This window comes from Maritalea porphyrae (genome assembly GCF_030159895.1).
Lineage (GTDB): Bacteria > Pseudomonadota > Alphaproteobacteria > Rhizobiales > Devosiaceae > Maritalea > Maritalea porphyrae.
This window is the reverse complement of the sequence record NZ_BSNI01000002.1, coordinates 1,310,992-1,426,334: the sequence shown is the minus strand read 5'-3', so window position 1 is coordinate 1,426,334 and position 115,343 is coordinate 1,310,992. Positions and strand designations below refer to the sequence as shown.

Annotated in this window: 110 protein-coding genes and 1 riboswitch (2 of these 111 only partly in view); of the genes, 41 read left to right on the top strand and 69 right to left on the bottom strand. The window is 51.0% G+C overall.

Features of this window, described 5'->3' with window-relative positions; all coding sequences use genetic code 11:
* The 9 genes from speB to QQL65_RS10305 all read right to left on the bottom strand — a co-directional run.
* Positions 1-487, bottom strand: partial view of an agmatinase gene (speB, locus tag QQL65_RS10345; protein WP_284364269.1) — the 5' portion only. It extends 326 nt beyond the left edge of the window; the window shows 487 of its 813 coding nt (coding positions 1-487); the start codon lies at positions 485-487; its stop codon lies off the left edge, out of view.
* Positions 488-515: 28 nt separating this feature from the next.
* The gene (glyS, locus tag QQL65_RS10340) at positions 516-2,603 is read right to left on the bottom strand and encodes a glycine--tRNA ligase subunit beta (RefSeq protein ID WP_284364268.1); all 2,088 of its coding nucleotides are present in this window, start codon (positions 2,601-2,603) and stop codon (positions 516-518) included.
* 91 nt (positions 2,604-2,694) lie between these two features.
* Positions 2,695-4,686: a DUF2207 domain-containing protein gene (locus QQL65_RS10335; protein WP_284364267.1), complete on the bottom strand. Its 1,992-nt coding sequence runs from the start codon at positions 4,684-4,686 to the stop codon at positions 2,695-2,697.
* The gene (locus tag QQL65_RS10330; RefSeq protein ID WP_284364265.1) at positions 4,649-5,209 is read right to left on the bottom strand and encodes a LemA family protein; all 561 of its coding nucleotides are present in this window, start codon (positions 5,207-5,209) and stop codon (positions 4,649-4,651) included. Before QQL65_RS10330 ends, QQL65_RS10335 begins: the two co-directional genes overlap by 38 nt.
* Positions 5,210-5,274: 65 nt before the next feature.
* Positions 5,275-5,454, bottom strand: coding sequence for a hypothetical protein (locus QQL65_RS10325; RefSeq protein WP_284364263.1), 180 nt, complete (start codon positions 5,452-5,454; stop codon positions 5,275-5,277).
* Positions 5,455-5,513: 59 nt separating this feature from the next.
* Complete coding sequence (locus QQL65_RS10320) at positions 5,514-6,413, bottom strand: glycine--tRNA ligase subunit alpha (protein WP_379863717.1); 900 nt, start codon at positions 6,411-6,413, stop codon at positions 5,514-5,516.
* Between the two features lie 106 nt (positions 6,414-6,519).
* Positions 6,520-6,747: a hypothetical protein gene (locus QQL65_RS10315; RefSeq protein ID WP_284364257.1), complete on the bottom strand. Its 228-nt coding sequence runs from the start codon at positions 6,745-6,747 to the stop codon at positions 6,520-6,522.
* A 22-nt stretch (positions 6,748-6,769) separates the two neighbouring features.
* A complete protein-coding gene (locus tag QQL65_RS10310; protein WP_284364254.1) occupies positions 6,770-7,645 on the bottom strand; it encodes a S49 family peptidase in 876 nt (291 codons plus the stop codon).
* Positions 7,646-7,697: 52 nt separating this feature from the next.
* A complete protein-coding gene (locus QQL65_RS10305) occupies positions 7,698-8,483 on the bottom strand; it encodes a tRNA1(Val) (adenine(37)-N6)-methyltransferase (RefSeq protein WP_284364251.1) in 786 nt (261 codons plus the stop codon).
* 180 nt (positions 8,484-8,663) lie between these two features.
* Between QQL65_RS10305 and QQL65_RS10300 the strand changes: the two genes are divergently transcribed.
* Positions 8,664-9,680 carry a polyprenyl synthetase family protein gene (locus tag QQL65_RS10300; protein WP_284364248.1) on the top strand — a complete coding sequence of 339 codons (1,017 nt, stop codon included), beginning with the start codon at positions 8,664-8,666 and terminating at the stop codon, positions 9,678-9,680.
* On the opposite strand, the gene QQL65_RS10295 is transcribed toward QQL65_RS10300, so the two are convergent.
* The 3 genes from QQL65_RS10295 to QQL65_RS10285 all read right to left on the bottom strand — a co-directional run bounded on the left by QQL65_RS10295 (position 9,677) and on the right by QQL65_RS10285 (position 12,835).
* Positions 9,677-10,150, bottom strand: a complete 474-nt coding sequence (locus QQL65_RS10295) for a BLUF domain-containing protein (protein ID WP_284364245.1) — start codon at positions 10,148-10,150, stop codon at positions 9,677-9,679. The genes QQL65_RS10300 and QQL65_RS10295 overlap by 4 nt on opposite strands.
* A 117-nt stretch (positions 10,151-10,267) precedes the next feature.
* Complete coding sequence (locus QQL65_RS10290) at positions 10,268-11,134, bottom strand: 4-(cytidine 5'-diphospho)-2-C-methyl-D-erythritol kinase (protein ID WP_284364243.1); 867 nt, start codon at positions 11,132-11,134, stop codon at positions 10,268-10,270.
* Positions 11,135-11,140: 6 nt separating this feature from the next.
* A complete protein-coding gene (locus tag QQL65_RS10285) occupies positions 11,141-12,835 on the bottom strand; it encodes a tetratricopeptide repeat protein (protein ID WP_284364240.1) in 1,695 nt (564 codons plus the stop codon).
* A 181-nt stretch (positions 12,836-13,016) separates the two neighbouring features.
* Between QQL65_RS10285 and QQL65_RS10280 the strand changes: the two genes are divergently transcribed.
* The 4 genes from QQL65_RS10280 (at position 13,017) to QQL65_RS10265 (ending at position 17,262) form a co-directional block, all read left to right on the top strand.
* Positions 13,017-13,841 carry a uracil-DNA glycosylase gene (locus QQL65_RS10280; protein WP_284364238.1) on the top strand — a complete coding sequence of 275 codons (825 nt, stop codon included), beginning with the start codon at positions 13,017-13,019 and terminating at the stop codon, positions 13,839-13,841.
* A gap of 106 nt (positions 13,842-13,947) precedes the next feature.
* Complete coding sequence (gene moaB, locus QQL65_RS10275; RefSeq protein ID WP_284364235.1) at positions 13,948-14,484, top strand: molybdenum cofactor biosynthesis protein B; 537 nt, start codon at positions 13,948-13,950, stop codon at positions 14,482-14,484.
* A 114-nt stretch (positions 14,485-14,598) separates the two neighbouring features.
* A complete protein-coding gene (locus QQL65_RS10270; protein WP_284364232.1) occupies positions 14,599-15,753 on the top strand; it encodes a PA0069 family radical SAM protein in 1,155 nt (384 codons plus the stop codon).
* Positions 15,754-15,876: 123 nt separating this feature from the next.
* Positions 15,877-17,262: a multicopper oxidase family protein gene (locus tag QQL65_RS10265; protein WP_284364231.1), complete on the top strand. Its 1,386-nt coding sequence runs from the start codon at positions 15,877-15,879 to the stop codon at positions 17,260-17,262.
* 17 nt (positions 17,263-17,279) lie between these two features.
* Here the strand turns inward: QQL65_RS10265 and QQL65_RS10260 are convergent, their stop codons facing one another.
* Both QQL65_RS10260 and QQL65_RS10255 read right to left on the bottom strand, forming a co-directional pair.
* A complete protein-coding gene (locus QQL65_RS10260) occupies positions 17,280-18,650 on the bottom strand; it encodes a tryptophanase (protein ID WP_284364228.1) in 1,371 nt (456 codons plus the stop codon).
* Positions 18,647-18,823 (bottom strand): hypothetical protein, encoded by a 177-nt coding sequence (locus QQL65_RS10255; protein WP_284364226.1) that lies wholly within the window; start codon positions 18,821-18,823, stop codon positions 18,647-18,649. Before QQL65_RS10255 ends, QQL65_RS10260 begins: the two co-directional genes overlap by 4 nt.
* A 38-nt stretch (positions 18,824-18,861) precedes the next feature.
* Here QQL65_RS10255 and rnhB point away from each other — a divergent pair, with 38 nt between their 5' ends.
* Both rnhB and QQL65_RS10245 read left to right on the top strand, forming a co-directional pair.
* Positions 18,862-19,512: a ribonuclease HII gene (gene rnhB / locus QQL65_RS10250; protein ID WP_284364223.1), complete on the top strand. Its 651-nt coding sequence runs from the start codon at positions 18,862-18,864 to the stop codon at positions 19,510-19,512.
* Positions 19,513-19,635: 123 nt separating this feature from the next.
* Positions 19,636-20,790 (top strand): site-specific DNA-methyltransferase, encoded by a 1,155-nt coding sequence (locus QQL65_RS10245; protein WP_284364220.1) that lies wholly within the window; start codon positions 19,636-19,638, stop codon positions 20,788-20,790.
* Between the two features lie 133 nt (positions 20,791-20,923).
* On the opposite strand, the gene mutY is transcribed toward QQL65_RS10245, so the two are convergent.
* Entirely contained in the window at positions 20,924-22,021 is a 1,098-nt protein-coding gene (gene mutY / locus QQL65_RS10240; RefSeq protein ID WP_284364219.1) for an A/G-specific adenine glycosylase, read from the bottom strand.
* Positions 22,022-22,088: 67 nt separating this feature from the next.
* Between mutY and QQL65_RS10235 the strand changes: the two genes are divergently transcribed.
* Positions 22,089-22,598 (top strand): DUF721 domain-containing protein, encoded by a 510-nt coding sequence (locus tag QQL65_RS10235; protein ID WP_284364217.1) that lies wholly within the window; start codon positions 22,089-22,091, stop codon positions 22,596-22,598.
* Between the two features lie 419 nt (positions 22,599-23,017).
* Here the strand turns inward: QQL65_RS10235 and QQL65_RS10230 are convergent, their stop codons facing one another.
* The 5 genes from QQL65_RS10230 to QQL65_RS10210 all read right to left on the bottom strand — a co-directional run bounded on the left by QQL65_RS10230 (position 23,018) and on the right by QQL65_RS10210 (position 28,450).
* The gene (locus tag QQL65_RS10230; protein WP_284364215.1) at positions 23,018-24,310 is read right to left on the bottom strand and encodes an MFS transporter; all 1,293 of its coding nucleotides are present in this window, start codon (positions 24,308-24,310) and stop codon (positions 23,018-23,020) included.
* A gap of 596 nt (positions 24,311-24,906) precedes the next feature.
* Positions 24,907-25,740 carry a class I SAM-dependent methyltransferase gene (locus tag QQL65_RS10225; RefSeq protein ID WP_284364212.1) on the bottom strand — a complete coding sequence of 278 codons (834 nt, stop codon included), beginning with the start codon at positions 25,738-25,740 and terminating at the stop codon, positions 24,907-24,909.
* Positions 25,741-25,866: 126 nt separating this feature from the next.
* Complete coding sequence (locus tag QQL65_RS10220) at positions 25,867-26,700, bottom strand: carbohydrate ABC transporter permease (RefSeq protein WP_284364211.1); 834 nt, start codon at positions 26,698-26,700, stop codon at positions 25,867-25,869.
* 58 nt (positions 26,701-26,758) lie between these two features.
* Entirely contained in the window at positions 26,759-27,745 is a 987-nt protein-coding gene (locus QQL65_RS10215; protein ID WP_284364210.1) for a Gfo/Idh/MocA family protein, read from the bottom strand.
* Positions 27,746-27,835: 90 nt separating this feature from the next.
* The gene (locus QQL65_RS10210) at positions 27,836-28,450 is read right to left on the bottom strand and encodes a TetR/AcrR family transcriptional regulator (RefSeq protein ID WP_284364209.1); all 615 of its coding nucleotides are present in this window, start codon (positions 28,448-28,450) and stop codon (positions 27,836-27,838) included.
* Between the two features lie 96 nt (positions 28,451-28,546).
* Here QQL65_RS10210 and QQL65_RS10205 point away from each other — a divergent pair, with 96 nt between their 5' ends.
* The 9 genes from QQL65_RS10205 (at position 28,547) to QQL65_RS10165 (ending at position 35,639) form a co-directional block, all read left to right on the top strand.
* Positions 28,547-28,840, top strand: coding sequence for a DUF1330 domain-containing protein (locus tag QQL65_RS10205; RefSeq protein ID WP_284364208.1), 294 nt, complete (start codon positions 28,547-28,549; stop codon positions 28,838-28,840).
* 343 nt (positions 28,841-29,183) lie between these two features.
* Positions 29,184-29,582, top strand: a complete 399-nt coding sequence (locus tag QQL65_RS10200; protein WP_284364207.1) for an AtpZ/AtpI family protein — start codon at positions 29,184-29,186, stop codon at positions 29,580-29,582.
* Positions 29,583-29,603: 21 nt separating this feature from the next.
* Complete coding sequence (locus tag QQL65_RS10195) at positions 29,604-30,371, top strand: F0F1 ATP synthase subunit A (RefSeq protein ID WP_284364205.1); 768 nt, start codon at positions 29,604-29,606, stop codon at positions 30,369-30,371.
* A gap of 82 nt (positions 30,372-30,453) precedes the next feature.
* Positions 30,454-30,681 carry a F0F1 ATP synthase subunit C gene (locus QQL65_RS10190; protein ID WP_284364204.1) on the top strand — a complete coding sequence of 76 codons (228 nt, stop codon included), beginning with the start codon at positions 30,454-30,456 and terminating at the stop codon, positions 30,679-30,681.
* 152 nt (positions 30,682-30,833) lie between these two features.
* On the top strand, positions 30,834-31,415 hold the full coding sequence (locus QQL65_RS10185) for a F0F1 ATP synthase subunit B (RefSeq protein WP_284364203.1): 582 nt from the start codon (positions 30,834-30,836) through the stop codon (positions 31,413-31,415).
* A gap of 5 nt (positions 31,416-31,420) precedes the next feature.
* Positions 31,421-31,909: a F0F1 ATP synthase subunit B family protein gene (locus tag QQL65_RS10180; protein ID WP_284364201.1), complete on the top strand. Its 489-nt coding sequence runs from the start codon at positions 31,421-31,423 to the stop codon at positions 31,907-31,909.
* A gap of 146 nt (positions 31,910-32,055) precedes the next feature.
* Entirely contained in the window at positions 32,056-33,393 is a 1,338-nt protein-coding gene (locus QQL65_RS10175) for an 8-oxoguanine deaminase (protein WP_284364200.1), read from the top strand.
* Between the two features lie 35 nt (positions 33,394-33,428).
* Entirely contained in the window at positions 33,429-33,863 is a 435-nt protein-coding gene (locus QQL65_RS10170; protein ID WP_284364199.1) for a VOC family protein, read from the top strand.
* Between the two features lie 615 nt (positions 33,864-34,478).
* A complete protein-coding gene (locus QQL65_RS10165) occupies positions 34,479-35,639 on the top strand; it encodes a hypothetical protein (protein ID WP_284364197.1) in 1,161 nt (386 codons plus the stop codon).
* Positions 35,640-35,642: 3 nt separating this feature from the next.
* Here QQL65_RS10165 and QQL65_RS10160 read toward each other — a convergent pair whose 3' ends face one another.
* From QQL65_RS10160 to QQL65_RS10125, 8 genes are all read right to left on the bottom strand, one after another.
* A complete protein-coding gene (locus tag QQL65_RS10160) occupies positions 35,643-36,101 on the bottom strand; it encodes a GNAT family N-acetyltransferase (RefSeq protein WP_284364195.1) in 459 nt (152 codons plus the stop codon).
* A 167-nt stretch (positions 36,102-36,268) separates the two neighbouring features.
* Complete coding sequence (gene gcvPB / locus QQL65_RS10155; RefSeq protein ID WP_284364193.1) at positions 36,269-37,834, bottom strand: aminomethyl-transferring glycine dehydrogenase subunit GcvPB; 1,566 nt, start codon at positions 37,832-37,834, stop codon at positions 36,269-36,271.
* Positions 37,834-39,174, bottom strand: coding sequence for an aminomethyl-transferring glycine dehydrogenase subunit GcvPA (gene gcvPA / locus QQL65_RS10150; protein WP_284364191.1), 1,341 nt, complete (start codon positions 39,172-39,174; stop codon positions 37,834-37,836). The genes gcvPB and gcvPA overlap by 1 nt, the downstream gene beginning before the upstream one ends.
* A 17-nt stretch (positions 39,175-39,191) precedes the next feature.
* Complete coding sequence (gene gcvH / locus QQL65_RS10145) at positions 39,192-39,563, bottom strand: glycine cleavage system protein GcvH (protein ID WP_284364190.1); 372 nt, start codon at positions 39,561-39,563, stop codon at positions 39,192-39,194.
* 31 nt (positions 39,564-39,594) lie between these two features.
* Positions 39,595-40,731 carry a glycine cleavage system aminomethyltransferase GcvT gene (gene gcvT / locus QQL65_RS10140; RefSeq protein ID WP_284364187.1) on the bottom strand — a complete coding sequence of 379 codons (1,137 nt, stop codon included), beginning with the start codon at positions 40,729-40,731 and terminating at the stop codon, positions 39,595-39,597.
* Positions 40,732-40,886: 155 nt separating this feature from the next.
* Positions 40,887-40,974: riboswitch (glycine riboswitch) on the bottom strand.
* A 43-nt stretch (positions 40,975-41,017) separates the two neighbouring features.
* Entirely contained in the window at positions 41,018-41,590 is a 573-nt protein-coding gene (locus QQL65_RS10135) for a hypothetical protein (protein WP_284364184.1), read from the bottom strand.
* 36 nt (positions 41,591-41,626) lie between these two features.
* On the bottom strand, positions 41,627-42,130 hold the full coding sequence (locus tag QQL65_RS10130; RefSeq protein WP_284364183.1) for a peroxiredoxin family protein: 504 nt from the start codon (positions 42,128-42,130) through the stop codon (positions 41,627-41,629).
* Between the two features lie 50 nt (positions 42,131-42,180).
* Entirely contained in the window at positions 42,181-43,041 is an 861-nt protein-coding gene (locus QQL65_RS10125; RefSeq protein ID WP_284364180.1) for a protein-disulfide reductase DsbD domain-containing protein, read from the bottom strand.
* Positions 43,042-43,166: 125 nt separating this feature from the next.
* On the opposite strand from QQL65_RS10125, the gene QQL65_RS10120 reads away from it, so the two are divergent.
* Entirely contained in the window at positions 43,167-43,748 is a 582-nt protein-coding gene (locus QQL65_RS10120; RefSeq protein ID WP_284364178.1) for a YqgE/AlgH family protein, read from the top strand.
* Positions 43,749-43,750: 2 nt separating this feature from the next.
* Here QQL65_RS10120 and QQL65_RS10115 read toward each other — a convergent pair whose 3' ends face one another.
* The 11 genes from QQL65_RS10115 to coxB form a co-directional block, all read right to left on the bottom strand.
* Positions 43,751-46,666 carry an EAL domain-containing protein gene (locus QQL65_RS10115; protein WP_284364175.1) on the bottom strand — a complete coding sequence of 972 codons (2,916 nt, stop codon included), beginning with the start codon at positions 46,664-46,666 and terminating at the stop codon, positions 43,751-43,753.
* A gap of 78 nt (positions 46,667-46,744) precedes the next feature.
* On the bottom strand, positions 46,745-47,344 hold the full coding sequence (locus QQL65_RS10110) for a GNAT family N-acetyltransferase (RefSeq protein ID WP_284364172.1): 600 nt from the start codon (positions 47,342-47,344) through the stop codon (positions 46,745-46,747).
* 24 nt (positions 47,345-47,368) lie between these two features.
* Positions 47,369-48,631, bottom strand: a complete 1,263-nt coding sequence (locus QQL65_RS10105; protein ID WP_284364170.1) for a M16 family metallopeptidase — start codon at positions 48,629-48,631, stop codon at positions 47,369-47,371.
* A gap of 1 nt (position 48,632) precedes the next feature.
* Positions 48,633-50,036 carry a threonine synthase gene (gene thrC / locus QQL65_RS10100; RefSeq protein ID WP_284364169.1) on the bottom strand — a complete coding sequence of 468 codons (1,404 nt, stop codon included), beginning with the start codon at positions 50,034-50,036 and terminating at the stop codon, positions 48,633-48,635.
* A gap of 31 nt (positions 50,037-50,067) precedes the next feature.
* Entirely contained in the window at positions 50,068-50,850 is a 783-nt protein-coding gene (locus tag QQL65_RS10095) for an SURF1 family protein (RefSeq protein WP_284364168.1), read from the bottom strand.
* Between the two features lie 73 nt (positions 50,851-50,923).
* Positions 50,924-51,757 carry a cytochrome c oxidase subunit 3 gene (locus tag QQL65_RS10090; RefSeq protein ID WP_284364167.1) on the bottom strand — a complete coding sequence of 278 codons (834 nt, stop codon included), beginning with the start codon at positions 51,755-51,757 and terminating at the stop codon, positions 50,924-50,926.
* Positions 51,758-51,774: 17 nt separating this feature from the next.
* Positions 51,775-52,320: a cytochrome c oxidase assembly protein gene (locus QQL65_RS10085; protein ID WP_284364165.1), complete on the bottom strand. Its 546-nt coding sequence runs from the start codon at positions 52,318-52,320 to the stop codon at positions 51,775-51,777.
* Positions 52,321-52,336: 16 nt separating this feature from the next.
* Positions 52,337-52,492 (bottom strand): hypothetical protein, encoded by a 156-nt coding sequence (locus QQL65_RS10080; protein WP_284364163.1) that lies wholly within the window; start codon positions 52,490-52,492, stop codon positions 52,337-52,339.
* Positions 52,492-53,424 carry a heme o synthase gene (locus QQL65_RS10075; protein WP_284364162.1) on the bottom strand — a complete coding sequence of 311 codons (933 nt, stop codon included), beginning with the start codon at positions 53,422-53,424 and terminating at the stop codon, positions 52,492-52,494. Before QQL65_RS10075 ends, QQL65_RS10080 begins: the two co-directional genes overlap by 1 nt.
* Positions 53,425-53,497: 73 nt before the next feature.
* Positions 53,498-55,153 (bottom strand): cytochrome c oxidase subunit I, encoded by a 1,656-nt coding sequence (gene ctaD, locus QQL65_RS10070; RefSeq protein ID WP_284364161.1) that lies wholly within the window; start codon positions 55,151-55,153, stop codon positions 53,498-53,500.
* Between the two features lie 84 nt (positions 55,154-55,237).
* Positions 55,238-56,164, bottom strand: coding sequence for a cytochrome c oxidase subunit II (gene coxB, locus QQL65_RS10065; RefSeq protein WP_284364160.1), 927 nt, complete (start codon positions 56,162-56,164; stop codon positions 55,238-55,240).
* Between the two features lie 225 nt (positions 56,165-56,389).
* On the opposite strand from coxB, the gene QQL65_RS10060 reads away from it, so the two are divergent.
* Complete coding sequence (locus QQL65_RS10060; RefSeq protein WP_284364159.1) at positions 56,390-57,031, top strand: invasion associated locus B family protein; 642 nt, start codon at positions 56,390-56,392, stop codon at positions 57,029-57,031.
* Positions 57,032-57,168: 137 nt separating this feature from the next.
* Complete coding sequence (locus QQL65_RS10055; RefSeq protein ID WP_284364158.1) at positions 57,169-58,551, top strand: MATE family efflux transporter; 1,383 nt, start codon at positions 57,169-57,171, stop codon at positions 58,549-58,551.
* A gap of 72 nt (positions 58,552-58,623) precedes the next feature.
* On the opposite strand, the gene QQL65_RS10050 is transcribed toward QQL65_RS10055, so the two are convergent.
* Entirely contained in the window at positions 58,624-58,893 is a 270-nt protein-coding gene (locus QQL65_RS10050; RefSeq protein ID WP_284364157.1) for a DUF1127 domain-containing protein, read from the bottom strand.
* Between the two features lie 129 nt (positions 58,894-59,022).
* On the opposite strand from QQL65_RS10050, the gene QQL65_RS10045 reads away from it, so the two are divergent.
* A complete protein-coding gene (locus QQL65_RS10045; RefSeq protein ID WP_284364156.1) occupies positions 59,023-59,895 on the top strand; it encodes a LysR family transcriptional regulator in 873 nt (290 codons plus the stop codon).
* On the opposite strand, the gene QQL65_RS10040 is transcribed toward QQL65_RS10045, so the two are convergent.
* A complete protein-coding gene (locus QQL65_RS10040; protein ID WP_284364155.1) occupies positions 59,892-61,262 on the bottom strand; it encodes a glutamate--cysteine ligase in 1,371 nt (456 codons plus the stop codon). The genes QQL65_RS10045 and QQL65_RS10040 overlap by 4 nt on opposite strands.
* 93 nt (positions 61,263-61,355) lie before the next feature.
* A complete protein-coding gene (locus QQL65_RS10035) occupies positions 61,356-62,108 on the bottom strand; it encodes a 16S rRNA (uracil(1498)-N(3))-methyltransferase (RefSeq protein ID WP_284364153.1) in 753 nt (250 codons plus the stop codon).
* A gap of 74 nt (positions 62,109-62,182) precedes the next feature.
* Between QQL65_RS10035 and ubiA the strand changes: the two genes are divergently transcribed.
* The gene (gene ubiA / locus QQL65_RS10030) at positions 62,183-63,112 is read left to right on the top strand and encodes a 4-hydroxybenzoate octaprenyltransferase (protein ID WP_284364152.1); all 930 of its coding nucleotides are present in this window, start codon (positions 62,183-62,185) and stop codon (positions 63,110-63,112) included.
* A gap of 40 nt (positions 63,113-63,152) precedes the next feature.
* Here the strand turns inward: ubiA and QQL65_RS10025 are convergent, their stop codons facing one another.
* On the bottom strand, positions 63,153-63,662 hold the full coding sequence (locus QQL65_RS10025) for a DUF6101 family protein (protein ID WP_284364151.1): 510 nt from the start codon (positions 63,660-63,662) through the stop codon (positions 63,153-63,155).
* A 247-nt stretch (positions 63,663-63,909) separates the two neighbouring features.
* On the opposite strand from QQL65_RS10025, the gene QQL65_RS10020 reads away from it, so the two are divergent.
* From QQL65_RS10020 to QQL65_RS10010, 3 genes are read left to right on the top strand one after another with little or no spacing between them, the layout of a single operon-like run.
* On the top strand, positions 63,910-64,728 hold the full coding sequence (locus QQL65_RS10020) for a 3'(2'),5'-bisphosphate nucleotidase CysQ (RefSeq protein WP_284364150.1): 819 nt from the start codon (positions 63,910-63,912) through the stop codon (positions 64,726-64,728).
* A gap of 23 nt (positions 64,729-64,751) precedes the next feature.
* Positions 64,752-64,982: a DUF4170 domain-containing protein gene (locus QQL65_RS10015; protein ID WP_284364149.1), complete on the top strand. Its 231-nt coding sequence runs from the start codon at positions 64,752-64,754 to the stop codon at positions 64,980-64,982.
* A 5-nt stretch (positions 64,983-64,987) separates the two neighbouring features.
* Positions 64,988-65,704 (top strand): lysophospholipid acyltransferase family protein, encoded by a 717-nt coding sequence (locus tag QQL65_RS10010; RefSeq protein WP_284364148.1) that lies wholly within the window; start codon positions 64,988-64,990, stop codon positions 65,702-65,704.
* 2 nt (positions 65,705-65,706) lie between these two features.
* Here QQL65_RS10010 and QQL65_RS10005 read toward each other — a convergent pair whose 3' ends face one another.
* From QQL65_RS10005 to xseA, 3 genes are read right to left on the bottom strand one after another with little or no spacing between them, the layout of a single operon-like run.
* Positions 65,707-66,795: a hypothetical protein gene (locus QQL65_RS10005; protein ID WP_284364147.1), complete on the bottom strand. Its 1,089-nt coding sequence runs from the start codon at positions 66,793-66,795 to the stop codon at positions 65,707-65,709.
* Between the two features lie 57 nt (positions 66,796-66,852).
* Positions 66,853-67,068 carry a DUF2093 domain-containing protein gene (locus QQL65_RS10000; protein WP_284364146.1) on the bottom strand — a complete coding sequence of 72 codons (216 nt, stop codon included), beginning with the start codon at positions 67,066-67,068 and terminating at the stop codon, positions 66,853-66,855.
* 46 nt (positions 67,069-67,114) lie between these two features.
* Complete coding sequence (gene xseA, locus QQL65_RS09995; RefSeq protein WP_284364144.1) at positions 67,115-68,605, bottom strand: exodeoxyribonuclease VII large subunit; 1,491 nt, start codon at positions 68,603-68,605, stop codon at positions 67,115-67,117.
* Positions 68,606-68,712: 107 nt separating this feature from the next.
* On the opposite strand from xseA, the gene purD reads away from it, so the two are divergent.
* The 3 genes from purD to QQL65_RS09980 all read left to right on the top strand — a co-directional run bounded on the left by purD (position 68,713) and on the right by QQL65_RS09980 (position 72,491).
* On the top strand, positions 68,713-69,981 hold the full coding sequence (gene purD, locus QQL65_RS09990; protein WP_284364143.1) for a phosphoribosylamine--glycine ligase: 1,269 nt from the start codon (positions 68,713-68,715) through the stop codon (positions 69,979-69,981).
* 94 nt (positions 69,982-70,075) lie between these two features.
* Positions 70,076-71,725 carry an AMP-binding protein gene (locus QQL65_RS09985; protein WP_284364141.1) on the top strand — a complete coding sequence of 550 codons (1,650 nt, stop codon included), beginning with the start codon at positions 70,076-70,078 and terminating at the stop codon, positions 71,723-71,725.
* A complete protein-coding gene (locus QQL65_RS09980) occupies positions 71,715-72,491 on the top strand; it encodes a crotonase/enoyl-CoA hydratase family protein (RefSeq protein ID WP_284364139.1) in 777 nt (258 codons plus the stop codon). The genes QQL65_RS09985 and QQL65_RS09980 overlap by 11 nt, the downstream gene beginning before the upstream one ends.
* Positions 72,492-72,511: 20 nt before the next feature.
* Here QQL65_RS09980 and QQL65_RS09975 read toward each other — a convergent pair whose 3' ends face one another.
* Entirely contained in the window at positions 72,512-73,402 is an 891-nt protein-coding gene (locus QQL65_RS09975; RefSeq protein ID WP_284364137.1) for a phosphotransferase, read from the bottom strand.
* Positions 73,403-73,554: 152 nt separating this feature from the next.
* Here QQL65_RS09975 and QQL65_RS09970 point away from each other — a divergent pair, with 152 nt between their 5' ends.
* Positions 73,555-74,427 carry a patatin-like phospholipase family protein gene (locus QQL65_RS09970; RefSeq protein WP_284364135.1) on the top strand — a complete coding sequence of 291 codons (873 nt, stop codon included), beginning with the start codon at positions 73,555-73,557 and terminating at the stop codon, positions 74,425-74,427.
* Here the strand turns inward: QQL65_RS09970 and QQL65_RS09965 are convergent.
* Complete coding sequence (locus QQL65_RS09965; RefSeq protein ID WP_284364133.1) at positions 74,390-74,845, bottom strand: nucleoside deaminase; 456 nt, start codon at positions 74,843-74,845, stop codon at positions 74,390-74,392. The two genes, QQL65_RS09970 and QQL65_RS09965, sit on opposite strands and share 38 nt — an antisense overlap.
* A 101-nt stretch (positions 74,846-74,946) precedes the next feature.
* Between QQL65_RS09965 and mutL the strand changes: the two genes are divergently transcribed.
* Positions 74,947-76,815 carry a DNA mismatch repair endonuclease MutL gene (gene mutL, locus QQL65_RS09960; RefSeq protein WP_284364130.1) on the top strand — a complete coding sequence of 623 codons (1,869 nt, stop codon included), beginning with the start codon at positions 74,947-74,949 and terminating at the stop codon, positions 76,813-76,815.
* Positions 76,816-76,820: 5 nt separating this feature from the next.
* Here mutL and QQL65_RS09955 read toward each other — a convergent pair whose 3' ends face one another.
* The 9 genes from QQL65_RS09955 to QQL65_RS09915 form a co-directional block, all read right to left on the bottom strand.
* Positions 76,821-77,702: a GNAT family N-acetyltransferase gene (locus QQL65_RS09955; protein ID WP_284364129.1), complete on the bottom strand. Its 882-nt coding sequence runs from the start codon at positions 77,700-77,702 to the stop codon at positions 76,821-76,823.
* 27 nt (positions 77,703-77,729) lie between these two features.
* Positions 77,730-81,188 carry a chromosome segregation protein SMC gene (smc, locus tag QQL65_RS09950; protein WP_284364128.1) on the bottom strand — a complete coding sequence of 1,153 codons (3,459 nt, stop codon included), beginning with the start codon at positions 81,186-81,188 and terminating at the stop codon, positions 77,730-77,732.
* A gap of 30 nt (positions 81,189-81,218) precedes the next feature.
* A complete protein-coding gene (locus tag QQL65_RS09945) occupies positions 81,219-81,911 on the bottom strand; it encodes a DsbA family protein (RefSeq protein ID WP_284364126.1) in 693 nt (230 codons plus the stop codon).
* A gap of 98 nt (positions 81,912-82,009) precedes the next feature.
* Positions 82,010-82,561, bottom strand: coding sequence for a 16S rRNA (guanine(966)-N(2))-methyltransferase RsmD (gene rsmD, locus QQL65_RS09940; RefSeq protein ID WP_284364123.1), 552 nt, complete (start codon positions 82,559-82,561; stop codon positions 82,010-82,012).
* A gap of 21 nt (positions 82,562-82,582) precedes the next feature.
* A complete protein-coding gene (locus QQL65_RS09935; protein WP_284364120.1) occupies positions 82,583-84,190 on the bottom strand; it encodes a pseudouridine synthase in 1,608 nt (535 codons plus the stop codon).
* Positions 84,191-84,237: 47 nt separating this feature from the next.
* On the bottom strand, positions 84,238-84,864 hold the full coding sequence (locus QQL65_RS09930) for a hypothetical protein (protein WP_284364118.1): 627 nt from the start codon (positions 84,862-84,864) through the stop codon (positions 84,238-84,240).
* A gap of 75 nt (positions 84,865-84,939) precedes the next feature.
* The gene (lspA, locus tag QQL65_RS09925; protein WP_284364116.1) at positions 84,940-85,413 is read right to left on the bottom strand and encodes a signal peptidase II; all 474 of its coding nucleotides are present in this window, start codon (positions 85,411-85,413) and stop codon (positions 84,940-84,942) included.
* A gap of 5 nt (positions 85,414-85,418) precedes the next feature.
* Positions 85,419-88,376, bottom strand: coding sequence for an isoleucine--tRNA ligase (gene ileS, locus QQL65_RS09920; protein WP_284364115.1), 2,958 nt, complete (start codon positions 88,374-88,376; stop codon positions 85,419-85,421).
* A gap of 347 nt (positions 88,377-88,723) precedes the next feature.
* Positions 88,724-89,701: a bifunctional riboflavin kinase/FAD synthetase gene (locus QQL65_RS09915; protein WP_284364114.1), complete on the bottom strand. Its 978-nt coding sequence runs from the start codon at positions 89,699-89,701 to the stop codon at positions 88,724-88,726.
* Between the two features lie 212 nt (positions 89,702-89,913).
* Between QQL65_RS09915 and QQL65_RS09910 the strand changes: the two genes are divergently transcribed.
* Both QQL65_RS09910 and QQL65_RS09905 read left to right on the top strand, forming a co-directional pair.
* The gene (locus QQL65_RS09910) at positions 89,914-90,306 is read left to right on the top strand and encodes a response regulator (RefSeq protein WP_284364113.1); all 393 of its coding nucleotides are present in this window, start codon (positions 89,914-89,916) and stop codon (positions 90,304-90,306) included.
* Complete coding sequence (locus QQL65_RS09905) at positions 90,307-90,945, top strand: protein phosphatase CheZ (protein WP_284364112.1); 639 nt, start codon at positions 90,307-90,309, stop codon at positions 90,943-90,945.
* A 10-nt stretch (positions 90,946-90,955) separates the two neighbouring features.
* Here the strand turns inward: QQL65_RS09905 and QQL65_RS09900 are convergent, their stop codons facing one another.
* On the bottom strand, positions 90,956-91,822 hold the full coding sequence (locus tag QQL65_RS09900) for a TIGR01459 family HAD-type hydrolase (protein ID WP_284364111.1): 867 nt from the start codon (positions 91,820-91,822) through the stop codon (positions 90,956-90,958).
* A 12-nt stretch (positions 91,823-91,834) separates the two neighbouring features.
* The gene (locus QQL65_RS09895; RefSeq protein ID WP_284364109.1) at positions 91,835-93,079 is read right to left on the bottom strand and encodes an EAL domain-containing protein; all 1,245 of its coding nucleotides are present in this window, start codon (positions 93,077-93,079) and stop codon (positions 91,835-91,837) included.
* A 218-nt stretch (positions 93,080-93,297) separates the two neighbouring features.
* Here QQL65_RS09895 and QQL65_RS09890 point away from each other — a divergent pair, with 218 nt between their 5' ends.
* Positions 93,298-94,752 carry a sigma-54-dependent transcriptional regulator gene (locus tag QQL65_RS09890; RefSeq protein WP_284364107.1) on the top strand — a complete coding sequence of 485 codons (1,455 nt, stop codon included), beginning with the start codon at positions 93,298-93,300 and terminating at the stop codon, positions 94,750-94,752.
* A gap of 6 nt (positions 94,753-94,758) precedes the next feature.
* Positions 94,759-95,202 (top strand): GNAT family N-acetyltransferase, encoded by a 444-nt coding sequence (locus QQL65_RS09885; RefSeq protein ID WP_284364106.1) that lies wholly within the window; start codon positions 94,759-94,761, stop codon positions 95,200-95,202.
* Positions 95,203-95,344: 142 nt separating this feature from the next.
* On the opposite strand, the gene QQL65_RS09880 is transcribed toward QQL65_RS09885, so the two are convergent.
* The 3 genes from QQL65_RS09880 to QQL65_RS09870 form a co-directional block, all read right to left on the bottom strand.
* On the bottom strand, positions 95,345-96,244 hold the full coding sequence (locus tag QQL65_RS09880) for a YecA family protein (RefSeq protein ID WP_284364104.1): 900 nt from the start codon (positions 96,242-96,244) through the stop codon (positions 95,345-95,347).
* A gap of 213 nt (positions 96,245-96,457) precedes the next feature.
* Positions 96,458-98,302, bottom strand: coding sequence for an ArnT family glycosyltransferase (locus QQL65_RS09875; RefSeq protein WP_284364102.1), 1,845 nt, complete (start codon positions 98,300-98,302; stop codon positions 96,458-96,460).
* Positions 98,303-99,442 (bottom strand): glycosyltransferase, encoded by a 1,140-nt coding sequence (locus QQL65_RS09870; protein ID WP_284364100.1) that lies wholly within the window; start codon positions 99,440-99,442, stop codon positions 98,303-98,305.
* 333 nt (positions 99,443-99,775) lie between these two features.
* Here QQL65_RS09870 and QQL65_RS09865 point away from each other — a divergent pair, with 333 nt between their 5' ends.
* The 4 genes from QQL65_RS09865 (at position 99,776) to QQL65_RS09850 (ending at position 103,712) form a co-directional block, all read left to right on the top strand.
* A complete protein-coding gene (locus QQL65_RS09865; RefSeq protein WP_269392591.1) occupies positions 99,776-100,066 on the top strand; it encodes a co-chaperone GroES in 291 nt (96 codons plus the stop codon).
* 53 nt (positions 100,067-100,119) lie between these two features.
* Positions 100,120-101,766, top strand: coding sequence for a chaperonin GroEL (groL, locus tag QQL65_RS09860; protein ID WP_284364096.1), 1,647 nt, complete (start codon positions 100,120-100,122; stop codon positions 101,764-101,766).
* Between the two features lie 498 nt (positions 101,767-102,264).
* Positions 102,265-103,155, top strand: a complete 891-nt coding sequence (locus QQL65_RS09855; protein WP_284364094.1) for an HAD family hydrolase — start codon at positions 102,265-102,267, stop codon at positions 103,153-103,155.
* Positions 103,152-103,712 carry a hypothetical protein gene (locus tag QQL65_RS09850; protein WP_284364091.1) on the top strand — a complete coding sequence of 187 codons (561 nt, stop codon included), beginning with the start codon at positions 103,152-103,154 and terminating at the stop codon, positions 103,710-103,712. Before QQL65_RS09855 ends, QQL65_RS09850 begins: the two co-directional genes overlap by 4 nt.
* Positions 103,713-104,502: 790 nt before the next feature.
* Here the strand turns inward: QQL65_RS09850 and QQL65_RS09845 are convergent.
* Positions 104,503-105,021: a hypothetical protein gene (locus tag QQL65_RS09845; protein WP_284364089.1), complete on the bottom strand. Its 519-nt coding sequence runs from the start codon at positions 105,019-105,021 to the stop codon at positions 104,503-104,505.
* Between the two features lie 274 nt (positions 105,022-105,295).
* Between QQL65_RS09845 and QQL65_RS09840 the strand changes: the two genes are divergently transcribed.
* Positions 105,296-106,003, top strand: coding sequence for an ABC transporter ATP-binding protein (locus tag QQL65_RS09840; RefSeq protein ID WP_379863417.1), 708 nt, complete (start codon positions 105,296-105,298; stop codon positions 106,001-106,003).
* Positions 106,003-108,549 carry an ABC transporter permease gene (locus QQL65_RS09835; protein WP_284364086.1) on the top strand — a complete coding sequence of 849 codons (2,547 nt, stop codon included), beginning with the start codon at positions 106,003-106,005 and terminating at the stop codon, positions 108,547-108,549. Before QQL65_RS09840 ends, QQL65_RS09835 begins: the two co-directional genes overlap by 1 nt.
* A 45-nt stretch (positions 108,550-108,594) precedes the next feature.
* Here QQL65_RS09835 and QQL65_RS09830 read toward each other — a convergent pair whose 3' ends face one another.
* The 3 genes from QQL65_RS09830 to QQL65_RS09820 all read right to left on the bottom strand — a co-directional run bounded on the left by QQL65_RS09830 (position 108,595) and on the right by QQL65_RS09820 (position 111,729).
* A complete protein-coding gene (locus QQL65_RS09830; RefSeq protein WP_284364084.1) occupies positions 108,595-108,975 on the bottom strand; it encodes a hypothetical protein in 381 nt (126 codons plus the stop codon).
* Between the two features lie 163 nt (positions 108,976-109,138).
* Positions 109,139-110,848, bottom strand: coding sequence for a globin-coupled sensor protein (locus tag QQL65_RS09825; RefSeq protein WP_284364083.1), 1,710 nt, complete (start codon positions 110,846-110,848; stop codon positions 109,139-109,141).
* A 119-nt stretch (positions 110,849-110,967) separates the two neighbouring features.
* Positions 110,968-111,729, bottom strand: coding sequence for a TSUP family transporter (locus tag QQL65_RS09820; protein WP_284364082.1), 762 nt, complete (start codon positions 111,727-111,729; stop codon positions 110,968-110,970).
* Between the two features lie 210 nt (positions 111,730-111,939).
* On the opposite strand from QQL65_RS09820, the gene QQL65_RS09815 reads away from it, so the two are divergent.
* Positions 111,940-112,323 (top strand): DoxX family protein, encoded by a 384-nt coding sequence (locus tag QQL65_RS09815; protein WP_284364081.1) that lies wholly within the window; start codon positions 111,940-111,942, stop codon positions 112,321-112,323.
* Between the two features lie 66 nt (positions 112,324-112,389).
* Here QQL65_RS09815 and hisG read toward each other — a convergent pair whose 3' ends face one another.
* The 3 genes in view from hisG to hisS are tightly spaced (at most 5 nt apart) and all read right to left on the bottom strand, a layout consistent with a single transcriptional unit that may run on beyond the window.
* Complete coding sequence (gene hisG, locus QQL65_RS09810; protein ID WP_348529145.1) at positions 112,390-113,121, bottom strand: ATP phosphoribosyltransferase; 732 nt, start codon at positions 113,119-113,121, stop codon at positions 112,390-112,392.
* On the bottom strand, positions 113,118-114,218 hold the full coding sequence (locus QQL65_RS09805) for an ATP phosphoribosyltransferase regulatory subunit (protein ID WP_284364078.1): 1,101 nt from the start codon (positions 114,216-114,218) through the stop codon (positions 113,118-113,120). Before QQL65_RS09805 ends, hisG begins: the two co-directional genes overlap by 4 nt.
* A 5-nt stretch (positions 114,219-114,223) precedes the next feature.
* Positions 114,224-115,343 carry the 3' portion of a histidine--tRNA ligase gene (gene hisS, locus QQL65_RS09800; RefSeq protein ID WP_284364076.1) on the bottom strand. Its footprint extends 365 nt past the window's final position, so only the last 1,120 of its 1,485 coding nucleotides appear in the window; its start codon lies beyond the right edge, outside the window — the gene reads right to left on this strand; it ends in the stop codon at positions 114,224-114,226.

Sequence of the window (115,343 nt, the reverse complement as noted above, 5' to 3'; positions counted from 1 at the left end):
GGTGGTCGTTCAAAGTCCGAATGCCAACCTGCAACAAGCGTGACACCCCGCCCGTTTCCATCAGCCGTGCAAATGGCGAAGCATGAGACAATGGATTGCCGCCAAAATCACCATAGAGATCGGCGTGGGCATCCACATGCAGGACGTTTAGCCCGTCATAGTTTTGTGCATGGGCGTCAATAAGTGGATAGGAAACCGAATGATCGCCACCGAGCGAGATAACCCGCTCGCCCTGCTTGATCAATTCAATAGCCTTTTGCCGGATGCTATTCGACGTTTCTTCACGATCTTCGCCATTCACAGCCACGTCGCCCATATCGGCCCAAACACCTTGCTCGCCAAGATTGACGCCAAGTTCGGTCCACATATTCGAGCTATCGCTGTGGATTGCCTCACGAATGCGCGCAGGCGCTAATGCAGCACCCGGCAAGTAACTAGAATTGTGATCAACCGGCACACCGAGAAGTGCAACTTTGTGTTGCGCCATTGTCCCCTCCTTGTGGCCAGAATGATGTTTATCCAGCCAGTTTTGAAAAATCCGCGATCAAATGCATCGTATCGCGCAACTTTGCGAGCAAATTCAAACGATTGATCCGTACCTTTGGATCATCATCATTGACCAACACATCTTCAAAGAATGCATCAACAGGCTCACGCAAGGAAGCGAGGTCAGCCATGGCTGCTGCAAATTCTTCGTTTGAAATGTTGGCTGCAACGCTTTCGTTGACCACTTTGATCGCAGAGAATAGCTGCGCTTCTTCGTCTTGCGAAAACGCACTGTTATTGACCGCGTCATTGTAAGAAACACCGTCTTTTTTCTCTTCAGCACGCAAAATGTTTGCGGCTCGGCGATATCCTGCAAGCAAGCTTGCGCCCGCCTCACTTTCCAACAATGTCGCCAACTCCTTGGCGCGCGCCACGATGCTTGGCAGCGTGAAGCCTTTAGCCAATCCACCATTGCCCAAAACCGCATCCAGCACGTCGTGCTTGATACCGCTATCACGCATTTGCACAACCAGACGATCTTCAAAGAACGACATGAGGTCAGCAATTTTAGCGTCATCTACGCCCGAAATGCGTTCCATGTGAGACTTCACAATTCCAGCCAAATCAAGATCAAGCTGATTTTCGAGCGAAATTCGGATCACCCCCAGCGCTGCGCGGCGCAGAGCAAACGGATCTTTGGAGCCTGTTGGTTTTTCGTCGATCGCCCAGAAACCCGTCAAAATATCTAGCTTGTCCGCCAGCGCGACAGCAATTGAAACCGCATCAGTTGGCACTTCATCGCTTGGACCGGATGGTTTGTAGTGATCAAGAATTGCACTTGCGATTTCAGGTTTCTCGCCTTGTGCCGCAGCATAATACTTCCCCATCAAACCTTGCAGTTCAGGGAACTCAAACACCATGTCGGTCACAAGATCAGCTTTTGCCAATTTAGCTGCGCGCGCAGCGTCGTCGGCATGCGCGCCAACCATCGGTGCCAATTGTGCAGCCAACTCGATCAGACGTTCAACACGTTTTGATTGAGTGCCTAATTTCTCGTGGAACACCATCGCGTCGAGCTTATGTAACCGGCTTTCAAGCGGCGCATGTAAATCCGTATCATAGAAGAATTTGGCGTCAGACAATCGCGCGTGGATCACCCGCTCATTGCCTGCAACGATGGTTTTGCCGCCATCCGGTGCTTCAAGATTTGATATCAGCAAGAACCGATCGGCCAGCTTGCCAGTTTCAGCATTGCGTAAACAGAAACATTTTTGGTGCGACCGAATGGCAGTTGTCACCACCTCTTCAGGCAATTGCAAAAACTCTTCTTCAAAATTCCCCATCATCACAACGGGCCATTCGACAAGGCCGGCTGCTTCTTCAAGCAAACCTTGGTCTGCAATCACTTCCAAACCTTGCGCAAAAGCCAGGTTATCTGCGTCCGCGCGAATGATTTCCATCCGACGATCGAGATCAAGAACAACCTTTGCTTTCTCTAGTGCTGCCGCATAGTCATCAAAGCGACGCACTTTGATCGCATCTGGTGCCAAGAAGCGGTGACCAAAAGTGGTGTTGCCTGACTTCACCCCATCAATCTCGAATTCAATGGTTTCTGTCTCGTCGCCTTCAACCGCAAATGTTGCTGTGATGGCACGTAGTGGACGGATCCAGGTCAGTTTTCCGCTGCCCCAACGCATAGATTTTGGCCACGGAAACTTTTCGATCAATTGCGGTACGATGTCAGCCACAATATCGGTGGCCTTCTCGCCGGGTTTCTCGGTAATGGCGACGTAGAAATCACCCTTTTTGGGATCATTTTGAATCGTCGCCTGGTCAACGGACGTTAGTCCGGCGGCGCGCAAAAAGCCCTCAATTGCTTTTTCAGGTGCGTCAGTTCGCGGACCCTTGCGTTCCGATTTGGTGGCGGCAGATGCAGCAGGCACGCCAACAACAGACAAAGTCAGCCGTCGCGGCGTTGCATACGACACAGCGCCTTCATAAAGCAAACCTCGCTCTACCAGCGCGTCAGTGACGAGCTTTTTCAAGTTTTCTGCAGCGCGACGTTGATGACGCGCAGGGATTTCTTCTGAAAACAGTTCGAGCAGGAGTTCAGGCATATTTGCTTACTTCAATTGGGTGAATTTCAGGTCAAAGTTTGATAACGAGCATTGTCGCAGTTGTCCATGATTTTTGCCCGTTTTGTGGCGCTTACCAGCCGCCACCTCCGCCACCGCCACCGCCGCCGCCAGAAAAACCACCGCCCGAAGAAAAACCGGATGACGATGATGACGCTGGTTGCGCTGCGATCATGGCGGCACTCATACCAGAAGCAGTAGAAGCGATATTGGAAGCAATCCGACTTGTTCGCCAGCCGCGCCCTGTATGCCACGCGGGGTTGTAACTCTGGTCATCTGGATTCACGGCGTTACGTGCCAATTCTTTTTCGAAATGCTCTGACCACGGTTTTTCAACGCCCAGTGCAACGGCGTAGGGCAAGATTTTTTCAAATCGCTCCACCGTAAGGTCGGGTGCGCCGTGGATATTCAGACGCTCCTTCTCGGCCGTCTCCATGTAAAGTTTAAAGCCCTCAATCTGGTCCATAATTTTGCGCCCTTGCACAGTCGCAGCGCGCATGGTCAAGCCAAACCCTACATTGATAACCACAATCGATATCGCAGCAATTGCGCCCGGTTGTCCTTGCACAAACCCCTTGGTGCTTGCCCAAAAATCGCCTGTATAAAGCGCGCCGAAATCAAACAAGTCCAGCGATGCGAGAAACCCTGATGAAACATTGCTTAACAGCACAAAGAAGATAAAGAAGCCAATGCCCCGCGAAATGCGAACGCCTTTGCCGGCGTGGGACAACATACCAGACACCATAGCGACAAAAATGCCAGCAACAATTGCCACCACCAACCAAACGAAATGCAAAACCTCGAAGTAAAGCATACCGACCAAGCTTAAAAGCGACAGCGCCAGACCTAGTATGATAAATCCCGTGTTGCGATTGAAATAGGTCCGGCGGTTTTCGTCTTCAATTGTCTCGATAAAGTCTGCATGTAGTTCATGAAGGCCTTTGCCGATATCCTTGTTGATGGTCACCGAACCCTTAGCATGGAACCACGTGTAGAGTTTTAGTTCACCGCTTGGCAAATCATCCGGCTCTTTGTCGGTAACGGTTACTTTGGTGTCCTTGCCTGATTGGCCCAGCTTAACCAGCCCTTTTGTCGCCAGCGAGATCAAAGCAGCGGTAAATGCTGTCCAGCCCGATTTTTTCCACCCGAAATTATGCACATAATGTGTGAGCGCAGGAGAAAAGTTCTTCGGGGGATAGAACAGTGGAATGATGGTGCCCTTTTGCGGGTCTCGTCCAACCGCATTCCATGCGGAGTAAAAGTACGCAAATACAATCAAAAAGCTAAGCGCAGGTAGGAAAAGTGCACGTCGATCTGAGATATAGGTCCAAAACCGGTCCCAATCTGAAGGAGGTTCCATCAAGCCTTTTTCAAATCCAACGACCACACTCATACCTTCGCCGGGTGCGAATGCTTGGTTTGATCTAAAAATGATGTTCAAAGCGCCGTCATAGGTGATCATGCCGTTGTTGGCTGTGCTACCAAAACCACCGGTGAACACACGGGCTTGTTGGATTTTCGCTCCTTCAGGCAACCGCACCTGTGCGACCGCTGCCTGAATGGGGAAGTTCCAGAAATTTCCTGTCGCGTTCCAATAGATTTCATCCGCCTCTGGCAAGTCTCGCACCAGTCGCCAAGTCCGGTATTTCAGCTTGTAGGTGTATATTCCAGGCTTAAGAAATACATCCGCATTGCCGATATAGATCCGCTCGCCGCTTGCCTCAGATTCTGAATGCCAGTCGTCCGGTTTGCCGTCTCGAAGAACTTCGAGCACTTCAAGTCCATGATCAATGGCATAACCATTGTCGCCGCGCGACTCTGTTGGAATATAGCGCCATATGCCGCGCTTAATCTCTCGTGCTTCTGATTTCACACGAATTGTTTCAGTGACAATAATCGAGCGATCTGTTTGCACATCGATTATGGAAGAATGCGAGATAATTGCCTCCGCGCCCAACGCGGGCGCAGAGACAAAAAGAAATGCAAAAACAAATAGAAAGCGTGAAAGAACAGCCTTCATATTGACTTTAGAATGATACATCTGGAACGGCGCGGTCAGCCTCATTTTCAAGCTCGAAATATTCAGCTTTAAAGAATTGAAACATGTTAGCGATGATGTTTGACGGGAAGCTCTCGACCATCACATTCATGTTGCGCACAGCCCCGTTGTAATAGCGGCGCGACAGCTGAATTTCGTCTTCAGTTGTTTGCAAGGCGCCTTGGAATTCAAGGAACGTGCTGTCCGCTTTAAGATCAGGATAAGCTTCGGCAACAGCGATGAGTTTTCCCAGCGCTCCAGACAAAATGCCTTCCAGCTTGCTACGTTCGGCAGGAGATGCATTGCCCGCGCCCTGAACGGCTGCGCGTGCTTCGGTCACTGCTTGCAGCGTTTCTTTTTCGTGGCTCATATAGCCTTTGACAGTTTCGAGCATGTTCGGGATTAGGTTCGCCCGGCGTTTCAGCTGCACATCAATGCCGGACCAGCCTTCTTCAACCATTTGTCGATTTTTGACCAAATTGTTGTAGGCCATGATGGCATAGATGCCCACGGCGATAATAATTGAGAAAAGTACCCAGAAAATTTCCATGACGCAGCGCCTCCCATATGGATTTTTGCCGCGAGTTTATACAAAGAGTTGCAACTTGTGAACGACTAAGCGGCCAATAAAAAAGGGACATTTTGGCGATTATCCAAATGTCCCTTTTTGTGTTTAATCTTGCGCGAATATTCACGCTTGTTTTTGACGACTTTGAGCTTGAATTGGTTCTCACTCAGCGCCTTTGCCGCAGCGTTTGGCGGTGCGGCAATGCGTCGGTTCTTATTCCGCCTCATTGCACATCTCCTTTTCAGTACACGCCCGATATAGGAGATAAGAAATGCAATTTAAAGACTTAAGCGCCGCCAGATTCAGTTTGCAGCCACGCGCCACCACAAGCTTTGGCCAATTCGCGTACGCGCAAAATGTAGCTTTGACGCTCCGTGACTGAGATAACGCCGCGCGCATCAAGCAAGTTGAAAGCGTGCGATGCTTTGATACACTGCTCATAGGCGGGCATTGCTAGTTTGTGCTGATTGCCATCTTGGCCCGCTTCTAAAAGCGCTTTGCACTCGTCTTCAGCGTCTTTGAAGTGACGGAACAACATATCCGTATTGGCGTGATCAAAGTTGTAGCGAGAGAATTCTTGCTCAGCTTGCAAGAATACGTCTGAATAGGTGATCTTTTCGTCACCTTCACGGCCATTAAAGTTCAATTCCATGATGCTATCGACATTTTGCAAATAGCAGGCAATCCGCTCTAAGCCATAAGTCAATTCACCTGAAACCGGCGCACATTCATAACCCGCAACTTGTTGGAAATAAGTGAATTGGCTGACTTCCATGCCGTCACACCAGCATTCCCAACCAAGTCCCCATGCGCCAAGTGTTGGGCTTTCCCAATCGTCTTCCACAAACCGCAAGTCGTGCACCTTGGGGTCAATCCCGATCGCGTAAAGCGACTGCAGATAAAGCTCTTGCAAATTTTCAGGTGATGGCTTGAGGATAACTTGGTACTGATAAAAGTGCTGCAAACGGTTTGGGTTTTCGCCATATCGACCGTCGGTTGGACGACGCGAAGGCTGCACATAAGCAGCGCGCCAAGGTTTTGGACCAAGCGCGCGCAAGGTAGTCGCAGGGTGAAATGTACCAGCGCCCATTTCCATGTCATAGGGTTGCAAAATAACGCAGCCTTGGTCGGCCCAGAAATTTTGCAATGTCAAAATCAAACCCTGAAACGAGTTCTTTGGGTCCATATGCGCAGGAAGTTTGGTGTCGCTCATTGTGTCGCAACCTTTTGTCGATCGGCCAAGCTGGCGTGGATAATTGCAGGCGCGAACCTAATGCGCGACGCTCAATTTATCAAGCGTCCTTATCGTCATCTTTTTTGTTGTCGCCGGGTCGGAAAACACCATCTTTGGGGTCGCGTTTGAGATCAACAATGTCCGAGCGCCTTCGATCTTCGCGATCGCGCTTCAGTTTATCCTTATCAACGTCTGCAAAATAGTCATTGATGTTCCGGCGAATGGCGCGCAAGCCATATGCGATCGCTACAGCTACGATCACAAAGGTAAGTATTTTCAACCACATATGCGCGCCCTCCTCAATGCAGCTAAAGTCCGAAACGGCTCCACATGGACTTCGCTTCGACGGACGAAATCAAATCGTCAGTGAAACTTTCATCTGATGCACCAATTTGCATAAATGGAAGCCGTGGCACACCAAAAAGTGGTTTCTTTGGCGTGATGCGTTCGATCTTTACTTTCTTGCCAAACTTTTCGCGCAGCACTTCGTGCATATCGCCGAGTTTATCGACCAGCCCAAAATCAATCGCGGTTTTGGCCGTCCAGAATTCGCCTGTGAACAAATCTTTGTTCTCTGTGTCGAGCTTGTCGCCACGGCGAGATTTCACGTAGTCGATAAACACGTCATGAATATCGAGCTGAAGTTTTTTCAACCGATCAATATCGGCCTTTTTCTCCGGCAAAAACGGATCAAGTGTCGATTTGTTTTTGCCCGCTGTATAGAGACGACGCTTCACGCCGATCTTTTCAATTGCCTCTTCAAATCCAAAGCTCGCTGAAATCACGCCGATTGACCCTACAATTGACGATGGGTCGGCAATAATCTCGTCGCCAGCGGTTGCGATGAAGTAGCCACCAGATGCGGCAACATCCTCAACGAAAACCAAGACTTGTTTTTCTTTTTCTTCCGCCAAATCACGAATATATTTTGCAACCAACCTCGACTGGACGGGCGAACCACCTGGCGAGTTGATAATAATTGCAACGGCAGGTGCGCGCTTAATACCAAATGCGCGCTTTAGCAAAGGCGCAGCGCTTTGGATGTTGATCCGTCCTGGTCGGGAAGCTGCCTCGATGACGCCAGAAAGGCGCACCACAGGAATGACCGTTTTGTCACGGCCAAGCAGCCGCACATGCCATGGTGCAGGAACAGCATTGTTAGCTGGGTCGAAATCTGAAGTCATTATTATCCCCTGGTTTATTCTTGTTGCCGATATGTAGGCATCAAATGCGCTTCTACCAGTGCAGGCACGCTTTTCCCATCAAAATTCTTTCAACGTCAGCGGAAAACTCACGACCCGTTTCACCGTGCAGATGAAGGGGTGAGAGCAAGGTGGTTGGCGCACGCGACCCCTTTTTACCACGCAGCAACACGCGACTGGCAGGCTGACCAGGGCGCGACATGATGGGTAAAATTGAAATGTTGCCGATGCGTCGATCATATGCGCGCAACAAGTCGTTGATGGCTTCAGCACGGTGTATGAAAATTATCTCAGCGGTGGCGGAAGCTGCGCTAACTGCAACTTTCACCCATTTCTCCAGGCAATCTTTGGCATGCGCGTGGGCTTGTGCGCCATATTGGTCTTGCGGCAAAGATACTGATTTATCGTCGAAATATGGTGGGTTGGCGATCACACAATCAAAATGATCCGGCTTCAAGCCTGCCGCTTCGCGTTCTGGACCGGTTGCCATGATATCGAGTTGGCCAATCTGCACGCGATCGCTGAGCCCATTGTTTTTGGCATTTGTTGCGCACAGCTCAATCGCCTCGCTCGATATCTCGGCTAAGTGCGCGCTTAAATGCGGGCGGTGCACCAGCGCTGTGAAGGAGGCAACGCCGACCCCTGCGCCTAATTCAAGCAATGAGTTTGCATCTTGTGAAACCGCGGCGCCAAGCAACACGCTATCTACACCAGCCCGAAATCCTTTCTTCGGCTGTAAAATATGCAACTCGCCCCCCAAGAACGCGTCTTGTGTGACATATTGCTGTTTTACATTCGGATCTGGCTGGTCTACGGACATAAAATGCGTGATGCGCTCATTCGGTTGAGATTGGTGTCTGCCCAAAGCTTATAGCATAAGGCTATTACATTGGGACCAATAGCAACAAGATGATTTGCGAATTCCGTCGTTGTAGCTTAAAGCTCTCAACGGATAATGAGATTAGTTGACGCGCAATAAAGTGCGTTGGGGCGAGAGAATATGAGTACTATTGAAGCAACGGCTGCCAAGATTACTGACCAACCAATTGTTGAGCAGTTGATCGAGCACACCAACGCCGAGATGGAAAAGGTCAATGAGCTGCTACTTTCACGTGTGGATTCACATGTGGAAATGGTGCCGGAAATTGCGAATTATCTCATTTCTGCAGGTGGCAAACGCTTGCGCCCTATGTTGACCGTTGCAGCTGCGATGATGTTTGAGCCGCGCGACAATCAACATGTATCCTACGCTGCGGCTGTTGAGTTTATGCACACCGCCACGTTGCTGCATGACGACGTGGTCGATGAGAGCGACAAGCGTCGCGGGCAACTCGCGCCACGTAAAATCTGGGGAAATTCGGCCAGTGTGTTGGTCGGCGATTTTTTGCTCGGCCAAGCTTTCATGATGATGGTGGAAGCGGGCAATCTGGATGCACTTGGTATCCTTTCACGCTCAGCTGCAATTATCGCGGAAGGTGAAGTCTTCCAGCTGTCCAAGGCAAAAGACCTAACGACAAAAGTTGATGATTATTTTGAAGTGATCAAGGCTAAAACCGCTGCGCTTTTTGAAGCTGCAACTGAAGTTGGTGCAATGGCTGGCGGCGCAAGCGAAGCTGATCGTACTGCATTGAAAAAGTACGGCGCGGAACTAGGTATTGCTTTTCAACTTGTTGACGACGTGCTCGACTATGGTGGTCTTTCGGGCACCATCGGCAAGAATGTCGGCGACGATCTGCGTGAAGGCAAAATGACCCTGCCAATTTTGCACGCCCTGCAAAATACAAATGATGTTGACGCTCAGTTCATCCGCGAAAACCTAGGTGATCCTGAAGCGAACGAGCAGACTGTTGCGCGCGTTGTGGCGATCATGAAAGAAAGCGGTGCGCTAAAAGTGACATTGGATCGCGCTTATGAGCACGCCAATCTAGCAAAAGCGGCACTTGCCCCACTTGCGGCGCGCAATGGCGCCCACATTCTCATTGAGATCGCGGACTATTGCGTTGAGCGTGCTGCTTAAGCGCTCTTGTCCGCCACTTCTTCGAGCACCAGATCTCGCCAGTCACCTTTTTTGAACCGACTAAGCACACGCATCGCTTGCGAGTCGCTGACAATTTGCTTGTCGAGCTGATCTAGATAGTCGACATAACCCTTCAGGCCCTTGTTTTTGCCGTCAGTGTCGACATAGGCCATTGACCAATCGCCAAATTCCGTTTCGCTTATGCCGCAGCGCAGAAGCAGTTTCACATTGCGGTGTCGCGGGTCAGTTTTTACGCGCATGTAGATGGCTTCTACTGCGATGCGCGGCCCTTCCAGAACTTGCAGGAAACAATTGTCATGATAGACAAGCATGCCCCCCACATCGACACTTTGATTGTTTTTTCTAGCGATATGCAGCAAGTCGCGAATCTCGTCCTGCGTCAGTCGGCGGTTAGCTAGGCTGGCGTAGATGATTTGGAACGGCTGCAACATGTTCTCATTAGATATCATAGCAATACCCACTCACTTTCATCGAAGTTAAAGTGTGGCACATGGGTTTTGAGAATTTGTCGAAAGGTCAGATAAAAGTGTAACTATTAAAGTGTTAAGCAGTTTTACTTCTGCAGTTTACATAACGGGTGTTTGGGCGACCCAATAGTTTGGAAATAATTGGTGCAATTGTTGAGCCGCTGACATGGCAGGTGTTTCAGCACCGAATACACCAAAAACAGTGGCGCCTGAACCAGACATCCGGGACAAAATGCAACCAGGCAGCTTGTTTATTTCCCTAGTTAGTTCAGATAGTTGCGGCACCATTTCAAAAGCCGGCAACTCCAAATCATTCCGCGTATCCTGGAGCCATAGCGCAAGGGCTGCACTGTGCTCAACTTCGGTTGGAAGTGGCGGCAATGCAGGGTTTGATTTGGACTTTAATTTGCGGAATATTTCCGCGGTTGGAACGGCAACACCAGGGTTTGCAAGCACCAAATGCAATTTTGGAAATGGATCAACAATTTGAATTTTTTCGCCAACGCCGCCAATCAAGCAAGTTCTTGAAAACAAGCACATTGGCACGTCTGCGCCAAGTTCCAAGGCGATTTCCGACAGTTCACCAATGACAACATTGCGCCCCGATATACGCGCAGCCATACGAAGCGCTGCAGCAGCATCGGCTGAACCACCGCCTATTCCCGCCGCGACAGGAAGCATTTTGTCTAGTGAAACATGCAAACCATCGGGCAACGAATTTGGCCAGTGTTGCCGAAACAATTGAAAAGCCTTCAGGATAATGTTTGAACGCTCGCCGGCGAGCGCTTTTGCAAATGGACCGGTGATATCAAGGCTATCCTTTTTGGCCTCTTGCGCGCTTAGTTCGTCACACAATTTGGTGAAAACCGTTAGCCCCTGCAATTGGTGATAGCCCTTGTCGGTTTGGCCGACAACATGCAAAGACAGGTTGATTTTCGCAGGCGCAGGTTCGCTCCAAACACTCATTGTGCGCTATCCCGCATCGGCGATTAGACCTTCAGCCAGCTTTGCATCCAACTTTTCAAGCAACTCTTCGTCTGGGTCCATTTCTTTGGCTTTCGCCCATTGGAAACCCGCTTCGCGCTTGCGACCCACTTGCCAATATGCGTCACCCAAATGATCTGAAATTGTTGGATCGCTCGGCGTTAGTCGGTTCGCACGTTCAAGTGTTTCAACCGCATCTTCATATCGACCAAGTTTGTAGTAAGCCCAGCCTAGACTATCAACAATGTAGCCGTCATTCGGACGCAAGCTTACTGCCGTTTCAATCATACCTAGTGCTTGCTCTAGGTTCATGCCCTGATCAACCCAGCTATAACCCAAATAGTTTAGAACCTGCGGTTGGTCAGGATAAAGTGCCAACGCTCGTTTGAAATCCGCCTCGGCTTGGTCCCATTTCTTCTGACGTTCGAAAGCAATGCCGCGCACATAATATAAATGCCAATCAATCAGGCGCTCGCCGCCGGTCATGTCCAATACGCGCGTATATGCCTTTTCAGCCTCTTCATATTGTTTTTCGAACCGGAGCGTGTCGCCAAGAGCAGTTATCGCAACGAGGTTGTCTGGCTCAATGGCAACGATGTTGTTTAATCGCTTTATCGCTTCCGCGCTGCGCTCAAGTTCGCGCAAATTTTCTGCACTGCGAACCAGCGCCGAATGATAGTGCAATGACGACTGCGGAATGCTTTCATATATCTCGTTGGCTTGTTCGTAACGTTCCGCACGCTCCAAAAAATCTGCTGTCGCAAAAGCGATTTGAACCGATTTCGGGTTCATATATCCAGCCACCCTTACGAGCATCAAAGACGGCTCTGATGCGCCTTCACGTGATAATGCAGACGACAAGCCGCGAAGCAATTCGGCAGCGCCTTCCTGCGCGTTCTCCGTCATCCGGCCCGGGCGTTTCTTTGCCCGCACTTTTTGAGCCAATTGCTCCAATTCGATGTTGGTCACCCCGCGCTCAAGTACGCGCTCAATTACCTCAAGGGATTGATCAAACTCGCCATTGTTTGCGAGGAACCGCGCATAAGCCTCAACAATCGAAAAGACAAACGGATCTGCATCATAAGCCTGTTCATATAGTGAGCGCGCCATCTGCTTGTTGCCGCCCACGTCGGCCATCAATGCGCGTTGGAAGACCAGAAAGTTCTTGAACCCATCTTGAGTAATCGCTTCAACGGTGCGGTAGCCAAGTTCGGGTTTGCCATTGCCAATATAGCTCCAAGCCAGAATGACATTTGAAGTGATGCCATAAAGCGTGTTGAGCGAAGAGCCGCTCAAGTCCTTTTCAACTGACTTGTAGCGTCTCTCTTTTAAAGCAACCGCACCCAAAACAAGTTTTGCGACTTCGTAGTTTGGCGCCGCTTCGACCAAGCGCCGCGCAATCGCTTCAGCCTTTTCAACCTGACCAGATGCCAACAGCGCTTTAAACGCGCGCTCTTGCAGAACCAAATTGTCCCAATTTGAATCAAGAGCGTCTTCGAAGTAATTCGCGGCAACTTTTGCGCGTCGGTCTTCATAAGCGCCCCGGCCCGCCAAGAAACTGCCAGAAGTTGAAGTTTGGACGACGCGAAAACCTTCTGTGTTTGGCATTTCTTGCGCAACCGAGGCGGTGCACGCGCCAAGCGCCATCAAAGATGCGCCGAAGGACGCGAGAATCAACTTCAATTTCTTGTTCACTAGAACTGGCTTTCTTCTTTCAACTGAATCGCTTGGGTACTCATTATGCCTGAGATTGGCCATTTTGTGGCGCTTGCGCAACCATTTAGGCGGAAAACTTTGTTCACAGTTTGGTTGGAAGGCAAACATCTCCATGACATTGGTTCTCTCAGCGTGATAGCATGATACCATGCAACAAAATGGCAATGACATAGGTGCAATGCGCGCCGCCTTGGAATGGTATAGCGCCATGGGCGTTGATATCGCATTGGACGACGAACCGGTCGATCGATTTGCGGCGCCCAAGGTTATGCAGAAATCTGTTGCAAACACCGCGGCAACAAGACCAACAAGCCCCACCGCGTCGGCTGCTGACAGTCCGCCCGCACCGCAAAGCCATATGCAGCCGGAAACGCACAATGTGGACGAAGCCAAAGCAATCGCCGCTGCTGCTGAAAGCTTGGACGCGTTGCGCACCGCCATGGAAGGCTTTGATGGTTGTCCGCTGAAGCATCGAGCGACAAACTTGGTGTTTGCCGATGGGAACCCGGAAGCCGAAATCATGGTGATTGGGGAAGCACCTGGGCGCGAAGAAGACATGCAAGGCACGCCATTTGTTGGCAGTTCCGGTCAACTGCTGGACCGCATGCTTGCCGCCATCAGCTTGGATAGAGACAAGGTTTTTATTGCCAACACTTTGCCGTGGCGACCGCCGGGAAATCGCAATCCAACACCCGCCGAAACCGCAGTTTGCATGCCATTCCTTGTTCGCCAAGTGGAACTGGTTGCGCCAAAATTCATTGTCACTTTGGGCGGTCCGGCTGCGAAAACCATATTTGAAACAGACGCAGGCATTTTGCGTGTGCGCGGCGAATGGCGAGATGTCACTTTGGGCGCTCATTCGTGTGCTGGTATTGCCACACTTCACCCTGCCTATTTGCTGCGTCAGCCAGCACAAAAAGCGTTGGCCTGGCAAGACCTTCTAAGCCTTAAATCGAAACTGGCGGCGCTTTAAAAATTCTCAAGCCAATATGCCGATTTGTTTGCTTTAGATCATTGAAGCGCAACAACAATGCTGCCAATGTCGCGCAAATTGTAATTTGTTCGGAGCAATAAGCTAGATGTTCAAGTCTAAGATCGATGACACCCAAGAAATGGTGAAGCTAAATTTCGCAGTGCTTGCCGTGTCCGACACGCGCACTTTGGAAACGGACGATTCCGGCGCTTTGTTGAAAGAGATGATCGAAGAAAGCGGCCACAACGTGCTGGATCGGGATATCGTGACCGACGACAAGCAATTGATCCGTCAACGGGTGCAGCAATGGATTTCGAATGCCGATATTGACGTGGTGATCACAACCGGCGGAACAGGTTTTTCACAACGCGACGTGACGCCAGAGGCGCTAGAGCCTTTGTTTGATAAAGTCATGGACGGATTTTCAGTTCTATTTCACCAATATTCTGCCGCACAAATCGGCACGTCGACCATTCAAAGTCGTGCCACTGGCGGTCTAGCTGGCGAAACTTTGATTTTCTGCCTGCCCGGTTCACGTGGCGCGTGCCGTGATGGCTGGCAAGGGGTGATCAACTTCCAACTCGATTCGCGGCACAAACCGTGCAACTTTCTGGAAGTCTTGCCGAAATATTCAAGTCGCTAGAACCCAGTTCTAACCGGTGCTGGCGTTGACGTCGCGAATTCTGATTGACTTTTTGTTCTCATTTTGTTCTATTTAGTTAGAACGATTTGTTAACCTTTCAATCGCGAGGTCAAAATGGCAATTCACGCTGCATTCCCGCCACCGCCAGACAGTCTGGCGCGCATCGCTAAAAGCGCTGATCATGACATTTTGACCAATAAAATGGTCAACCCTGGGCGCAATCGTGGCCGAGGGGCGCAAAGCAATGTTTCAGGACGCTATGAGATTTTTCAGAACGAAACCTTTGATGATGGTTGGCAGTCATTGGACACACTAGACGCATTTAAAACAAATGTGCGCGACGAACGTGCGAAGACTATCATCACCAAGAACGAGTCTCCTGACCTCAATTTTGATCGATCTATCAATCCCTATCGCGGTTGCGAACATGGCTGCTCTTATTGTTTCGCGCGTCAAACACACGCTTATTTGGGGCATTCGGCTGGCTTGGATTTTGAGCGCGAGCTCTATGCCAAAGTAAATGCGGCTGAAAGGCTCCGCGAAGAGTTGAGCCGCAAAAAGTATGTGGCCAAGCCAATTGCCATCGGCACCAATACCGACCCCTATCAACCGATTGAGCGTGAAAAGAAGATCATGCGGCAATTGCTCGAGGTGTTTGTCGAGTTTCAGCACCCTGTGACCATTGTCACCAAATCTGCGCTTGTGGTGCGCGACCTTGATTTGCTGACAGAACTGGCCAAAAACAATTTGGTCCATGTGGCGATGACAATCACAACGCTTGACCACAAGTTGAGCCGTCAACTGGAGCCACGCGCTTCCACGCCGTCTAAACGGTTAGAGGCGGTTGAGCTGCTCAGCCAATCAGGCATCCCGACCATGGTAATGGCCGCACCAATGATCCCGGCGATCAATGACAGCGAACTGGAAAAAATTCTCGACGCTGCAGCAGCGCAAGGTGCAATTTCCGCTGGCATGATTATGCTGCGTTTACCCGGAGAGGTGCGCAACTTGTTCCGAGAATGGTTGCTGCGGTACTACCCTGACAAACTGCGGCATGTATTGAATTTGGTGCGCGATGTGCGCGGTGGACGTGATAATGACCCCAGATATGGTTCGCGCATGTCCGGCCAAGGTCCATATGCTTATCAATTGCAGCGTCGTTTTGAGTTGTCGATGAACAAGAATGGTCTAAAGAAGCGCTTGCCGCATTTGCGCACCGATTTGTTTTCACCGCCAGCACAAACGGATGATCAACTCAGCTTGTTTTGACGCAAGTTACAATTGTGACCATTTGTCCGTTGGCTCCGGTCAACGGTTCGGTTAGTGTCGCCTCGCATCAGCAATTCGATGTGTTTCAGGTCGCGCCGTGAAACCAGATTAGGGTCATAATTTATGCTGGGCATGTCTCGCCGCGAATTCTTGCTGGGCACTTCCGCCACGCTTGCCGCCTCCACTGCAACTTATGCGTTTGCGAATAAAGCCCTGTCGGCTGATTTGCAATTACCTCTGAACTACACCTCGCACGAAATTGTGCCAGAAAACATCACCAATCAAATGATGGGGTTTGGCACAGACGGGCCTGCACCGACCATCCGGCTAAAGCAGCATCAAAAACTGTCTATCGATGTGACCAATAATTTGCGCGAAGCTAGCATTGTGCATTGGCACGGGTTGCGGCACGAAAACGCGCAAGATGGTGTGCCATATCTCACGCAAAAGCCGATTGCGATGGGTGAAACCCACAGATACGATATCTGGTCGCCAGACGCAGGTACATTTTGGTATCACCCACACTGCAACACTCTTGACCAGATGGCTCGAGGCATGACCGGTATGTTGATTGTTGAAGAGCCTGAAGAAGTCGGCTTTGATCAAGATCTTCCGCTCAATATTCGTGATTTTCGCCTCGGCAATGATGGGCAGTTTGTCTCGCTATTCACGCCCCGGCTTGCTGCTAGAGGCGGCACGCTCGGCACCATTTCCACGGTCAATTGGCGGCAAAAGCCGACTTATGACCTTACTTCTGGCAGTTTGGTGCGATTGCGGTTGGCCGTGACTGATGTCACCCGGGTTGGTACTTACCAAATTAACGGTGGCCAAGCTCAAGTCATTGCTCTGGACAGCCACCCTGTTCCAGCGCCTTTGCCGGCAACGGATGTTCTGCTCAGCCCTGGCCAGCGCGCCGACATTGCGCTTCGCATGCCAGAACGCGAAGGCGAAACTGCTAAATTAATACTCAACACGCTGGCGGGTCCCCGATTGATGGCAACATTTCGCGCCGTTGGGAGATCGCTGGGTCGATCCATGGCAGATTTGAAACCCTTGCCGAATAACCCTGTAAAAGAACCGGACCTTACCAATGCTGAGATTCTAGATTTTACTTTTGGTTGGACGCCGGATGGAGGCGAACCGCTTGAAAGCATATGTGGTTCACTGGGCTATGTGTTTTGGTCGATCAATCGCAAGCCATGGCTGGGCGATACGCCCGGCCCGCTTGATCCACTGGCGGTAATGAAGAAGGGCAAAAGCTACATTTTGCGCCTGCGCAACAACACACCCAACGACCATCCGATTCATTTACATGGATTGGCCTTTAAGCTGTTAAGATCAGACAAACGCCCATTGCCGCCATTGTTCACAGACACGGCACTTTTGTTATCAGACGAAACGATGGATGTGGCCCTGGTCGCCGACAATGAAGGCGACTGGGCATTTCATTGCCACGTGATTGAGCACCAGAAAACTGGGCTAACAGGTTATTTGAGGGTTGAGGGATAGCCCCCAACCCAATCCGCTTAGTCATTGATCGGCGCAAACTTGGCGGTAAAGTGCCGCATCGCTTGTGGCTCTTCTGTTATTCGATAGCCGGGCAACTTGTCCTTGGTGGCACTTAGCTCCTCAAAGACCTCAACAATGTAGTCGGCATGTGATTGGGTATATACGCGACGCGGCATCGCAAGCCGCACCAAATCCATCGCTGCAGGTTTTTCACTGCCATCAGGCGCGCGGCCAAACATAACCGTGCCAATTTCGCATGCGCGGATACCACCCATTTCATAAAGAGCTACAGCCAAAGCCTGCCCGGGAAATTGCAACGGATCGATATGGTGGAGCCAACTGCGTGCATCAACAAACACTGCGTGTCCGCCAGCCGGTTTGACCACAGGCACGCCCAATGCGTCTAACCGCTCGACAATATAGGCGTTAGAACGAACCCGGTATTTGAGATATTCCTCATCTACGATTTCGCTAAGTCCCTGCGCAATCGCGTCCAAATCACGGCCGGCTAAGCCACCATAAGTTGGAAAACCTTCGGTCATGATCAAGCGGTTGCGCGCCTTTTGCGCCAACTCATCATCGTTCAGCGCCAGCCATCCACCGATATTTGCGAATGCGTCTTTCTTGGCGCTCATGGTCATGCCATCAGCCAACTCGAACATATCGCGTACAATGTCTGCGATTTCTCTATCGCCCTGCCCTTCCTCTCGCTGTTTGATGAAGTAGGCATTCTCAGCAAACCGGCACCCATCAATGATGAATGGCAAATTATATTTGCGGGCCGTTGCAGCCGTTTCACGGATATTGGCAAGGCTCACAGGTTGGCCGCCGCCAGCATTATTTGTAACCGTGATCATCACGCACGGCACCGCGTCGCCATGCTCTTTGAGAAAAGCGTCGAGCCGTTCAATATCGATATTGCCTTTAAAAGGGTGTAGATTGCTTGGGTCTTTGCCTTCAGCAATCAAAAGATCATGGGCTTGGGCGCCTGTGGCTTCGATATTTCCACGCGTCGTATCGAAGTGCGTGTTCGATGGTACCTTCTTGCCTTCGCCCCCCAAAATCGAAAACAAAATAGCCTCTGCGGCCCGGCCCTGATGCGTGGGTATGATGTGTTTGAAGTCCATGAGATGGCGCACCGCGCCTTCAAATCGCTCAAATGAAGGCGAACCGGCATAGCTTTCATCGCCATTCATTACGGCGCCCCACTGCGCGGCACTCATGGCGGAAGTGCCACTGTCTGTCAAAAGGTCAATCAGCACATCGTCCGCATGCAGGCTGAAAAGGTTGTAGTGCGCGTCTTTCGCCAGTGCGCGGCGCTCCTCCATTGTGGTGAAGCGAATTGGTTCTACGGACTTAATTCGAAATGGTTCAATGATCGTTTTCATCGGGTTTGCTCCGGTTTGCACGCCCCGATCAGACCATCCAACGGGGCTGAAACGCCGCGGTTGTCGAGCCAATCTGGCATTCGACCGCGCTCAGCGCCCAATATGAATGCGACGAGATTATTGTCAGACAATGTGTTACGCAAGGATCGTTTTGTCGCAGCCAATGTGAACATGAGTTGGCGCCGCCGAAGAAAACTGTAAACCTGTCGACATGCGAAAAACCGATTCCCAGCCTTCTCTATTTCCTGACGGACCTGACTTCTTGATTGAAGAACAATTTCGCGCCAAAGGCTTAGTTGTTTGTGGTGTTGATGAGGCAGGCCGTGGGCCGTTGGCCGGGCCGGTGGTTACGGCTGCAGTAATCCTTGATCATCAAGCCATTCCGGACGGATTGAATGATAGCAAAAAGCTGACCGCGAAAAAGCGCGATGCGCTTTATGATGCGATCATGGAAACAGCGTTTGTAGGCATTTGCTCTGCACCGCCGACGACCATCTTTGAGCGCAACATTCGCGGTGCAACGCTTCACGCAATGGCGCAATCGGTAAAAGCTTTGGCGAAAACGCCAGACATTGCATTGATTGATGGGCGGGATATTCCGCCCCAACTACCCTGCCGCGGGCAGGCATTGATTAAAGGCGATAGCAGGTCCCTGTCGATAGCTGCCGCGTCCATCATTGCCAAGGTCACCCGCGACCGGATGTGCGAATTGCTTGGCGACGCATTGCCCGATTATGGGTTTGGTAAGCATAAGGGATATGGCACTGCACAGCATATGAAAGCGCTGAAATCACAAGGCGCAACGCCGCATCATCGGGCTGATTTCAAACCAATTGCAGAGATAATCGCACAAAAAAGCTGATTCAAAACAGCCGCTTAGCATGCAAATTGCAAGCTTTACCTTTGGTTTACCATAAGTTTTAGCGCCCCCTTAACCCTAAGAAATTACAAATGGCATAGTAGTTTTGCGTTCAAGGTATATAGAATGTTGCGTAACAAGCATTCGTCGGCGCCAGTTGATGCGTCGCTTCGCTCTAAAGGCGAAAAGGGCTCTGAGTATTTGCCACTAGACACCATTTTGGTGGGCGATTGCATTGAGCATATGAATTCTTTGCCTGAGGCGTCTGTTGACCTCGTATTCGCAGACCCACCCTATTTTCTTCAATTAGAAAAAGGACTTACGCGTCCTGATCAGTCTAATGTGGATGGTGTGCACAATGAGTGGGACAAGTTTTCTGACTATGCACACTATGACCAGTTCACCCGCGATTGGATGGGCGCTGCAAAACGTATCCTAAAGCCGAATGGCGCGCTCTGGGTGATCGGCTCCTACCACAATATTTTCCGCGTAGGTGCGATTTTGCAGGACCTTGGGTTCTGGATGATGAATGACATTATCTGGCGCAAATCCAACCCAATGCCGAACTTTCGGGGTACGCGCTTCACCAATGCGCATGAGACCCTAATTTGGGCAACTCGAGATCAAAATTCTAAGCCGACTTTCAATTATGATGCGCTTAAACAATCCAACGACGATACGCAAATGCGCTCTGATTGGTTGTTTCCAATTTGCACTGGCGGCGAACGATTGAAGGACGAGAATGACGACAAAGTTCACCCGACCCAAAAGCCAGAAAGCCTTTTATATCGGGTACTTATGGCCACAACTAAGCCTGGTGATGTTGTTGTTGATCCATTCTTTGGCACTGGCACCACGGGCGCTGTAGCGAAAAAGTTGGGTCGACACTTTATCGGCTGCGAGCGCGAAGGCGACTATATCAATGCTGCGCTAAAACGCATCGCATCGATCAAGCCGCTTGAGAAAATTGTGCTGGAAACCGTTAAGGGCAAACGAGCTGAAAAACGCGTCGCCTTTGGATCCCTGATTGAGCAAGGCTTGATTATGCCCGGCGCGAAACTCGTTGATTCTAAACGTAAATATGAAGCCACGGTGCGTGCAGACGGTTCGCTGATCTGCAATGGACACGAAGGCTCGATCCACAAGGTAGGCGCTTTGGTGCAAGACGCGGCAGCGTGCAATGGCTGGACCTATTGGCACCTAGACCGTGAGGGCGAAATGACCCTTATCGATGATTTCCGCACACAAATTCGTGCGACCATGAACAAACTTTCGGCCTGACAAGACCTCCAAACATTTCAGGCAACTCACCGCTGGTCATTTGATCAGCGGTCTTTTTTTGTGCGAGGATAACTGGCAAAAACTGTAATGGAATGTCGGTTCAAATTCTGCAAGATTCACGCAATATTCCGGCCTATTCTTCGAACGTTTTTGCCAACACCTTTTTGAACACCGTTGGCAGCGCCTCAGCATCCAAATTCTGCTTTTTTGACCACCAACCCTTTTGAGTTGGCGCCTCATCAGAATTTAGTTTCCAAACCGTCAGGGTCAACGCAAAATGGGTGAACACATGTTCGATGCTGCCGCAATTTCGCCATTCGCCCCGAATTGGAAATTCTGGCTCAGGAATTGTATCTGACTTAATTTCTGCCAATTTATGCCATTCGCTCCCTGGCACCTCGGTCATCGCCGCCAGCAGCCCTTTTTCTGGCCGCTGCTGCAACCAGATTTCGCCCTTTGCGTTTTCCACCACAAAGGCATGGCCCGCCCGTTTGGGCTTTTGCTTTTTCGCTGGCATCACAGGAAAGTTGGTTGGGTCTGCCGTTTTGGTGCCTTGGCAATTTTCAGCGATTGGGCAAATCAAGCAATTGGCCCGCTTCGGCGCGCAGATGGTTGCGCCCAAATCCATCAAGCTTTGGGCAAAGTCCCCTGCCCGTTTTGGCACGGATTGCTGCACGAACGATTTGACGAACGGTTTTGCATCACGCACTGGCTGATCCAGCGCTGTGAACCGCGCCACCACCCGGTCCACATTGCCATCGACCACGGCCACTTGCTGATCGTAGCAAATGGCGGCAATTGCGGCGCTCGTATATGGCCCGATGCCTGGCAGGTTCATCAATTCAGCGGCGGTTTGCGGGAAGTCGCCGCCAAATTCATCCACCACCATATTGGCGCAAGCGTGCAGGTTGCGGGCCCGCGCATAGTAGCCGAGCCCCGCCCATTCCTTCAGCACATCGTCCCGATCTGCTGCGGCCAAATCTTGGACCGTTGGCCAACGAGAAGTGAAAGCGGCAAAATATTTCCCAACGGTTGGCACCGTTGTTTGCTGCAGCATAATTTCGGATAGCCACACAAAATATGGGTTAGGCGCAACGCCGCGCGCCCGGTCTGCCGGGCTAACCCGCCAAGGCAATGCCCGCGCATTATTGTCGTACCACGCCAACAGCGCGGCGGCATCGATGGGCGGTTTGTTTGATTTATCGTTTTTGTGGCGGTTGATTTCTGGCATGATGGGGTTATGGGTGATTTGGACGCGACAAACAAGATACGTCCGATCAAGACAATTTGGATGAGTAATGGCCGACAAAAAGCCGAAAACGCCGAAACGATTGCGCCGCTCCGCTTCGATTGCTGAATTGGCCGAACGGGCGATTGAGCCAATGGTGCGCAAGCGCGGCTTCGCCAATTCCGAATTGTTGATGCGATGGTCGACCATTGTCAGCGCGCCATTCGACAAGGGTGTGGTGCCGGACAAGCTGAATTGGCCGCGCGAAAGCGAAATGAACCCGCATGTGGGCGCGGTGCTGACGGTGCGCGTGGACCCGATTCACGCCCTCGCCTTCACCCACGAAACCGAAACCATCAAAGGTGCGATCAACCGCTATTTCGGGTTTTATCTGGTCGATAAAATCAAACCCAGCCGCCGCCCCTTTGTGCCGCAATTAGAAGAAGCGAAAAAGCCCACCCAACGGCGCTTGAGTGAAGGCGAAGAAAAATCGCTCGCCCAAATGGTTGAAGGCATCGAAAACCCTGAATTGCGCGAAAGCTTGTTAAAGCTCGGGCGTGGTTTGAAGGGGCGTGGTTAGCGGCAAACGTGACTGCTACAGGACAATAATCAAATTCAACGCGATGACGAGAAACAGACCTACGCCGCAAATCGATAACAAAATCTTGTTTAATCGCTTTGCGTATATCCGATTTTGCCGCATGTCTTCTTGATGCGAGGTCTTGCCGGATTTTAAATAGAGATGGCCAGAATATTTGTCTCTATATTTGTAGGGAAGTTGCCCCGATTGTCTCATTAGGACCAGAACTAAGCTAGGCCCGAGCACCATAATGAAAAAAATTAATGCGGCAAGCGTTGCCAGTACATCTTTAAACATGCGTGCAGGTTAGAACAACGAGGTTCAATGTCAAGAGACGGATCGGTGAGTGAGCGCCTAAGCCGTTGGCTCAAAACGAGTCTTTGCAAATTCTGAATTGCTCGTGCGATAGTCGACGATTGTCAGCTAATACCGGACAAAGCCAGCCGTTTGGCCAACACCAAGCTCAGTGCCGTCGCAATGAAAAGAAGCACAGCACCTGAAATCCATGCAACGGGCGTGGAGTAAACCTCGGCGACAGCTCCGGCCATGACCAGCCCCAAAGCAGCACCCAATTGCTGAATAAGGGATCGCAGCGACAGTATTGTTGATCTCTGGCGATCTTCCACACAGCTATGCAAGATACTACTTGCCGGCGTCTCGCTTGCGCCAAGAACCATTGAATACACAATAAAGACGCCGATAAATCCTACGATTCCGCCTTGCATTGCCAGAGCGACCTGAACAGCCGCGAGACAAGCAAAAAGTGCCGCGAGCGTAACCGCGTGGCGACGCTTGAATAACCGGCTGATATGGGAGGACAAGGACGCACCAAAAGCGATTGAGAAAAAATAGCACGCCGTTAGCGCGCCAATTGCAGAATTGGCATAGCTTTCATCCAACATTGGTTTGGCGTATGTCGGCCAAAACACTTCGACGGGGTTGGTCGCAAATAGGAACAATGCCAAAGCGGCAAGCAGCAAGGAAAGTGCGGGATGCTTCAACGCGAGGAGACTGGCTTCGGTGATCACACTTGGGACATTTGCGAAGCCTTGTTTGATGGCTTTGGGGTTTAGCGGACGCGGTTCTTCCGAAATGGCAAAAATGGTGTAGATCAGCACGGCTACCATTACGATAAAACTCGCCGAATATGAAACATCATAGACGCTGATCCCATACCGCAGACTTAACTCGCCTAAGGCGTCAGGCAGGAGCCCTCCTACAACCGCACCTATGGCTAAACCCATCGCATTTGCCCAATGCGCCTTCGCAAGGGCGGGCTGGACATCCACATTTGGCGCAACAGTTTTGAATGTTTCGACGAACCACGCATCGAGCGTGCCTGACCGTAGGGAGCGCCCAAGACCAATGAAGGCGAACGACAGAGCCAGGACGCCGAAGTCGCTTGACGACAAAAAAAGCACCAAAGATATCAAGCTCGAAATGACGGCAGCAAGAAAGACCGGCTTTCGACCTATGTTGTCGGCCAAGCCACCGAAAGGTAGTTCCATCACCACAGTTGCTATCGAATAGACGCCGAACAGCAGCGAAATCTGAAAGAGGTCCATACCGCGATCCGTCAACGTAAGTGCGACCACTGCAACCGTCAGCCCCATGGCAAAACGATCCAAGAATTGGTGAAGCTGAAACACACGAATGTGCCGTTGGGCGTTACCCGTCAATGCCTTGAATGAGAACTCAATTTCCGCTGCCATGGCGTTACTATCTGCCTTTGGACAAAAGTGCGCAATGGCTGTTGCTGCATGATGAACAATTCAATTTGCGCTAAACCGGTTATTCACGCAACTCGCGTTCAGAGGGCATTATTGTCTGCAAAGCCGACACCAAGCAACGAACGCGTCATTCCCGCGAAGGCGGGAATCCAGGTCTGACTTTCTGTTGAACTAAAGCTCTGTGTTTTTCAACTTCAGTTCTGGATACTCAGGTCAGCCCGCATGGCGTAAACGCCACTTGGGTGCCCGAGTATGACGTTAGATTGTGTGGTGAAGCCAATCAAAATCAGTTGGTCCCGCATCAAGTGCGGGACGGTGCAGGGTAGGAGTTTGCGAACCCACTTCCCTCACCATGAGCTTGCTGAAGGGTGATCAGACAGCGCGCCCAGGCTATCCTTCGACAAGTTCAGGATGAGGCATTGCTCACGCTCACAATGAGGCTGTGGGCGCGGCGCTTTCATTTCCTTCGTCACCCTCGGGCTTGACCCGAGGGTCCATGATGCGCATCAGCAAAACAGGAGCGCCGGAGAGCTTCAAACTCCTGCCCCGTACCTTGCGCCTAATTAGCATACCGCGGTTTAACCGGCCTTCACCGCAATCATCTCGATTGGAGCAATACGGTTTTCTGCCAGATTGGCGACCATATTTGGAATTTTCTCAGCAGTCGTTTTTTGCATGAGCACGTGCAACCCCAAGGGCGGTGGGCCGCCGGCGGCAATGCCTGCTTCCTTCATTTTTGTGAAGAACGCCATTGCGAAATCGCGACGATTGTTTTCCGCCAAAATGCGAAAACCGTTATTTTCAAGCGCGTGCCGATATTGATCAGGCTTTGCAACCCAGCTTGTTTCTGAAGTTGTTGCCCATGGCACTGGGTAAACGAGTTCTTCGTCGTTGGTTTTCATGATGTCGTAAATGCCGAATTTCGCGCCGGGCTTCAAAACTCTGAAAACTTCAGAAAACAGAGTTTGTTTGTCTTCGATGTTCATTCCAACATGTATCATATATGCACCATCAAAGCTTGCATCCTGATAGGGAAGAGATAGGGCACTGCCTTGCTTAAGTTCGATACGATCCGACAGGCCAACCCAATTGCAAAGCACTTGTCCGGCCTCGATATATTCCGGGGTTAGATCAACTCCAGCAACCCTTGCGCCGTAGGTTTTTGCTGCGAAACGTGCCGATCCGCCCAATCCGCACCCAATATCAAGAAGGTTTTGGGAAGGCGTGATTTCAAGTTGGTCCAAGAAATGCTCGCTTGCGGCGCGCCCGCCAATGTGAAACTCGTCAACCGGACCAAGGTCCTCAACGCTGGCGTTTTCTGGCTTTATTCCCTGTTTCTCAAGACCGACCCGAATGGCAGGCAACAAGCTTGTGTGACGATAATGGGTAGAGATCTTCTCAGCATAACTCATCGAAAAATCCTTTTTCCCATTGAAGCCTACACAGCAACGGCTTGTCCAACTGATTCATCAAATGAGCAATTTCGACAGTAACTGCAAAACAGGCGTCTTGGATGCACCTGCCGGGCTCGCCAGCTCTTACGACTTCACCGCACCGGCGGTGAGGCCCGCCACCATATGGCGTTGCAGGAAGAAGAAAATTATCAAAACTGGCAAAACACCCATCAACCCTGCGGCCATGACCTCATTCATTCTGCCGCCATAATAAAGCGACAGCCCAACGGGCAAGGGATGAAGATATCGATCTGCATTGAAAGTGATGGCCAGCAGGAATTGCTGCGAGTAAGCGCCGATAAAGGTAGCGATGGCGACCACGATGATGCCGGGCATTGCAACTGGGATGATAACGCGCCGCAAGATATATAGCCGGGATGCGCCATCGGCCCATGCGGCTTCTTCCAGTTCGCGCGGTATTTTCATGAAGTAGGATCGCAGCAGCCAAATGCCAATTGGAATCAAAAAGGCGGTGCCGGGCACGATCAGCGCCCAATAGGTATTGAGCAGCCCCAAATTCATCAACATCAAAAATAGCGGCGTGATCAGCGTGGTTGCGCCAACCATATTGATGGCCAAAAGGCTCCAAAGCAGAACGTCTCGCCCCCAAAACCGAAAACGGGCAAACGCCCATGCGGCGGGAATTACCGCAATTAAGGTGATGATTGTTGCGCTAATGCCAATGAAAAAGCTGTTCCAAATGTAGAGCCAAAGCAGAGGGATGCTTTGCCAAACCGAGATGTAGGCGCCAAAGCCCATACCCTCGGTGAAGACTTGATAAGGGATGGTGACAATTTCTCGCCAAGGGCGCAGAGACACCAAGAAGGCCTCAAAAAACGGCGCCAGAATGAAGGTGAGAAATGCAGCAATGCCAACATAAATACCAAGTGTTTCATACCATTTGTATCGGTTGATCACGTCGCATTCCCTCCCCGTACGTTTGCCGCCGCACAATTGGATTGCGCAAAGCCAATGACTAAACCGTTTCCCAATTGCCGCTTTCACCCGAAGCGAAAAGCGCATCGATGGCAGCTTGGTTACGTTTAGAGCTTTCCAATGTGAAAAGGTCAACAGGATCGCCAGCCACTTTTTGACCAAATGCTTCCACCTGCAATGTATATTGCTGGGCAGCGCTAAACGACCAGCTTTGCGCCTCGTTGTGTCCTTGGTTGGACAAGGTGACGGTAACTGCATCAAAAATTTCGGCGTTGAACGGCGCGCTCACTTCAATGTAGCCCTTTTCGCCATGGAACACCATCGATTGGCGCGCCGCCAATTGGGTCGAGCAATAAAAGCTCATATCAAAGCCATCGAACTGATATTGGCAGTTGGCAAAGATGTCGGTGCCAAATTCTGGATCGCGCTCGACTTTTGCATAGGCTTGCGTTGGCTCTTGGCCCGTCACAAACCGAGAGGTAACTGTTGGGTAAACACCGATATCCAAAAGTCCGCCGCCGCCCAACTCAGGCTTGTTGCGCATATTGTTTGGGTCACGGTTGAAGTAGGTAAAGGAGCCTTGGATGTGCCGCAATTTGCCAATTGCGCCGTCGGCTATCAGATCACGCACTTTGTGCCATTGCGGATGGTAGGTGACCATAAAGGCTTCGGCCGCCACTTTGCCGCTTTCATCGCGCGCTGAAATGAGCTGATTAATTTGAGCAGCTTCTAGAGCAATCGGTTTTTCGCACAGGACGTGTTTGCCCGCGTCTAGGACTTTTTTCGTCCATTCAACGTGAGCGGATGTGGGCAGCGGAATGTAGATTGCATCGATCTGGTCGCTTTCCAGCATTGCTTCGTAAGTTGGGAAGGCAAGCGGAATGCCGTGGGTTTTGGCAAACGCGTCAGCGCTTTGTTGTGAACGGCTTGCTATGCCCATCAGGCTTGCATTGCTTGCTGCATGAATTGCCGGAACCAAGCGCTCCCGCGCAATTTTTGCAGTTCCTAAAATGCCCCAACGTAACATGTGCCTCTCCCTATCTCGTTTCAGGTTGAGACTGTTATCGATTACAAGCTGGCGATTGGCAAGATTGGAGCAGCACCAATGCGACCATAATTATTGTTGCACATCGTCCAACGCATATTCATACATGCCGAGCGCCTTAAGTGTAGTTTCTGCCGCCAGCAATAATTCAGCTTCGTCTCGCACAACCTTGCACATAACGTTCAGACCAATCAGCAAATTTTGCAGACAAAGCGCCATTGCATGCGTATCGAGATCGCGAGCGAACTCTTTTGACGCAACGCCCCAATTCAAGATGGTCTGAATTTGATCGATTGAGCCAAGCACCAACTGCTCAAGCACTGGGCCCAGCTCTTCATCCTGATTGCACAATTCAGTCACAGAATTGATAGCAAGACACCCCCGCCCCTCCGGATCAGCTGCGCGCGCCGCACATGCTTCGCGAAACACCAAGGTCAGCAACATTTTCACATCAATTGGTGGCGTAGCAAGGGTCAGTGCATAATCTGGCGACTGTTTGCAATAGTGTTGCAGTGCGAGTTTGAACAGCTCTTCGCGCGAGCCAAACGCATTATAGAAACTCGAACGCGTAATCCCCAATTTCTCGGACAAAGCCTTAACCGACGACGCTTCATAACCGTCACGCCAAATCATATGCATCACGTCATCAATAGCTTGTTCACGATCAAACGCGGCGGGACGACCCATAGCTGCTCCTTTTTGTACTTGACTGTACAAAATAATTGGTTTTTATATACACCCCTGTATAAAATAGATTTTTGCCGAACTCAATGGAGATGAGAAATGAGCGCATTTGTCGTTGCGACTTCCACAATCAAGGATAAAGAAAAATTCGGGAAATATGCGAAAGCTGCGGCGGCGTCGCTTGCGGCACATGGTGGGAGCGTCGCAAAGCGTGGCCAGTTTGGCGAAAGTCTAGCCGGCGCTAATTCTCATCACGCAGTTGCCGTTCTAGAATTCGCTGATATGGAAAGCCTAAACAGATGGTTCAACTCATCCGAATACCAAGCGATCATACCCCTGCGAAACGAAGCATGCGATATGAACTTGGTCAGCTACATCGTACCAGCAAACTAGCAACTCCATCACTTAGGGCTCCGGCAAACGTGGCATTGTCGGAGCAGCTGCATCATTTTTTGTTTTCTACATATATGTACAAAAATAGACCTTTTTTATCCTGGCCACGCCTTGCATTCATGCGAATCCCCGAAAAGCACCAAAGAATGCGATAATCGGTCGCAAAACAATCCTCAACCTTTCGTCGCACCCATCCCATAAACTGTTGTTTTTAAGCCACTTTCCACCCACTTTTCGAAATCACAACTTTGCTTGACACGCAAATGCCCTCCCCTTATGTTGCGCCCAACTTTGAGGGGTGCCTTTGCATCGCGGATTTGGCTGGTTTAAAGGGGGTTGGTCGATGTCCAATTCAACTAAATCAACTAGCGATAAAAAGGCATCAACTTCGATTGGGTCTCGTTCAGAAGATACCCGCGCCTTGGCTGAGAAGATTAACTTAGCCAAAAAAGATGCGGGCATCGGCAACGAGAAAAAGTCGGAGAGCCACCTCACAGGACATGCGCGGGCGGTGCGGTTGGGCACTGAATTTATCGCAGCAATTCTTGTAGGGTTTGGCATTGGCTATTTTGCTGATCTGATTTTTGGCTCTTCGCCATGGATCATGTTGGTAATGGTGTTGGTGGGATTTGCCGCCGGCGTTTTGAATGTGGTGCGTAGCGCCAATGAGATGAACGCGGCGGTTGTGATCACACCTGATATGGATTTGGGACCGGAAGACGACGACGTCGGCAACGGTTGAATAGAAATAAGGGCCTAAAACGTGGCAGATCCAAATAAAGTCGATCCAATTCACCAGTTTGCGATCACTGATATTTTCTCTATCGGTGGCGAAGGCGCTGGTTTCAACATTGCGTTCACCAACTCTTCTTTGTTCATGGTGATCACGGTTTTGGCGATTTCGTCTTTCTTGATCTTATCAACAAGCGGACGTGGCTTGGTTCCGGGCCGTTTGCAGCTCTTGTCGGAAATGCTTTATGAGTTTGTCGCCAACATGGTGCGCAGCTCAGCGGGCACAGAGGGCATGAAATTCTTCCCATTCGTGTTTTCGTTGTTCATGTTCGTTCTTGTTGCGAACTTGCTTGGCATGGTGCCTTACTTCTTCACCGTAACCAGCCACATCATCGTAACATTTGCATTGGCAATGTTGGTGATTACCGTTGTACTCGTATACGGCTTCATGAAGAACGGCCTCGGCTTCCTGAAATTGTTTGTTCCGGCTGGCGTACCTGGTTACGTTTTGCCGATTGTGATCCCGATTGAGATCGTATCGTTTCTCTCACGTCCGATCAGCTTGTCTGTTCGTTTGTTCGCCAACATGTTGGCGGGTCACATCACACTGAAAGTTTTCGCGGGCTTTATCGTAACATTGTCATCATTTGGGTTTGTGGGCTGGCTCGGCGCTATTCTGCCATTCTCGATGACTGTTGCGCTGACCGCGCTTGAGTTTTTGGTCTCTGCTTTGCAAGCATATGTGTTTGCGGTTTTGACCTCCATGTATCTCAATGATGCGATACACCCATCGCACTAGTTGAGTTGAAGAACCCGTTATCGACCAATGCCGGTTCGATGACAAATTTACATCGCATTTGAAGCTTTGAAAGGAATATAAAATGGAAGCGGAAGCAGCGAAGTTGATCGGTGCCGGTATCGCCTGTGTGGGCATGGCTGGGGCTGCAATGGGCGTGGGTAACATCTTTGGCAATTTCTTGTCAGGTGCTCTACGCAACCCATCTGCCGCACAAAGCCAGTTCGGTAACTTGATCTTTGGTTTTGCGGTAACAGAAGCTTTGGGCATTTTCTCATTCTTGGTTGCCCTATTGCTATTGTTCGCCGTTTAATTCCACGGCAACTGAATTTGGGCAGCCCACCGCGCGCTTGTTGTGCATGGGCTGCCTAAACTTACCGACCTGAACCAATCAGGCATTGACGCTGGCAGGATGCACCACTTTGGCGTATCAAGGGGCCAGCAAAAGAATTTTTAGGTATCCAGATGGCAAGCAATACAACCACATCAAACGATACGCACGCCACAGAAGACACACATGCGACAACTGAAGCGCATGGCGGCAATGGCGGACACAGTGATGTATTTCCACCGTTCGATCCTGCCAGCTTTGGCTCTCAGCTCTTGTGGTTGGCCCTAAGCTTTGCAGCGCTCTACATTTTGATGAGCAAAATTGCATTGCCTCGGATTGGCGAAATCTTGGAAGTTCGGCGTGACCGAATTGAAGGTGATTTGGCAGAAGCAGAACGTCTTCGTCAGAAAACTGATCAAGCCATCGAAGCCTACGAAACAGATTTGGCAAACGCGAAACAAAAAGCGCACACGATTGCAGAAGAAACTCGCGAAGCAATTCGCAAGGACTTGGACGCAAAGCGCGCTGACGTTGAAACAGATTTGGCCAAGAAAATGGCGACGGCTGAAAGCCGCATCCAGTCGACAAAGACTGAAGCGCTTGGCCATGTCGAAGAAATCGCATCAGACACTGCACACGCAATGGTGACAAACTTGTTGGGCCGCACGGCACAAAAAGCCACCAAGGATGCAGTTGCTAAAGTTGTGAAGGGATAAGGGCAATGGACGCAACATCACTCGCAACCGTATGGGCCACTATTGGCCTAGTTACTTTCCTTGGCATTCTTGTTTATGTGGGTGTGCCAAAACAAATTCTTGGCATGTTGGACGACAAGTCGAAAAAGATTGCCGACGATTTGGACGAAGCAAAACGTCTTCGCGAGGAAGCTCAAAGCTTGCTTGCAGAGTATGAGCGCAAGCGCCAAGCTGCTGAAGACGAAGCCCAAGAGATCGTGGAAGCTGCGAAAGCTGAAGCTACTCGTTTGACTGAGGAAGCTCAGGCTTCTTTGGAAGATTTGATTACTCGCCGTACAAAAGCGGTTGAAGAGAAAATCGCCCAAGCTGAGAGCCAAGCTATTGCAGATGTGCGCGCACGTTCTGCAGACATCGCTGTTGAAGCTGCCCGTCATGTTCTTGTGGACAAGATGGCGGAAAAAGGCGATGCGCTTGTTGAACAAGCGATCAAGGATGTTTCAGCAAGCCTAAACTAGGCTGAGCGACATCAAATACGAAATTTAAATGCGGGTCCTTTGGGCCCGCTTTTTTGTGCGTTTTGACCAATTGGACAAATGAGTGATTGCGAAAATAGAATGACATTGCCACAGTGGCCATGTCCTTTTTGCAACGTGGTCGATAGATGCCAGAAACACTCATTAGAAACGCCAAAACTCTTGTCACGATGAACGAGGCGCGCCAAGAAATCGCAGGTGCAGACATTCGCATTGTCGACGGCGTTATTGCTGAAATTGGCTTCAATTTATCAACCACCGGCGATTCAATTAATGCGTCGGATTGTGTGGTTACGCCGGGTCTTGTGAACACCCATCATCATTTGTTTCAGTCGATGACGCGTGCGGTGCCGGGTGGGCAGGATGCACTACTGTTTGGCTGGTTGCAGACGCTCTACCCCATCTGGGCAAAAATGACACCCGAGCATATGTTTAGCGCCACGCAAATTGGATTGGCCGAACTTGCGCTTTCGGGCTGCACAATGTCGTCAGACCACATGTATTTATTCCCAAACGGATCGCGATTGGACGACAGTATTGAAGCGGCGAGCTCTATTGGGCTGCGCTTTCACGCTACACGTGGTTCAATGTCCATTGGCGAAAGTGATGGCGGATTACCGCCGGATCACCTTGTTGAAGCGGAAGCAGAAATTCTCAGCGATAGTATCCGCGTTGTGGATCGGTTCCACGATCCCGAGGATGGGGCAATGATCCGTGTTGGTCTTGCGCCATGCTCGCCATTCTCTGTTAGCAGAGATCTGATGCAAGACAGCGCCGTTCTTGCACGAGACAAGGGCGTGATGTTGCACACGCATCTTGCCGAGAATAACGAAGATATTTCTTATAGTTTGGAAAGGTTTGGCTGCCGCCCCGGGCAATACGCTGAAGACCTTGGTTGGATCGGCGGAGATGTTTGGCATGCACATTGTGTGAAACTTGATAGCAGTGAAATCGACCTTTTCGCACGCTCAGGCACAGGCGTTGCCCACTGCCCCTGCTCGAACTGTCGGTTGGGATCTGGCGTCGCCCCAGTGCGGCAAATGCGCGATGCCGGCGTAAATGTGGGGCTGGGCGTTGATGGCTCCGCGTCGAACGACTCCGCGCATCTGCTAAGCGAAGCGCGGCAGGCCCTCTTGTTACAACGGGTGCAAAACGGGGCAGACGCCATGTCCGCGCGCGAAACGCTCGAGATTGCAACCCTTGGCGGCGCTAAAGTGCTGGGGCGCGATGATTGTGGGTCGATTGAGGTGGGAAAACGCGCCGACATTGCCATTTGGGACCTAAACAATGTGCAAGCAGCAGGCAATTGGGACGCTGTTGCAGCTCTCGTGCTGACCGGACCTCACCAAGTGAAAGACCTTTTTGTTGAAGGGCGGCAGATTGTGCGCGATGGACATTTAACGAGCATTGATCTTCGTCCAGCAATTGAAAAACACAATAAGCTTGCGTTGACGCTTTTGAGCTAGAGTTTTCTCAAACAATTGCAACAAAGAGCAAGACAATGCCAAACGATGTCTCACCATTCGTTTTATTCAACGGTGAAGCCGAAGAGGCAATAAACTTCTATCTAGCCACATTTAAGCGCAGCAGGCTTGAACGTATTGTGCGATATGGCATCGGCGGCATGGGCGCTGAAGGCACCGTCATGCATGCGTCACTGTTTATCGCAGGGCAGAAACTGATTTTTGTCGATAGCGCCATTCCACATGACTTCAAACTCAACCCATCGCAGTCGTTTTTTGTGAACTGCGAGAGTATTGAGGAAGTTGAACAGCTCTATGCTGGATTAATCCAGTCTGGGAAAACGTTGATGCCTATTGATAGTTATGAGTTCTCGCCGCGCTATTGTTGGATCATTGATAAATTTGGATTGTCGTGGCAATTGGCGTTTCAGGCAAAGGCAGAACCGCCCAAACCCGCAGAATCAAACGTTTAGCGCACAGTTACGACAAAACTCGCAAATCTGAACACCAAGCTTTCGGTTCCTCTTCAATTCGAGGATATGCCCTCGCAACGCGAACACAGCCATCGTCCACTCAAACGAGTGTCCAAAAGAAGCACCACCCCCAGCATCTAAACTTGGGATCTAATGGGTCGCCAAATGAGGCGAACTAGTGGATAATGCGTATTGGGTATTCAATTCACAATCGCTGGGTTGGACGGGCGGGAGAATTGAGTGTCGTTGTTTTCAGTGTTGCGGATTGCCGTTGTTGCAGTCGTATTGTCGTTTGTCTTGTCTGGTTGCTTTGGCACAAGACTAAGCGAAGCAGAGTACCGCGCACAAACTTGCCCAACTTGCAATGATGCACAGTGGAACGCTACGAAGGCAGAAATCCAAAAGAAAGCCTTCGCCAAATTCATGGCCAAGAAGGAGTGTTCAGATCGTTGCGGCGCGAACCCGGAAGTACGAGCTTGCTATGCCAGCGCAAAAGAACTCAAGGCAAGCAAAGCTGACCCATCAATAGTCCTCAACAAAGAATTTGAATGTACGATCACCGAAATCACATGCTCAAACGCTTGTTCCGGCAATTTTGATCGAACAGCGCTGAACATGGCCAAAGCGGAAACAGCCGAGCAAATTGCCAACTCAATTTTGCAATCAATGCCGGCAAACGAACCGGTTAAGGAACAGCCAACTTTGCAGGTCTCCGGTCATCACCCGGGCGTGGGCACCATACCGAATAGGCAACCACAGATTTCCGACACGCCACTCTGGACTTGTTTGAATAAAAATAACTGGCGTACGCGCACCTTTGGTGATGGTAAATCAGCGCTTTCTTGCATTTCTGCAAAGAACTCGAAGGGTTCAACATTTACCGTATCCGCTGACTTCCGGGCCTTCAATCCGCCCAATAAAGACAATTTCGACTGGTCGAATCCTACGAGTTATCTGAAACTGTTTACCGCTGGCTGTAACGTAAGGGCGGGGAAAGTTGTCGCCACTTCCGCCCCCAACCCGGCGGTTGTTGCACTCAACCTTGGAGCTAAGGCTTGCAGAGAGTTAAGAGACAGCATGCAAAGCAAAGGCCCCGGTTACCTTGGAGAGTATGAGATCTACTTGGATGGTGAGCTCGTGCAATCCTGCCCGACTGTCAAGCCGAAGGGGTACGCAAAGATAATGGACCACGTCTATTGCTTCCAACTCATGCTTGCAAACAAAGACAACCGAAGCAAATTGGCGACTTATACCGGCATAAGGGCATACAACAAGTTTGGTTCACCGGATGCCGTTCATATCCTTCACAGTTGTGCAAACAAGAGCAACTGGGCATCTTACGGTCGCGATGCGACAAGCGAAGAAGTCGGCGTGTGTAAGACCAGAGACACCATACAAACAGGCGCTCCCTATTGGGTGGAAGCGCGTCAGCTCAATCTAGGAGATGGCAAGGAAACGATAAAAATCACCATTGGAATGTCCAGAAGCAAAAGTTTGAATAGAACTGAAAACACCAGAATTCAAGATATCGCGCTCACCTACCATTGCGGCAACAAAAGCTTCGATCGGATGCGCAAGGAGCCACGCGAAACCTCTGCTGCATGCATCAATGACATGCTTGGCCTTGTGAACGCCAATCTAGGCAGCTTGAACAGAGAACAGAAGTCCAATGCCAAGCAAATAACCGCCCTAGGGGGTTACGGTCGCACAAATGCTGAGGAAATTCACATTTTGACCTGCCGTGATACGCGGTTGGGGCCAGGATGCAAGGGGTAAGCGCTATTCGGCGCTGAGGCGTAAACGCATATGAGGCAATTCACGGCCCGGAATTGACCCGGACGGGAACGTGGCGAACTGCTTGAAACCCATTTTTTCGTAGAACGGCACTGCGCCGGGGTCAGCAACCACATTCATCAGAGTTGCACCTTTTGCGCGGGCTGTCTCCACCGCCCACTGAAAAAGCTTGCGCCCGACGCCTTTGCCGATCCAATTCGGATCGATAAACAGCTTTTCAAGTTCTGCCGTAGTGCCCTCTAAAACAAGATGAATTACGCCCGCATGCTTGCCATCATCGTCAGCAACCATGATGTAGTCATCATTTAGGTTCTCGGGTGTGATCGTGAGTTCTTCGCGGCATGCTTCTATGAAAGCGCGGTCATATTTCCAATATGCCTTTGAGCGCAAGCACAGATCACTCAAAGCCGGAAGTTCATACAAATGCGCAGGTCGAATTTTCAATTTCGTCTCCGGAACAATGGCTGACATGATCGATGCAAAACGTGCCACAAAACGGAAACTGGTGCAAAGCCAAAAAGTAAAGGCGGCGGGTCCTGCAGAACCCACCGCCTATTAAAGCGGCTATTTATTATTGTTTTGCCGCTCTTTGTTCTTTTGCCCGATAACCGCTATTCAGCGGCCTCGGTTGCTGCGTCATCTTCTGGCTCGTCCCAACGCAGATGCGGTGAGCGTGCAGCTGCTGTTTCGTCCAAACGACGCATTGGCGCTTTCATTGGTGCGTTTACAAAGCGATCAATGTTGCCCGCCTTTGCATCAGCCATCAGTTCACGCATTGTGCCAATGAATTGGTCCAATGTGTGCAGGCTTTCGCTTTCTGTTGGCTCGATCAGCATCGCGCCATGTACCACCAATGGGAAATACATGGTCATCGGGTGATAACCCTCGTCGATCATGGCTTTGGCCAAATCAAGCGTCGAAACGCCAGTACCTTTTAGGCTCTTATCGTCAAACAGCACTTCGTGCATGCATGGCTGACCGTCATATGGCACGTTGTAAACGTCAGAAAGCTTGGCTTTTAGATAGTTTGCGTTCAACACAGCATCGCGTGCTGCTTGCTCGATACCATCAGCCCCGTGAGAAAGCTTGAACGTTAGCGCACGTACATACATGCCCATCTGACCATGGAACGCGCTAAGGCGACCGAGGTGCTCTTCGCCCTCTTTCGGGTTCTCGATCAATGCGACGGCATCACCGACGCGCTTAACGTAAGGCAATGGCGCATATGGTGCCAAGGCGTCAGACAAGACAACCGGACCAGCACCTGGTCCACCACCGCCGTGCGGTGTGGAGAAGGTTTTGTGTAGGTTGATGTGCATTGCATCAATACCCAAATCACCTGGACGCACAACGCCCATAATGGCGTTGAAGTTTGCGCCATCACAATAGAAGTATGCGCCTGCTTCATGCACCGCATCAGCGATCTCGATCACATCAGGTTCGAACAAACCACATGTGTTTGGGTTGGTCAGCATGATACCGGCGACGTTCTCGTCCAACGCGTCTTTAACCGCTTGTACGTCCACTGTGCCGTCTTCACGCGCAGGAATTGGCTTAACCTTGTAGCCCAAGAATGCCGCGGTTGCTGGGTTTGTGCCGTGCGCGCTTTCAGGTACCAAAACGATCTTGCGGTGGCTCTGGCCTTTTGCTTCATGAGCGGCCTTGATAGCCATCATGCCGCACATTTCGCCATGTGCGCCTGCTTTTGGCGTCATCGAAACTGCACCAGTACCGGTGAGTTCCATCAACCAGCGCCCCAATTCTTCCATCAATTCAATCGCGCCTTGCACGGTTGACTGAGGCTGAAGTGGGTGAATGTCGGCGATGCCTGGAAGACGTGCCATTTTTTCATTCAAGCGCGGGTTGTGCTTCATGGTGCACGACCCAAGCGGATAGAAGCCAGCGTCGATTGAATAGTTCAATCGGCTCATACGCACATAGTGACGCATAGATTGCGGCTCGGTTAACCCCGGCAAATTGATTGGGGTCTGGCGTGCAAATCCACCCAGACGGGAGGAGAAGTCGGTGTCTGTTTGTGGTAGATCGACGCCAGATTTGTTTTTGTCGCCAACTTCAAAGAGCAAAGGCTCAGAAGGCAACAAGGCAGCACCTGTAGAGGTGCCTACATTTGAATTTACGTTATCAACGTTTGTTGGACGGCCTTGATTATTCAACATCAGATGACCTCCTTCAATGCAGCGGCAAAGGCTGCAATATCAGCGTCGCTTGTTAGTTCGGTTGCGGCAACAACCAGAAGGTTTTCAAGTTCAGGTTTGCCTGGCTCGAGGCGCGAAACTGGAACACCGCCCAACACGCCTTTATTTGCCAAAGCCTCAACCACTGGCGCAGCCGCTTTAGGCAATCGCACAGTGAACTCGTTGAAATAGTGCTCATTGACCAACTCAACACCGTCAATTGCCGTCAAGGCATCGGCGGTCTTGTAAGCTTGCTGGTGGCTCAATGCCGCCATTTGCGACAGACCTTTTTGGCCAAGCAATGACATGTGGATCGAAAACGCCAGCGCACACAAGCCTGAGTTGGTGCAGATGTTCGAAGTCGCTTTGTCGCGGCGAATATGCTGCTCACGCGTTGAAAGCGTCAGCACAAAACCGCGATTGCCTTCCGCGTCTACAGTTTCACCGCAAACACGGCCCGGCATCTGCCGCACAAGGTTCGGACGGGTTGCCATTAGGCCGACATAAGGTCCACCAAATGTCAAAGGATTGCCGATCGACTGGCCCTCCCCAACCACAATGTCCGCGCCCTGTGCACCGGGAGATTCAATTGCACCGAGTGAAATCACTTCGGTAAACACAGCGACAAGCAGCGCACCCTTTTCGTGGGCGGCTTCCGCAATTGGTCGCAAATCACGCAAATTGCCATAGAAATCAGGAGACTGGACAACAACAGCAGCAGTAGTGTCATCGATTTGAGCAATAATGTCTTCAGATGCTGTTGGATCAGCAGGCAGGCATTTAAAGCCTTCATCGTCACCCATATATGTTGCGACTGTGTCGCGATATTGTGGGTGGATGCCGCCAGACATAACAATGCCTGGGCGACGCTTCAGACGACGGGCCATCAACACAGCTTCCACTGTAGCTGTTGATCCGTCATACATTGAGGCGTTTGCCACTTCCATGCCAGTTAGGTTTGCAACTTGCGTTTGGAATTCAAACAGCATTTGCAGCGTACCTTGAGAAATCTCAGGCTGGTACGGCGTGTAAGCTGTCAAAAACTCTGAACGTTGGATCAGGTGATCCACGCTGGCTGGCACGTGGTGGCGATATGCGCCTGCTCCCACGAAAAATGGCCCATCACCAGCAACGCGGTTTTTGTTGGCGAACCCACGAATGGTCGCTTCAACCGCATATTCAGGTTGGTGGTTGGGCAAATCAAGCTTGGCGGTGTTAAACACTTTGCTTGGCACTTTTGCGAACAGTTCGTCGGATGACTGGATGCCGATGGCATCCATCATCACTTTTCTGTCCCTATTCGAATGCGGGAGATAACGCATATATTGTCCCTTTGAATTTACGCGTCTGCGTGCGCTTTGTAGGCGTCTTCGTTCATCAAACCGTCAAGTTCGCCTGCATCATCAATTTCGATTTTGAAGAACCAGCCGTCGCCATCAGGGCTTGAGTTTACAAGACCCGGCTCATCAGCCAGCTTTTCGTTTACTGCGGTTACAGTGCCGGATACTGGCGCGTAGATTTCAGAAGCAGCTTTTACTGATTCAACAACTGCTACTTCGTCACCTTTTGCGAATTTCGCGCCAACTTCTGGCACGTCAACAAAAACCACGTCACCAAGTTGGTTCTGCGCATAGTCAGAGATACCAACAGTACCTGTGTTGCCCTCAACTTTGATGTATTCGTGATCTTCTGTGTAACGTGTATCGCTCATGTGGTCCCCCTTAGGTCCTGAAAGTTTTCAACTACAAACGCACATAGTTTGCAGGTGTGAATGGAAGTTTTTCAACAGTGCCCTTAACCGGCTTGCCGCGTACCATTGCCGTAAGCTCGGTTCCAAGCTTTGCCAATTCTGCAGGCACATAACCAAATGCAACCGGCGCGCCAATTGTCGGTCCAAATGTACCAGATGTCACGACACCGATCTTGTTGCCATCTGCGTCAACGATTTCTGCGCCTTCGCGCACGGGCATACGCCCCTCAAAGCGAATGCCTGCACGTTTTTGTGTCGCGCCATCTTTGATAATTTTCTGAATAACAGATGCGCCCGGGAAACCACCCTCGACGCGGCGGCCCTTACCAATTGCAAAGATAAGACCAGCACTGATTGGATCGCGCTTGTCGTCCATATCGTGGCCATAAAGGCAAAGTCCGGCTTCAAGACGCAAGCTATCACGGGCGCCAAGGCCAGCGGGTTCAACTTCGTCGTTGCCTACAAGCAATTCAGCCAGCTTCACAGCGTCGTCTGCAGCAACAGAAAGTTCAAATCCGTCTTCGCCTGTATAGCCAGAGCGAGAGACGTAAACTTCCATGCCCTCGATGGTGGTTGCTGCGGCATTCATAAAGCTTAGCTTTGAAGGTAGGTCGCAATAGCGCGCCAAAACATCTGCCGCCTTTGGGCCTTGCAATGCCATCAAGGCTTTGTCCCAGAATGTTTCGATTTTTAGGCTTGGATCTAGTTTCTCGCGTAGGATCGCAACGTCATGGTCTTTGCGGCCAGCGTTGAACACAATCATCAAAACGCCGTCAGTGCCTTCTTCGCACGGGCGCGTTACGATCAAATCGTCTTCAATGCCGCCTTCGTCGTTCAGCAAAAGTGTGTAGCGCATTTCGCCTGGATTAAGGCCAACAAGATCGCCCGGCATCAAGCTTTCAAGTGCTTGCGCGGTTGTTTCGTGGTCAGGTCCGGTAACGATCACCTGCCCCATGTGCGAAACATCGAAAAGGCTCGCGGATGAGCGTGTTTGCTCATGCTCAGCGATTACGCCCTTATATTGCACTGGCATTGAGTAGCCAGCGAAACCAACCATACGACCGCCCCAACCAATATGGGTGTCGTTTAGTGGCGTGGTTTGTAGATTTTCAGTTTGAGCCCCAGCCATAAATCCCTCATTTAACTCGACATCAGGAACCAGCGTGACCTACCATTGTCACATTGGCGCCCCCTCTGTCGGTAAACCTGAGAGATTTCCCAAGAAAAGTTCTTGGCTACGTCCTTCGGTGGGAATGGTCAGCCCATTCCGCTTTCCAGAGTTTTGTGTGCTTAGCGGTCCTTTTGCCTGAGAGTTTCCGGGGCGGTTGCTCCTTCGGCGCTGGAAAAGACCAGTCTCTCCCGCTAATGCAGCTTCAAATTAGCTACGAATCTAGCCAAGGTCAATCAGTTTGACCTTATCCCTTTGGATCAAAACCAACCCAAATGATGATTTCTTCGCCACCAACGTAAGGAATTGCTACGTTTTCGACGACTTTGATGAACTCTTCGCCCTGATTGGGTGGCGTAATTGTGATGGGGATATCGTATTTTTGAGAAAATACCGCGAGGCTGTCACGCTCAACCGCGAAACGAAGTGGCACTTTCACCGTGTCGTTTCCAGCTTGCGGCCCGGCCAACAGCCGTCCAACAACGCCCATTTTCACTGTGATCAGCCCGTTTGAAACGAGGCAGTTGCGCGATTGCTTGTCGATAACAGCCTGATACCGCAACGCCTTAGCATTGCCAGTTTGGCCCTTGGTGTAGATAGCATATGCTTCAGCGCCTGGGCGAATGCGGATTTCCGGACATTCGCTGGCCACAATCGGAAACGCTGACGGCGCAGAGTTTGCGATTTCGGTTTGTGTCGCTGATTTGTTCTGCAATTGGCTAGTGCTATTGCCACCAGTGAACGATCCCACACATGCGCTCAACAGCAACGATACAGCTGATATTGCCGCGACGGATTTGACCAATTTGACTGCCAACATTTAGCTACTCACTCTTAATTCCAAAACGATGTACAGCTATGCTGCATGCCGTTCTTCAACTGCGGCGATTAGGTTTTCCGCGCCTGTTTGCGCGGTGGACCCTCTTGCCGTTTCAACAAACACATCTTCGACAACACCGTCTTTAACAATGTATGCCAGCCTTGCGAACCGGATGCCCATTCCGCCGCCGCTGGCGTCAACTTCGGACTTCATTGCAACCGCCAACTCGGCGTTGCCATCCGCAATCATGTCGATCGTGCCCATTGCCCCCGTTTGGTCAGCCCATGCGGACATCACAAAGTGATCATTGACCGATAAACAAGCTACACGGTTTACACCCAGTTTTGCAAATTTATCTGCGTAAGCAATGTATCCAGGCAAATGATTATTGTGACAAGTGGTCGAAAATGCGGCAGGCAGGCTAAACAAAACGCTTGTTCCCTCACCTACAAACTCTGCAAAATCGATATCCTCGGGTCCCAACGGTGTCATTCGTTTCACCGTAACTGACGGGATTTTATCCCCAACTGCCAAAGGCATAAACTGTTTCCATTTTCAATTGGCCGACAATGCGGCAGTTCTGCGCGTTTCTACTTATTTTCTGACAACAAGTCGACCCGCGAGAGGGCTTCAATCTTAACGAGCTTGGTAAATGGTCCTACCGCACTGTCATAGGTCAATCTGATTTGCTGACCGACAAGAGTGGATAGATCAAAATCCGCCAAGCTTTCAACCGTCAATAACCCAGATTCGGGATCAGAATGGGGCAGATCGAACAAAAGCAAACTTTTGGGTAAATCAAGTATTAAGGTTTTGTTTGTGAGCGGATCGGCTGCAGGCAATGTGATGAACTGATCAAGCGCTACATCGTAACCCATCTTTTCAAATGGCGCGTCAGCCCGATCATCTTCAATCGGCACTTTGGCGTAAGCGGCTTGAATGCGGAATGCGTGGCCGGTGGAAGGTTTTTCCAAGTCAATTTGCAGCGATCCTTTCCACAGGACTGGCACACAAATATCTGAACAAATTCCAAGGTTTAGACGGGCGTTTAGAATCGCATTTCGATCATCCGTCGCAAGCACCACTTGAAGGGGGATCGTTAGATCGCCTTCATAAATATAATCCATCACCTCATAGGCCAAAGATCGTGTCGGCATTGGCCAGAGCATTTTGGCGGTTTTGACGTTGGTTGACCCTTCCCAATTAGCAATCATGGGAATGCCGGTTTCGCCGGGAATGCGCCAATATGTTTTAAGACCTGGCTCCATGCGCAATTGAATTGCGGCATGCACAAAGCCATCGCCAGACATTTTGTTGGCCGAGATCAGTCGCAATTCCGCGCCAGGCGCCACTTCTTGCCAAGGCGTTTCATTGGCAAAGACAGTTTGTGTCGCGTTCAGCAACAATAGTAGGACAAACAATGCTAGATGGCAGGAATATCGGGCTTTCATGGCTCTTTGATAAACGGTTTATGGCAAAACACAAAGCTTAACGCGTTCAGAAATTGGTGATCGAAAGTTTACCTCTTGCGCGTAGCCTAATTATGTCGAAACATACACAGAGTAGGAGTATTCAAGTGAGTTTTTCTCTTCGTGGCCAGTTTTTGGTCGCCATGCCAGATATGGAGGATGAACGGTTTTCACACACCGTTGTCTATATCTGTTCGCACAGCGAAGAGGATGGAGCGATGGGATTGGTGGTCAATAAGCTAATGCCTGACCTGCACTTCGCTGACTTAATGGCGCAATTTGACATCAAGATAAAAGAAGAAGATGAGCCGGAACATTCGGCTTATGATCAACCCATAGTGGTTGGTGGACCGGTTGAAACCAGCCGCGGCTTTGTGCTGCACACGGCAGACTTTGAAAGCCCCGATAATTCAATCAACATCTCAGATGATTTGTGTCTATCAACGACAATGGATGTACTCAAATCTATCGCGGATGGTGACGGCCCTTCTCATGCCCTATTGGCATTGGGATATTGTGGTTGGGAGCCCGGCCAACTTGAGGGTGAGATTTCGGAAAACGGGTGGTTGACCACACCAGCTTCTAGCGATCTGATTTTCACAACACCGATGGATAAACGTTATACGCAGGCATTGCGCAATGCCGGCATCGACATAGCATTCCTGTCAAGCACTGCGGGCCACGCCTAAGTCTATTCGACTTTTGCGACCGCGCTTTGTTTTGATTTGCGTTTGATCAACTGAACCATTTCTGGTCCCGTTACTGGTTTGGAAAACGCAAAGCCTTGTGCGTATCGGCACTCCAGGTCCTTGAGACGCGCGACCTCTTCTTGTGTCTCAGCCCCTTCAGCAATCACCTTCAGATCTAGCTCTTTCGCCAAACTTACAATGGCCCGCATAATCGGCATTTGGGTTTGGGAAATGCCATGTTTTTCTTCCAGCTGTACGAAGGTCGATGGGATTTTTACAAAATCAAACGGGAAACGATGCAAGTAGGAAAGAGACGAATGCCCTACGCCAAAATCGTCCAGTGCCAATCTAAAGCCCATGCCTTTAAGAGCATCAAGAATAAACGCCGACTGCTCAGGACTTGCCATTACTTGGCTCTCAGTCACTTCAAGCAGCATTTTGTCAACGAGTTCACCGTGCGCAGCGATCAGCGTGCGCATTTCATTGAGCAAGTTCTCGTTGGCCAATTGCTGTGCAGACAAATTCAAAGACACGAAGAACTTTTCGGGTAGCTCGGTCGCTTTGATCCAAGCGCGCAACTGAATCGCTGTCTGCTCAATTACTACCTGACCAAGCCGCTCAATTAGGCCCGAACGTTCAGCCAAAGGAATGAACTCTTCAGGGCTAATCGCGCCACGATTGGGGTGGTTCCACCGCATTAGCGCTTCTGCACCTGCCAACTCGCCACTCGCCAAATCGTAGATTGGCTGGAAGTGCATTTGCAACTCGCGTTGATCGATAGCGCGCTCAAGATCAATGTTGAGCGTGTTTTGCGACACGCCCAACTCGCTCGTATTTGCGCGATAGGCCTCAATGCGATCACCGCCCATACGCTTGGCGTACATCATGGCCAACTCTGCGTTGCGCAAAATGTTGTCAGCACTATTTGGCTTGTTGTCATAAATCGTGACGCCGATAGACGCAGAAATTGACAATTCGTCATTGCCAAACTTAATCGGCTCCCGGATCGATTTGCGCATTTGCTCGGCAAAGCCTGCAATTTTTGTGGCGCTTTGTTCTGATACAAGTACCACTGCGAATTGGTCGCCATTAATCCGCGCCAAGGTATCCAATGGACGCATCAACCTTGCCAAGCGGCGAGAAATGGCCAACAGCACGCTATCGGCTGCCACATGGCCGATCCGTTCATCAAGATTGCCGAACCCATCAATGTCAATCAGGAAAACGGCAGGCTTGTTCTCTTTTTCCTCACGCGAACGCACCAACGCGCGCTCCAAGCGATCCAGCAACAGTTGCTTGTTGGGCAAGCCGGAAAGGCTGTCATGAACAGCGTCATGCATCAAACGGTCTCTGGCGCTGCGTTCGTCTGTCACATCTTGCAATGTGCCAACGCAGCGGGTGACGTCGCCATTGCTGCCGATGACGGGCTTTACGCGGAGCTTGAAGCTTCGATAGCTGCCATCATGTGTAATGATCCGAAAGTCGCTTGAGACCTTTCCGCGCTTCAATTCAACCAGCGTATCGAGCGCCGTGCGGAAACGGTCTCTGTCTTCTGGGTGTACGCGATCCAGCCAGCCTTTGATGGCACCCTGCAGATGCTCGTTTGCTTCACCTAGGCGGTGCGCCAAATTCTCAGAAACGGAAACGCGATCGCGATCTACATTCCAATCAAAAACAAAATCACCACTGCCGATAAGCGCCAGCGCTTGCCGCTCCACATCAGACACATGGCCGACTGAGGCTTGTCCATCGGTAAAGGCATGCTGGATTGCGGTGAAGCCTAATAGCATAACGATCAGCACCAAACCGCCCGCAACGGCAGATTGCGCGATATCGTTCACGACGCCACCAGACACAACCATATAGGCGAATACCAGCCAAGCGACTGTAATTATCCAAGTGGGAACAATCATGATGGCGCGGTCATAGCCGCGAATGGCCAAAAAGCCGACAACGACGATGCCAAATAGGCCAACGATCGCAAGAATAGCGCGCGCGATCCCAATAGAGATAACCGGCAAGAAGAATGAGAGAACCATCAACGCCAACAACGCAACGCCAATCGCTAGCGCCAAATGCATAAAGCGCATATGCCAACGGTGCAGGTTCAAATAGATAAACAGATAGCCAAACAATGTCGTAGCGAGGGCGGCCTCTGCGGTGGCGCGCGACGCTCTTAATTGATCAGGCGACAATTCAAACAAAGTGCCAATCAGACCAAAATCTACAAGCAAGTAGAACAATACTGACCATGCGAACATGGCAATGGCGGGGAACATGCCCCTGCCCTTGACCACAAACATTATCGTCAAAAATACAGCCAATAAGCTTGAAACGCCGAGCAACGTGCCTCGGAACAATGTGAATGAACTCACATAATCCCGATATGCAGCTGGCTCCCACATGTAAAGTTCGGGCACTGTCGCGCCCTCAAGTTCCATCATCAAAGTGATGGTGGCGCCGGGGTCAATTGTAATTGAAAAGACATCTGCTTCGCGGTCTTCAATACGCTCTGGTCGGAAGCCTTGGCTTGGGGTGATTACGTTTATCCGCTTGCCGCCAAGATCGGGGGCGAACACCCCAGAACCGGGCAGTCGAAAATATGGCGCAACGAGCAAGCGCTCAAGCTGGACATCGCTTTGGTTAGATAATGCTATTAGGGCCCAATTTGGATTGGTGCCAAGTTCTGCCGCCTGCACCTCAATACGGCGGACAATGCCTTCTGCATCTGGCGCGGTCGAGAGTTGAATACGACCCTCACTGCCTTCGCGATGCTCGAGCGCAGCGGATAGGTCAAGTGCGCCAACACTTTCTGGAATGGTGACCGTCTCAAAGGACCACGCATTTGTGCAGGTAAATGCAAACAAAATTTGCGCAACCAACACTAGTAAAGCGCGCTGCAACCGCTCAAAACGCATATAGCTACTCCCAACGGTCTTTTTCGTAGCGATAAAACGCCAATGCATCAACCGGATAAGACAGATAATTAGAATTATTTAGCCAGCTCTATTGCGGTCAAATCGTTCTTTTGTAAGGCCAAACAATAAATGGTCCTGCCATTTTCCATTTATTTTCAGATAGCCTTCCGCTCGCCCCTCTTGCACAAAACCATTTTTTTCAAGCACACGAATGGAACGTTTATTGTGTACTAAACAGGCTGCATTGGCGCGATGTAATTGTAGTTGGTCAAATATGAAGGGCAACGCCATGCCGAGCGCCTTGGTCATAGTACCCCTATTGGCATTCGTTTCGCCCATCCAATAGCCAATATTTATCGACTGTGCGACCCGTCGGCGCACGTCAGACAAATTGATGCCGCCGAGCAAACGCGGACCGGCATCAGTAGTATCGTGAATGAAAAAAGCGAAAGCCGCTTCTTGCATTGCATCGCGCTCCGCGCGACGCACACGTTCCTTGAAGGACGATGGAGCAAGTTCGGTTTCACCCCAAGTGGGTTCAAACGGTGCAAGATATTTGCGGCTAGATTCTCGTTGGTGCCGCCATTGCTCATAGTCCGCCAAAACTGGCGTGCGCAGCATCAATTGACCATCGGTCAAAATGATGGGTTGTCCTTTTTTAAAAAGGGAGCGCAGCACCTTACCTCCCAATGCGTTATCGCATTAAAACTTCAGTTGGCTTTCAATACGGTCATATTCTGCAAGATTCGACATTGGCCCGATACCCGCAACAACGGGTTTTGCACCATTGAAGAGTTGCTCTGCGACTTCCATCACGCGACCTGCATCAATGTTATTAATACGCTCAACGGTTTCCTCTAACGGAATTGGCCGACCCCAAAGCAATTGCTGGCGGGCAAGTTGTCCGGCGCGAGAAGACGGGCGCTCCAAGGACATCAAAAGACCCGCTCTGATTTGGTTGCGAACACGCACCACTTCGTCTTCAGTGATGTTGAGTGTGGCGTTTTTCAACTCGTCAAGAACCACAGGGATAAGCTCTGCGAGGTCATCATCGCCCGTTGCTGCTGAGACACCAAAAATGCCGCTATCTGCAAAAGCCCAGTGGAAAGAATAAATCGAATAACAAAGGCCGCGCTTCTCGCGCACCTCTTGGAACAATCGTGAGCTCATGCCGCCGCCCAGGATGCTTGCCAAAATCTGGCTCGCATAGAAACCATCTGAATGGTAGGCACGACCTTCGACGCCGATCAACACATGTGCTTGTTCGTGATCACGCTGCAGTCTTATGTCACCGCCAACATAATTGGCTTCAACAGGATCTGGCGCGCCTGTCGCCTTTAGGCCATCAAATTTCTTAGCGGCAATATCTACTAGTTGGTCATGGTTCACATTGCCGGCGGCCGCCATCACCATGCTGTCACCAACATAAGTGCGCTCCATATAGGCGCGAATGGCCTCTGGCGTGAAACTCTCAACAGATTCAACTGTTCCAAGGATAGAGCGACCGATTGGCTGATCCTGATAGGCGGCGCCTTGGAATAGGTCGTACACATAATCATCTGGCGCATCATGGCTGGCGCCAATTTCTTGCACGATTACGTGTTTTTCGCGCTGAAGCTCTTCGGCGCTAAATAGCGAATTTTGCAAGATATCAGAGAGAATGTCAGCAGCAAGGCCCACATCTTCTTTCAAAATACGCGAAAAGTAGCCCGTATTTTCTACACTGGTCGCGGCGTTAACGTCCCCGCCAACGGTTTCGATTTCTTCAGCAATCTGACGCGATGAGCGTGTTTCGGTACCCTTGAAAGCCATATGCTCCAACAGGTGCGAGATGCCATGTTCTTGTTCGGTTTCGCAACGCGAACCGGCCTTCGCCCAGACGCCAACAGAGGCACTTTCAAGGCTGGGCATTGAATGGGTGATAACGGTCATGCCGTTATCAAGTGTAGTTGAACGAACTGGCAAATTATTGCTCCTTGTTGGCGCGGGCACGCGCCTTAATAAACGTCTCGACTGCGTCTTGTGCATTTTCCAACACATGTACGCGCTCTTCGCGTTCATAAAGGTCAGAAAGCCATGCCGGCAGCGCCGCATCGACTTGGGTTGCGGACTTTACAGCCGCAGGGAATTTGGCTGGATGCGCCGTAGATAATGTAATCATAGGCACATCTGATGCTGCGAACTCTTGAGCCACTTTATAGGCAACCGCTGTGTGTGGGTCCATCAAGTAACCAGCATTTTCAAGCACAGTTTGTTGAACAGCAGCGGTTTGAGCTTGATCGGACGTCCCTGCGCCAAATTTTGTTTTGATCGCACCTAGCGCTTTTTCTGACAGTGCAAAGCTGCCTGATTGTTTCAGGCCGTCCATCTGGGTCTTTGTCGTTTCGGCGTCTCGATCGTTCGCCTCAAACAACAAGCGCTCAAAGTTTGACGATATTTGGATATCCATTGACGGGCTGGTGGTGGCGCTTACGCCATCCATTTCATAGCGCCCGGTTTCCATTGTGCGGCGCAAAATATCATTTTCATTAGTCGCGATAACCAATTGCTTGATCGGCAGGCCCATCTTTTGTGCAACGAACCCGGCGAATACATCGCCAAAATTGCCTGTTGGCACCGTAAAACTGACTTCGCGGTGGGGCGAACCTAGGGCCACTGCAGATGTGAAATAGTAAACCACTTGCGCAACAATGCGGCCCCAATTGATTGAGTTTACACCCGACAGACTAACGCCATCGCGGAAATGGTGGTTGTTGAACATGTCTTTGACGATGGTTTGGCAATTATCAAAATTACCTTCGAGCGCAATGTTGTGCACGTTCTCATCAAGCACAGTTGTCATCTGGCGCTGCTGCACCGGGGAAACCATGCCTTTTGGGTGGAGAATGAAAATATCGGTGTTCTCGCGACCGCGGAAGGCTTCAATTGCAGCCGAACCTGTGTCGCCCGATGTGGCACCTACAATGGTGGCGCGTTGATCTCGCTCACCCAAGATGTGATCCATAACGCGCGCCAAGAACTGCATCGCGACATCTTTGAATGCCAAGGTCGGACCGTGGAAAAGCTCAAGGACAAAGTGTCCTTCATCTGTTTGCACCAACGGGGCAACTGCCGCATGGCGAAATGTACCATAGGCTTCGTTCAGCATCTCGCGGAGTTTGTCAGCTGGGATTTCGCCATCAACAAACGGCGAAATCACCTCAAATGCCACATCAGCAAATGGTTTGTTGGCCATCGCAGCAATTTGCGCATGATCGATTTGCGGCCAAGTCTGCGGCAGGTAGAGGCCACCATCGCGCGCTAGCCCGGCTAAGACAGCGTCACAAAATCCCAATCGCGGTGCGAGGCCGCGGGTGCTGATATATTGCATTTTTCAATCCGTGAAATAATTCGCGCGCACACTAGTCCGCACTTTGATCTGTTGCAAGTTTTTGCATTTTTTTACGTCTGACAAGCCAGAAAACCAACAAGATGGGGGTCATGAGTGCAAGTGAGAACCAAGTTAGCGCATATTCGAGGTGTTTGTTGGAAAACTCAATGTCGCTTGTTTGCGCTGGCTGCGGTAATTCGACAGGCTCAACCGGAAGCCAATTCACATAGAATGGCGCGACTGTTCCCAGATCGCTGAACAAGATCGTCGACAATCGTTGCGGATTGATGACCCAATCCACATTCTTTGCCAAATCTGGCTCCAACGTTGCGCCGCCAGCACGTTCAGGCTTCCGCAAGACACCATTGATCTGCATTGGCCCTTCCGGCGCTGCCGCATAGGCTGCGTTAAACGCCAATTCTTGGGGCACAAAACCGCGATTGACATAAACCAGTCCGCCATCACTCAATTCGAATGGGGTGACAATCCAATATCCCGGACCACTGTATCGCCCGCCCTTTTTGGGGAGCGATATAAAGATACGCGCTTCACCATGACTTTGAAACTCACCGGTTAGGCGAACAGGCTGAAAATCAATTGTCTCAACGTCTAAAGCTGACCAACCAGAAACCGCAGGTACATCAACAGGGGCTGCAGTTGCACGAGCAGTAGCGGATGCGATCAACTGCTCTTTCCACGCCAAACGCTCCATTTGCCAAAAACCCAGCACCGCGAACAGCAAAGCAGCGGCCAGCATGCCCGCCATAAAAATGACAGTGCCAATGGTGGAATTGCGGTTGGCAGAAGTGGACATGTGAAGTTTTTCCTTTGGAACAAACAAAAAAGGCGCGGGTTGTGCCCCGCGCCCTTAAACTTTTCAGGTGAGCTTAGTGCCCGACGGCAATGCCCCAAGAGCCCCAGACGTAAACCGCTGCAAACAAGAACAGCCATACAACGTCAACAAAGTGCCAGTACCAAGCGGCGAATTCGAAGCCGAGGTGTTGTTTTGGCGTAAAGTGACCATTTAGTGCGCGGAACAAGCAGACCAGCAAGAAGATGGTACCAACAAGAACGTGGAAACCATGGAAACCTGTCGCCATGAAGAATGTCGCGCCATAGATGTTGCCTGAGAAGCTGAAGCCAGCTTGGGCGTACTCAATAGCTTGCACCACTGTAAAGATCGCGCCCAGAATACATGTGAGAATGAGCCCCCACTTTAGACCCTGGCGATCGTCTTCAAGAATTGCATGGTGTGCCCAAGTTACCGTCATGCCTGAAGTCAACAACAACAAAGTGTTGAAAATCGGCAAGTGCCATGGATCAAACAGCTCTACACCGGTCGGAGGCCAGTGACCGCCTGTTGCGGCAACGCGGCCGATTTGCTGCACTTCATCATAGTAGAAGAAAGCATCAAAATAAGCCCAGAACCATGCCACAAAGAACATAACTTCTGAGGCAATAAACAAGATCATGCCATAGCGGTGGTGCAGTTGCACAACTGGCGTGTGATCGCCAGCATGGGATTCTTTAATGACATCACTCCACCATGCGAACATGGTGTAAAGTACGCCCGCAAGACCAATCAAGAATGGCCATGGAACATCAGCGCGCATCCAATAGATACCGCCAACAGCCATCACGAATGCCGAAACAGAGCCTACAAATGGCCATGGGCTTGGATCAACCAAGTGATAGTCATGATTTTTAGCGTGTGCCGCCATGAAGCTTCTCCCAATCCTTACGAAGCATAAAATGCGTAAAAGAGCGTGATTTCCTTGATGGTATCAAGCTCTTTGTCTAAATCCAACTCCGGGTCTACATAGTAGACAACCGGCATTTCCTTAACTTCACCTGGCGCCAAAGTCTGCTCGGTGAAGCAAAAACATTCAATCTTGTTGAAATATGAACCCGCAACAGCTGGGGCCACATTAAATCCTGCGGTGGTTCCCACAGGCTTGTCGCTCAAATTTGTCGCGACATAAACAACGGTGACCTTCGAGCCAATTTTGTCCACTGACATGGCGGCCGGCTTGACTTCGATCGGCAATGCGGCATCAACGCTCGCAGTGAAGCGAACACCCATCTCCCGGTCAATAATGCCAACTGCTACGTCTTCCGCGCGCTGCGTGGTACCACCATAGCCAGTGACTTGGCAGAAAATTTGATAAATCGGCACCGCCGCATAGGCCAAACCAACCATGCCCGCAACAACGCACAACAAAATGATCGCAAGCTTCTTGTTGCGCGCATCTGGTGCTGGTGCTGTGAGGTTGACGTTCGCCATTGGTTTTTCGAATTCCCTACAGTGGACGCTGGAAAATCGCAGGGCCGATTTTTACAATCGTCACCGCGTAGAACAAAATAGCCAACGCACCAAGCACCAAGGCCAAAGCGATAGAACGCTTGCGCCGACGCTTTTTCAGCTCTTCAACTTGTTCTGGGGTCAATTCAGACATTAGATCATGCTCCCAAGCATTTTGGTGGCAACGATGTCAGCGGCCAGTACAAGGAAAATGGCAAATAGATAAACCAGCGAAAATGCAAAAAGTTTGCGCGCTGATTTTTTCATCTCAACCAATTCTTTTTCACGCCACAGTTTTGTCGCGTAGAACACAAAACCGGCACTCAAAAGCGCAGCCGCCGCGCCATAAGCAAGGCTCGCAAACCCAATCAATGTTGGGGCAAGCGCGATAGCTGCAAGCAAAAGCGAATAGATGAAAATCTGGTTTTGAGTTGCCCGCTCGCCAGAAACATTTGGCAACATTGGAATGCCAGCTTCTTGGTAGTCGCCCTTTTTGTATAGCGCCAATGCCCAGAAGTGCGGAGGTGTCCACAAGAAGATGATCAGGAACAAGATCACGCTTTCAATGGTGATTGTACCTGTAACTGCCGCCCAGCCAATCATTGGGGGGAAAGAGCCCGCTGCACCGCCAATTACGATGTTTTGTGGCGTCCAACGCTTTAGCCACATGGTGTAGATCACAGCGTAGAAAAAGATCGTAAAGGCAAGCAAGCCGCCTGCGACCCAATTGACCAACAAACCGAGCGTCAGCACAGAGAAAACTGAAAGCACAAGACCGAAAGCTAGTGCCTCTTGTTTTGTGACTTTGCCCGCTGGAATTGGGCGGTTGATCGTACGGCTCATCACCGCATCAATATCGGCATCATACCACATGTTAAGCGCACCCGAGGCTCCCGCCCCAATTGCAATGCACAAAATGGCTGTGAAGCCGATCAAGGGATGAACCGCGCCCGGTGCCACAAGCAACCCAACAATCGCGGTGAAAATCACCAGCGACATAACGCGGGGTTTCAAAAGCGCAAAATAGTCTTCCACATCAGCAGAAGAATAAAGTGGTCGCTCATTTTGGTCTGTGACGAATGCCATTATCGGATCATGCCTTGATCGGTTTTAGTTCCCCCGCCGCACATTAAGCGCGGCGGGAAGAAATTGAATTGCACTACTTGATTTTAGGTAGTGTCTCGAACTGGTGGAACGGTGGTGGTGAAGGCAATGTCCACTCAAGAGTAGTTGCACCTTCGCCCCAAGGATTGTCACCAGCTGGGCGCTTTTTCATGATCGCATCAACGATTGTGTACAAGAACACAAGCACGGCAACCAATGTTACAGCGTAGCCCCAAGACGAAACTTGGTTCCACCACGCAAACGCTTCAGGGTAGTCGATATAGCGACGTGGCATACCGTTCAGACCAAGGAAGTGTTGTGGGAAGAAAATCAAGTTCACGCCAACAAACATCACCCAGAAATGCACGGTTGCGAGTGTTTCTGAATACATGTGGCCGAACATTTTTGGATACCAGTAGTACCAAGCCGCAAAAATTGAGAACACAGCACCAAGTGACAATACATAGTGGAAGTGAGCTACCACATAGTAAGTGTCGTGCAATGAACGGTCAGCACCAGCGTTCGCCAATACAACACCTGTCACGCCACCAACGGTGAACAAGAAGATGAAGCCGATTGCCCACTGCATTGGTGGACGGAAAGACAATGAACCGCCCCACATTGTTGCAATCCATGAGAAGATCTTGACGCCGGTTGGCACCGCAATAACCATCGTTGCGAACACGAAGTAGCGCTGTGTATCAAGCGAGATGCCTGTGGTGTACATGTGGTGCGCCCACACGATGAAGCCAACGAAGCCAATCGCCACCATCGCGTAAACCATCGCCAAGTAGCCAAATACTGGCTTTTTGGAGAATGTCGCAACAATATGCGAAACAACGCCAAAGCCTGGCAAAATCATGATGTAAACTTCTGGGTGACCGAAGAACCAGAACAAGTGCTGGAACAGGATCGGATCGCCGCCACCATCAGGCGTAAAGAATGTTGTGCCAAAGTTACGGTCTGTCAAAAGCATGGTGATCGCACCAGCCAAAACAGGCAATGACAATAGCAACAAGAACGCTGTTACAAGAATTGCCCATGGGAACAAAGGCATCTTGTGCAGGGTCATGCCCGGCGCGCGCATGTTGAAGATTGTCGTAATGAAGTTGATCGCACCAAGAATTGATGAAGCACCAGCGATGTGAAGCGACAGGATCGCGAAGTCCATCGCAGGACCAGGCTGACCAGTTGTGGACAATGGTGGGTAAACGGTCCAACCGCCACCTGTACCCATGCCACCTGGAGGGCCTTCAAAGAACATTGACATCAAAAGCAAGATGAATGCCGGAGGCAACAACCAGAATGAGATGTTGTTCATGCGCGGGAACGCCATATCAGGCGCACCAATCATCAAAGGAACAAACCAGTTGGAATAGCCCCCAATTAGGGCTGGCATCACAACAAAGAACACCATGATCAAGCCGTGGGCCGTGGTGAACACGTTGTACATGTGCTTTCCAGCGTCAATCGCTGCAGCACTTTGCCATTCATGGCCATAAACCATTGAAGCCAGACCTGGGAAGATCTGGATACCAGGTTCGGCTAGTTCCCAACGCATAAAGCCTGAGAGTGCACCACCAATAATCCCTGCCACAATAGCAAAGATAAGGTACATCGTGCCGATGTCCTTGTGGTTTGTTGAATATACGTAGCGCTTCCAACCCGTCGGGTTTGCGTGCGCATCATGGTCAGCAGTTGCGGTTGCCATTTGCTTTCCTTGCCTCTTTCCCATTCAACTCTTGGACCAATCAGTGAAAAGTCCAAGAGCCCCTAAATCTTAAAATCGACGCGTTTAGTTCAAGCTTGCCAATGTCATATTGGCGGCTTCCACATCATCTTCTGCTTTTAGCTTCTCAGCCCAAGCTGCATATTCTTCTTTAGACACTACGCGTACAGCGAGTGGCATAAAGGCGTGGTCTTTACCGCACAGCTCAGAACACTGACCGTAGTACAGTCCTTCTTTGCGTGCGTTAAACCAAGTCTCATTGATGCGGCCTGGAACGGCGTCTGTTTTTACGCCGAATGCTGGAACCGCAAATGCGTGGATCACGTCAGCAGCTGTAACAAGCACACGAACTGTTGTGTTCACTGGAACGACCAGTTCGTTATCAACAGCTAGCAAACGAGGTTGCCCAGGCTTTGTTGCCGCAATCTCTTCGTCACTAAGCATAATTGAGTCGAATGATGCGCCGTCTAGGTCGTTATACTCATAACCCCAGTACCACTGGTAGCCTGTCGCAGTAACCGTGATCTCGGCCGCTGGCACCTGCTCACCGTTTTCACGTGAGAAGATTGAGCTACCCAAATATTTGCGCTCACCATCAGGAGTTGTCATCTGATCTGTCAAAACGCCAAACGATGGAATAGCGATAACGATCAGGATTAAAATCGGCACCACAGTCCAAACGATTTCGATCAGCGTGTTGTGCGTAAAGCGAGCCGGTGTTGGGTTTGCTTTTGAATTGTAGCGAACCATGACCCAGATCAATAACGCCGTTACAAAGATCGTTATAACGGTGATGATCGGCATAAGCAGACCATTATGGAAAGCAGCAGTACTGTCCATGATAGTGGTTACAGATGGCTGAAACCCGATTGCCCCGTCCGTTGGTTGCCCCGTTACTGGATCACCAGTTTCTTGGGCAAAAGCGGTTGTGGGCACGGCCCAAGCGATGAATGCAGATATGACTATAGCCAGACGTGCAAGAAGTTTGCTCACGTCAGTCTCCCTTTGCGACATGTTTAACGCCTAAATGTTGGGCATACGCATAAGTGGAGTACACTCCGCTTGTCAATTCGCCCATCCCCAAAATCTGGCAGAATCTCATTGCTGACCTAAATCATATCAGAACGAATTAGGCAATTCCAATTGGTGTGGCTTCAGTGCGGCAAATTCCCGCAAGAGCACAAAAATGCACAGTTTTTTATAGTTTTGGCCGAAAAAATGCTTTCGAGCCATGCTGATGCCGCAATCGGAAACAATTCAATAAAGCGTGTGAAACGCATTGGCCAAATTGACTATTGGCGCTGCAACGCGCACAAACGTGTAAATTCTCGGCTTAAAAATTTTGATGGGGAATCAGTTTTGCTCGCTCGTTTCGTTGCCTTTGCCATTGCTGTTGGCTTGTTTTCAATTGTTGGTGGAACCGTCTTTGCGCAAGGGGTGCCCAAATCTCGGCACGGCGACTGGGAGCTAACTTGCGAAAATCCACCCGGTGCAAGCTTTGAACAATGCGCGCTTGTGCAAATCGTCTCTGACGATTCTCAGTCTGGTCTCAAACTCAATGTCTATGTAATCAAAACCGCAGACGGCAAATACACTTTGTTGCGCGTTTGGGCGCCATTGGGTGTGCTTCTCACCAAGGACCTTGGCGTAAAGCTTGATGAGCAGGAAATGGTGTGGATGCCGTGGGTACGCTGCTTGCCAAGCGGCTGCGTTGCGGAAGTTGCTTTGGACGATACCAGCCTTGAGCAATTGCGAAACGCACAGAACGCCTTGTTCGTCATTTTCAAAACACCTGAAGAGGGTATCGGCATTCCGATTTCCATGAATGGTTTGAGCGACGGTTACGACAAGCTTCCATAAGTCATTTCCCAAAGTTCACAGTTCAATTTGGTTGTTCACCTTGAGGTGACTTGATCTTTTGCGCGCAAAAGACCATCTATGTGGCCTTGAAATCATTAGGCCGAGTGTGCACGCGGCGACCAGTTGAAAGCTAAACTATGTCCAAACAGGCAAGTGGCGGTATGAAAGCCGTTTTTACTGAAGGCTCGACAATGCGCCATGTGATTGTGATGACATCAACGTCAGCAATCGGTTTGATGGCAATATTCTTCGTTGATGCCATCACGCTCTTTTACATTTCGCAGTTGAATGATGCCGCGCAAACTGCCGCTGTTGGTCGTGCTTCCTATGTTCTTGGCTTTGTAATTGGCTTGTCCGTTGGCTTCATGATTGGCGCATCCGCAATGGTTTCGCGTTCAATTGGCGCAGGCGACGACGAAGCGGCGCGGTCCTATTCAGGCACCTCGCTATTGTCCGCCTTTGCCTTTGGTATTGGCGTGGCAATAACCGGATTTTTGCTAACAGATTGGTTGATGTGGCTATTGAAAGCTGAGGGACAAGCCCTCGAATATGCCCGCACCTACTTGTATATTGTTCTGCCTTCCATGCCATTCCTTGGTGTTGGCATGGTGACAATGGGCCTTTTGCGCTCCAAAGGCGATGCGAAGCGCTCAATGTATTTGCCGCTAATCGGTGGCGCACTTACGGCGGCACTAGACCCGATCTTTATCTTTGTTCTTGGCTGGGATGTGGTTGGCGCGGCTGTTGTTTCTGCAATCATGCGGGTCACGTTCGCCGCGTTGGGCCTCTATTTTGTTATTGGCATCCACAATATGGTGGCTTTGCCAACTGCGGAACGATTCATCAAAGACCTCAAGAACATCCTCAAGATCGCTCTACCCACGGTTGCCACCAACTTGGCGGCCCCTGTTGGTGCATTTCTAATTGCGCAAGGTGTTGCTGATTTCGGCGACGCGGCGATTGCGGGCCAATCGGTTGTCGACCGACTTGTTCCTTTGGCGTTCGGCGTCATCTTTGCGCTATCTGGCGCAGTTGGGCCAATCATTGGACAAAACTTTGGCGCGGTCAAAATGGATCGCGTGCGCCAAGCTTTGATGGATGGTGTTATTTTCAACGCCGTTTATGTGATGATTGCTTGGGGTCTATTGTTCATTGCGCAGGATTATGTTGTGCGCACCTATAATGCTTCAGGTGATATGGAACTGGTGATCAGATTGTTCTGCACAATCATGGCTGGATCATTCTTGTTCAACGGCATGTTGTTTGTCTCAAACGCGGCGTTCAACAATTTGGGCAAACCGCTTTACGCCACCCTGTTCAACTGGTCGCGCCAAACATTGGGGGTTGTCCCATTTGTCTATTTTGGTGCGCAGTGGGCGGGTCTTACCGGCATCTATTGGGGCATTGCTGCAGGGGCGGTTGTGTTTGGTGTGTTGCCGGTCATAGCTGCTTTTGCGTTGATCAAGAAGCTAACGCTCGAAAAACAACAAACACCTGACGCTGCACCAGCCACCACATAAAAAAGCCGAACCGAAAGCGGAGTGCTTTAGGGTTCGGCTATAGTTTTCCGGGGGTTGGAAACTTTTTTTGCCTTAAAGATTGCTCGCACGTTTGCGGGCAATCGAGAGGCGCCACAAGGCCTGATCGTGACCGAGTTCGACCATTTCATGCACATCGGAAGCTGTTAGGCCAATATCGGCCAACTGATGTGCGTCCAGCGCATTAAGCGCCTTATATGTCTTTTGCTGGCGGTACGAACGCACTAGGCGTTCTGCAAAAAGGGACCATTTTGTCGCAAATGACATCAGCTGTGAATTGCCGAAGCTGAAGCCTGTACGACGGCTTGTTGAAACAAACGCCATATCAAATCTCCATCGATGTGTGAAATGCCGAAGACCGGCATGAGTGGTTTACAAGAAACAACATATTGACAAACTCATCATTCGTCTAACAAATAGAAATCATAAGTACGATCAATTTTGGTGATGACTATGGCTACTCCCTTAGACTTGGATCAGTTACAAACATTTGCGGTGATTGCAGACTGCGGCAGCTTCACAGAGGCAGCGAAACGCGTCTTTAAAACGCAGAGTGCGGTGTCGATGCAGATTAAGCGACTTGAAGAGCGTCTTGGAACAAGCTTGCTTGTCCGCGACGGGCGTCGCGTCACCGTCACACATGCAGGCGAAACGCTTTATCATCGTGCGCGGCGCATGCTACAAATCAACGCGGATATCGTTGATATTTTTTCCAAGGAAGATCTGTCCGGTACCATCCATATCGGCATTCCAGATGACTATGCAGTGCGCGTGTTGCCGCTTCTTTTGTCGTCATTCCAGCGCTCCCATCCAAAAATTCAAATTGATGTGCGCTGTCAGCCATCAGAGGAATTGCTGGTGGGCGTAAAGTCGGGCAAATATGACATGATTATCTTCACTCAAGGCACTAGCCACAAATTTGGCGAACTGCTGCGCTCTGAGCCGATGCATTGGATGGTTGGCAAAAAGTCCGAAGCCCATTTGCAGCGCCCACTGCCTATCGCTTGTGGCAACAAAGACTGCTGCTGGCGTTTGTCCGCTGAGGATGCGTTGACGGACGCCAATATCGATTTCCGGATCGCCTATACGTCGTCAAATGCAACGGCCATCACCAGCGCCGTGAACGCAGGGTTGGCCGTTGGGGTTTTGTGCGAAAGCTCCATCACCAAAGACATGCGCATTCTTGGACCTGAAGATGGCATGCCGCCCCTGCCCGATGCTGACATTGCGATGTTACGCGCCAGCAATGCTTATGGCGGCATCTACAATGCGCTGGCTGAACACATCAAAGAGAGTTTGGAAACCGTGATGGAAAGCGCGGCCTAGAACAGGCGTTCTGTGTAAACTTTTTCGATGTCACCATCCCAAGTGGAATAGTAAGCATCCAACATCACTTCTGCTGGGCTCTTCTCTAATTTGAGGGCGCGCTCTACAGGGTGAAGGAAGACACCTTCGTCAAAACCTTCCCAGTTTTGGCGCGCGCGTGCCGCCAAACCGTTGCGAGAGATTTCAAGCATATCGCGGGCCACTTCGCCAACTTTACGGCCCGCAATTTCAGCTTGGAACGCTGACTTTGCGACATCAACTCGAAGATGGTCACGCTGCTCAGCGGTCCAGTCTTTTACAAGATCCCATGCTGCATCGAGTGATGATTGATCATAGAGCACCCCAACCCAGAGCGCAGGAAGCGCGCAGATGCCTTCCCATGGACCGGAATCGGCGCCACGCATTTCCAAAAAGCTCTTTAAGCGGACTTCTGGGAAAATGGTAGAAAGATGGTCTTCCCAATCCGCAATCGTTGGTAATTCGCCTGGTCGCTGCGGAAGCTTGCCTTCAAGGAAATCTCTAAAGCTTTCACCGGCGCAGTTTACATATTCACCGTCGCGGATAATGAAATACATCGGCACATCAAGGGCATAGTCGACATATCGCTCATAGCCCATGCCATCTTCAAAGGCGAAGGGCAACATCCCGGTGCGGTCTTTGTCAGTGTTCTGCCAAATGTGAGCCCGGTAAGACAAATAGCCTGATGGCTTGCCATCAACAAATGGCGAATTGGCAAACATTGCTGTTGTAATGGGTTGCAAAGCTAGGCTCGTGCGCAGTTTTTTGACCATGTCAATTTCGGACGAAAAGTCGAGATTTACCTGAACCGTACAGGACCGGAACATCATGGACGTGCCCAAAGTCCCGACTTTTTCCATGTAGGGCTTCATAATGCCATAGCGTGACTTTGGCATCATCGGCATATCTTCAAGTGACCAAGCAGGCGCAACGCCAAGCCCCAAAAATTCGAGCCCCATTTCATCCGTTATGGAGCGTAGCATTTTCAGGTGGTTGCCAGTTTCTTGGCAGGTTTCGTGAAGCGTTTCCAGTGGTGCACCAGACAACTCCAATTGGCCACCCGGCTCCAGGGAAATCGATCCGCCCCCTACTGGGTCTTTGAGACCGATAATATTGCCTTTGTCCATTAGGGGCGACCAATTGGTCTTAGTTTGAACAGCCTCTAGAATCGCTTTGATTCCGCTTGGGCCATCATATGTCGCCGGGGTGCGTTGCTTTTTGCAGAAAACGAATTTTTCGTGCTCCGTGCCAATGCGCCATTCGCTTTTCGGCTTCTCACCCTTTGAAAGGGCTTCGATCAAATCGGCTTTAGATTCGATCAATGGGCTAACAACAGGAGAGGCTGACATCAATTAGGTCCGTTAATTCATTCTTCGAGCGTCAACCCGAAATCGACAAAAGTGAGCACGACAATAGCGCGCAATTTCAATGTTTCAATCCTTTTATCGTAAATCACCGATATTTGACTGAATGAGCGTAAGTGCCGCCACGGCTGCTGTATCCGCACGTAAGATTCGTGGCCCTAAACTGATGGGTACACAGAACGGTTTTGCCAATAGCAGTTCGCGTTCAGCATCTGAGAACCCTCCTTCAGGACCTACCAGCAAAGCGACGGGTTGATCTTTGATTTCCATCAAACTGTTTGCAGCACCGCCAGCTGGCGCACCTTCATCTGCAAACACCAGTTTGCGATTTGGATGCACCTGATCCCATTGATCAAGGAGATCGGCCAATGAAATTTGTTGATGCACCGTTGGCACATTTAAGATTTCGCATTGCTCAGCCGCTTCGATTGCGTTTGCGACCATCTTGTCGTGCTTGAGTTTTCCAACAAGTTGGGTGTGCTGGGTAATCACTGGCAGCAAATGCCCGACGCCCATCTCAGTTGCTTTTTGCACCATATAGTCGAGCCGTGCGCTTTTGAGCGGTGCGAACATGTACCAGAGATCAGAAGCTGGTGTTTGCTCGACGGCTAACTCGATCAAGGCAATGGTTGCACCTTTACGGTGCGCATCTGCAATCTGCGCCAAAAATGCGCCATCACGCCCATTAAACAAGATCAGTTCATCGCCTTGCTTCTTGCGCATCACATTGAGCAAATAATTCGTTTGTGGTTTGTCGAGTTTCAACTCGCTGCCAACAACAAGATCGACTTCAACAAATAGACGGCTTAGATTTTTGTGATGGCGTGGCATGTGGTTCACACTTGCTTGACAAAGTTTCAACGCCTATTAGCGTTGCTCATCGCCGTGATACAGAAAATGTGACTATGAGTGAACCAAAAACTGACCGCGTTGCTGACGCAGATGCCAAGAACTGGGTTGATCGATTTGCCCCTGCGGCTACTCGGCCATATCTGCGAATGGCGCGGCTGGATCGTCCGATTGGCTATTGGCTATTGTTTTGGCCCTGTGCTTTTTCGTTAGCTCTTGCGGCGGTTGCACGACCGCAAACGGGCTTTTCGCTTTATTATTTGGCTCTTTTCTTTGTCGGAGCGGTGGCCATGCGTGGCGCAGGCTGCACACTCAACGACATTATTGATCGCGACATAGACGACAAGGTTGAGCGGACACGCTCACGCCCGATACCTTCGGGGCAAGTTAGCGTGCGCCAGGCCATCATCTTCTTGGTGGCACAATGCCTTATTGGACTGGTCGTATTGTTGCAATTCAATGATTTCACAAAACTGTTAGGCATCTCGTCGCTTGTTCTGGTGGTGATTTATCCCTTCATGAAGCGCATCACCTATTGGCCACAATTGTTTTTGGGGCTTGCCTTTAATTGGGGTGCGCTGATGGGATGGGCGGCGATGTTTGGCACCCTGCACTATCCCGCATTTTGGTTATATGCAGGTTCAATTTTGTGGACCATTGGCTACGACACAATCTACGCGCTGCAAGATCGCGAAGATGACGCAATGATTGGTGTTAAATCGACAGCGCGTCTTTTTGGCGCATATGCGCGCGAAATCACCGCTGCTTTTTATGTTGGCGCGTTAATTTTGTGGTGGTTTGCAGCCGATGGTGCTGGGGTTGGCAAGGTTTTTCTATACGCGGCTTGGGCGGTGCCGCTATTACTGATTTGGCAAATCGCAACGCTTAAACCGGAGCAAGGCTTGAACTGCCTTGTCCGGTTTAAAGCAAATCATTGGGTCGGGCTGGCACTGGCACTTAGTTTGTACATTGAGTACAGGTTCTAATTTTGGAGACTTAGAACCTCGACCCTGAGTGCATTATGTTTTAGCCGGAAACCAAACCAATTTTTCGTTTGTTGAGAAAGCGCGGGCGACGGTTTGCTTGGTTTGCAAGCTGCCGGCGATTTGTTTCATTGCCGAGCATCACGCCACCAACATGTTGGGTGTATGGCACCAAGTCACCATTACCAGCACGAATGAACAATGGCAGCGCGAGCTTTTTGCCCCAATTTTGCCATTCGGCGACCACAGCATGGTTACCTTCTTCTTCGAACACGCGATAATTCAAACCACTATCAGAATGCACCAGTTCAATTGAGCTTGTGAGCACACCTTCATCTGAGATGGTGGTGGCCACAGCAACGCCCATATATTCGGTCACTGGTACTTTGATTTTGATCGGAACGCCTGATTTGGACAATGTTTTGCGAACCGTTACAGTTTTCACATCGTCTTTGGGCGCATTGTCGTTTGCTGGTCGGAGTGCGGGCAGGCTTTGCCCGTTCTTTCCGCTGAGGATCACATTGGATCCTCGAATGATTGTGCCTTGCAGCATGGTTTAGTGCCTTCCTGTTAACTCGAGAGCTGTTTTTAAGTTTTCGCTTCTCGTTGTTGAGGACCAAACTACTGGAGAGGTTTCTCAATCCGCTTAAAAAATGCGGTTAAATTTTCGTTGTTTCAAAGAGGGTTAGCAGGTTATGACCGGGCATAACGGCTAATTAACCGAAACAGCATGGTTGCACCTTATAAAAAGGTCACATATCAGTCTCACTGGGCACTTAAGCCAATTGACGGAGCCATGGATGCCGCAACAAAGCGCGCTCGAATTTGAAGCTGATTTGGAATTGATCCGCTCCGCGGCAGTTAGTGCCGGTATCATCGCAACAGGTTTTTTTCGCCAAGATGTAAAAACTTGGACAAAAGACAATGCATCTCCGGTCTCTGAAGCTGACTATGCGGTTGACAGATATCTTAAAGCAACGCTTTGCGGCGAACGACCTGACTACGGTTGGCTAAGTGAAGAAACAGCCGACAATCTGGATCGCATGAATAAGGACCGCATTTTTGTGGTCGACCCGATTGATGGTACACGCGGTTATTTACAAGGCGACGACAGCTGGACAGTTTGCATAACGGTTGTCGAAAAAGGCAAACCCGTCGCTGGTGTTGTTTACGCGCCTATTCGTGATGAATTTTATGAAGCTGTTGCAGGCGGTGGAGCCTATCTAAATGGGGAACCCATTCGACGGCGCGCGCGCATGGGGAATGTTGGCCCTATAATGCCTGCGCCTGGCGCTGTGCACAGAGAGTTAGAGGCACGTGGCATTTCGTTTGTGCGCGGGCCAGCGATCAGATCATTGGCGCTTAGGTTGGTGCAAGTAGCAACAGGTGTCTTGGACATTGCGGTATCGCGACGTGGCGCACAAGATTGGGACATTGCATCCGCATCGCTGATCCTTGAAGAGTGCGGCATCAGCCTTGAAGATGTGTGCTGCGGCAAACCGTCCTTTAATAAGCAAGAAATTCGGCATGGCGCTATTGCGGCAATGGTTGAGGACGGTTTAAAAGACGACATCCATGAGGTGCTGCGAAACGTCTATGGATGCCCAACAAACATATAGCTTTTAAGTGAAGTGGGAACTTTATGAGCGACGATAATAAGCAACTGCTGCATCTGGTCATCGGCGGCGAACTTGAAGACCTAGACCATGTCACATTCCGCAACCTAGATGAGGTCGACATTGTTGGTGTCTACCCAAACTACGAAACTGCTGCGGCCGTTTGGAAGCAGAAAGCGCAAATGACAGTTGATAATGCGCACATGCGTTACTTTGTTGTGCATTTGCACCGCTTGCTTGATCCAGGCAAGAAATAGCTTTTATGAGCACAGAGGTCAGCCAACCTGAAAAGTCAGGCTTTTTTCAAAGCGCAGGGTTCCGACGTTTTTTGGGTTGGCACGTCCTTGGCGGCTATTTGCGATTTTCGTCCGCCACATCAAAATTTGTCTATGACCCGCCCAATGCACACGACATTTCAGCGGATCTAATGCCGGCGATATTTTGCTGTTGGCACGGGCAAGGCATGTTGGGCATGAAACTGGTGCCCGTAGCCGAACAATTGTCCATTCTAACTTCTCGTCATCCCGATGGCCAAATTGTTGCCGCAGCGGCGGAGAGTTTTGGTTGCTCATCGATCGATGGTTCAGGCGCAAGCTTTAAACAGGATGAAGGCACCGGCGGTATGGCCGCTATGCGCGAAATGCTGCGTGAAATGAAGCGCGGACAATCGATTGGCATAACTGCAGACATTCCGCCTGTTCCAGGTCGTAACGTCAGTGATGGCATTGCCCTGCTCGCGCGCTTCTCTGGTCGACCGATCATTCCATACGCGGTTTCCAGCTCGCGCCGCACGGTGCTTGAAAATGTCTGGGACAAAATGCAGATCAACCATCCATTTTCGCGGATGACAGCCTGTATTGACGAGCCGATATGGGTACCCAAATCCGCTAAGGATTTGGAGCCTTATTCAAAAGAGTTGGCAATGAAACTTGATCGCACCACCGCGCGTGCTTTTGAATTGGCTGACAAAAAAGACTAGATTTAAGTCCCCGCGATTATCCGCACGGCCGCATCCAACGCACCGGGTGGTCCCATGCGCTCAATCCCGATTTTGCCACGTCTTTCCGCCTCGGCTTTATCTTTGAGCAAGGGTTCGAGCTTGTTGGCCAGTTGCAATGCATCAACCGGAGAGGTGATGCGGCTTTCGCCCATTAGTCGTTCATTTCGACGCACACGTTGTGGGCGTGCATCATCTGGAACCAGCGCAATTGTCGGAATACCCAATCCGGCACTCTGAAAGCCTGCGGTACCAGCTTGCCCCACAACCACTCGCGACTGGCGAGCGAGCGTGCCAATGCCTTTTTCAAAGAAATGGACTTCTGTTTGATCAAAAGAAGCAGCCACACCCAAATGTTCGCCGCCGATCAGGTTTTGATCTATCAGATTTCGCAGCCCGGCACTTTGAATTAACGACCCAACATCAACGCCAGTCGCAACGGGAACCAAGATGACAAGTGGGTATTTCTGCGAAAGTCGGTTTATCGCATCCATCTCAACAGCAAAAAGCTTTGGCGCTGCAGCGCGACTACCCGGCAGCAAGGTAACGCCAACCTTGCCGGCGCACAAAGGCGCAATGTCGATATCCAATTCAGGCACTGTATCCATCATCAGATTGCCGGCAAAGCCTGCATCTATATCCAGCGCGCGCAGTGAACCGGCTAAAATGTCATCTCGGCAGAGGATTTTCTTAGTCGTACGCTTCAACGCTTGCTTTTCTGCGGCAGAATATTGCCTTGCATAGCCTGAATTGTAGACGTCGATGTGAAGATCGACTTTGTAACCACCGGCAAAGCTCAAAAGTGGGCCAATGATGTCGCCAACTGTAACCACCTTGTCCCAGCGCGCTTTGTTGTCGCGCATGAATTTGACATGACTAACAGCGGTAAACGCCAATCCATGCTGGAAGTCTTTGAGCAAAGAGCCAACTTTACGGTGCCCTTCGCTAGCGAGATCACCGCGTGGCCCTACTGTCTCACATATGCCGTCATATGATTTTCCGGGACCAACGGTTGGCAGCGCTTCAACCAAATCCACATGTCGCGATAGTTCACGCGCCAGAAACGCGGCCATTGCATCTTCGCCATAGCCGTTGGATATCACCAGAACACGCACGATGCTGGGAGCTTTCTACTTGTTGCTGTCTGCTATGGCTTTCATCGACGCAAGGGCGTCAATATAGGCCTCCTGCTTGTCGACACTCCAATAGGTGAGGTCTTCAAGCGCAATCCGCTGGCCCGTTACTGCGCAGGTCACAAAATGACCCGGCTCAATTACGGCAAAGTCCGCATCCAAATAGCGCAGTTTTGCTTCGCGCTGGCCAAATCCAGGTTCAAAAATATTCATTTCGTCCTCTTATCTCGCTCACATATAAGAGACCTGCTAGAAAAAATCAAAACAAGCTTTCCTGCCCATCAATAGTTTTTTTAGCCTTGGGCTTTGCTTGCTTTTTGGTTTTTTGTGGCGGCTTATCGGAAATCTGAGCACCAACATCACCGTCAGAAAGTCTCAAAGTGACGCCTTCGCCCGCTTCCAGAGCCTTTGCAGATCGCGCCACTTGGCCATCTGCATCCAGAACGAGCGCATAGCCGCGACTTAAAACTCCTTTATAACTCAACGAGTTGAGTAGCTTAGATTGTGACTCTAGCAGTGCTTGGCGTTTCTCGAGCAACCTCTTAAAGGCTGGGCTCATCGCCCTCGCCAATGGCTCGAGGCGCAAACGCGCGCGGCTTGTTGGCTGCTTCAAGCCCTGATCCATACGGCTGCCAAGTGAAGTCAAACGCTCGCGCAAATTGCTGTGCTTTTGCTCAATTGATTTTGGGGAAACACGCGGCGCTACCGCGCCAAGCTGCGCGCGCTTGCGGTCCACAAATTGGGTCAGTGCATTCCCTAGTCGCAACGTCGCCATATCTTGGCGCTGTCTCGCTGTCGCCGTCAGTTCTTGCGGCTTCGGCATTGCGGCGGCAACGGCTCGCATCCGGTCCTTGAAGTTTGAAAGGGTTCTTAGTTGTGCGTTTCGCGTCCGTGAGCCAAGATCTTCGACATAATTGACCAGTTCCGCCTTCACTGGCACAGCCATTTCAGCGGCACCTGTTGGCGTTGGCGCCCGCTTGTCCGCTGCATAATCGATCAGCGTAATGTCCGTCTCGTGACCAACCGCAGATATGATTGGAATAGTCGAATCTGCGGTGGCGCGAACAACAGCTTCGTCGTTAAAGCCCCACAAATCTTCAATTGAACCACCGCCACGGGCGACAATAAGCAAATCGGGGCGTTTAATCGGTCCATTCGGCTTGATGGCGTTAAAGCCTTCAATTGCTCGAGAAACCTCTGCGCCACATGTGTCCCCCTGCACGCGCACGGGCCAAACAATCACATGAGTTGGAAAGCGATCATCAAGTCGATGCAAAATATCTCTGATAACAGCGCCGGTGGGCGAAGTGATGACGCCAATCGTTTGCGGCAAATAAGGCAGTTCGCGCTTGCGGTCAGCATCAAACAAGCCTTCAGCCGCCAATTGTTTGCGACGCTGTTCCAGCAATGCCATCAGCGCGCCAGCGCCTGCTGGCTCAATATGCTCGATAACAATTTGGTATTTTGAAGAACCTGGGAATGTTGTCAGCTTGCCCGTGGCAATAACTTCCATACCCTCTTCGGGCTTTATCGCAAGCTTGGAAAACACACCACGCCAGATCACGGCATCAATTTTTGCTTTGTCGTCCTTTAGCCCAAAATAGGCATGACCAGACGCATGTGGTCCGCGATAACCGCCAATTTCGCCGCGAACGCGCACATGACCAAACTTGTCCTCAACCGTTCTTTTGATCGATTGAGATATTTCGGTAACAGTAAACTCGTGGGCGTTTGTTTGCAAAGATTCCATATCAGAACTGGTGCAACGGATATTTGGCGCCGTCAAGGGTGACTGGTTGCCATCAACATGATAAGGGAGCGCCAACGGGCAACACTCAAAGATTCTGGACAAAGATTATGAACATTTTGCTGATTGGTTCTGGCGGTCGCGAACACGCTTTGGCATGGGCAATTGCCAAATCCAAACACACAGACACGCTGTTTATAGCGCCAGGCAATGCAGGCATGGAAGAGTGCGGGCAATTGGTTCAAATCGACGTCGATGATCACGCGGCAGTTGCTGAGTTTTGTGCAGACGAAAATGTGCAATTTGTGGTGGTCGGCCCAGAGCAACCATTGGTTGATGGACTGTCCGACGTGCTGCGCGAGTGCGGCCTCAAGGTGTTTGGCCCATCACAAGCTGCCGCTCAGCTTGAAGGATCGAAGTATTTCACCAAGGCCCTGTGCGACGAGATGAATGTGCCGACAGCGGCTTACGGCAAGTTCGATGCACTAGAGCCAGCGCTTGCATATTTACAAGAGCAAGGCGCACCGATTGTCATCAAAGCTGACGGTCTGGCTGCTGGCAAAGGTGTGACCGTTGCCGAAACGCTAGAGCAAGCTGAAGCAGCCGTGCGCGATTGCTTTGACGGCACCTTTGGCGAAGCTGGTGCATCTGTGGTGATCGAAGAATGTTTAGTGGGCGAAGAAGCATCATTGTTTGCCTTGAGCGACGGGAAAAACATTGTGCTGCTGCCATCTGCGCAAGATCACAAGCGTGCATTTGATGGTGACAAGGGCCCGAACACCGGCGGCATGGGCGCGTATTCGCCAGCTCCTGTAATGACTGAAGAAATGCTGGAGCGTACGCGTAAAGAGATTATCGAGCCCAGCATCAAGGGCATGGCCGATCGCGGCACACCCTTTACTGGCGTTTTGTTTATTGGCTTGATGATTACCACTGATGGGCCAAAACTGATCGAATATAATGTGCGTTTTGGTGACCCGGAGTGTCAGGTGCTCATGATGCGCCTCAAGTCTGACATTGTTGAACTATTGAGCGCTTGCGCTGATGGCACCCTAAACGAAGAAAACCCACAATTTGACGACACTGTTGCGCTTACAGTTGTGATGGCGGCGGATGGTTACCCCGGATCTTACGAAAAGGGCACACAAATAAGAGGTTTGGAGTCAGTTGACGATGAAAACGTCAAGGTATTCCACGCAGGCACCAAACGCGACGGCGACAAGCTGGTTGCAAATGGCGGACGGGTGCTGAACGTCACTGCAAAGGGCACGACCGTGCAGGAAGCGCGAGACCGCGCTTACGCTGCAATTGACAAAATCGATTGGCCAGAAGGTTTTTGCCGTAAAGATATTGCATGGCGCGCGATTGAACGCGGATAGGCTTTTCCGCCCTTCCCTTTTTATTTGATTTACGTTCTACTTCTCCTCAACGCATTAACTGAACAATCGTTCATTAATGTGAGGGAGGAAGAACATGCTGGCAAAACAGGGCGATATAGGCTCCACGCGCGACGAGTTTAAGTGGCACATTCCCGAACGATACAATATCGGGGTAGATATTTGCGACAGGATCGCCGCGCAATCGCCGGATAAAATCGCTATCATCGATGTTGCTGAAGATAAGAGTTTTCACTCCTACAGTTTTGGGCAGCTGCTTGATAAGTCGAACCAGCTTGCCAATTTGCTCAGCGCCAACATTCAGGTGGGAGATCGGGTCGCGGTTTTGCTGCCGCAATGTATTGAAACCGCCATATCCCATATTGCGATAACAAAAATGGGCGCAATCTCATTGCCGCTTTTCACGCTCTTTGGGCCAGAAGCGTTGTTGCATAGGCTCAACGATAGCGGTGCCCACACTGTCATCACCAATGCTGACGGGGCCGCGAAACTGCAAACCATTCGACGGCAGCTTCCCGCGCTTCAGCGCGTCATCTCTATTGATGGTGCGCAGGAAGAGGCAATTGACTTTCACACAGCATGCAATAGTCAATCGACAGATTTTACCCCGCACAACAGCAAAGCTGACGATCCAGCAATTCTGATCTATACCTCAGGCACCACCGGCAAACCTAAAGGTGCTTTGCACGCCCATCGTGTATTGTTGGGGCACCTCCCCGGCGTCGAGATGAGCCACAATTTCTTGCCGCAACCCGATGATTGTATTTGGACCCCGGCCGACTGGGCTTGGATTGGTGGATTGCTTGATGTGTTGATGCCTGCGTTGCATCACGGGGTGCCGGTTGTCGCTCGCCGCTTTGCTAAATTTCGTGCCTCAGACGCGTTCGAGCTGATGCGGGACCACAATGTTCAAAATGCCTTTCTGCCGCCAACCGCGCTGAAAATGATGCGTCAAGACCCGGATGCTGAAAGCTGGGGGCTAAAACTTCGTTCTGTCGCCAGCGGTGGTGAAACGCTTGGCACGGAGTTGTTGGATTGGGGCCACAAGGTTTTCGGTACGACAATCAACGAATTCTACGGCCAGACCGAATGCAATATGATCGTTTCATCCTGCGTTGATCTAGAACCCGCAGAGCCGGGGGTGATGGGCTTTGCCGTTCCTGGTCATGACGTGGAAATAATAGACGAAAAGGCAAAATCCTTCATGGGCGTTGGCGACGATGGCAGCATTGGGGTGCGTTCTCCTGATCCAGTGATGTTCCTGAACTATTGGAACAACCCTGACGCAACGCGAGACAAATTTGTTGAGATTGACGGCACCGCCTGGCTATTGACGGGTGACAAAGGCCACAAAACGGCAAGCGGACGAATACGATTTATTGGTCGCGATGATGATGTGATTAGTTCATCGGGCTATCGAATTGGCCCCGCCGAAATTGAAGACTGTCTATTGACCCATCCAGCAGTCAAAATGGCGGGCGTTGTGGGCAAGCCTGACCCGGTTCGCGGCTCGATCGTTGCTGCCTACATTGAACTGGCAGACGGCTATTCTGGCAGCGCTGGCTTGGCAGACGAGATCGCAGCGCATGTCAAAAACAAATTGGCCGCGTACGAGTATCCGCGCGTCATCCGTTTCATTACCGACATGCCGATCACCACCAGTGGCAAAATCATCCGCGCTGAACTGCGGCAACGCGCAGAAAAGGAAGCAGCCGATGAGCAATAATAGCGCTATTTTGTTGGAACGCCGCAACGGCATTGCCATTGTTAGTTTGAACCGTCCCGATCAGCGCAACGCATTTGATGCCGCAATGTGCGACCAGATGCGCGATGCGTTCAACCAAATCGAAGCCGACAATTCCATTTTGTGCACTGTCATTGCAGGCAATGGTCCATCCTTTTGTGCTGGCATGGACTTAAAGGCATTTGTTGCAGGCGATGCGGACAAAATGCTGTTTGGCGAATACGGATTTGCAGGCTTTGTGAAACGCAAACGCAAAAAGCCTGTCATCGCCTCGGTAGAAGGCGCGGCTCTTGCTGGCGGGTTTGAACTGATGTTGGCATGCGATCTGGTTGTCGCCAGCGAAAGCGCCAAGTTTGGTCTACCTGAAAGCAAACTCGGCCTAGTGGCTGCTGGCGGCGGAGCGATCCGGCTTGGTCGACGCGTACCAAGGGTCATCGCAAACCAGATACTGCTGACCGGGCGCGTGTTCAGCGCGCAGGACGCCCTACAATGGGGATTGCTTAACAATGTGGTGCCGGACGGCGAAGCGCTAGAAAGCGCAATACAACTTGCGCAAGAAATCGGTGAAAATGCGCCTTTGTCTATTCAAGCCAGCCTTGCGCTTTCCGATCTTTCTACTGACTTGGTGGAACAGCATCTGTGGGAGGCAAACGATCAGCAAATGCAAGAGATTGGCGCGACCGCAGACGCCAAAGAAGGCCCAACCGCGTTTATTGAAAAGCGCAAACCTGTTTGGCGGGGTGAATAGCCTTCTATCGAACTGAGAGTTTAATCAGTTTCTTCAGTCAACCGCACAATCGCATCACGCGACATTTTGGTGAGTTCGGCTTTTTCTTTGTCGCGATAGTAGGCGTAGGCAATAACAGCATTGTGCAACGCCCAACCGCGACCACGCCGCCATTCGTCTTCGCCAACACCTAATGACTTTTTGAACTTTGCGCGCGCCTCGCCCTCAAACAACCACCAAGCAGGCGGCAAGTCAGCGGCAGGATCGCCTACGGCGGCAAGACCAAAATCGATAACGCCCGTCAGAATACCGCCATTTGTGATCAGATTACCTGCGTGCAAATCGCCATGAAACCAGCTAGGCATTCCATCATGTGGCGCGGCCTTTGTTGCGTCGTCCCAAATGCCCAAAAGCACTTCGCGATCAAACTCGTCGGCAATCTCAAAAACTGATTTACGGGTAATTTCGGTTTTTTCGATCAGCGGTATACCGCGTTTGTGGTCTGAGTTTTCTCCCAAAAACCCGTGATCAGGTTCGTTAGAACGCAACTCCGCAATAAAAGAGGCCAGGAGTTCAGCACTTTGCACCGGATCAAGGGGTGGATTTGTGAAATAGTCGCTGCCTTGCATCCACTCATAAATTGCAATTGGCATGGATGATTTCGACCCAGCATCAAACTCAACGATTTTTGGCACGTTTAGTGCGCGCAGCCTTACGCATTGCAGAATGGCAACTTCGCGTTTTAGCGCATTCGCCGCATGATCGTGCAGTGGAACGCGAACAACCAACTCATTGCCAAGACGATACATGGCGTTTTCAGTTCCGCCAGATACAACACGCTTCAATTCATAAGAAGAATATTTTGGCCACCTACTTGCAATGGCACTTTTGATCCCCACCTCATCAAATGCAGTGCCTAAACCAGTGCTCAAATTCAATTCATTTCACTTATTGTTGCGTTGAATGGAACATAGTTTATAGCCACAATACACCAAGTTAAGGTGGCAAAAATGCTGCAATTCGTGAAATTGTTAACCTCGGTGTGATAGGCTTTTAAGCAGTAAAGTAGAGTTAGGTGACGAATATGACGACCTTGTACGGTCCTCGAATTGGCGTCGCCCTTGGTGGCGGCGCAGCACGCGGTTTAGCCCATATTTCCATTATTCAAGCAATGGATGAGATGGGGCTCAAACCAAGCCTTATCGCAGGCACCTCTATTGGTGCATATATTGGCGCAGGCTGGGCATCCGGCATGTCAGGTAATGACATCCGCGAACATGCATTAGACGTTTTAGGCACGATGCGCGCGCTCAGCTCTCGATTGTGGAAGACGCAGGTCTATGACATTCGCTCCATGTTCCAAGATGGCATCTCGATGCAGTTTGATGCATTGCGGGTATTGGGTGCATTTTCGCCCCAGCCGTTCCCGCGCCGTTTCAGGAACCTGCAGATCCCATTAAAGGTCGTGGCAACCGATTATCGGTCTTGGCACCCGGCTGTCTTCCATAAGGGTCGCCTAGATTGGGCACTCGCAGGATCAATTGCGATCCCAAGCCTATTTAAACCTGTAATCCATGAAGATCGTTTGTTGGTGGATGGCGGCGTTGTGAACCCATTGCCACTAGATCATGCCAGTCAGGGCATGGACATTGTGATCGGGGTTGATGTGAATGGTGACCCCATTCTCACAGATCCGAGCATCACACCGTCAACGATCGACATTGGTATGGGCGCGGCGCAAATTATGATGCATGCAATTACCGCACAAACGTTGGGTGCTTACCCGCCAGATATTTATGTGAAGCCGAACGTGCGTGATTTTGGTGCGTATGAGTTTTGGCGTGTGCGCGAAATTTTGGATGCTGGTGACGCGGTCAAAGATCAGTTCAAATTTAAACTGGCGGAAAAAGTTGATCAGTTTATCGCCGCTCAAGGAAGAACTGCTGAAGCAGTTTAGCGCTTTCGCTTTCGTTTAGACCTGCAATGATTTCAGGCTGATGGTGACATGTTGGCTGATTGAAGAACCGCACGCCATTGTCCACCGCTCCCCCTTTCGGATCATCCGCACCATAATAGACGCGCCGCAGTTTCGCATGCGCAATTGCGCCTGCGCACATGGTGCAAGGTTCAAGCGTTACGTATAAATCACATTCGGCAAGCCGCCCGGTGCCAACGACATCCAACGCCTCTTTGATCGCCAACATCTCAGCATGAGCCGTTGGGTCAGCAAGCTGTTTCATTTGGTTGGCGACCCGCACAATCACCTTTCCATCATGCACCACGACCGCACCCACCGGAACTTCACCGTTGTTTGCGGCTTCTTGCGCCAGTTGCAGGGCCTGCTGCATAGGAGAAAGATTGTTAGTTGCTTTCATTTGCTCACTTTGCTTGTTGATGAAGCTTTGCCACAGCCACGCCAAAGATGCAAAGGGCGATCACACAGGTTAGGCTATTGCCCAATAGGAGAATCATTTTCATGCGCATTCGGCAACTGCCCGACGATCTGGTGAACAAAATCGCCGCTGGCGAAGTCATCGAACGTCCGGCAAGCATCGTCAAAGAACTGGTTGAAAACGCATTGGACGCTGGCGCGACACGCATTGTGGTCACCACAAGCGCGGGCGGCAAGTCGCTCATCCGCATTGAGGACAATGGTCACGGCATGGGCGAAGAGGATTTGCGTCTCAGTGTTTCGCGCCATGCCACCTCAAAGCTCAAAGATGACGCGCTTGATGATATCCAAACACTTGGTTTTCGCGGCGAAGCCTTGGCATCTATCAGCGCGGTAGCCGAGTTGAGCATTGCGACGCGGGCAAAGGACGAAGAGTTGGGGTTAAAACTCGGTTTTGATGGTCCGCGCATTGTAATTTCCCCTAACCCGATGCCGCAAGGCACGGTGGTTGAAGTTAAATCCTTGTTCAAGAATGTGCCTGCGCGGTTGAAGTTCTTAAAGTCAGACCGCGCGGAAGCCAACGCGATCACAGATATTATGCGCCGCTTGGCCATGTCCGAACCGCATGTGCAGTTTATCTTGCAAGGCTCAGACCGGCAAACCACGAACTGGCCCGCCCAAACAGGGGATAGTGCTGCAAAGAACCGCCTTGGCCAGATTATGGGCAACGACTTTGCCACCAATGCTGTGCCGGTTGATTATCAGCGGGGGCCAGTGCGCGTAACCGGAATGGCGGCCTTGCCTACCTATACCAAAGCCAATTCACTTTCTCAGTTCTATTTCGTCAATGGCCGACCGGTGCGCGACAAGGTTTTGCTGGGTGGCGTGCGCGGCGCCTACTCTGACTTCTTGCAACGCGACCGATTTCCAGTTGTCGCGTTGTTCATCGATATGCCGAGCGCTGATTTGGACGTCAACGTGCACCCTGCGAAATCTGAGGTACGTTTTCGTGACCAAGGTTTGGTGCGTGCCGCTGTTATTCGCGGGCTAATGAACGCGTTGGACGAAGCAGGATTTCGCGCGTCAAAAACTGTATCCGACGCAACATTGGCCGCGTTTCAGCCAGGCGTTGCCGGGCAAGCGCCACCACCGCCAAACGCACCGCCATCGTCCTATGGGATGAGTGAAACTGGTCAGCCATCAATTGATCCGCAGGCAGAGCGCACCATGCAATATCAGGGCGATTATGGCTATCGCCCGAGCGCCATTCCGCCGCAAATGCCACGCATGGATGGGTTGAACACCCCAAGTGCCCGCATGGAGGATTTAGCCAGTGCGGACATGGCCGCGGCTGAAGATATGGCGATGGGCGAGCATCCACTTGGCGTAGCGCGGGCGCAATTGTTTGAGAACTATATCGTTGCGCAGTCGGAAGACAGCTTGATCGTTGTGGACCAGCACGCCGCCCATGAGCGGTTAGTTTATGAGCGGTTCAAAGCAGAGCTGAACAACGGTCCAGTACCGGCGCAAAAGCATCTCATTCCAGTGGTGATCGATCTGCCTGAGGAAGACTGCGCCCGATTAGAAGATGCTGCAGAAGCATTGTCCAACGTTGGGCTCGGCCTAGAACGTTTCGGCCCTGCCGCCGTCGCGGTTTACGAAACCCCTGCCCTTTTGGGCAGTTCAGACGTTCATAAACTGGTCAACGACGTAGCAGACCAATTGGCGGAATGGGACAACATTTCAATTGTCATGGAACGCTTGGAAGAAATCGCCGCCCGCATGGCCTGTCATGGCTCTGTGCGATCTGGCCGCCGCCTGCGTGCCGAAGAAATGAATAAGCTTTTGCGCGAGATGGAAGCCACGCCCCATTCGGGCCAATGTATTCACGGCCGCCCCACTTATGTGCAGCTAAGCAAAGTGGATATTGAAAAGCTGTTTGGGCGGCGGTAGTGCTTCTATGAGGTGCAAAGCACAGTTTTAAATGAAGGCACAAAGCCAAGCGATTTGTAAAAGCTTGTCGCAGATTCGTTCGAGGATTCATGCCCAACAAATGCGCTTGTCATTCCAGCGGACTTCATTCGCGCTAAACCTTCATACACTAGCGCTCGCGTTAGTCCCTTGCGTTGGTAGTTTTTATGGCATCCGACAGGCTCAAAAAGGCCCGATTTGCTTGTCGGATCGCACCAGATCACGACAAAAGATGCGAAGTCACCATCGGGTGAAACAACCACAAGTTCGCTAGCAGGTTGGAAGGCTTGAGCGTGCATCACTTTTAAGTATTCAGCTGCTGACCATTTGGGCCCAAAGGCTCCATTGTGCACCGCCGCCAATTTGGCTGCGTCACTATCTTCCGCAGCAAGTCGCAACGAAAATCCTTCTGGCAATTCAGGACTTGGAGTATCGCCGAGGGGCTGCGAAAGAACGGCGAAATCATCTTCCTCAATCGAAAAGCCAAGGTCTTTGAGGCAATTGATGCCCTGCTCATCGTTTGCTGAAAGATTGGTGGTAATTGGCTTATCTACATCAACGAGATTTGGCGAACTAAGGTGCTTGATTGCAGATCGGTGAATATCTTCACCGCCATTTATTCGTAGGATTTCTGGCGCAACAACACTCGCATAGCTGCGCGATTTGAAGTTGAACTCGACCACGGCAATAATCTCATCGCTTCGCCGCAATAGTGCAAAGTGTTTGTCCAGATCATTGCCGCGATATTTGCTGCTCATCCAATGGGCAAAGTCCCCTGGATGAAAGTTACGGCTTTTCTCGTCGAGCCAACATCGACCAAGAAATTGCAACGTAGATTCAAAGTCTTTTGGCTGAAATGGCACAAGCATAACCAACCCCTTAATCTAGGAAACAGCCTAGCTCGCTTCGAGGAATGTCTCGGCGGTTGTCAGGTCAACTGATACCAAATTTGAGATGCCGCGCTCGGCCATGGTGACACCGAACAGGCGATCCATGCGGGCCATGGTGATGGGGTTGTGCGTGATCACAACGAAGCGGGTTTCGGTCTTCTCACGCATTGAATCGAGCAAATTGCAGAAACGTTCCACGTTCGCATCGTCGAGCGGCGCGTCGACTTCGTCTAGCACGCAGATTGGGGCCGGGTTGGTCAGGAACACCGCAAAGATCAGCGACATGGCCGTCAGCGCTTGTTCACCACCTGAAAGCAAGGTCATGGTTTGCGGTTTCTTGCCGGGTGGGCGCGCGATAATTTCCAAGCCTGCTTCCAGTGGATCATCGCTTTCCACAAAGGTGAGTTCTGCGTCGCCGCCGCCAAATAATTGCGTGAACAGTTCTTTGAAGTGCGCATTGACCTTGTCGAAAGCTTCGGTAAGGCGTGCGCGGCCCTCACGGTTGAGGTTGGAAATGCCAGTGCGCAGCTTGGCGATTGCCGCAATGAGATCTTCGCGGTCCGCGATCATAGTCTCAAGTTTCTCGCCAACTTCGGTGCTTTCTTGCTCGGCGCGAAGGTTCACGCCACCCAAGCGCTCGCGTTCACGTTTCAAGCGCTCCAGTTTGGCCTCGATCGCAGCCTCATTTGGCAATTGCTGCTCTGGCTTAATGCCTGCAATTTCTGCCGTGCGGTTGGCGCTGACATTGAGCGTTTCCACCACATTCTGCTCGATTTGCAAACGCTGCTGACCAAGCGATTTCAGACGCTCTTCGATCCGGGCAATTTCCTCGCGCACCTTAGACAAAGCGGCAATTGCATCGCGGGCGTCGCGATCCTGTTCGCGGTGCATTTGCTCTGCAGTCGCCACCGCATCGGCGGCGCGCTTTCGTGTCTGTTCCGCATCGTCGATTTTGTCTTCCAGCGCGCGGCGTTGATCGGCAAACTGATCCGGCGCGCTGTTTAAATCTTCAAGTTGTGTTTCGATTTCTTGCTGACGCGACACAAGTGACGCTAGGTGCGTTTCCGCGTCAGTAAGGCGCTTTTGCCATGAGCTGCGCTCCGATGCGATGCGGGCCAAACGTTGCTCACGCATCCGCGCCGCATTTTCAAAGCCAGCTAGGCGAAGCCGTGCCAGATCCGCTTGCTCGCGCAAACGCGAAAGCTGCATATTTTCCGCTTCGATTGTGCGGGCTAGATCCTGATCGTCTTCAATTGCCACCAGCGCGTTTTGAGCATCCTCAACAACAAGCACTACATCGTCGCGACTTGATTTGAGACGAATTTGCGCTTCTTCTAGCGCGCTACGACGCGATGTAAGATCGACCAATCCCTTTTGCGCCGCTTCAACGGCGGCTTGGGCGGCGCTGATGGCGCGTTGCGCATCTTTGTAGATGTCGCGGCATTGGCGCTCTTGCTCCCGGCTGGCCGCTAGTTTTTCAGACTTGGCCTGAACATCAGCGCGTATACTTTCCTGCTTCGAAGCAAATGCACGCCGCTCCGCATCAATATCCGCAAGACGGTTGCGCTGTGCCAGGCGTTGAGCCGCAGCTGTGGGGGCGTCGCCACGGGCAACAAATCCATCCCAGCGCCACAGCTCACCATCTTTGGTCACCAAGGTCTGCCCGGGTTTCAATTCGCGCATCAGACGCTCGCCATCCGCATGCGCCACCACACCGATTTGATTAAGGCGTCGGGTCAGCAAGGCTGGACCTTTAACAAAGCTACTCAATGCATCGGCCCCGGCGGGCAACGGCGCGTCATTTGAGTGATCGCCCGGCTGGGACCAGAACAAAGGCGCCGCATCGTCAGATGAGGCGTCTAGATCGTCACCTATGGCAGCGCCGAGCGCAGTTTCAAACCCTGGCTCTACTTCGAGGGCATCAACAATAGCTGGCCACAAAGATTGATCGTGCAGCTCCAGCATTTTGCCAATAGCTTGCGCTTCAGCGTCAAGCTTGGTTATTTCCGCCTCAATGCTCGTCAGGGCGGGTCGGGCTTCGCTTAGATCCTGCTCAGCCTGTCGCGTCGCCGCTTCGGCTTTGTCCGCGTCTTGTTCCGCACGTTCAGCTTCAGTTCGAGCGGCGGCCAATGCCTCTTGGCGCGCTTGCAGCGTTTTGTCTTCAGACAAAGCTCTAATGATTTTTTGCGCCTCATCAGCCACGTCAGCTAGTTGCTGATTTAGCTTTTCCAACCGCGTCTTCGCATCATCAAGTGTGCGTTGGGTTGACGATTTATGAGCGCGAATTTCGCTCAGCTTGTCGGATTTGCTGCGCAGGGCGCTTTCCGCCTCTTGCACGGCGACCTTGGTGCGCTCTGCGTCTTGCTGAGCCTGTGTGTTGTCGTCCGATGCGCTCGCTGCGTCTTTGTTCAGCTGGCTTTCTTCTTCGGCCAGATTAGCGATCAGCTCGCGACTTTCCGATATCAAGTCCGTGTCGCGCGCCGCATCGACTTTGACCTGCACCAACCGACCCTCAAGTTCCGTTTTACGTTGGTTGGCACGTTTGGCGTCTTCTTCGAGTTGGGTCAGCGCAATTCTGATCCGTTGCAAAGTGGCGGCAGCTTCCGCCTCTTTTTGCCGCAAAGGCTGCAATTGCTCTTCTGATTGCTCTAGGCGTTTTTTCGCGGCCAAATCTAGGTGCGTGGCGTCAGCCAGTAAGTTGACCAAACGCGCATGCTCGGCTTCGGTCTCTTTTTCCTTCACCTTTACCGCCACCCAGCGCAAATGCAGCAACGTGGCTTCGGCTCTTCTGATGTCGCCAGATATATTGCGATAACGGGTCGCTTGGCGTGCTTGTCGTTTGAGGTTCTCAAGCTGGGTCTCAACATTGGCGATGATATCATCAACACGCTCAAGATTGCTTTCGGCTGCGCGCAATCGCAATTCCGCTTCATGACGACGCGAATGCAATCCGGAAATTCCGGCAGCTTCTTCCAAGATCAATCGGCGTTGTTTGGGCTTTGCCGAAATAAGTTCGCCAATTTGTCCCTGCCGCACCATCGCAGGTGATCGCGCTCCAGTAGACGCATCAGCAAACAGCAATTGCACATCACGGGCGCGCACCTCTTTGCCGTTGACCCGATAAACAGAGCCATGTTCGCGCTCAATGCGACGGGTGACTTCCAGCTCATCTTCATGATTGAGGACAGCAGGCGCTGTGCGGTCTTTATTGTCGAGGAATAGCGTCACCTCCGCGCTGTTGCGCGCGGGGCGGTTTGCCGAACCTGAAAAGATCACATCATCCATGCCAGAAGCGCGCATGTTTTTGTATGAGCTTTCGCCCATCACCCAGCGCATCGCTTCAACAAGGTTGGACTTGCCACAGCCATTCGGCCCCACAATACCCGTGAGGCCCGGTTCTAGATGTAGATCGGTGGGATCAGTAAAAGATTTAAAGCCGGTCAGCCGAAGGCGCGAAAACTTCATCGCGCCCCCCATCTCAGGGAGCGATCGTCGCTATAGTAGCGGTTCGATCTCCTTGGCGAATTCTTCAACCGATATAACTCCAGCCAGCTTCTTGCCGTTCACATAGAATGTTGGCGTCGCCTCAAGGCCAAATTCTTCCAATGCCTGATTTCGCGCCTTCTCTAATCCTTTGAAAAGCTCTTGGTTTGTCAAGCAAGCTTCGAATCTTTCCTGTGTAAATCCGTTATTTATTGCCACTTGAGCCATTTCTGCTTTCGCATTGTCGCTTACTGCCCAAGAACGCATTGTTTCATAGTATGACTTGATCACAGGGTAATAGTCTGCGGCTGGATCATCACAAGCGGCCACCATGAACACCACAGCGTCCAAAATCGAGCGGCTGAATGGACGCAGGGTAAAGCGTACTTTCCCTGTATCAATGAACGTCTTTTTGAATTCTGGAAACACATTCAAATCAAAATTCATGCAATGCGGGCAAGTTGGTGACGCATATTCAATCACTGTCACCTTGGCATTTTCATCGCCCAACCAGCGGTCTTCAAAACCCAATGGCTTCATCAGGTCGCCAGTGCGGGTGATTTCTTCGCCACTTGTTGACGTATTGTCGCTTGTAACGGTTGTTTGGTTTGTGGCCTCGCTATTGGCTGCATTGTCACAACCTGCAAGCAATAATGCACCAAAACTTGCGCCAGTAACCATGGCTGTTCTGCGGCTAATCTTCACGTCACCAAACTCCTCGTTTTTATCGTTGTCGTGATGTTACATATGTCAAACGTGGCGGCAAGAGGGCAATGCGCAGCACTTCGCTCACTTTGGAGTGATTATCGCTGCAAAATCAAGATTTGAGTATCGCCATAATTGCGACGATCAAGCTCGGTCAGCTCTTCGGGAATGGTCAATTCCGCAGACTTGCTTTCTTCCCAAACAATAATGGCATCTTCGGCAACCCAGCCGCCGTCTAGCGCTGCCTTAATGGCTTTTTCGCCCAAGCCTTGATTATAAGGCGGGTCCAGAAACACCAAGTTGCATGGAGGTATGCGTTGCACCTGCCCCAAATCGGTTGCATCACGACGCAGCATTCTCGCCTGCCCTGCAACACCGAAATCTTGAATGTTTTCTCGCAACAATGCGCGCGCCTCAACGCCGGTATCAACAAAACACGCATGTTCCGCGCCGCGCGACAAAGCTTCTAGGCCCAGCGCACCCGTTCCTGCGAACAGGTCAAGCACGCGAACCTCATGAAAAGCCGGGCCAAAATGGTTGGCCAGAATGTTGAACAGGCTCTCCCGCACGCGATCAGAAGTTGGACGAATTTCATCCCCTTCCGGTGTGTGCAGTTTTTTCGATCTGAACTTGCCCGCAACAATGCGCATGTCTTTTGCCTTATCTAAACGCTATTTGCGCGATTTTGGCGGTGAAGCGCGCCGATTTGGGTTTGCATTTGGATTGCTTGAGCGCGAGCCTGATGGTTTACCCGACGGACGACCGGCAGGTTTTCCGCCAGAACGTGCGCCACCCGGCTTGCCGCCAGTTGGGCGGCCACCAGAACGCGGCTTGCCATATTGGCGACCGTCATCTTTATTGGCGGAAACGAAGGTCTTGTTTTTGCCGCCACGGCCGCGACTGTCTGGGCGCGACGCGCTGCGCGAACGATCACCTTCGCCACTTGAACGTTCTTCGCGCTTTACAAATGCGCCACGGCGGTCATCTGCGGAGCGATCATCACGGCGCGGGCCGCGTGACTTGCCTGTTGGCTTGCGCCCACCACGATCTTCAAACGATTTGTTGTCGCTTCTGCTGCGATTGTCTTTATCACCGCCCCGACCACGATCGTCCGACCGTCCACGTCCCTTGTTGCGCTCGTCCGATTGGCCGCGGCTCGGCTCACGTCTGCCAGGACCGCCGCCTTCACGTTTTCCGCCGAATGACTTCTTGTCGCCAAAGCTTTTGCCTTTGCGGCCGCCACGACGATCATCATCGTCTTCGTCTTTACGTTGAGGCGTGTCGATAAAGTAGGTGCTGCCGTCTTCTTTAAACACTTTGGACTTTGGTCCTGTGTCTTCAACCGGCTTTTCTTCGTACTTTTTGCGCACAGGACGCACGGGGCGGTCCGTACGACCAACGGGTTTACCAGCCGATTTAACCGGGTCTTGCGGCTTTCCACGAGATTGAGGTTTGTTGCGCGTCGGCTTCTTGATCTCGACAGGCACAATTGGGCCGTCAAAATCAACACCGGCCTCTTTAGCCAGCTTGGCACTCAACTGATCTTTTAAAACTTTCGTTTTGACCGCAGAGATTTCGCCAACTTTCATCTCATTCAACTGGAAGGGCCCATAGGACATGCGGATCAAACGGTTCACATCTAAGCCAAGCGCCGCGAGCACGTTCTTTACTTCGCGGTTTTTGCCCTCTTTGAGTGAGATGATGATCCAAGCGTTGGCACCTTGTTGACGCTCAAGCGTTGCTTCGATTGGGCCATAATGAACTTTATCGACCGTAATGCCGTCTTTCAGCTCATCGAGTTTTTCTTGGGTGATGCGGCCATGCGCCCGCACGCGATAGCGGCGCGTCCAACCAGTGGATGGCAGCTCAAGCACGCGCTTTAGCCCACCTTCGTTAGTGAGCAGCAACAAGCCTTCAGTGTTGATGTCCAAACGGCCGATGGTCAAAACGCGCGGCAAACCCGCTTTGTCAAACTCATCAAACACCGTCGGGCGACCTTCTGGGTCGCTTTCACTGACCACAAGCCCTGCAGGCTTATAGTAAAGCCACATGCGTGTGGCTTCCTTTTTGGCCAATCTGTCACCGTCGATAGTGATCTTGTCTTTTTCAGTCACGTTGAACGCAGGTGTTTTGATCACCTTTCCATTCACAGCGACGCGGCCCTCTTCCACCCACGTTTCTGCCATGCGGCGAGAACAGTGACCAGAACGAGCAATTACCTTGGCGATGCGCTCGCCGTCGCGCGATTTTTGGGGCGCGCCTTTTTTGTCAGTCGCCATTTTTGGCTCCGATTGAAGAATTCATATTGGCGCGGTGTAGCGGTTTGTTAGTTGCCTTGCAATGCCGCTCTTATGTCTTCGGGACATAATGGGCTATCCAAAGGCACCAAATCACCATTTTCAGCCAAGCAAATCAGGTCAGCGCCGCCAACTTTGGTGAAATAGCGTTCTGGCGGCAAATAGAGCGGCCGATTTTTGCCCGACTTCAGGGCCTTGGCATAAGCTTCACGCTGTTCGCGGAAACGACGGGCCACTTCAGCCATCTCTTCAGGGGTGAAAGGACGGCCTTTCACAGCGCCTAAGTCAACAACACGTGCACCGCGGAGCAAGCGAATTTCTTCTTCGGTCAGCTTTGATTTGTCCAACAACACTTTGTCGCTGTCTTCAGGCAAAGCAGCTGTTTGTGTGCCTTTTGTAGGAATTGGCAACACGGCCGCATCTTTTGGCAAAACAAGCGGTGCGCGCTCAGACTTTACGTCTTCTTTTTTCTCACGCGGCAGCAAACCGATGCCTTCGGCAGTGGCGGTTAGCACTTCGCGCTCAAATGTTTCACCGTCTTTGAAGGCGTTGGTGCCTTCAACTGTCGTGCAAGCAGCCAGAGCAAGCAAAGATGTGCCAAGCAAGGCAAATTGAATTGGGCGCAAAGCCGAGCGTTTGATATTTAGAAAACTCATTTGTTCTTAGCGTCCCTAACTCCAACATGCCGCAATTGCAGCCATTCCCTTCGCTAGATGCGAAATTGGGCGATTTTAGGCCTTTTCGGCTTTTGATGTGAACATATCCCACACTAACGCGGCAAGGCCAAGAGCAATTGCTACATCAGCGAGGTTAAAAATGTACCAGTTGAATCCGTAGGCATGGAACGAGAAGAAGTCCGCAACAGCGCCATAAACGAGACGATCTGCAATGTTTCCAACCGCACCGCCCAGTGTAATTGCCAATCCCCAGCGCACCAAATTGGATGGCGATGTGGCCCACCAATAGGCAAGGCCTGAACACGCCACCAGCATCATCACGATCAATCCCCAAGCGGGAATGAATGAAAACAGGCCGTATGAAATGCCGGGGTTCCACACCAAAACATAGTCAAAGAATGGCGTGACGGTGATCAATTCACCACCCTGCCAACCAAGTACCTTGATCATGTAGAACTTGTGGAACTGATCAATGAGCGCGGCCAAAATGAAGGCAAACACCGATTTATGTGCGATATTTGCCTTCATCAGATTTATGCTCCAGCCAACTCACGCAACGCTTGGGCGTCACGCAAGGTTACATCTGGATATTCCTCGTCAGTGCCAACTTCTGGCAAGACCTTCCAAGAGCGCTCACATTTTTTGCCTTCAGCCATTTTTGGCACAACAGAAACGCCTGGCACTTCATCCAATCGGAATGCTTCGGCTGGACCTTCCGCCTGCAAGACATTGGCTTGGCTAGTGATGGCGATTTCAGCCGCGTCCTGACCATGCAATGCAACATAAAGGTCGGCATCAGCGACATAAATGTCTGGCGCAGATTCAAGCGACGAACCGATGCGCTTTTCACGACGTTCGATTTCTAGCGCACCTGTCACAACGCGACGAACCTTGCGGATTTTAGCCCATTTGCTCGCCAAATCATCATTTTGCCAATCGGCTGGGATGGTTGGGAACTGACGCTTGTGGACAGACGAACCGTCTTCTGGGTTCCGCTCCAACCACACTTCTTCCATAGTGAAGGTCATGATTGGCGCAAGCCATGCGGTCAGGCATTCATAGAGCGTGTTTAGAACCGTCAGCGACGATTTGCGCGTGATGCTCGATTTCGGATCGCAATAGAGCGCGTCTTTGCGGATATCGAAATAGAACGCTGACAGATCAACAGTCATGAAGTTAAACAGCGTCGAGAACACACGTTTAAAGTCATAATTATTGTAGGCGTCACGTACTTCTTTATCGAGCAATGCGATGCGGTGCAGCAGATATTGCTCAAGCTCCGGCATATCCGCAGCAACCACTTTTTCACCCTCATCAAAGTGTGCCAAACTCCCGAGCAAGAAGCGCAATGTGTTGCGCATTTTGCGGTAGGCATCGACGGATGTCTTGATGATGGTGTCACCGATCCGATGATCCTCCCAATAGTCGACAGATGCTACCCATAGGCGAAGAATATCGGCACCATATTGCTTGATGATATCTTGAGGCGCGATGGTGTTGCCGATTGACTTCGACATTTTGCGCCCGTCTTCGGCCATAGTGAAGCCGTGCGTGATCACGGTTTCATACGGCGCGCGTCCGCGGGTACCGCAGCTCTCAAGCAAAGAAGATTGAAACCAGCCGCGGTGCTGGTCGGAACCTTCAAGATAGACATTGGCTGGCGATTTGTGATGTTCGCGCTTTTCCAACACGAAGGAGTGTGTCGACCCACTGTCGAACCACACATCCAAAATGTCCATCACTTGGTCCCAGTCCTCGGCATTGTATTTGTTGCCAAGGAACCGCTCTTTTGCGCCCTCTTCAAACCAGGCGTCCGCACCTTCTTTTTCAAAAGCGTCAGCGATACGTTGGTTTACTTCATCGTCTTTGAGCACTTCGCCATCAGCGTTGGCAAACACGCAAATTGGCACGCCCCAAGTCCGCTGGCGCGAAAGCACCCAATCGGGACGCCCTTCAACCATTGCACGCAGGCGGTTCTTGCCAATCTCCGGCACAAATTTGGTTTGCTCAATCGCATTCATCGAACGGGTGCGCAGCGTATCTGCCTGAGCACCTTCAATGTCGCGGTCCATATAAACGAACCATTGCGGCGTATTTCGGAAGATGATCGGTTTTTTGGAGCGCCAAGAATGTGGATATTGGTGCTTCACGCGACCACGGGCAACCATGTTGCCACGGGCAGATAGTTCCGTGATAACTGCTTGGTTGGCTTTACCCTTTTTGCCCTTATCATCGATGATCCGAACATCAGGGAAGCCTGGCGCATCTTTGGTGTATTGCCCTGCATCATCCACGCAGAATGGAATGCTCGGATCAATGCCACGCGCTTCAAGATCACGCGCATTAGTCATCCAAATCTCAAAGTCATCTCGACCATGGCCGGGTGCTGTATGCACAAAGCCAGTACCCGCATCATCGGTGACGTGGTCGCCGTCGAGCAGCGGAATTGTGTGCGTATAGGCATCAGCATGACCGTTGAGCGGATGTTCGCACTCGATAGTTGCAAGCACATCTGCTGGCACGTCAGCGACTTTTTTGAACCCTTCAACGCGTGACTTGGCAAACACATCAGCGGCCAGCGCATCAGCAAGCACAAGCTTTTCGCCAACGGTCACCCAATTGTCTTCTGGCGCTTCCGTTACTTCGTAAAGGCCATAAGAGATTGCGTTTGAGAAGGAAATTGCTCGGTTACACGGGATCGTCCAAGGTGTTGTGGTCCAGATGGTCACCGCAGCGTCGAGCAGTTGTTCCACCAATGTTTCTTGGTCGCCGGTGCCGCCAGCCGCTTTGATCGGGAACTTCACCCAAATCGCATCACTTTCGTAATCGTGATATTCGATTTCGGCTTCCGCCAACGCGGTGCGTTCAACGACTGACCACATCACAGGTTTTGAGCCACGATAAAGCTGACCAGAGGTGGCGAACTTCATCAATTCGCGTGCGATTTGCGCTTCAGCGTCATAGCTCATGGTGATGTATGGGTTTTCCCAATCACCAGTTACCCCAAGCCGCTTAAACTCTTCCCGCTGCACGCCAACCCAATGATCGGCAAACTCACGGCATTCCTTGCGGAATTCGTTGACCGGCACTTCGTCTTTGTTCTTGCCCTTGGCGCGGTACATCTCTTCGATTTTCCACTCAATTGGCAAACCGTGACAGTCCCAACCCGGTACATAGGCTGCGTTGTAGCCCATCATCTGCTTTGAGCGGACAATGATGTCTTTGAGGACTTTGTTGAGCGAGTGCCCGATATGGATATTGCCGTTCGCGTATGGAGGGCCATCGTGAAGTGTGAACTTCTCACGGTCCTTAGATTCCTCGCGCAGCTGATTGTATAGGTCCATATCTTCCCAGCGCTGCAGCCAACCTGGCTCGCGTTTTGGCAATCCGGCACGCATTGGAAAATCAGTTTTTGGCAGGTTCAGCGTGGCTGAATAGTCTTTTTTGTCGGCTTTTTGCGCTTCATTGGATGGCGCTTGATTGTCGGTCATATTGGATCAATTCCATGAACTTTTTTGGAAATTTGTCTCTTATCGCCAGATTGGGTCGTTTGGCGCTTCGGCCTGTTGTCCCACTGTTGTTGGCGAGCGATGAACTATCCGACGCTTCGCGCTGCGCTTTTTGGTAAAAGCGCCAGCTTACGAAGGCCGGCTGATAATTCGTGGTATGGGATCAAATGCACCAATAATCGCAAAGCGCTCGCATTGGGGCGCTAGGGTCAATTCTTCGAAATTGCTCAGTTTGCGGGTCATTTGTTCAAAGGTCTTGGTTTTCGTCACTGATCGAATAATGCACATATTGTGTTTAAGTCAACCAAATGGCACTTCTGAGCGATAATCTAGTGCTTAAAAAAGCCCAATTGCGCGTCAAAGTCAGAAATAGCTTTTTCGGACGCCAGATTTTCTTTTGCTTCAATGCTGTCTTGATCCATTGCAGCGATCAGATCATCAACCCCGTCAAATTTCTTTTCGCCGCGCAAATATTTGGTGATGGCGACTTCCAACTTGTCGCCATAAATCTCACCTTTGAAGTCAAAGATGTGCGTTTCAAACAGGGCTTTGCCATTGTCAAACATTGGGCGACGGCCATAGCTAGCAACGCCATCATAGGCTTGGCCTTTGTGCAGCACTTTCACCGCATAAATGCCGTGCTGCAATCCTTCAAAAGGCGACAAAACAATGTTGGCGGTTGGATAGCCGAGCTCACGCCCACGCTTATCGCCGTGGCTGACTTCACCTGCGATGAAAAAGTGGTAACCCAGCAACGCATTTGCAGCAGGTACATCACCTTCGCGCAGCGCGTCGCGGACACGCGATGAAGAAACCGGTTCTTCGCCATCATCAAGCATGCCGCAAATCTTCACATCAAAGCCGTGTTGCGCGCCGGCATTCTTTAAAAACTCAGGCGTACCGGCCCGTGCTTTGCCAAAATGGAAGTCTGCGCCAACGGCGACGGCGCTCACATCAATCGAATCGACCAAAAAGTCGGAGACGAATTCTTCGGCTGTTTTGCCTGCAAGCTCTTTGTCAAACGGCATCACAATGATCCCATCAAAACCAAGTGCTTTCACCAGCCGCGCCTTTTGATCGCGCTCGGTTAGGCGGAACATGAACGGCTTCGGCGCAAAAACATCGCGTGGGTGCGGTTCAAATGTCAGCACAAGTGCAGGTTTTCCTTCACGCTGCGCCTTTTCTTTTGCAGCATTGAACACGGCTTGGTGCCCACGGTGGCAGCCGTCAAAATTTCCAATAGCGATGGTTGCACCGCGCAGATGTGCGGGGAATTGAGAAATGTCCTCAATAAGTGAAAACGCCATAGCTTTTTGTTGTTCCTTATCGCCGTTTCAGGCAGCCGCAGATTTAATGCGCTGCAACCTGCCCTTTTCGCAAGAGATTTGCAAGCGGCAGATTGCTCACCAAAGGTTGAAGACGTCTATGTAGTTTCCCGCAAGGGTTGGTTTACGTCGGTTTTAGCGCGGGACGCTATGGTTAGCCAAAGTTCGTGTTGGAAATGTACTGGGGACCAACCATGCAATTAGATACTAATATGCGCATACTTATCGTCGATGATTACGCCACCATGCTGCGCATTTTGCGCAATCTCCTAAAGCAATTGGGGTTTGAAAATGTCCATGAAGCGTCTGATGGACAGGCCGCGCTCAAGCAATTTGAAACCAACAAATATGATCTTGTGATTTCCGATTGGAACATGGAACCAATGACCGGGTTCGATTTGCTGCGCGCAGTTCGCTCGAACCCAGAAACAGCGGCAACTAGTTTCATCATGATCACGGCGGAAAGCGCCACCGAAAATGTGATTGCGGCCAAACGCGCCGGGGTGAACAACTATATCATCAAGCCATTCACCTCTGAAATTTTGCAAGGCAAGATCGAAACCGTATTTCAGCAGCAGGTGGCCTAAATGAGTGCTGCAGAAGCAATTGATAGCCCAATGATCGATCAGCGCGAAGAACTTGAAGCGCGATCGGATAATGCGATTCCCTTGCGTGAGGTGATCGCGATGGCTGAAAAGGTCACCTCAGCGCTTAAACCGCTGGTGCGCAGTCTTGATAAATCCATGTATCGTGAACTCAAGGAAATGCTGGATTGCATTGAAGAGTTGCGCGGTGATCTGTCCAAAGTTGACCCCGACGATATTTTCTCGCGCCGCATCCCAGAAATGGGTCGCGAACTCAGCGCAATCGTATCCGCAACCGAAGTGGCCACGAACTCGATTATGAACATTGCTGAGCAAGTGATGGACGCCGACAAGTCGGACCCGGCCACCTACGCAAAATTCGTTGAACAGCATATGCTGGCCATTTTCGAAGCTTGCACATTCCAAGATCTAACTGGGCAGCGGGTGACGCGGGTAATTCAAACCATTGAGGTGATCGAAGAGCGTATCGAAGTACTTTGCCGGATGATTGAAAACAATCAAATCACGCCAAACGCCCCAAGGGTCAGCGATACAGAAAAGCGCAATCGCGCCCGCCTTGTGAAAGGCCCAGCCAACGAAGGTGAAGGCATCAACCAAGATCAAGTGGATGCAATGTTTTAGCGAAGAAGCGCTACCACACAAGGAACGGGCTATATCCCACCACATTGGCGCCGATGGGCGCCAATAGCTTTTCGATCTCTTTGGCATTAGGTTCATGCAAATCGCCCAATTCGTGGGCATGAATGGAGCCTGAGATAAACAGAAAGCCTGCACCTATGCGCGCCGCACCTGTTGCATCTGTGCGCGCACTGTCACCTATTGCTATAACCTTTTGATCGGCCAATTGGATGTTGCGCGTCTCTAGCGCCAACTGGCTGGCTTTCTGATAGATTGGGCGGAATGGCTTACCAGCCATAATCACATTGCCACCCGCTTCTTGATAGACATCAGCCAGCGCACCACCGCAATAGATAAGCTCGTCGCCAATTTCGACGAACTTGTCCGGGTTGGCGCATATGAAAGGTAGCCCCCTCGCCTTCCAATCCAACACCTCATGTTGGTAGTCATCTGGCGTGCGGCCATATTCAAGGTCTGAGCAGATAATCGCTTCGGCCTCATCGAGAGAGCCAAAATGCACTTGAATGCCTTCGAAAAGCCCATCGTCGCTGTCCGGCCCAAGGCGGTAGATCGTTTTGCCATGATAGTCAGCAATCAGATCGCGGGTGACTTCCCCCGAACTGACTAGCGCATCGAACGTGTCTTTGGGTACGCCCATTGCGTAAAGATCGGCGATGATCTCGTTGGACGGGCGCGGCGCATTGGTGACCATGATCACGGCACCGCCATTTTCGCGAAAATTCTGCAAGGCATCAACAGCGCGTTGATAGACGCGCTCGCCGTTGTGCAGCACGCCCCAAACATCGCAAAAAATCAAGTTGAACTGATCTTTAACGGCACTAAGGCCCCGCCGCGTAATGGGAGTTGTCATCTCTTGCATGTACTTTCTTGATTATCGTGCGGCGCGGCGCGAACCCGACTTTTCGCCCTTTAGATCAGGTCGCACGGGCGATGCTGGCGCGATATGCTGGCCCTGTGCGTAAGGAATTTTGTCGTCCAGCAACTCAAGAACATGGTCTTCGCTGGTGACATTATCCATGATTAAGCCGATGCCAAATCGCTCGACATAATCGGCCAGATCTGCACGGTGGAAATCTGTGTAGTTCAAAGGATTTTCAATGAATGCCTGCGCGTCGGCTTTGACATATTTCACGCCGCGCTCCGCCATAAATTGGAAGGTGAGACGGAGCGAACGCACATTATCAAGGCAAATGCCTGCCCCGCTTTTCACAAGCATTTCAAGTGCTTGCTTGTCTGCACCATTGAGCGTCTCATAAGTCGCTTCCGGCAACATGAGCATAATGCTGACCGCAACGGCACGGTTGCTGGACATTAGAGAGGCTATGCCTTCGCACTGCTCTGTGTCACGCAAGAGCGCAAGTGAGATAGGCACAAACAGATTTGTTGGATCGCCCGTGATGTTGGCACGGTGCACAATATTTGCGGCTTGGCGGATCAAGAATTGCTCAAGCTCTGAAATGGTGCCGGTTTGATCTTCATAATGAAGGAAGTCGTCGGCATCGTGTAGCACACCATCAGCGGTGCGCAGTTTTGGCATCAACTCATAGCCAAGCGTGCTGCGTTGCGGCAAAGAAACGATAGGCTGCAAATATTGCTCGATCTCATTGTTCGCCAGTGCCTTCTGCACTTCTTCAATTGAGACAACTGGCCCCTCGGCGAGTTCAAAACCGCCTCCGCTATGTTCGTCCTCGTCGACTGAATAGCTATGGCCATGTGCGGGTTGTTTTTGCGGCATTTCGCCAGCGGCCTGCGCTTCTTCCATTTCGGCAACCGCCTCAGCCAATTGACGCACCACAGTGCCCAACACCGAAACATCAGCCTCTAAATTATCAGCACGTTCTTGAATGCCCAATCTGGTGAGATAGGTGACTTGCTCGCTCAGCATTTCGGACGTTTTAGCAACGGTTGCCAGTTGCCGGGCGATTTCTTCGGTCTGGGTGACCAAATAGGTTTCTGTGCGACGGCGAAACAGCGCTTCGATGAACACAAAACTGGCCAACAGGGCCACAATTGTAACAAGGAACGATTCGATCAGCGTGAAGCCCAGCGCGAAATAGGCTGTAACACCTATGCTGAGGCAAGCAACTGCCAGAAAAAACAAAACGATCGCACGCAAGACTGTTCGTTCCCTTAAATCAACGAGAATCCGTCATTTCATAGTCTTAGCACTACATTCGCTCGCTTCAAAGAGGGGCTTTTGCGCCTGTGAACGACTCTTTGGAAAACTAATTTGCAAATATGCGGCACTTGCAAACACTTTGTTTACCCTATTTCGAAAGAATTGACCCAAGCAAGAATGCGAAAAGAAGACCCAGAATCGGGAGTAATGCCATAATGCCTGTCGCTAATGGCTTATCATGTCCTACCCAAGTGCTTGTCATTGATCGTGACAGTTTGGTCCAAAATGACTGCGTCGTGCACCTTTCCAAGGATTGGGGAGATAATGTGCCGTGTGCTCATGCGACCAGCGGCCGCGCTGCATTGAGCGCGCTGAAAGCCAACGAATTCGACATTGTTATCTGTGATCTCAATAGCATTTCAGACATTGATCCTGATGCTGAAGCCGCACTTTTGCGTGTCACTAGCCAAGCGCCCGGCGCACTTGTGTTGGCATTGTCAGATGGCGGTTCTGTATCGATGGCGGTTGCTGCCATGCGCTCAGGCGCCCATGACTATTTCGCAAAACCAGTTTCTGCCTGCACGCTTTTTGAGCGGTTGGAAGAATTGTCTGTTCGTCACGGCAAACGCCGCCAATTCGCAGCGCCAAAATCCAGCGCAGACAATGTAGACTTTGAAGGCTTTGTGGGCGCATCTGCTGAAATGCAGGTGATATACGAACAAATCGGACGCATTGCGCCGTCCGCTGCACCTGTATTTATCACGGGCGAAAGCGGCACCGGCAAAGAAGTTTGCGCCGAAGCCCTTCATGCCCGTTCACCGCGCAAAGATGCGCGGTTTGTCGCCATCAATTGTGGCGCGATCCCGCGCGACTTGATGGAAACCGAGCTTTTCGGCGTGGTCAAAGGGGCCTTTACCGGCGCGATGGAAGATCGCGAAGGGGCCGCGGAGTTGGCCAATGGCGGCACACTGTTTTTGGATGAAATTGGCGAGCTTGACCTCAGCCTTCAGGCCAAACTTTTGCGTTTCTTGCAAACCCGATCCATCAACCGTGTTGGCGAAGCATTGCCGCGCGAATTGGATGTGCGCATTATTTGCGCCACCAACCGCAATCCGATGCAGATGATTGCGGAAAAGCAGTTCCGCGAAGACTTGTTCTATCGCTTGCATGTGTTGCCCATTCATTTGCCGCCGCTGCGTCAGCGCCCTGCGGACATTATGCCAATTGCTGAAAAATTCTTGACCCAATATGCGCAAGAAGAAGGCAAGCAATTTATTGGTTTTGACCGGGAGACCGCGAACCAATTTATGGATCGCGAATGGCCAGGCAATGTGCGCCAAATCCAAAACCTTATTCGCCGCATTGTGGTGATGCATGATGGCGAATTGGTCACTTCGCGCATGGTGCGCTTGGCTGATGTGGAAGCAAACGCCGCGCCTGCTTCAGTTCCTGTGCCGACCGCGCACATTCCCAACCGACACGCGCAAAGCGTGGGCGAGCAAATGTTGCCCTTGTGGCGGCAGGAGCAAAAGATTATCGAAGATGCGCTGGCCGCATTCGGTGGCAATATTTCGCAAGCCGCTGCTGCGCTAGAGATTAGCCCTTCAACGATTTATCGCAAAAAGCAGTCTTGGGAAAAGCTAGAAGCTGAAGCGCAAAGCGCTGCGTAAATCCTTATGACCAATACTAAATTTGCCCATGCCTCGGCCGACGATTTGGAGCGGCTGGTTGAACTGCGCCTGATCGCCATGCGCCCAAGCCTTGAAGCCATTGGACGGTTCAACCCCGACAGAGCACGCCAGCGATTTGTCAATGAATTTGAACCTGAGCATACACGGCTGATTTTTGAAAATGACAAGCTGGTTGGCTGTTTCGCGCTATTGCCGCGCAAAGACCATCTCTACCTTGGCCACTTCTATTTGCATCCCGATGTGCAGGGCAAAGGCATTGGCAAACAGGTGATGAAAGACATTTTAGGCGCAGCAACGGCCTTAAAACGGCCCATCAAGCTGATCACGCTCAACGAAAGCCCAGCGATCAGCTTTTATGAAGCTCTTGGCTTTGCCGTCACCGCAAGTGACGATGTAGAAACCACAATGGAATGGTCGCCTAATCACTGATTGTCAAAGGTGGTTCAGGAACCGTGTTTGGGTTGTTCGATGGATGTCCGCTGTAGGGGCGAAGCGACCAAGAATAGATGTTCAGCAAATTTCTGATTTAGGCGGAAAAGGGCTTTAGCTACAAACACACCGAACAGCTACTTTAAAATGATCCGCAGCAGTGTTTAAAACGTTTTCCACTACCGCATGCGCATACCGCGTTGCGACTCCTGCTGGTATCAATTACCCGCGATGTTCGGTTTTTTCCCTCCATTGAAAGCATAACCATGCCTCCTCCAACGCCGAATCTTAGTCCACTGTTATCTGCCACAATAGCGCCAGTACAACCAACAAAATTGAGCTCTTCAGCACGTAGAGTGTTTCCGTCTGGAAGGCGTATGTAAAGATCTCCAGATTGAATCCAAAACCTATAGCCCTCGATGCTCATGTCCATTCGATCGACATACAAGTCACCAGGAGGTTCGGTGCGAATAACAAGCGCAATCTCACCCGGTCCATTTCGGATTGTTGTTGTCTTTCCTATAACCTCGACATCCCAGCTTTCGTTTTGTACACGCCATTCATTATCAACAATGCTGAAAATCAATTCTCCTTGCTCATTTCTTATTTCAGCACCAATTCGAACCGGTCCCCCAGCCTCTTCAGGAGTTTGAACCCACAATACAGGTCTTGAGTTGACCAGAATTATGGATTGACAATCTTTCACACTCATTGGGCCAATATGGATTGTCGGGACCGTATTTCCGACGTCCAAGGCTTCAAATGAAAACCCCGCTCTTAAGGCAGCAGGCTCCCGCATTGCATTGGTCACGCTATTCTTCGAAAGCTGTCCGCGAGTGACCTTCCCGTGACAGCGAATGCATAAGAACGTCATGCAGTTGGGATCGTGTGTTCTGGCGTTGGCATATGTCGGATCAACATGCTCGTAGTCACCAATCGCTAAGCCGCAAACTACACAACCAAATCCCGAGTTTTTTCGGATTGTTCTCCGTACATCCGAATTAGGACGTCGTTTCAAACCAAATTTATTAACCTCGTTCATTCATGATTACCTTCAATTGTGCATCGCCGAAGAATGTTTAGTCCTGCACAGCTGCCATTTGTGCCTAAGAATACTGCGACAACGGCTCAATGTTTGCAATGATGGACCGCTGCGCTAGAGATATTCACCGAAGGCAGGTTGGGATAGAATTTCATTTCACCTTCGAATATCGATGGGCGATATTAATTAGTAGAAACCATCTGACGTTCCGCGCTAATCGCTAACTGTCGTCTTTAAACTATCCAGCAATACATTCACACCAGACGCAGTTTCCACTCTCAGCGTTTGGACGCGTATGCCAACGCCCCAATTGCGTAGCGGTTGAATATCGAATGATTGTGTTGAACCGCTCATCTTTACTTCGCCAACGAGTTGTTCGCCAAGGAATAGCTGCACCGTTTCATTGATCTCTGACGCAGCGTTGAGTGTGCCTTCAAGGCGCGAAATCTGAGTGCGCGGCAACATCATCAGGTCAAAGCTTTTGGCGTTGATGCTCTCTAATTCATGATTAGGTTGCAATTTCGACGCTTTGAAGATGCGCACCGGCTTCATTGCCAGACGCCCAAAGCGATTGATGGTGACCTCGCCGACCCGCTCGACCTTTTCAAAGAAAGGCAATAGCCCGTTGATGACAGACTGATCGCTGAACATCACCGCCGCGATATAGGCATCTTTGCCTTCGTGTTCTGTCAGATCGATATTAAACGCGATGTTGCGCGGATCACCCGACAGGCAAGCCAAAGGCAGTTTGCCGCGCACCACATTGTCGATCATCCCGCACTCGGTCCAAAAGACGCCCGCGATAAAGACGTTATCCTGCTCAAACACGCCTTCTTGAACGAAATAGTCTTCAAGTTCGGTCCAGCGTAGCGCGCCGCTTGTCGGGTCTTCTTCGCCGGGGAAGAAATCTTGCGCCCAACCGGTGATGGTGTGCGAAATCAGAACGGTCATCACCAATGTGCTCAGGAACGCGCCAATGGCCAACCACGCAAACATGGTCTTGCGATATTTGGTCCACAGGATTGCCGTTGTCGCGCCAAGTATGGGGAACAACATCATATAACCCGGCGCCTGCCAGTGGAAATGAAACTGTGTGTCTGACCAGGCCGCGACTGCGGTGAAAAACAGAATTGGCCCGTGCGCCAGCATGACAAAGAAGAAGCTCATGCCATTTGGCGTGTCGGACGGGTACGTAGCTGTTGGCCCTTTGAATAAAGCCTTTGCCCCGACCCAAAGCGCAGGCAGTGCAATCCATGGCGTCATATAAACAAGCTGTCCGCCAATCATGCGGAGCAACCATTCAGGGCGAAACTGATCGCCCAGTGCACGGCCGCCTTGGAAAGCAAATGAGGCCATATCGTTTTGCATATTCCAGATCAGCACTGGCAGCGACACGATGGCAGCAACGCCGATGGCCAGATAAGGGCCGGGCGAGAAAATCCACTTGCGTGCATCTTTATTGAAGATGGCGAACAGGCCCGCGCCATAAAGCAAGAACACGGCGTGATATTTTGACATGAACGTTAGGCCAAGCACCAAGCCGATCAGCAACCAGCTTTTAAGGTCGGATCGTTTTTGCGGCCCAAAGAAAACATCCATCAAAAGCCAGACCACAAACAGCCACAGTAGCGTCAGCGGCGCTTCTGGTTGCATCCAAGAGCCAATCGAGAGCGTAAACAGGATTGGGATGTTGGCAATGATCGCGGTGAACAGCCCTGCCCGTTCAGAATGGAACCGTGCCCCGATGCGGTAGAACATCCAGGTGGCGCCCGCGAACATCAGAATAAATGGAAGCCGCAGAATGATTGGCGCTTCACTGCCGGTTAAGGTTTTGGTGAGCCAGATCACCCACAAAAACATTGGGGGTTGATCGAAATAGCCAAGGTGCAATTGGCGCGCCGAGCTTAGATAGTAGGCTTCGCCAATTACCAAATCGATCGCCCATGCGCCCCATAGGCGATAAAGCGCGGTGGCCACAATCAACCAAATCACCGCATTTCGAATGGCCCCTTTTGGCGCGCCAAGCGAATGCCTTGATTGGTTGGTCTGGCTATTCATTTATTTCACGCGCCACGTAAAGATGCGGGTCATGCCGTAATTGAACACGATGGAAATCAAAATGCCGGCAATCGCTGCAAGATAGAACAGCGAATTCTTATCGTAGATAAAGGCGGCCACCGACACGTTGGCAATCGCTGGGATGGCGCACACCGCATAAAAGCTCAGTAAACCGCGCCAATATTTTGCGCCGCGCAATTGGCGATCCGCATAGGTGAGAATGTTGTTCAAATGGAAATTTGACGTCATCGCCACAAGCGTTGCAAACAATTGCGAGTTGGTGAAGTTAAACCCAAACCAAGCATTGGCAATGGTCAGTGCACCCAAATGCACCAGCACGCCCAGCGCGCCAACGGCTGCAAACATCACAAAACTAATCGGCAAAAGGCCGCCCGTCATTTTCGACAAAGCAAGGCCAAAGAATTGTGCGGCAACCAGCGGGCTCATTTTGCTTTCGCCATCATGGCGGGCACGGAATTTAAAGCCGACTTCGCCAATATCGAGGGGCGCGCCCATATTGCGGGCGGTGGCAATAATATCGAGCAGGATTTTGAAGCCTTCGCTTGATAGGTTCGGTGCTACTTGCTCAAAGCGTTCGCGTTTGAGCATGAAAAAGCCCGTCATCGGGTCAGTAATTTTTGTGCCCGTAACCAAATTGGCGATCCAATTGGCAACGTTTGATCCGGCTTCGCGAAACTTGGTCAGCCCCTCTTCTGCAGTTTGACCACCGAAAAAGCGCGACGCCAGCACCAAATCTTTGCCACCATCAACCATTTCAAACATTTGCGGCAGCACAGTTTCATCGTGCTGCAAATCAGCGTCCATTACCGCAACAATTGGTGCGTTGGACGATGCCATGCCTTCAATACAAGCCGAGGAAAGACCGCGGCGACCAATACGTTTGATGCAATGCACGTGCGGCTTCGTCTTACCCAACTGCTTGACCACATCGGCTGTGCCATCCGGGCTATTGTCATCCACAAAGGTGACTTCCCATTTGATATGGCCAAGCACGGCCTCAAGCTTTTCCACCAAAAGGGCGACATTGCCTGCCTCGTTAAAGGTCGGAACAACCAAAGAAAGCTGGGGGTCGGTGGACGAAGATTGTGCGTCCATTGTTGTGTCGCTGGTGCGATCCATTTAATAACTCGTATTGCTTATCTTGATACTTAGCTTGGCGAAATCATTTTCGTCTTCATTGAGACGGGCAAAGGCTTACGCTTATGCGCACAAAAAGGCAATTGTTGCGCCATTAAAATGGTGATTTATCCTCGCCACGAAAAATAAAATTTTCGGCGTGACCCCTGCATTTCCTTGCAAATTTGCATTTTTTTGCAAAAAAGTTCGTCGACTTATCCTTGACTCTTTTGGGTGGGGTTACTATCTCTCTCGCGTTGGTTGTTAGCACTCACAAGCTGAGAGTGCTAACGGCCTTTGTTTTTGACACTCAATTATGAAATTGAAGGAGCGAGCATGAGCTTCCGTCCACTTCACGACCGCGTAGTCGTACGTCGTGTCGATTCAGAAGAAAAAACTTCTGGCGGCATCATCATCCCTGACACTGCAAAAGAAAAGCCTTCTGAAGGCGTTATCGTTTCTGTTGGCCCAGGCGCCCGCGACGAAGATGGCAAGCACATCACGCCAGACGTGAAAGCCAACGATCGCGTGCTATTCGGCAAATGGTCAGGCACAGAAGTCAAGATTGACGGCGAAGACCTGTTGATCATGAAAGAAAGCGACATCATGGGCGTCATCGAAGGCTAATCCCTTCGCATTGATCTTTCCCATTTTCTAAAGTTTCTAAGGAGCAAACATAAATGTCTGCTAAAGAAGTAAAATTCGGCACTGACGCGCGCGACAAGATGCTTAAAGGCGTTAACACGCTCGCGAACGCAGTAAAAGTTACATTGGGCCCAAAGGGTCGTAACGTTGTTCTTGATAAGTCTTTTGGCGCACCACGCATCACCAAAGATGGTGTTTCTGTTGCTAAAGAAATCGATCTTGAAGACAAGTTTGAAAACATGGGCGCACAAATGGTGCGTTCTGTGGCTTCAAAAACCAACGACATTGCTGGTGACGGCACAACAACAGCTACTGTATTGGCTCAGTCAATCGTAGTTGAAGGCGTTAAGCTTGTTGCTGCTGGCATGAACCCAATGGACCTTAAGCGCGGCATCGATTTGGCTGTTGGCGAAGTTATTGAAAACTTGGCTAAAGCGAAAAAAGACATTTCGACAAGCGAAGAAGTTGCACAAGTTGGCACGATCTCAGCAAACGGTGAAGCATTCATCGGTGAAGAAATCGCCCGCGCAATGGAAAAAGTCGGCAACGAAGGCGTGATCACAGTTGAAGAAGCGAAAACTTCTGAAACAGTTGTTGACGTTGTTGAAGGCATGCAGTTCGACCGCGGCTACCTTTCTCCATACTTTGCAACCAACACTGAGAAAATGGTTGCTGAGCTTGAAGATCCATACATCTTGTTGTTCGAGAAAAAACTCTCAAACCTACAAGCTATGTTGCCAATTCTTGAAGCTGTTGTTCAGTCTTCACGTCCACTTCTTATCATCGCTGAAGATGTTGAAGGCGAAGCACTTGCAACATTGGTTGTGAACCGTCTTCGTGGTGGCCTCAAAGTTGCTGCGGTTAAAGCACCTGGTTTTGGTGATCGTCGTAAAGCAATGCTTGAAGACATCGCGATCCTAACCGGCGGCCAAGTGATCTCTGACGATCTGGGCATCAAGCTTGAAACTGTTACTTTGGACATGCTCGGCACTGCAAAGAAAGTCGACATCACTAAAGAAACAACAACAATCGTTGATGGCGCTGGCACAAAAGACGACATCGAAGGTCGTGTTGGTCAGATCAAAGCGCAAATCGAAGAAACTTCTTCTGATTACGACCGCGAAAAACTTCAAGAGCGTTTGGCGAAACTTGCCGGCGGTGTTGCAGTGATTAAAGTTGGTGGTTCAACTGAAGTTGAAGTGAAAGAACGCAAAGACCGCGTTGACGATGCATTGAACGCAACACGCGCTGCGGTTGAAGAAGGCATTGTTGCTGGTGGTGGCGTTGCTCTACTTCGCGCTTCATCTGCTTTGACTGTTAAAGGCGTAAACGCTGACCAAGAAGCTGGCATCAAGATCGTTCAGCGTGCATTGCAAGCGCCGATCCGCCAGATCGCTACAAACTCTGGTGACGAAGCTTCTGTTGTTGTTGGCAAAGTGCTTGAAAACGCTTCTGAAACATTCGGCTACAACGCACAAACTTCAGAATATGGCGACATGATTGCTATGGGCATCATCGACCCTGTTAAAGTTGTGCGCACAGCGTTGCAAGATGCAGCATCTGTGGCTTCACTCCTAATCACTACAGAAGCAATGGTTGCTGAACTTCCAGCACCTGCGGCTCCTGCTGGTGGCGCACCTGATATGGGTGGCATGGGCGGCATGGGTGGTATGGGCTTCTAAGCTCGACACTCCTACGCTTTATGAGATTAAGGGCGGCTCTCGGGTCGCCCTTTTTTTGTTTGGGGATGGACGAGCAACGCGAGGACCTCGGCCAACTTTTTGGCCGCGCCCGCGCAGGGGCAACAAATCTAAAGGTTTCGGGCTGCGCCGCCCAAGCCTTGTTTAGGTGCCAAATCTCTTTCGCGGCTAAAGGCCCCGCATCAAGTGCGGGGCGGTCACGTTGCGGCGTAAATTTCCCTTGCACCGTCCCGAACAGCTAAGTGGCGTTCGAAATTCCAGGCAGGAGGATCAACAAACCCTCACACTGCGGTTCTTGGACGTTCTCGCCGGGATCCCTGCTTGCGCGGGGATGACGTCAGAGGGTAGTGCCGTTGTTCGTTACCTACCCGAACCCTCTAAACAGTTTTCAAGCATAACAATTTTCCAAGAATGGCACGGCTAGTAGTCGAAACAGAGTTGCAATATGTTAGTTTGATTCTAAGAAATCAGAAGTAACAAATGGCAAACAGTAAACCGAAGTTCTCAGTTTTAGTAACCGATGTCGACAACACCTTATTTGATTGGTTCGAGGTTTGGCATTCTTCATTCAAAGCGATGCTTGATCAAATTGTTATAATTTCAGGTGTTAGCGAAGAAGAATTATATCCAGAGATCAGAAAGATTCATCAAAAACATGGAACATCAGAATACGCGTTCCTAATAGGTTCATTGCCGGTACTAAAAAGCAAGTTCCCTGACGAAAATCTCCTTGAGATTTTCCAACCCGCTATCGATGCGTTTAGATCCGCTCGCCGCGAAAAACTGAAGCTCTACGAGGGGGTCTTGGACACTCTGCAAAGCCTCAAAGCTAAAGGGACCACGATTATTGCTTACACTGAAAGCAAGGCTTTCTATACTGCATACCGCTTTAAAAAACTAGAACTTGACGGCGTTGTGGACATTCTCTTTTCGCCGCCAGACCACGAATTACCTGAAGGAGAAACACTCCAATCAGTAAGGTCAAAACCATCGGATGCATATGGACTTAAGCACACAAAGCACATCGAAACACCCGACGGCGAGCTCAAGCCCAATCCAAATCTACTTTTGGACATAATCAGTTCAATAGGGGCAGACCCGAAAGACGTAGTTTACGTTGGAGATAGCAGGGTGAAAGACATCGCCATGGCTCAGGATGCCGGCGTATCAGATGTGTTTGCGGCTTACGGCGCTTCCCATCACAGAGACGAATACAACCTTTTAGTCAATGTAACTCACTGGTCGGATGCGGATGTACAACGCGAAAAGAGGATTGGGAATCGTGAAGTTACGCCATCCTACACTCTAGGCAGTTCTTTCACTGAACTACTCGATCTATTCGATTTTGAGAACAATAAGGATACACAATGAGCCAGGATATTGATGAAATTGATCTAGAAATTTGGAAAACTGTTGTTTCAGTCCAAATGCACTTCAATGAGTTGGAGCTAAAGATACGGAACTTCGCCATATTGTCCCTTGGCGCAATTCTGACTATTGCTGGCTACTCTGCCCGCGCAGACGAAACGACAAAAATCTTAGGTCAAGACATCCCCTATGCTTCCATTATCATGATTGCTGGCTGCATAATTTGGTTGTGTTTCTGGTTCATGGATCGCCATTGGTATCATCGACTTCTGCTTGGCGCAGTATATCATGGTATTAAAATAGAATCTAAGTACGAAAATAGTAGGCCAACTTTGTCGTTATCGGCAACGATTAAGGAAAACAGTCCGAATGAATTCCTTGGAAGAGAAGTACGATCTCACCACAGGCTCAATCTGTTTTATTGGGTTGTCGCCGTAACACTTTTTGTTGGCGGGCTCGGCATTTTTTCACTCGGTATCGCTACTGTAGCTGGAATTGTGTCTCTACTATTTGGAAGCATTGTCTTTTTCGTATCTACCGAAACTCATAAATCTACTTAAATACTAACCCCATATATTTCGCCGTCCCTTCGGTCATCCCGGCAGCCTGCGTGGCGGGAACGCGCATAAGCGTGTTCGGGATCCGGGCAGGATTATCCTCATGCACACGCCCTGCAATTCCAAGACAGTCAGACCTGGATCCCCGCCTTCGCGGGGATGACGACGGAGCGATACGTGGTAGGACGCGCGCCCCAAAAAAAACTTATCCCCGCCCCCACAAACCCATGCCATCATGCACGTGTCTTTCATTTAACCACGCAGCTCGCCGACGGGCGGGAGGTGGTCGGGTTGGTCAATCAGGCTAGCCTGTTGGGAGATGGTGATGGGTCGCAAGACGTTTGCGGCTCACGCGCCTTTAACATCGATTGTCCAGTCTGACGCCGAGGGCAGCCAGAAGACATTAGTGGGTCTGTTCCCATTGCCCCATTAAGGGGTGCGATTTGGAGCGTTTAGATTTAACGCTCAAAACAGCAAATCGCGATGCAGGTAAAGGGATAAAAGGGTTTAGCTCCCTAGGGCAATTGGGGTAAAGGCGCACTTCATCAACATGCGAGGTCATTATGGTCTCATTACAATTTTCAAGCGCATAACGAGACAATAAAGACCTCGCATGCTGCATAAATTTCAATTCTGCCGTCGGATTTTCGTTCCGCCGGTTTAACGCGGTGTTCGTTTAGGCATGGCGGCATTGCCGTTGGCGCTTTGATTTTCGCTCACGTTGCGCACCGCAATTCAGCGTGACGGACTAAAACCGTCCTACACGAATTGCTGCACCTGCGCTGCGTAATCGCTATCGTGAGAAAGGCACGTCCGCGGTCATCACGTGACCAGAGTCGTTGAATTCAACTTCAAAAAGCACCGTAATTGAATCGCCCACCAGCAGGATTTCAGCACCGATGCGCACATCGCTGCCACCACGATCCTTTTTTGACTCTTTGAGGTCGAACCGAATGGTGTTGCCGCGCTGTTGGCCGATGGCTAGTCCTGTGAAGCCCGCATTGGTGCTCATTGCGCCTTCATAGCGTCGGCTCTCTTCAATATAGGCAATGGTGCCATTGACCGCCAAATTGGTGGTGATCAAGCTGCAGCGACCCGAATAATTGATTTTGGCATCTCGACCTTTGGTTACTGACAATCGACACCGGAATGGGTCGGGTTTGTCGCTACCCACCAGCACGCTTTCACCACGCCAATTTCCCACATAGGAATTGAGCAATGCTTGCTCCCGCGTTCCCGATTGTGCCGGGCTTGCAGCAAGAAGTGAAAAACCAACCATTACGATAGCAAGAAAAGTCTTTGAGATATTCATCACGAGTCGTTTGCCTATTGGTTCCTTTGTTGACATTTGTGCATAAATTTGTGGCCGTTTGATAGTGGAACGGGCCGCAATTTGCCTAAAAACACACAAATTCTACAAGTTCGATGTTAAAAAACGCAAAAAGTGGCGATGAAAGATGGACAATGGTTAAGAATGTCGCATTATTTCGGAACTATTGTTCGTCGCAATACTAAGATCAGCCGCCCGATATTTCTGGGTTTGACAATGACGATTATACGATGCGCATTGCACGGAAATGGAACAAGTGAATAGCTCTACCCAACCAATAATCAATGCTTCCAACGTCAATTATAGTTTAGAAGTTGCCTCCGGTACGCTGCATATTCTGCGCGATGTATCACTACGTGTTGAACCCGCTGAAGTGGTTGCCATTGTTGGCCCATCGGGTAGCGGAAAAACATCACTATTGATGTTACTGGCAGGGCTTGAGCAAGCCACAACGGGCAGCGTCATCGTGAATGGCGAAGAATTATCAGGCAAAAGCGAAGACGACTTGGCCCAGTTCCGGCGCAAAACGCTTGGCATCGTGTTTCAAAGCTTTCATCTTATCCCGTCGCTCAACACGGTAGACAATGTCGGGTTGGCGCTTGAAATCGCCGCGCCCGAACTCTCGATGGCTGAAGTGCGGCAAAAGGCGTCAGAGGCGCTCGAAACCGTTGGGCTTGGTGCGCGGCTCGATCATCGACCATCCGCGCTTTCTGGCGGCGAGCAACAACGGGTCGGCCTTGCGCGTGCTATGATTGCCAACCCACCATTGCTGCTGGCGGATGAGCCGACAGGGAACTTGGATCAAAAAACCGGAGAGATGGTTATTGAGCTATTGTTCAACCTTGCCCGCGAACGGGGCACCTCTGTTGTGCTGGTGACGCATGATCCGAAATTGGCGGCGCGCGCAGACCGGGTGGTCACAATGACGCAAGGCGAGTTGGCTGAAAAGTTGGATAAGCGCTGATGCATGCTTTGATCGCCGCAGTTCGGACTGGCCTGCTGGATATGCGTGGCGACTTACGCCGGTTTTTGCTGCTTGTGGTGTGCTTGGCGGTGGGTACCGCGTTGATTGCTGGCGTTAGCTTTGTTGGTGCAACCATCACCCGCGCTATTGATTTGGATGCGGCAGAACTGATGGGCGGCGATTTGGAATTGTCGCGCGCGGACCGGTGGGCAACCGAAGACGAATTGGCGCAATTGGCTCAGTTTGGCAAAATCTCCACCATATTAGACACAAATTTGCGCGCTCAAACTGACGATCGCGATGCGTTTGCTGACCTGATTGCTATTGGCGACACATATCCATTGCTTGGCACCGTTCAAAGTCCGCAACTTAAAGACAGTGAAGCAGTGTTTGAGTTTTTGGCCGAGCGTGATGGTGTGTTTGGCGCGCTTGTCGATCCGTTGCTGCTGGATCAACTCAATATCAAGGTGGGCGATGAGTTTGCGCTTGGCGGCACAACCTTTCAAGCACGCGGGTTGTTGTTGCGGTTGCCGGACGGGCCAGTGCGCGGCTACCGATTGGGGCTGACGACACTCATTTCGACGGACGGCCTGCAAAAAGTTTCCGACCGTTCCTCTCCGCTTCCTGGCTTAGGGAATTGGTTCCGCTACAAGCTCTTGCTCGAAAACCGTGACCGCGAGAGCGCCAAAGTTGAACTAGAGAATATTTTTGGTGCCACCGGGTGGACAGTGCGCTCGGCGCGCGACGGTCTGGGTCCCATGGTGCGGTACTATGACCAATTTATGCGTTTCTTGGTGATTGTTGGTTTGGGTTCTCTGCTTATTGGCGGGGTCAGCGTTTGGACCGGCATGCAGGCCTATATCGCTGAGCGGGCGAATGTGATTGCAGTAATGCGCAGCATGGGGGCAAATAGGTCACGCATATTCATCCATTTCTTGTCACAGGTGGCTATGCTTGCCACCATTGGCGTCGCAATCGGGCTAACGATTGGACTGGGCACTGCCATCGCGTTGTTGCCAGTTATCGGCGAAGCAATCGGCGTGAATTTGCGCCCAAGCACACAATTGCAACCGGCACTTGTTGCAGCGGGTGGCGGATTCTTGACGGCGTTTGCGTTCTCCTACATTCCTTTACAGCAAGCGCAGTCAATCCGCCCCGTTTTGCTCTTTAGATCAAAAGGACTGTCTGCATTGCCACTGAACTGGCAGGCCCTACTAAAGCCACTGCAGATACTGCCGGTGATTTTGTCCATTATTGCGTTTGTCGGACTTGCATATGCCATGACCGGCGATATGGCATTGGTTGCGGCGTTTGGCACGGCGAGCGCATTGTCGGCGATCATTTTGCAGTTGTTTGTGCGTTTCATCCGCTCGGGCCTCACAAGATTACCGCAACCAAGTGCGAAGATTTTGCGACGCGCGCTCAACGCAATTTCTGGCGCGGGGTCAAACGCTTCTGTGGTGGTTGTTGCAGTTGGGATGGCCATCGCGATGCTTGTCGTTGTTATGGTGTTGCAGGGCAATTTAAGGCAAGAATTTTTGGGCGCTTCAGCATTTGACGTGCCCACACTTGTGGCGGCTGATTTGTTCCCTGACGAAGTCGAAATGCTTGAAGAGATGGAACAACAGTCGAGTAAGATCACCCAATTGGTGTCTACTCCGATGTTGCGCGGTGCGTTGGTTCAAATCAACGGCGAACCTGTGGAAAGTGTTCGCACCCGTGGGCCCGAAGCAACCTTCTTGCTGTCTGGCGAAGTCCCCCTCACCTACAGGGCTAAACTACCCGGCTCATCCAAAATCGTGGAGGGCGAATGGTGGCCAAGTGACTATCAGGGACCCGGCCTTGTCTCACTGCACCAGAGCTTGCGTTCTGGCCTAAATGTAAAAATTGGTGACACGCTGACATTTGCGCTGTTTGGGGAACTTGAAACCTTCAAAATCGCCAGCTTTCGCGACTATTCTTGGCAAGGCGGCATCGATTTTCTAGCCACATTTTCGCCTGGTAACATAGAGCTTTACCCGGCAACTTTGTTTGTTTCAGTTACCGCTGCAAGTGGTAGCGAAGGCGCAGTGGAGCGTGAACTTGCGTCAACCTTGCGCGATGTGCGGTTTATTGCCATTGGCGACACTTTGAAACAAATCACCGGCGCTCTCAGCCAGCTTTCTGTCGCCGCATCACTGGTGGGTGGACTTGCGGTTGGCAACGGCTTGTTGGTGCTGATTGGTAGCCTTGCAACTGGTCGTCAGCAACGCGAAGCAGACACCCTGATCACCCGAGTGCTCGGGGCAACAAGGTGGACCGTTGTTTCCACCGCCCTACTGCAATATTTGATCCTTGCAGCCATCGCTGCATTGCCTGCAACGTTGATTGGCGTGGGTTTGGGTTGGCTCATCAGTCTTGTCATGCTTGATGTAGATTTCACGCTCGATCCCAACACATTGGGGATCGTGCTTGTTTTGTCGGTCTTTACAACAACTCTGCTTGGCGCAACGACCATCTTGCGTGCTGCATCTGCGCGGCCAGGACCATTGTTGCGCGAGACTTAAGCGCAAGCGCATGATTGGAAATCATGCGTTTCCCGCCATGCATTATCAAGTCTTGGTCTTGAACGGCAAATAGCAAAGCACGGTGATAGCAGTTGGGATCATGAAGCCACGCAAATAGGAAAACACCGAACGGCCCTGCGTAAAGTCAGCATCGACGAAACCGAAATGTGCCCAATATTGCGTGAGGATTAGTGTTGTGATGCTTACCCACATGCCGATAAGGCCGATGCGTTTCCCAAAGATAACAAGCGCAAGGCTTAGGATTATGAAAACGGACAATATCGACTGCAAGTTTTCGAAAGCGGAATAATCGGGCATCGCACCTTTCGACAACGTGTCGAACAAGCCCACCGCATGCAGCAATATCAAAAATCCAGCGATTGCTATGATCGCCACGCGTTTGATCAGATCTATCTTGCCCGTCATTATGTTCCCCCCCAAGTACAGCTTTGTTGCTGCTAGTTTTTCATTGCATCAGGGCAATGTTGGTTGAGGGTAAATGTGGAGGCCTACACTGAGATTACAACGCCTTGACGCAAAAAAGGCGACCAACAATGGGCCGCCCTTAATTCACAATTGCTGGATTAGGCTAAAACTCTGACCATTCTTCCTTGATCGCGGTGTTGCCCGAAACGCCATATGCCGCCTTTAGGTCATCTTTCGCGGCTTGCGGCGCGGTTTCAACCTTTACCGGCTGCGCATATGATACGCGATTACCATCGATCTTGAATACTTCAACAATTTCATCAAGTTCGGTAGAGCGTTGTTCGGTTTGTTCAATTGCGGCGTTGGTTTCTTCGACCAGCGCCACATTATGTTGTGTCATCTCATCGATTTCCGAAACTGCCGATTTGATTTCATCAATTGCCGAGGTCTGTGTGCTTGAATTCTTCGCGATTGACGCCATCAGCTCGTTGTTCTTGCGTGCGGCTTCGACCATTTTTTGAAGCTTTTCAGCAGCTTCAGAAACAAGTCGTGTTCCCTCACCCACCTCAGTTGCAGATTGCTCAATCAATGCCTTCACTTCAGACGATGCTTGTGCGGCAGATTGCGCTAAGCGTCGCACCTCAACCGCCACAACGGCAAATCCTTTACCTGCCTCGCCAGCGCGCGCTGCTTCCACAGAAGCGTTCAAAGCAAGCAAATTGGTTTGGAACGCAATATCGTCGATCATGCCGATGATGTTTGAAATCTTCTCCGACGACGTCGTGATCCGCTCCATCGCAGAGCTGGCATTCGACATCACTTCGCCACCTTGCTCGGCGGTTTTGCGCACATCATCCGCGTGCTGCATCGCCTTGTTGGCTTCTTTGGTGTTCTCGCCAACGGTTTCAGAAAGGCTTTTAATGGTCGCTGACGTTTCGCCAATTGCAGAGGCTTGGCGCGTACTGCGTTCGCTCAAATCGTTTGCGCCGCTTAAGATTTCTTGTGTCGCAGTTTTGAGAGATCCAGAAGTGTCTTGGATTTGCGAAATCAGCTTTGAAAGCTGGTCAGCAACAGAATTGATGTTTGTTTGCAATTGCGAGAATGAGCCTTGGAAGTTGCCTTCCATGCGCTTTGTCAAATCAGCTTCTGCCAATGCACTGAGCACATCGTCTGCACGCGACAAACCATCATCCACGGAATGCATCAAGTTGTTGGTGCTTTCAACAAGCTCCATCAAATACTCATTGTTGACTACGGCTTCAGCACGTTGCGTGAAATCACCGGATTGCGCTGCTTTGACCACACGCTGAATTTCGGCATTGACGTTTTCAGTCTCGAGCCGACGCTGATGAATGTAGGAGCTGATTGAAAACTCAATGTCCATCAACAATGCTTTGATGATTGCTGATACGGTTTTGCCAAGCTCTTCACCATCAACATTTGATCCACCGCGACCAAACAAGCCCTTCTTGCCACCAGATGCCGCTAAATGATCGGTGATGACGCCTTCAATCAGCGTTTCAGCAATCAGCGCATAACCGGATACGTAGTGCTTTGGCTCCAGACCAACTTTGGCGTGCACATCACCAATTTTCCGGCTCGCGCGCAAGAAATCTGGATCAATATCGCCGTTTGCAATGCGTTCCCAATGCTCGGTTTGTTTTGCTCTGGCATGGCTGCGACTGGCTTCGGAGGCGAATAAAGAACTCAGTTCGTCAAGTCCGCCCAGTTTGTCATAAAAGCGATCGAGCGCCTGCGGCATGTGCGCCATCAAGGATGATTTTGCCGCGCGAATTCGATCACAACCCGCTTCATCTAGTTCCATTATGTCACGGCGTTCGTTGACGGACGTTTGGTCCTGATCGTTGTGCATACCACACTCCCAAATGCAGTGGCTGATTTGGCCCCTTACGAGAATCAGCCGGTATTCTTCATTCGTGAGTATTGGAGAACTTGTTTAAGACAGCATTAACCATAAGCGCTATGGCGGGATTATGGAAAGATAATTGGCCAAAGAAGTCGAACAGCCATGGTCATCGAAATAATCACGATCAGCGGCTTGATCAGCTTAGCGCCAAACCGCATGCCGGTGCGTGCGCCCAAATAACCACCTGCGATCTGACCAATGATCATCACCCCGCCGGCAATCCAAACCACATCACCTGCAAGGATGAAGAACATCAATGCCGCAAGGTTAGATGTGGCATTAAGCACCTTGGTGTTGCCCACGGCTTTGGTTAGCCCAAGGCCAAAAAGCGTAACAAAACCAGCGATGAAGAAGGAACCCGTGCCCGGGCCGAAGATGCCGTCATAAAAACCAACAGTGAAACCCATCACTGGTGCGAACACAGCAAATTGTAGTTTTTCGCTACGCGTTTCATCGCTCAATTTTGGCGAAAACATGAAATACACCGACACACCAATCAGCAAAATCGGCACCAGCAAATTCAACACATTTGTATCCATCGATTTGGCCGTAGCCGCGCCAATGATGCTGCCAAAGAGTGTTAGAATTATTGGAACAATGAGTGCTGTGAACTTGATGTAACCGCGCCGCCAATAAGTGATGGCAGCAACAGTTGTGCCGACAACAGATTGCATCTTATTGGTCGCCAGCGCCGAAATGGGGGGGACGCCAACAGACAACAAGGCGGGCAAGCTGATTAGCCCACCGCCACCAGCAATGGCATCCAAAAACGCTGCCAGAAAGCCAGCTCCAGCCAAGAACAGCAGGGCGAAAAGTTCGAGTTCCACGATGAAGACTTTGTTTTTTGGTGAGACTTGAGCAGAAAGCTACGCCTGACGTGCCGAGAGGTCAATAAATTGTTTGGACCAATTATAGACGACCGTCAGTCGCCATTGTCATCAATCCAGTAAACACCTCGTTTTTGTTTACGATATTTATACATTAGACAACTTCGTGCATGTTCCGCCCTGTTTAGTTAAACAATGGGGAACAGATAGATGGATGGATTGAAAAAGTTTGCGCCATTGGTGGCGCGGGTTTTTCTTGCTGTGCTTTTCATAATGGCAGGCATTGGCAAACTCACCGGCGCCGAAGCAACGGCTGGGTATTTCGGTGCGCTTGGCATCCCAATGCCAGGGGTATCGGTTTACTTGATCGGCTTGTTTGAAGTGGTGGGCGGACTTGCAATTGTGGTGGGGTATCAAACCCGCATCGTTGCGTTGTTGCTTGCAGTTTTCAGCGTTGCGAGCGCAGTGCTGGCACATAGCAACTTTGCTGATCAAACACATATGGTCATGTTCATGAAAAACTTGGGTCTTGCTGGCGGCTTCTTGCTGCTGTGGGTGCATGGCGCAGGCGGCATGGCAATCGACAAGGACTAATTCGTCCATATCGAGAAGTCAGAAGACTTAAACCGCGCCCAGACAAATGTTTGGCGCGCGGTTTTTCTATGCTGTGAGTTCAGACACAGTCGCATCACCCAAACCCGAGCGGAAGTGATCAAGTAGCGCTTGAAGTTGCGCCTTCTTGTCTTCTGACCAGTTTGCGGTTTTTGACGCGACCAAGTTGGCCTCTGATTTTAATATAACGCCATCCTCTGGCACTTTCAGCTCGTTTGCGCGCAGGGTGGAGCCAGATGAGGTAATATCCACGATCAACTCGGCGGCACCAGACGCTGGCGCCGCTTCTGTGGCACCCAAACTTTCCACAATGCGATATTCTGCAATGCCGTGGGTCGAGAAATAGCGGCGCGTAAGGTTCACATATTTTGTGGCAACCCGCAGCCATTGGCCATGGCGGTGACGGAAGTCAGATGCCACGTCGGCCAAATCGCGCATTGCAGTCACGTCAATCCAAGAATTTGGCAATGCAACCACCACGTCGGCTTGACCGAAGTTGAGCGGCTTTGCGATGACCACTTGGTTGATGCCCGTTTCTGCCGCTTCGTGGATCAGATCTTCACCCGTTACGCCAAGATCGATCTTACCGCTGATCAATTCGCGCGCAATCTCGCTTGCTGACAAAAACCGAACCGTTACCTCTGGTAGCGCTTCGATTGTCCCCAAATAAGAGCGTGCGCCACCTGGCCGATCAATCTTAAGTCCGGCCTTTTCAAAGGCGTCACGCGTGTCTTGCTCCAACCGTCCTTTGGAAGGCACGGCCAATAATAAAGAACTCATCGCATTGCCCCCTGCTCAAGCCGATCCAACCATATCGCACAGCCCACCGCCGAGACGCGGTCTGAAGCACCCATACGCTCCAACAAGCGATCATATTGACCGCCAGAAGCCAAAACCTCACCAGTTTTATTGGCGGTAAGTTCAAACACGTGGCCAGTGTAATAGTCGAGGCGCGGACTAAATCCGGCGTCAAATTCGACTTCGATTTTTGGCGCTGCCGCTTTGAGTTCTGTCAATCGACCCATCAGCTTTTCAAGTGGTTCTTCAAGATCAATGCCGACCTTTTTCGCCAAGGCTGCCACACGGAATGCCTGTTCGTGGGCTGGGCCGGCGATCGACAAAAACTCGCGCAAGATACGTACTGTTTTGGCGGGCACTGCCGCTTTCGCCAGCATTTGTTTTTCGCGGTAACGCGCCACGATTTCTTCAGCCTGCCGCCCCGAATATGGCGATAGGCCAGCCGCTTCCATGTCAGCGGCGACCATTTTCGTCAGTTCGTCATCGCTTTGCGGCAAGTCGTCTGCGCCGTCAAACTGGTCCGGAACCGCCAAGCGGTCGAGCAATCGGCCCATGGCTGCATCATGACCAAACCGGTCGCGCACACGTGGGCGCCAAACATCTGGCAGATCAATCTTAGCCAGCAATGTCTCAAACAGATCAACCGCACCAAGGTGCAAGCGCGGCATGGTTTCGCCATAAAGCGCGCACGCTTCAATTGCGAAGTGCATAGTCTCGGTAAAGGTCTTGTCGCTGTTTATCGGTGCAAGAAATTCCAAACCAGCCTGATCAAATTCAAACGGTCCATAGTCACGTTGCCGGAAAACAGGTCCCAAATAGCCAAAGCTTTTGGTTTGCCCGACCTCGCCGCTGGCCAAATATTGTGCCGCAATTGGCAAGGTGAAGTCTGGTCGCAAACAATAGGCTGTGCCATCTGGACCGCTTGTCAGCATCAAGCGACGACCGATATCCTCGCCTGCAAGATCGAAAAACAAATCTGCGGGTTGCAAAATATCTGGTGAAACCAGTTCCGCAACCGCTGCGATGCGACTGCTCAGTTCAGCGCGCGCAGCATCAAAGTCTATTTCAGTTTTCGCCATGGGGCTTACTCCCCGTCTGCGCTATCGGTCTCAAGCAGTGACTTGATATGCGCGACCAAATCGCCACGCTTAACGCTGACCTGTGCCGGACGCGCTGCGCGCCATTCTTCATTGCTGGTGATCGTTTCAGAAGCGATTTTGCCCGCCACCAAGTCTTTCACCTGCACTTCACCAGCTTCACGCTCTTGGCTGCCTTCAATAATAACCGCAGGCGCGTTGCGCTTGTCGGCATATTTCATCTGCTTGGCCATGTTTTTCGATGCACCGAGATAGAGTTCAGCACGCACGCCAGCTTGGCGAAGTTCTGCAACCATCGCCTGATAAGATGCGATTTGATCTTTATCCATAATCAAAACAACGACCGGGCCCTGTTTTTCAGTAACATCCAATTCGCCGACCAATTGCAATGCGTGTGCCAAACGGCTAACGCCGATGGAGAAACCTGTAGCTGGAACCGGTTCAGGGCGGAAGCGCGAAACAAGCCCGTCATAACGCCCACCACCACCGACAGATCCAAACACCACCGTTTGGCCCTTCTCATTGGTCACAGGGAAAGTCAATTCTGCTTCGAACACTGGACCCGTGTAATATTCAAGGCCACGCACCACGGATGGGTCGATTTTGATTTTGTCGCGCGCATAACCCGCGGCGTCAAACAGAGCCTGCATTTCTTTAAGTTCAGCAACGCCTTGTGCGCCAGCCTCACTGTCCTCAACTTGGGCCGCAAGCACGTCGAACATTTTGTCCGCATCTGCATCAGCGGTAACATATGCCAAAATGCGCGCGATTTGCGCCTCATCAAGTCCAGCGCCCTCAGTGAAATCGCCGCTTTCGTCTTTGCGGCCAGCGCCGAGCAAAAGCTTCACACCGTCCTCGCCCAAGCGATCCATTTTGTCGATGGCCCGCAATACGGTAAGTGACGTTTCTGGTTGATCGGCCAAACCAGCGGCGGCAAGCACACCGTCGAGCACCTTGCGGTTATTGACACGGATGATGAATTTACCGCCAAGGCCCAATTCGTCCATCACATCAGCCATCATCATGCACATTTCAGCATCTGCCGCTGGGTCAGGTGCGCCGACGCTATCGGCATCAAACTGCATAAACTGGCGGAAACGACCTGGC

Coding starts and splice junctions, on each gene's coding strand:
- glyS (WP_284364268.1), bottom strand. CDS start 2,603: ATGCCTGAACTCCTGCTCGAACTGTTTTCAGAAGAAATCCCTGCGCGT.
- QQL65_RS10335 (WP_284364267.1), bottom strand. CDS start 4,686: ATGAGGCTGACCGCGCCGTTCCAGATGTATCATTCTAAAGTCAATATG.
- QQL65_RS10330 (WP_284364265.1), bottom strand. CDS start 5,209: ATGGAAATTTTCTGGGTACTTTTCTCAATTATTATCGCCGTGGGCATC.
- QQL65_RS10325 (WP_284364263.1), bottom strand. CDS start 5,454: ATGAGGCGGAATAAGAACCGACGCATTGCCGCACCGCCAAACGCTGCG.
- QQL65_RS10320 (WP_379863717.1), bottom strand. CDS start 6,413: ATGGACCCAAAGAACTCGTTTCAGGGTTTGATTTTGACATTGCAAAAT.
- QQL65_RS10315 (WP_284364257.1), bottom strand. CDS start 6,747: ATGTGGTTGAAAATACTTACCTTTGTGATCGTAGCTGTAGCGATCGCA.
- QQL65_RS10310 (WP_284364254.1), bottom strand. CDS start 7,645: ATGACTTCAGATTTCGACCCAGCTAACAATGCTGTTCCTGCACCATGG.
- QQL65_RS10305 (WP_284364251.1), bottom strand. CDS start 8,483: ATGTCCGTAGACCAGCCAGATCCGAATGTAAAACAGCAATATGTCACA.
- QQL65_RS10300 (WP_284364248.1), top strand. CDS start 8,664: ATGAGTACTATTGAAGCAACGGCTGCCAAGATTACTGACCAACCAATT.
- QQL65_RS10295 (WP_284364245.1), bottom strand. CDS start 10,150: ATGATATCTAATGAGAACATGTTGCAGCCGTTCCAAATCATCTACGCC.
- QQL65_RS10290 (WP_284364243.1), bottom strand. CDS start 11,134: ATGAGTGTTTGGAGCGAACCTGCGCCTGCGAAAATCAACCTGTCTTTG.
- QQL65_RS10280 (WP_284364238.1), top strand. CDS start 13,017: ATGCAACAAAATGGCAATGACATAGGTGCAATGCGCGCCGCCTTGGAA.
- moaB (WP_284364235.1), top strand. CDS start 13,948: ATGTTCAAGTCTAAGATCGATGACACCCAAGAAATGGTGAAGCTAAAT.
- QQL65_RS10270 (WP_284364232.1), top strand. CDS start 14,599: ATGGCAATTCACGCTGCATTCCCGCCACCGCCAGACAGTCTGGCGCGC.
- QQL65_RS10265 (WP_284364231.1), top strand. CDS start 15,877: ATGCTGGGCATGTCTCGCCGCGAATTCTTGCTGGGCACTTCCGCCACG.
- QQL65_RS10260 (WP_284364228.1), bottom strand. CDS start 18,650: ATGAAAACGATCATTGAACCATTTCGAATTAAGTCCGTAGAACCAATT.
- QQL65_RS10255 (WP_284364226.1), bottom strand. CDS start 18,823: ATGTTCACATTGGCTGCGACAAAACGATCCTTGCGTAACACATTGTCT.
- rnhB (WP_284364223.1), top strand. CDS start 18,862: ATGCGAAAAACCGATTCCCAGCCTTCTCTATTTCCTGACGGACCTGAC.
- QQL65_RS10245 (WP_284364220.1), top strand. CDS start 19,636: ATGTTGCGTAACAAGCATTCGTCGGCGCCAGTTGATGCGTCGCTTCGC.
- mutY (WP_284364219.1), bottom strand. CDS start 22,021: ATGCCAGAAATCAACCGCCACAAAAACGATAAATCAAACAAACCGCCC.
- QQL65_RS10235 (WP_284364217.1), top strand. CDS start 22,089: ATGGCCGACAAAAAGCCGAAAACGCCGAAACGATTGCGCCGCTCCGCT.
- QQL65_RS10230 (WP_284364215.1), bottom strand. CDS start 24,310: ATGGCAGCGGAAATTGAGTTCTCATTCAAGGCATTGACGGGTAACGCC.
- QQL65_RS10225 (WP_284364212.1), bottom strand. CDS start 25,740: ATGAGTTATGCTGAGAAGATCTCTACCCATTATCGTCACACAAGCTTG.
- QQL65_RS10215 (WP_284364210.1), bottom strand. CDS start 27,745: ATGTTACGTTGGGGCATTTTAGGAACTGCAAAAATTGCGCGGGAGCGC.
- QQL65_RS10210 (WP_284364209.1), bottom strand. CDS start 28,450: ATGGGTCGTCCCGCCGCGTTTGATCGTGAACAAGCTATTGATGACGTG.
- QQL65_RS10205 (WP_284364208.1), top strand. CDS start 28,547: ATGAGCGCATTTGTCGTTGCGACTTCCACAATCAAGGATAAAGAAAAA.
- QQL65_RS10200 (WP_284364207.1), top strand. CDS start 29,184: ATGTCCAATTCAACTAAATCAACTAGCGATAAAAAGGCATCAACTTCG.
- QQL65_RS10190 (WP_284364204.1), top strand. CDS start 30,454: ATGGAAGCGGAAGCAGCGAAGTTGATCGGTGCCGGTATCGCCTGTGTG.
- QQL65_RS10185 (WP_284364203.1), top strand. CDS start 30,834: ATGGCAAGCAATACAACCACATCAAACGATACGCACGCCACAGAAGAC.
- QQL65_RS10180 (WP_284364201.1), top strand. CDS start 31,421: ATGGACGCAACATCACTCGCAACCGTATGGGCCACTATTGGCCTAGTT.
- QQL65_RS10175 (WP_284364200.1), top strand. CDS start 32,056: ATGCCAGAAACACTCATTAGAAACGCCAAAACTCTTGTCACGATGAAC.
- QQL65_RS10170 (WP_284364199.1), top strand. CDS start 33,429: ATGCCAAACGATGTCTCACCATTCGTTTTATTCAACGGTGAAGCCGAA.
- QQL65_RS10165 (WP_284364197.1), top strand. CDS start 34,479: ATGGCCAAAGCGGAAACAGCCGAGCAAATTGCCAACTCAATTTTGCAA.
- gcvPB (WP_284364193.1), bottom strand. CDS start 37,834: ATGTTGAATAATCAAGGCCGTCCAACAAACGTTGATAACGTAAATTCA.
- gcvPA (WP_284364191.1), bottom strand. CDS start 39,174: ATGCGTTATCTCCCGCATTCGAATAGGGACAGAAAAGTGATGATGGAT.
- gcvH (WP_284364190.1), bottom strand. CDS start 39,563: ATGAGCGATACACGTTACACAGAAGATCACGAATACATCAAAGTTGAG.
- gcvT (WP_284364187.1), bottom strand. CDS start 40,731: ATGGCTGGGGCTCAAACTGAAAATCTACAAACCACGCCACTAAACGAC.
- QQL65_RS10135 (WP_284364184.1), bottom strand. CDS start 41,590: ATGTTGGCAGTCAAATTGGTCAAATCCGTCGCGGCAATATCAGCTGTA.
- QQL65_RS10130 (WP_284364183.1), bottom strand. CDS start 42,130: ATGCCTTTGGCAGTTGGGGATAAAATCCCGTCAGTTACGGTGAAACGA.
- QQL65_RS10125 (WP_284364180.1), bottom strand. CDS start 43,041: ATGAAAGCCCGATATTCCTGCCATCTAGCATTGTTTGTCCTACTATTG.
- QQL65_RS10115 (WP_284364175.1), bottom strand. CDS start 46,666: ATGCGTTTTGAGCGGTTGCAGCGCGCTTTACTAGTGTTGGTTGCGCAA.
- thrC (WP_284364169.1), bottom strand. CDS start 50,036: ATGCAATATATCAGCACCCGCGGCCTCGCACCGCGATTGGGATTTTGT.
- QQL65_RS10095 (WP_284364168.1), bottom strand. CDS start 50,850: ATGTCCACTTCTGCCAACCGCAATTCCACCATTGGCACTGTCATTTTT.
- QQL65_RS10090 (WP_284364167.1), bottom strand. CDS start 51,757: ATGGCGGCACACGCTAAAAATCATGACTATCACTTGGTTGATCCAAGC.
- QQL65_RS10085 (WP_284364165.1), bottom strand. CDS start 52,320: ATGGCGAACGTCAACCTCACAGCACCAGCACCAGATGCGCGCAACAAG.
- QQL65_RS10080 (WP_284364163.1), bottom strand. CDS start 52,492: ATGTCTGAATTGACCCCAGAACAAGTTGAAGAGCTGAAAAAGCGTCGG.
- QQL65_RS10075 (WP_284364162.1), bottom strand. CDS start 53,424: ATGGCATTCGTCACAGACCAAAATGAGCGACCACTTTATTCTTCTGCT.
- ctaD (WP_284364161.1), bottom strand. CDS start 55,153: ATGGCAACCGCAACTGCTGACCATGATGCGCACGCAAACCCGACGGGT.
- QQL65_RS10060 (WP_284364159.1), top strand. CDS start 56,390: ATGCTTTCGAGCCATGCTGATGCCGCAATCGGAAACAATTCAATAAAG.
- QQL65_RS10055 (WP_284364158.1), top strand. CDS start 57,169: ATGTCCAAACAGGCAAGTGGCGGTATGAAAGCCGTTTTTACTGAAGGC.
- QQL65_RS10050 (WP_284364157.1), bottom strand. CDS start 58,893: ATGGCGTTTGTTTCAACAAGCCGTCGTACAGGCTTCAGCTTCGGCAAT.
- QQL65_RS10045 (WP_284364156.1), top strand. CDS start 59,023: ATGGCTACTCCCTTAGACTTGGATCAGTTACAAACATTTGCGGTGATT.
- QQL65_RS10040 (WP_284364155.1), bottom strand. CDS start 61,262: ATGTCAGCCTCTCCTGTTGTTAGCCCATTGATCGAATCTAAAGCCGAT.
- QQL65_RS10035 (WP_284364153.1), bottom strand. CDS start 62,108: ATGCCACGCCATCACAAAAATCTAAGCCGTCTATTTGTTGAAGTCGAT.
- ubiA (WP_284364152.1), top strand. CDS start 62,183: ATGAGTGAACCAAAAACTGACCGCGTTGCTGACGCAGATGCCAAGAAC.
- QQL65_RS10025 (WP_284364151.1), bottom strand. CDS start 63,662: ATGCTGCAAGGCACAATCATTCGAGGATCCAATGTGATCCTCAGCGGA.
- QQL65_RS10020 (WP_284364150.1), top strand. CDS start 63,910: ATGCCGCAACAAAGCGCGCTCGAATTTGAAGCTGATTTGGAATTGATC.
- QQL65_RS10015 (WP_284364149.1), top strand. CDS start 64,752: ATGAGCGACGATAATAAGCAACTGCTGCATCTGGTCATCGGCGGCGAA.
- QQL65_RS10010 (WP_284364148.1), top strand. CDS start 64,988: ATGAGCACAGAGGTCAGCCAACCTGAAAAGTCAGGCTTTTTTCAAAGC.
- QQL65_RS10005 (WP_284364147.1), bottom strand. CDS start 66,795: ATGGCCGCGTTTCTGGCGCGTGAACTATCGCGACATGTGGATTTGGTT.
- QQL65_RS10000 (WP_284364146.1), bottom strand. CDS start 67,068: ATGAATATTTTTGAACCTGGATTTGGCCAGCGCGAAGCAAAACTGCGC.
- xseA (WP_284364144.1), bottom strand. CDS start 68,605: ATGGAATCTTTGCAAACAAACGCCCACGAGTTTACTGTTACCGAAATA.
- purD (WP_284364143.1), top strand. CDS start 68,713: ATGAACATTTTGCTGATTGGTTCTGGCGGTCGCGAACACGCTTTGGCA.
- QQL65_RS09985 (WP_284364141.1), top strand. CDS start 70,076: ATGCTGGCAAAACAGGGCGATATAGGCTCCACGCGCGACGAGTTTAAG.
- QQL65_RS09980 (WP_284364139.1), top strand. CDS start 71,715: ATGAGCAATAATAGCGCTATTTTGTTGGAACGCCGCAACGGCATTGCC.
- QQL65_RS09970 (WP_284364135.1), top strand. CDS start 73,555: ATGACGACCTTGTACGGTCCTCGAATTGGCGTCGCCCTTGGTGGCGGC.
- QQL65_RS09965 (WP_284364133.1), bottom strand. CDS start 74,845: ATGAAAGCAACTAACAATCTTTCTCCTATGCAGCAGGCCCTGCAACTG.
- mutL (WP_284364130.1), top strand. CDS start 74,947: ATGCGCATTCGGCAACTGCCCGACGATCTGGTGAACAAAATCGCCGCT.
- QQL65_RS09955 (WP_284364129.1), bottom strand. CDS start 77,702: ATGCTTGTGCCATTTCAGCCAAAAGACTTTGAATCTACGTTGCAATTT.
- smc (WP_284364128.1), bottom strand. CDS start 81,188: ATGAAGTTTTCGCGCCTTCGGCTGACCGGCTTTAAATCTTTTACTGAT.
- rsmD (WP_284364123.1), bottom strand. CDS start 82,561: ATGCGCATTGTTGCGGGCAAGTTCAGATCGAAAAAACTGCACACACCG.
- QQL65_RS09935 (WP_284364120.1), bottom strand. CDS start 84,190: ATGGCGACTGACAAAAAAGGCGCGCCCCAAAAATCGCGCGACGGCGAG.
- QQL65_RS09930 (WP_284364118.1), bottom strand. CDS start 84,864: ATGAGTTTTCTAAATATCAAACGCTCGGCTTTGCGCCCAATTCAATTT.
- lspA (WP_284364116.1), bottom strand. CDS start 85,413: ATGAAGGCAAATATCGCACATAAATCGGTGTTTGCCTTCATTTTGGCC.
- ileS (WP_284364115.1), bottom strand. CDS start 88,376: ATGACCGACAATCAAGCGCCATCCAATGAAGCGCAAAAAGCCGACAAA.
- QQL65_RS09915 (WP_284364114.1), bottom strand. CDS start 89,701: ATGGCGTTTTCACTTATTGAGGACATTTCTCAATTCCCCGCACATCTG.
- QQL65_RS09910 (WP_284364113.1), top strand. CDS start 89,914: ATGCAATTAGATACTAATATGCGCATACTTATCGTCGATGATTACGCC.
- QQL65_RS09905 (WP_284364112.1), top strand. CDS start 90,307: ATGAGTGCTGCAGAAGCAATTGATAGCCCAATGATCGATCAGCGCGAA.
- QQL65_RS09900 (WP_284364111.1), bottom strand. CDS start 91,822: ATGCAAGAGATGACAACTCCCATTACGCGGCGGGGCCTTAGTGCCGTT.
- QQL65_RS09890 (WP_284364107.1), top strand. CDS start 93,298: ATGCCTGTCGCTAATGGCTTATCATGTCCTACCCAAGTGCTTGTCATT.
- QQL65_RS09885 (WP_284364106.1), top strand. CDS start 94,759: ATGACCAATACTAAATTTGCCCATGCCTCGGCCGACGATTTGGAGCGG.
- QQL65_RS09880 (WP_284364104.1), bottom strand. CDS start 96,244: ATGAACGAGGTTAATAAATTTGGTTTGAAACGACGTCCTAATTCGGAT.
- QQL65_RS09875 (WP_284364102.1), bottom strand. CDS start 98,302: ATGAATAGCCAGACCAACCAATCAAGGCATTCGCTTGGCGCGCCAAAA.
- QQL65_RS09870 (WP_284364100.1), bottom strand. CDS start 99,442: ATGGATCGCACCAGCGACACAACAATGGACGCACAATCTTCGTCCACC.
- QQL65_RS09865 (WP_269392591.1), top strand. CDS start 99,776: ATGAGCTTCCGTCCACTTCACGACCGCGTAGTCGTACGTCGTGTCGAT.
- groL (WP_284364096.1), top strand. CDS start 100,120: ATGTCTGCTAAAGAAGTAAAATTCGGCACTGACGCGCGCGACAAGATG.
- QQL65_RS09855 (WP_284364094.1), top strand. CDS start 102,265: ATGGCAAACAGTAAACCGAAGTTCTCAGTTTTAGTAACCGATGTCGAC.
- QQL65_RS09850 (WP_284364091.1), top strand. CDS start 103,152: ATGAGCCAGGATATTGATGAAATTGATCTAGAAATTTGGAAAACTGTT.
- QQL65_RS09845 (WP_284364089.1), bottom strand. CDS start 105,021: ATGAATATCTCAAAGACTTTTCTTGCTATCGTAATGGTTGGTTTTTCA.
- QQL65_RS09835 (WP_284364086.1), top strand. CDS start 106,003: ATGCATGCTTTGATCGCCGCAGTTCGGACTGGCCTGCTGGATATGCGT.
- QQL65_RS09830 (WP_284364084.1), bottom strand. CDS start 108,975: ATGACGGGCAAGATAGATCTGATCAAACGCGTGGCGATCATAGCAATC.
- QQL65_RS09825 (WP_284364083.1), bottom strand. CDS start 110,848: ATGCACAACGATCAGGACCAAACGTCCGTCAACGAACGCCGTGACATA.
- QQL65_RS09815 (WP_284364081.1), top strand. CDS start 111,940: ATGGATGGATTGAAAAAGTTTGCGCCATTGGTGGCGCGGGTTTTTCTT.
- hisG (WP_348529145.1), bottom strand. CDS start 113,121: ATGAGTTCTTTATTATTGGCCGTGCCTTCCAAAGGACGGTTGGAGCAA.
- QQL65_RS09805 (WP_284364078.1), bottom strand. CDS start 114,218: ATGGCGAAAACTGAAATAGACTTTGATGCTGCGCGCGCTGAACTGAGC.